Origin of the sequence: Amycolatopsis acidicola, assembly GCF_007713735.2 — a bacterium.
GTDB lineage: Bacteria > Actinomycetota > Actinomycetes > Mycobacteriales > Pseudonocardiaceae > Amycolatopsis_E > Amycolatopsis_E acidicola.
The window spans coordinates 1-97,276 of sequence record NZ_VMNW02000025.1; the positions used below are offsets into that span (position 1 = coordinate 1).

A 97,276-nucleotide genomic window follows, 5' to 3' on the forward strand; every position below is an offset into this window, starting at 1 on the left:
GGGATCGCCTCCTCAAGAATTCCCACCCGCCAGCCCGACCACCACCCCCGGCGGACACGCTCCGCGCGACAGCACCCTCACAGCGTCCGCGCTGTCCTCGCCAGGAACCGCCCACCCGTCTCCCACCGCCACCCTCAACCGACACGCTCCGCGCGACTCCACCGATTCAAACCCCCGGCGGTGCCAGCGCACGGCCCACAGCAAGCGGCTCCGCCCCTTATGAACCAGCACCTAGCGGTACACCGCGAAGGGTTTGGTGGAGTTGAACACCTCCGTGGTGACCAAAGTGGACCATTCCCGGCCGAGGCCCAGTTCCTGGACGGCCCCGAAGAGGCAGAACCAGTTCAGGATCTCGTGCTGTCCGGCCGCCACCACCTCGTGGCTCGTCACCGCGGCCAGCTCGTCGAAACGGTCCTCGGTCATCAGCCGGTAAAGTCGTTCGTCGGCCTCGGTGTCCGGCCGGATGTGCCACAGCGCGTCGGCGAGGAACGCGTGCGACCAGCTCGACGAGGCGATGAAGGCCACGCGCTGGTCGCTCCCGGCGAAGTGCCGCGCGATCGCCTGCCCCACCGCCATGCAGCGCGCGGGGCTGGGTCCGGAGGGATCGAGCTTTTCGTCGGCGATGTCGGCGAAGCGGGCGAGCCCGCCTTTCCGGGCGATCGCGTGCTGCCCGTAACAGTTCACGGTGACCGGTAAGAGGCGATAAGGGAATTCCGCGCCCGCGTGCTCGTAGTCGAGGAACAACTGGGTGTTCAGGATCGCGTGCGGGAAATGCGCGCCGGCCCGCTTTCGGTACGAGTAGGCCATGTCGACGCCGTCGTTGATCACCCCGTCGGCGAGTTCCCTTGCCGTTTTCGCGTCCCCGCGCAGCGTGACGTGGAAGTCGTCCGGCAGGCCCCAGGCGTTGGGGCTGCCGCGTTCGTTCATGACCTCGAACGCGGGGACCTCGAGATCGTCGTAGGCGAGCACGCAGAACGGCGGGACGACCTCTTCGCGGAAGTTCTCGTACTGGTCGTCGCCCCACACGACGACCACGTCCGGGCCGAACTCGTCGAGCGCGGCGCGGCACCGGGCGAGCCCGTCGAGGAGCCGGGCCCGGTGCGTCGCGGCCGAGGAACGGCCCTGGTCCTGGCCCCATTCCGCCCGCATCGTTTCGGCCCAGTTCGCGGGATCCTTTTCCTCGCCGGGAATCCCGGGGTCCTCGAGCGTCCACCGGAGCAGGCCTGCCATGTGCTCGTCCGTGCCGGCGAGCAGCGGGTAGTGCGTCATGCCGATCCCGAGGAACCGGCTCATGGCCGGGCCTTTCCGTCCAGGGGCAGCACGACGACGTTCGAGGTCCCCAGGTGGAACCAGTTCACCCCGTCGTCGTCCGGTTCGTGCGGGAGGATTTCCACGGTGGTGAACGGGACCCCGGCGGGATCGTGCGTGCCCACGATGATGTTGACGTCGCAGCCGACGGAGCGGACGTGCAGGATCTTGTCCGGTCCTTCGGCGTCGTGATGCTCGACGATGCGCATTCCGGTGACGGTAACCAGCAAGGCCGCCATGGGGCGGTGCGGTTCCAGCGGCCGGAACCGCGGCCCACCGGGCGTGTCGGCGTTCCTAACGTCAGCGCCCATGTCCTACGTCATCGACGACCGGCAAGCATCGCTCTTCCAGGTCAACCGCGAGGTCTTCACCTCGCGGGAGATCTTCGAAAAGGAGCGGGAACTCGTCTTCGGCCCGGCCTGGCTCTACGCCGGGCACGAGTCGGAACTCCCGCGCCGCAACGACTTCCGCACCCGTGACGTCGGCGGCCGGTCGGTCATCTTCAACCGCGACCGCCACGGCGACGTCCGCGTGCTGCTCAACACCTGCCGGCACCGGGGCGCTTCGCTGTGCCGGCATCCGGCCGGTAACGCCAAGATCTTCACCTGCTTCTACCACGGCTGGGCCTACCGCAACTCGGGCGAACTGGTGAACGTGCCCGCCGCCGAGGACTACGCGCGCTCCCCCGTCGAGGTCTACCAAGGTCTTCCCGGGCCACGGGTGGAGTCCTACCGCGGCTTCTACTTCGTCAACTTCTCCGCGGACCCACCGGATCTCCACGCCTGGCTGGGCACTTCGGCCTACCTGCTCGACCTCGCCGCCGACCAGTCCGAAGACGGGATCGAGATCCTGCCCGGAACGCACGACTACACGCTGAACGCCAACTGGAAACTGCTCGTGGAGAACAGCATCGACGGCTACCACGCGAAATCGGTGCACCACACCTACTTCGAGATGATGAGGGAGCTGGGCCAGACCCCGCCGATGCTGGGCGACGCCGGCACCAACGGCGTCCCGCCCGCGGGCCTCGGCACCGAGTTCGGCCATGGGCACGCCACCCTGATGTACCCGGGCAACGGGCTGCCGCTGGCAACGGAAACCGTCACCCGCGACCTTGGCGTGCTGCGGGCCCGCGCGGCCGAACGGTTCGGCGAGTCCTACGCGGCGGCGGTGTTCGACCTGGCCCGCAACACGATCTTCTTCCCCAACTTCGTGCTGATCGACCTGAACTTCGGCATGATACTGCGGACGATCATGCCGCTGGGCCCGGACCGCACCCAGGTCTCCAGCTGGCAGATCGCGCCCCGCGGCCTGGGGCAGGAATCGTTGCGGTACCGCATCGACAACGCCCTGACGTTCTGGGGCCCGGCCGGCCTGGCCACGCCCGACGACGTCGAAGCGCTCGAACAGGCGCAGCGCGGATTCAGCGCGCGGCGCGAGATGCCGTGGTCGGACATCTCCAAGGGGATGGGCAAACCCCGGCCGGCCGCCAACGACGAACTGCAGATGCGCGCGTGGTGGCGGCAGTGGAACGCCGTCGTGACCGGCGAAGAACGGCCGCGCGAGGTCGACGAGTTCGTGCCGTTCGACCGGCCCGCCCGCGAGACCCAGGGAGCCTGAAATGACGACGCCCACCCGCGCGGAGATCGAGGATTTCCTTTACCGGGAAGCCTCCCTGCTCGACGACTGGCGGCTGGAGGAATGGCTGGAGCTGTTCACTCTCGACTGCACGTACGAAGTCCCGGCCACCGACGCGCCCGGCTCCGACCCTGCCTTGACGTGGTCGCTCATCCACGACCGCCGCACCATGCTCGAACAGCGCGTGGTCCGGCTGAAGAAACCCGAGGCGCACGCGGAGTTCCCGCATTCACGGACCAGCCGGATCATCGGCAACGTCCGGATTCTCGGCCGCGCCGCGGATTCGGTGTCGGTGTCCGCGAGTTTCCTGGTGTCGCGGATGAAGGCGGGGAAGTTCGACCAGTACGCGGGCCACTACTTCTACGAGCTGGTGCCGGGACCGGAAACGCTGAAGATCCGCCGGAAGAAGGCCGTGCTCTCGCACGACCGGCTGGATCCGCAGGGCAAGATCTCGTTCGTCCTTTGAGGAGTGACCGCGATGAACCGCATTCTGGCCTGCGCGGCCGAGGAACTCGAGGACGGCGAGGCGATGACCGTGGCAGGGGACCACGAGGCGATCGCCGTGTACAAAGTGGACGGTGAGTTCTACGCGACCTCCGACGTGTGCACGCACGAGAAGTGGTCGCTCGGCGAGGAAGGTGATCTCGACGGTTTCGAAGTCACCTGCACGCTGCACAACGCCCGCTTCGACGTCCGCGACGGGAAGGCTCTGTGCTTCCCCGCGACGGTGAACCTGCGCCGTTATGCCACCACCGTCGAGGATGGCAAGGTCTACGTGCTGGCGGGCGATCATGAGTGAGCGCTTCGCCGGACGCGTCGTTGTCGTCACCGGCGGCGCGAGCCCGATCGGGTTCGGCATCGCCGCCCGTCTCGCGCGGGAAGGCGCCACCCTGGTCCTGGGTGATCTGGACAGCGACCGCCTGCAGGCCGCGGCGGACGAACTCGGCGCGGCCGCCCACGCCGGGGACCTGAGCCGCCGGGAAACCGCCGAGGCGTTGATTTCGCTGGCAGGACGGCCGGACGTGCTGATCAACTGCGCCGGTGGTGGCGTCATCCTGCCCACGCCGGCGCACACGGAGGAAACGCTGCGGGCGACCATCGATCGCAACCTGTGGACCACGCTCTACTGCACCCTGGCCGCGTTGCCCCTCATGGCCCGGGCCGGGTACGGCCGGATCGTGAACATCGGCGCGGAATCGGTGCGCAACGGCCTCTACCGGCACGCCGTCTACAACGCGGCCAAAGGCGGCGTGCACGCGTTCGCCACCGGGCTGGCACGGGAGTACGCCGAACACGGAATCACCGTGAACACCGTGGCGCCGGCCTGGATCACCACCCCGGAAGCAGACGCTCGCCTCGCCGCCGCACCCGAGGCGGAACGCCGTGACATGGCGGGGTTCTTCGACCGGATCCGCGCGACGATCCCCATGCGGCGCCCCGGAACCGTCGCCGAAGTGGCCGCCGCGGTCGCCTTCGTCGCGTCCGAGGAGGCGTCCTACCTCACCGGGCAGACCATCAGCGTCAACGGCGGCAGCTCGATGCTCTGACGCGCCCAGGAACGGAGCACACATGCACCCCCTTCGCTCGGTCACCGTGGTCGGCGGTGGCCTTGCCGGGTTCACCGTGGCGGCCCAGCTGCGGGCGAACGGCTTCGACGGCACGGTGCGGATCGTCGATCCGCAGGGCCTGCCCTACGACCGGCCGCCGCTGAGCAAGGCGTACCTGACCGGCGACGCCACCCTGGAGCTGGCGCCGTCCGCCTGGTACGACGACAACGCCGTCGAGGTGATCACCGGCCGTGTCACGCGGTTGTCGGCCGGTACCGGCGGTGTTCTCGTCGGCGGCAGAGAACTCGCGTCCGACGCGGTTGTCCTCGCCACCGGCGGACTCCCCCGCCCGCTGCCCGGTGGACGCGTCCTGCGCACCCGCGCCGACGCCGACAGACTGCGCGAAACGTTGCGGCCGGGCGGCGAACTGGTGATCGTCGGCGCGGGCCTGATCGGCGCCGAAGTCGCTTCCAGCGCCAGGACTTTGGGCGTCGCGGTGACGCTGGTGGATCCCGTGGCCGTGCCCCTCGTGCCCGCAGTCGGGCCGGAGCTGGCGGTGTTCCTCCAGGCACAGCACGAAAAGCACGGGGTGCGTTTTCTCCACGGCACGCCGTCCCGGATCGGCGGCGGTTTCGCCGAGATCGAGCGTCACGACGGCGAACGTGTGCGGGTCGGCGCGGACACGGTGCTCGCCGCGGTCGGCCTCGAAGTCCACACTGGACTCGCCTCGTCCGCCGGCCTGGCGGTCGACGGCGGGATCGTCGTCGATTCCGCCGGCAGGACAAGCAACCCCGCGATCTACGCCGTCGGCGACATCGCCCGCACGCGCCTGCCCGACGGCACCCTGCAACGCCGGGGCGAACACTGGGAGTCCGCGATGCTCGACGGCACCGCGACCGCCCGGTCACTCCTCGGCCTCGCCGCAGACACTCGCCCGCCGCCGTGGTTCTGGTCCGATCGCTACGGCCTGCACGTGGAGGCCGTCGGCACCATGGCCGTCCCCGGTAAAACCGTCTTCCGCGAGTCCGGTCCGGCGTCGCGCCTCGCCTTCCGTCTTGACACGGACGGCCGCCTGACCGGCTGCGCGTCGATCAACGGCGGCAAGGCCTTGCGGGCCGCCCGCCGCTTGATCGCCCGCGCGGCCGTCGTCGCCCCCGAATACCTGCGGGATCCTGCGGTGGACGTCCGAAAACTCGGCCGGAACACGCGTGCTGGCACGGGGTGAGTCCGTCGTCGGTTACGCTGCCGGTCGTGTCCGAAAAGACCTCATCGCCCGAACCTGGGGCTCCCGTCATCGAATACCGGTCCGGGCGGTGGCTGTTCCTCGGCGGGCTGGCCCTGTTCGTCTTCTTCGGGTTGGTCGCCCTGTTCCCGGAGGCCGGGCACCCATCAGCGTCATCGAGAGCGAAGGATCTTTCTCCGACCGCCGTGTCGTTCCTCTTCGGCGCGCTCGCGCTCAGCGGCCTGTTCGTCATGATCGGCTCGGTCCCCCGCAGGCATCGTTTCGTCGTCGACGCACGGGGACTGTGGTGGTGGGCCGGCCGGAAATCCGACCTGATCGCGTGGGACGAGGTGCGCGCGGTCCGCGGCCAGGAACCGCGCCCACCGGTCAAGGGCGACCCGAACTCGAAGTCCCTGCTGCCGGCCCTGGTGTTCACCCCAGTGGACAGTGGCTTCGCGAACCGGCACGGCGCGCTGGTGAAACCCCGGCCCGACGCCGGTCCGGAAGTGGACCTGAAACTGCCGAACAGCACCACGGTCCGGCAGCTGACCCAGGAGATCACCAGAGTCCGCCCGGACCTGATCCACTAGGAACGACGACCCCGCGCCGCTAGCCGCCCACGGGGACGGCGGGGTGGCGGTCATCGAGAGACCTCGCCAGATGCAGGGCCTCGCCGAGCAGGTCCGCCGGGGCGCAGGCGCGTTCGACCAGGCCCTCGGCCAGTGCCGCCGCCACGCTGAAGCGCGATCCGCCCGGCACCGGGCAGATGTCGCCTCCCGACATGACCCGGGCGCGCGCCGCGGACGCGAGCGCGTAGCCCGCGCCGATCGCGTCGCCGTTGATCGCCGCCACCACCGGGGACGCGTGGGCACGGAAGGCGCTCAGCACGTCCGCCAACCGGCTCGCCGCCTCGGGCGCGGGGTCGAGGTCCGGCGCGAACACGCCACCGGAACCGGTGAGGACGATCGGCCTGTCCCCGATATAGCCGACCGCCGCGCCGAGGCCGTCGAGCAGGTCGGCGCTCAGCACTCCTCGCGGCGCCCGCCGGATCCTGACCAGCGCGGCCGCCGTCCAATACTCCACGTCGAGCATCAGCGTCCTCCTCAGCACTCGGACCGAGCGTACGAGCGGAGCGCGCGCTCCCCTGTCTCAGATTGAGACCCTTTCGCCCGCCGTGGTGCGCTATCCCTGGGAACATGGAAACCGCCCTGTCCACAGCGGACGGCGCCGATCACCCGAGAGGACCGTGATGATCTTCATTACCGCGAAGTTCCGCGTCCGGCCCGAGCACGCCGACGCCTGGCCGCGGATCGCGAGCGAGTTCACCGAGGCCACCCGCGCCGAGCCCGGCTGCAAGTGGTTCGACTGGTCACGCAGCATCGAGGACCCCACCGAGTACGTGCTCGTGGAGGCGTTCGCGGACGGCGACGCGGGAGCCGCGCACGTCGGCTCCGCGCATTTCAAGGCCGCGCAGGCCGAGCTGCCGAAGTACCTGGTCGAGACGCCGCGCATCGTCAGCGTCCCGGTGGAGCAGGACGACTGGGCCGAACTGGGCGAGCTGGCCGTGCGCGACTGACCGCACGCGACGGTGCCGCCGGGACCTCCCGGCGGCACCGTCATCCCCGGCTCAGTAGATGTTCGACGGGCGCACCATGCCTTCGGCGAGGTCACCTGCTCCCGGCGCGAGGATCGCGCCCGGGTTCACGAGCACCTTCTCCACCACCGCCGTCTCCGTCGTGATCAGCAGCGCCGCGATGGAAGCCGCGCTCTCCAGCGCCGAACGGGTCACCTTCAGCGGGTCGACGACACCGGCGGCGAAGAGGTCGCAGTACTCGCCGGTGAGCGCGTCGAACCCACCGCCCGTGTCCATTTCGGACACCCGGGCCACGACCTCGTCGCACTCGTACCCGGCGTTGGAAGCGATCCACCGCAACGGTTCCCCGAGCGCCCGGCGGACGATCTCCCGTCCCTGCGCCGCGTCCCCTTCCAGCCCGACCAGATCCACACAGCGCGCGGCTTGCGCCAGCGACGCGCCCCCGCCCGCGACGACGCCCTCTTCCAGCGCGGCGCGGGCGGCCGCCAGCGAGTCCTCGACGCGCAGCATCCGGTCCTTGAGCTCGACGCTCGTCGCGGCCCCGGCCCGGACCACGGCGATCCGGCCCGACAGCCGGGCGATGCGCAGCCGCAGGCTGTCCTGGTCGTGCTCGATGCGCGCCCGCTGCAGCTGCTTGTCGAGCTGGCCGATCCGCGCCCGGACCGTCGTCTCGTCCCCGGCGCCGCCGATGATCGTCGTCGTCTCCTCGGTGATCGTGACGTGCTCGCAGCGCCCGAAGTCCCGCTCGGTCACCTCGGTCAGCGTGATCCCGGCGTCCTCGCTGACCACGCGTCCGCCCAGCGCGGCGGCGAGGTCTTCCAGCTCCGCCACCCGCCGGTGCCCGAAGCCCGGCGCGCGCACCACGACCGCCGGGCAGGTGCCGTGCACGTTGCCCGCCACGATCATCTGCAGGGCGGGCCCGTCGACGTTCTCGGCGAGGATCACCAGCGGCCGGTCGAGCCTGCGGGCGGCCTCGACCGTGGGCATCAGCTCCTGCACCTGGCTGATCTTCTTGTTGGTCAGCAGGACGACCGGGTCGTCGTAGCAGGCTTCCATCCGCTCCCGGTCGGTGACCATGTACGGCGAGGTGTAGCCGTGGTCGAGCTCGATCCCGTCGACCAGTTCGACGCTCAGCCCGGGGTCGGCTGACTCCTCGATCTCCACGACGCCTTCCCTGCCCACGGCCGCCAGCGCCTGCGCGATGGCCCGGCCGATCCGCTCGTCGTCGCTGGCCGCCAGGGTCGCGATCCGCTCCAGCTCCGTCTCCCCCGCGACCTGCGTCGCCGATTTGCGCAGCCATTCGACGACGGCCTCGACGGTCTCCTCGATCCCGCGGCGGACCCGCATCGGGTTCGCGCCCTCGCCGAGCGCGGCCAGCCCCTCGCGGACCATGGCCTGCGCCAGGACGGTCGCCGTGGTCGTGCCGTCCCCGACGGCGCCGTTGGTCTTCATGGCGACTTCCTTGACCAGCTGGGCGCCCATGTTGGCGAACGGCTCCTCCAGCTGGATCTCCCGCGCGATGGTGACGCCGTCGTTGGTGATCGTCGGCGGGCCGGTCAGTTTCTCCAGCACCGCGTTGCGCCCCTTGGGCCCGAGCGTCACCTTCACCGCGTCGGCCAGGGTGTTGACCCCCAGCTCCAGCCGGCGCCGCGCATCGACGCTGAACCGCAGCTCCTTCGCCATGGTCTCCTACTTCCTTTCCGTTTCAGGGAACGAGAATCGCGCGGCCGCGGACCTTGCCCGCGCCGAGGTCGCCGAGGGCATGGCCGAACTCCTCGAGCGGGTACCGGGCGGTGCGCAGCTTGACCTTGCCGCGCGCCGCCAGCACCATCAGATCCTGCAGATCCGCGTAGGAGCCGACGAGATTGCCGATGAAGTTGATCTCGGTGGAGATGATGTCGATCGTCGGCACGTCGAGGTTTTCGCCGTAGCCGACCACGTAGTAGTTCCCCGCGCGGCGCAGCATCCGCACGCCTTCGGCCGTCGACCCGCCCTCACCGACGAAATCGATCACGGCCTCCGCGCCGTGGCCGCCGGTCAGGTCGAGCACACTGTCCACATGGGACCCGTCGGCGACGACCGTGACGTCGGCCCCGAGCTGCTCGGCCAGTTTCAGCGCCGCGGGGTTGCGGTCGACGACCACGAGGGTCGCCGCGCTCATCGCCTTCATGCTCTGGATCCCGATGTGGCCCAGCCCGCCAGCGCCGATCAGCACGCAGACATCGCCGGGACGCAGCACTTTCGCCGCCTTCGCCACCGCGTGCTGGGCGGTCAGGCCCGCGTCGGCGAGCGCGGCCACGTCCGCGGGTTCGAGGCCGTCGTCGAGCTTGACGCACGAACGCGCCGACGTGAGCAGGTACTCGGCGTACCCGCCCGCGGTGTCGATGCCGGGGAACTTCGAGTTCTCACAGTGCACGTCGTCGCCCAGCCGGCACGCCCGGCACAGCCCGCAGGTCATCAGCGGGTGCAGGATCACCTTGTCCCCGACGGAAACTTCGGTGACCGCGTCGCCGACCGCATGCACCCAGCCCGCATTCTCGTGCCCGATCGTGTAAGGCAGGGTGACTCCGCTCTTCTCGGCCCACTGCCCTTCGAGGATGTGGAGATCGGTGCGGCAGACCCCGGCCGCACCCACCCGGACCACGACATCGAGCGGGCCGGTGACCTTCGGCTCGGGGACGTCCCGCAGCTCCAGGTTCTGGTGGTACCCGGTGACCTGGACGGCTTTCATGTGCTGCTCCTGGTGTTCGTGACGGCCGGGGCGGACCCGGCGGGGTCGTCGTACCGGGTCGCCAGCAGACCGCGGCAGAAATGGGTGTTGCCCTCGATGGACACCCGGGTGGCGGCGGCGAGCCGGAGCCACAGCCTGGCCTCGGACTTCGCGATCCGCCTGCCCTCGTGGTCGACCAGCACGCGGGCGTGCGAGTGCGTGGGCAACCCCAGCGCCTCACGCCGGCGCAGCAACGCCGACTTGTACCGGTCCTCGGGCAGGTCGAACAGCTCCATCAGCGGGAGTTCTTCGAGCGACCAGGCGCCGCCCGCCAGCAACGGACGGCAACACCGTTCGATCGCGGCGAGGTGCGCCTTGCGCCGGAACGTACGGCGCAACTCGTCCAGGCCCTCGTCGGCCTCGGCGCCGAAAGTGCCGAGGTAGCCCGCTTCGGCCGCGATCCCGCCGTTGATCTTGGCGGAGTCGTGGTGGTCGTCGAGCAGCACGCGGACCCGGCCCGCGCCGGGCACGCCCGTGAGCGCGTCGTAGGCGTCCGAGGCCATCAGGAACGCGAAATTGGGCGCGCAGAACGAAGTCGGCAGGCGCAGGTGCACCTCGACGCCCTCGTCGTCGATCGTCACCGAGCGGACGAACCCGAGCTCGGTGACCGGCTGGTCGAGCTCCGGGTCGAACACCGTGCCGAGCGCGGCGAGGACCTCGGCCTCCAGGGAAACGGCGACCGTCATCGCGCACCCACCCCGGCCTCACCGGCCTCGGCCGGCAGCCGAAGCTCCCGCGGCACGTCGAGGTCGTAGAGCGCGGCCGCGTTCAGGCCGAGGATCTTTTTCTTCTGCGCGGTGGTGATCGCCGGGTACTCGGGCAGGTCCTCGGGGATCTGGAAGTCCACGAACCGCTCGACGAGCCACTTCGGCGTCCACAGCGCGTAGTCGCTGCCGAAGAGGATCCGGTCCTCGCCGATCCAGTAGAGGAGTTCGCCGATGATCTGGGCGAAGTAGCGCGGGCGGGTGTGCATGAACGGGATCGCCACCGCGAGCCCGCCGTACACATTGGACTCCTGCGTCGCGATCCAGCAGAAGTCCTCCAGCCGCGGCAGGCCAACGTGCTCGACGACGAAGTTGAGGTCGAGGTAGTCGGTGGCGACCTTGTCGATGTCGGCCACGTCGAAGGCGTCCCGGTCCAGCGGCCGGATCGTCGGTCCTTTGTGGACGTGGATGTTCCTGATCCCGAGCGCGAGGCACTCTTCGAGGTAGCGGCGCGACCACGGGTCGTCCAGCTTGTACCCGCGCGAATCCCCGTGCCATTCGGCGGTGTACAGCTTGACGCCCTTGAGGTTCATGCGCTCGGCGTCGCGGCGCAGCTGGTCGAGGCCGGCTTCCTCGTCACGCGGATCGTAGGCGTGGTTGTACGTCAGCTTGTCCGGATGCTGCTGGGTGAGCCCGAACGCTTCCTCGGTCTGCCCGAACCCGGTCTTGTAGAACTCCCGGAGCAGGGTGGCCTGGAAGATCGCGTGATCGACGTGGCCTTCGCCGAAAACGTCCTTCATGAACCGGTCGGCACCGTAGTAGGTGTAGGTGTCGTAGTCCCAGAGGACCTCCTCCGGGCTGAGGTTGCGGTGGTAGTCGTAGAAGCAGTCGATGAACTGCTTGCCGTGGATGTTCTTCTGGTTCGACGCGCGCGCGTCCCAGATGTGGACGTGCCCGTCCACGATGAAGTACTGCTCGCCGTCCTTGGAGTACATCGGCTGCCCTTCGGAGTCGTTCGTGCGGTGGGATGCGGTGGCGGGGCGCCGCCTCGGCGCGCCCCGCCACCGCGGTTCGGGGGGATCAGCCGTGCGCGAGGAGGTCGAAGCCGATGTACTCGGCGGCGTCCTCCGGGTTGGCGAACAACAGGGTCCGGTCGTCGAGGTGGACCATCCGGCCGTAGTGGGTGGAGCTGATCTCCTCGAAGATCGACCCGTCGAACGGCTCGCCGAGCGCCTCGGTCAGCTCGTCGTAGTCGAACTCCAGCAGCCTCGTGCCGTCCACCCGGATCATCGACGGGTACTCCACGAGCGTGACGCCTTCCTTGGCGCCCATCGCGTCGGCGACCACCCGGCCGACCGGGGTGTTCATCAGCGTGACGCCGCACATGTTCGAGGCACCGGCCTGCGAACCGAACCGCATGTCGCTCACTGGGTCAACTCCTTGGGAACGTCGAGCCCGATCTCCTCGAGCAGCTGGGTGAACTTCTCCTTCGTGGCGCCGAACGAGTCGGCGAAGGTGCGCGTCGTCTCGGCGGGCTGCGACCAGATGGGCTGCAGGGCGCGCGCGGCCTCCAGGCACGGCGGCACCCACTGGGCCAGCCACTGGCCGAACAGTTCCTGGTTGCCGGCGCCGTGCGTCTCGTCGCGGGTGAGCAACCGGAACAGCGCGCGGGTGTAGCGCAGGTCGCGGTTGTAGTCGTGCTCGCCGGTGCCGACGATGGTCGGCGTGATGTAGTCGCCGTTCCCGGCGGAGATCTGCATGACCAGCTCCGACCGGAACAGCTGCCCGACGAGCTGCTCGAACACGATGTTCGTGCCGAACAGCAGCTCGCCCCAGTCCCCGACCGCGGTGAGCTCCTCGACGACCTTCCGGACGGGCTGCCACTCTTCGGCCGCCTGCCACACCTCGCGGTGCGCCGAACCGTCGAAGGAGTCCAGCGATTCGGACAGGTCCAGGTTGAACAACGCGAGGTCCTGGGCGAACCGCATCTTGTGCGCGGCGTTGACGGCCACCGCGTTGTTGATCATGTTGGTGGGCCCCGACCGCTGGATCGAGGTGAACACGTGCAGCGCGATGCCGTTCTCGGCGTGCATCCAGGCACCCAGGTTGCGGGCGATGAACTTCTGCCACGCCGGGTTCCAGTTGCCGTAGGCCCCGGCGCGCTTGGCGTTCTCCAGCCCCAGCGACACCTGCCGGACCACCGCGGAGTTGTTGCGGTAGATGGTCTGTTCCCATTCCTCGTTGGGATCGAGGAACGCGTGCCAGTTCGAGGACTTCGCCGCCGTCCACTCCTGCGGGTAGCCGCCGGGGCCGTCGCCGAAGCCGTAGATCCAGCCCTGGCTCAGGTGCCGGTCCGGGTCCGGCTGCACGTCGACGGTCACGTCCTCGTACACCGTGGCCCGCAGCTTGGCCGGCTCGAAGTAGTTGTAGGACCGGCTCTTGGAGCTGGGGAAGTCCAGCGCGCCGGCCTCGGAATCGGTGAACTCCACCTTCGGGAAACTGCGCACTTTGGGCGCACTGCTCGTCATGGGCGCTAACTCCTTTGTCAGGCTTGGGGAACGGACGTCGTGAACTTGTCGTAGAAGACCTGGTCGCCGGGGACTCCTTGGCGGGCGGCCAGTTCCAGTGCCGCGTCGACCATGGGCGGCGGCCCGCACAGGTACACCTCGCTGCGGTGCAGCTCCGGCTCCCGCGCCTCGGCGACCGCGGTGACCATCCCGGACTCGATGTCGACGCCGAGCCCATCGGCGCCCGCGTCGGACTCGGAGAGGGCGACCACGAAACCGAAATCCGGCAGCCGCGCGCCCAGCGCCCTGATCTCGTCGAGATAGAACAGGTCCGTCGCGGTACGGGCGCCGTAGTAGAACCGGATCCGGCGCGGGTCGCCGGTCTCGGCGAGGTGCCGCAGCAGGGCGAGCACCGGCGCCATCCCGGCCCCGCCCGCCATCAGCACGAGCGGCAGCACATGCCCGTTCTTGAGCGTGAAGGTGCCGTACGGCCCGGTGAGCTCGATCGTGTCGCCCACCGCGATGCCCTCCTCCAGCAACGACGAGAACCGGCCACCGGGGTACTTCTTGATGACGAACTCGACGTGGTCCGTTGTGGACGGTGTGGTCGCCATCGAGAAGGACCGGTGTTCCGCCGTGCCCGGGATGGTCAGGTCGGCGTACTGCCCGGCCTTGAACCGGTAGTCCGCGTCGGGCTTGAGCTTGAGACCCACGATGTCGTGCGTGTGCTCCACGATCTCCAGTACTTCGGTGCGGATCTCCTGCAGTGGCGCGGAGTTGAGCAGCTCCTCCTCGTCGAAGTTGAGCAGTTCGATGGTGCAGTCGCTGAAGGCGTGCGCGCGGCACAGCAGCACGTAGCCCTCTTCGACCTCGGCGTCGTTGCACGCGAACGTCGAGTAGCGCTCCATCTGGATCTCGCCGTCGAGGACGTAGGACTTGCAGGCGGAACACTGTCCCTCACGGCAGCCGTGCATGAGGTGGATCCCCTGCCGGAACGCGGCGTCCAGGATCTTCTCGTCTTCGCCGACCTCCATTTCCAGGTCGACCGGTTCGAACGAGATGCGGTGCTTGTCGGCCATTGCTCGTCTCGATTCTCGGGGGGCGGGCGACGGCGGCACGCCGCCGCCCGCCGGTCCTCAGCCGGTCAGGCCGACACGTTCGCGTTCGCGCGGTAGGCCGCGGCCCACTGCTCGCGCTCCTGATCGGACATCTGGTTCAGCGTCACGTTCGGGCTGGCGAACCGGATGCCGCGAAGGTCCTCGAGCGTCCACAGCTTCTTCGGGTCGTCGAGATCCAGGTGCGGCTGGGGAATCAGCGTCTTCCCGTCGTCGCGGACGTAGCCGAGGTCCTTGACGATGTCGGCGAGATCGCGGTCGTGGTGCAGCGTCTCCCACTCGCGCTGCCCGGTCAGCCTGCCCATGTTGGGCGTGTCGCGGCCCTCGTACTCGGGCCGGAACGCGACCTTGTCGGTCCAGGCGCAGGGTTCCGAGCAGTAGGTGCGCCACTGGTCGTCGACCTTGTCCACCACCAGGTCCTCGCGGACGAGGCAGGGCACCATGCAGGTCCAGCAGCGGTGCGGGTACTCGTAGCCGACGTCCTCGAACGCGATCGGCTTGTTGCGGCCCGGGTAGCGCAGCCGGTTGTAGTTCTCCCACCACTTGCCGAACTGGGCGTACCAGCCGGGGTACTTCTCCTCGAACCACTCGAAGTCGGCGTCGGTCATGCCGTCGATGCGCCAGTAGTTCACCGGCCAGCCGGTCGCGAAGAACTGCGCGACCCGGTGCACGTAGAACTTGTTCGTGATCCGGTTCCACGCCTCCTCGACGAGGTCGTGCGGGATCGTCAGGCCGTACTTCTCCAGCGGCAGCAGGTAACTGCGGTAGTAGTCGTCGTAGATCCAGCGGCGCCACATCTCCGCGTAGGACTCACGGTCCTTGCGGCGGTCCTTCGTGCCGTACTCGATGAAGGTGCCGATCGCCGCGTCGACGACGCAGTGGTTGTTCCACCAGGCGTAGCGAAGATCCCGCTCCAGCAGCGGGCGGTTGCGCTCGTCGGCCAGCGCCATCAGCAGGATGGAGTAGCCGTTGGAGATGTGCCGCGACTCGTCGGACTGCACCGAGTGGAACACCGTCGGCAGCAGGTAGTCGCCGTTGGCGGCGGCTTCGTCGGGCATGGCGACGAACAGGGTGTTGGTGAAAGCGGTTTCCGCCACCACGGTCAGGTAGATGTTGGCCGCGGTGATCGCGTCCCCGGTGATGAACCCCTCGCCGAACTGGCGGCCGATGGTGCCCGCGTAGTTGTTCGCGAACGCCTTCTCGGTGATGTCGAACCCGGCCGGGTCGATGTAGTTGTTCATGTACAGCTTTTTGAGGTTCATCTGGATGGTCGAGTGCCGGACCTCGTCGATCATCTGCACCGCGAGTCCGTTGTGGATCTCGGGGTTGGGCACGGCGTCGATCGCCATCGGCATCGCCCGCGCGGCCGAGATCTCCGGGAACGGGATGATCGAGAGGAACAGCTTCTGCCACTCCAGCCAGCGCTGCTGCACCTGGCGGAACATGTTGCCGCGGATCGCGCCGTCCATGGCGCCGAACACGCGGTTGTCCTTTTCCTCCTCCATCGGGAAGTACGACCGCATGATCTGCTTGAGCGGATCCTTCTTGGGCGCCTTCTCGAACGTGTAGTCCGTGCCGAACCGCGTCGCCGGTGTGGCGAACGTCGGCTCCCACGACAGCTCGGTGATCTTGTTGTGCGCCTTGGTGAGACTCTGCCTGCTCACTCCGCCTCCTCGAAACCGGGGTCTCGCCACCCGGAAAGTCGTCACTGACGGAGAAGAGTGTGTTGCGGATCGCAGGGAGGTTCTGTCTCAATGTGAGACTACGGATCACACGCCGCCCCGCGACGATGGCTGTCGCGGGGTCCGGGACGCGGTGACCCCGCGTGACGTCGAAGGAGACGGTGGTGGCGACGCGAGGAGACGGGGCGGACAAGCGGGTCAGCGCGCTGCGGGAGAACTTCCTTTCGCGGCCGCTGCCGCAGCCGGGCGTGCGGGAGATCATCTCCGCGTCGTGGCGCCGGGCGCTGGAGAACCACATCGACGCCGACGAGCCCGATCCCGTCTTCGTCGCGGACCACGACGAAGAGAGCCTCCTGGTGCGCAGTGCCAGGCCGATCCTGGACAACCTGTGCGAGGAGCTGGCCGCTCACCCGGTCGCGGTATTGCTGACCGACGCGGACGGCCTGGTGGTCAGCCGGCGCAGCGTGGACGGCGCGCTCAACTCCGGTCTCGACCGCATCTCGCTCGCCCCCGGCTACAGCTACGCCGAGGATTCCATCGGCACCAACGGGATCGGCACCACGCTCGAATGCCAGCAGCCGGTGCTCGTCTCGGGTTTCGAGCATTTCAACAGCAGGCTCGCGGAGTTCGAATGCGCCGGGGTGCCGATCTACCACCCGGTGCGCGGAAACCTGTTCGGCGTGCTCGACCTGACCTCGTGGACGGGGACACCGGGGCCGCTGCTGCTCACGCTGGCACGCCGGACGGCCAGGCAGATCGAGGAGGCGATGCTCTCCGGCACCGGCGCGCGGGAACTGGCGCTGTTCCGCGAATATCTCACCTCCTGCCGGCGCGGCTCGGGCGCGATCCTCGCCGTCAACGAAGACGTCGTGATGGTCAACAACCACGCCCGCGAGCTGTACGACGTCACGGACCGGGCGGCGCTGATCAGCCACGCGGCCGACGTGGCGGGAGCGGCCAAACCGGTCACGGTCCTCGCCGATCTGCCCTCCGGCGTGGTCGCGCGGCTGGAATACCGGCCGGTGTATACGGGATCGGTGCTGGCGGGCGGCGTGTTCCGGGTGAAGAACCACGCCGGGGCCCAGCGCACGGCGGGTCCGGCGGAAGCGCACCTGCCCGGCCTGGCCGGTGTCAGCCCGGCCTGGCGGCAGACTTGCGCCGCCGCGCAGGCCGGTTTCACCGCCGGGAGCTGGCTGGTGCTGACGGGCGAGCGCGGCAGCGGCAAGACGGCGCTGGCCCAGGCCGTCGCGCGGCACCACTCGCCCAGCGGGCACCTGATCGTGCGGGACTGCGAAGGCGTTGAGGACTATGAAGCCTGGGCGGCGGAACTGGCCGACGAGGTGGCCACCGCGACCGCGCCGGCGGTGATCCTGCGGCATGCCGACACGCTCGGGACCGAAGGCATGCGCTGTCTCACCGACCTGTTCACGGCCTGGCAGTCGGCTCCGCCGATCGAGGCGCCGGCCTGGGTCGCCGTCACACTCGGTGACACGCCGGGCGATTCGGCCGCCGGATGGCTGATGCCGTTCTTCGCGCACACCGTCGAGGTGCCGCCGCTGCGCCACCGCATCGAAGACCTCCGGCCGCTCGTACCGCAGCTGCTCGCCCGCCACGCGCGCGGCCGCGACCTCGCGCCGTCGGACGCATGCCTGCGCCAGCTCATGCGGTTGCCGTGGCCGGGCAACATCCGGCAGCTGGACCGGGTACTGGCCGAAACCTCGCGGCACCGCCACACCGGCACCATCGAGGTCACCGACCTGCCCGCGGAATGCCGCACCATCACCCGGCGGCAGCTCACCCAGCTCGAGTCGCTCGAACGCGACGCCATCGTCCGCAGCCTGTCCACCCACCACGGCAACAAGGAACGAGCCGCCGCGGAACTCGGCATGTCCCGCGCGACGATCTACCGCAAGATCCGCGCTTTCGGCATCGTCCCCGGCGCCTGACCGGCGTGGGTGTCTCCCCGAAATCCCGCGCTGTACCCAGTACTCGTCGCCGAGTGACGGGGAAAGGGTTCAGCCCACTGGAAACATCCGGGTTCGGAGACCCTCGACGCAGCGCCGCAATTCCGCGACGCTGGCGTCCACCGGGACGGCAGGACTCTGCGGCAGCCGGCACCCCGGGGCGAGCCGGTCCGGGTACAGGCTCACCGGCCCGGCGATCAGGTCGCTGCTCACTGCCGCAGGTGGCCCTCCATCGTCGCGGCCGGATCTTCGTCGTGCACCCGCAAACTCCGGTGCGCGGCACGGAACGCCCAGAGCGCGCCCGGCGCCGTCGTGTGGTGCGCGTGGAAGTGCTTACTCCTCGTCGTCGCGCTTCCAGGGTGCGATCCAGCGCTCCAGCGCGCGGACGCCGGCGGTCAGGATGATGCCCAGCGCCATCAGCACGAGCACCGGCACGAGCATCGCGGCGGTGTCGAACTGGTTGCCGTACTTGGTGATGATGGCGCCGAGCCCGGTGATCCCGGTGAAGAACTCGGCGACGACCATCCCGATGATCGCCCGCCCGATGCCCAGCCGGAGCCCCACCATGATGTACGGCAGCGCCGATGGCAGCACGATCTTCTGGAAGATCTGGCGCTCACTGGCCGCGAAGGCCGCGCCGACGTCGAGGTGGCGCCGGTCGATGTTCCGGACACCGGCCGCGACGTTGATGATCACCGGGAAGATCGTCAGGATGAAGACGATGAACAGCTTGGCCTCGAAGCCCAGCCCGAACCAGAGGATGACCAGCGGCACCACGGCCACCAGCGGCGTGGCGTAGAGGGCGTTGATCAGCCAGTCCGTCGCCCATTCCGCCGTGCGGTACCGGCCGACCACGAGCCCGGTCACGATGCCCACGACGCTGCCGGCGAGGAAGCCGAGCACCAGCGTCCGCAGGCTTTCCAGCAGCGCCTGTGGCAACTCCCCGCTCTGGGTGAGCGTCACCGCGGCCTGCGCGATTTCGCTCGGGTAGGACATGAAGAGCGGGTTCACCTGCCTGCCGAGGATTTCCCAGGCACCGAGGACCACCACGAACGAAATGATCCGGACGATCCACGCCCGGCGCCCGGGTTTCCCTTGCCGCGACGCGTTTTCCTCTGCAACGGTTTCGGGCACCTGCGCGGCCGGGACGGTCTCCGCGGCCGTAGCGCGGACGTCCAGTGTTCGGCGGTTCATGCCGGGTCCTCCCGCGGTGAGGTGATCAGCGACCAGGTGTGCTGGCGCAGCTGCTGGAACTCCTGCTCGGCGCGCAGCTCGGGCAGTGACGGCCGCGGCCGCGCGAACGGCACGGTGATGATCTCCCGCACCCGCCCCGGGCGTGCCGCCATGACCACGACGCGGTCGCTGAGGTAGATCGCCTCGTCGAGGTCGTGGGTGACGAAGACGATCGTCTTGCCGGTGCGTTCGAGCACGCCGAGCAGCTCCGCCTGCAGCACCTCACGGGTCTGCGCGTCCAGCGCGCTGAACGGCTCGTCCATCAGCAGCACGTCCGGGTTGGTCGCGAGTGCCCGCGCCAGCCCGATCCGTTGCTGCATCCCGCCGGAAAGCTGGTGCGGGTAATGGTTTTCGAAGTTCTCCAGTCCGACGAGCCGGAGCAGTTCCCTGGCGCGGGCGACGCGGGCGGCCTTGTCCCGGCCCTGCACTTCGAGCCCGAACTCGACGTTCTTCCGCGCTGTCCGCCACGGCAGCAGGTTGGCCTGCTGGAACACCGTCGTGCGATCCGAGCCGGGGCCGCTGACCTGCCGCCCGCCGACCGCCACCACGCCCCGGTCCGCGGCCACCAGTCCCTGCACGATCCGCAGCAAAGTCGTTTTGCCGCAGCCGCTTTCGCCGACGATCGACACGATTTCCCCGGCCCGCACGGTGAACCGCACGTCCCGCAGGACCTGCAGGTGCTCCGCGCGGGCCGCGGACCGGTAGCTCTTGCACACATCCTCGACGCTGAGGCTGCTCTGGGGCATCTCGACTCCTGCTTGTCGTTATCCGAGACGACGGGTCACGTCGTCGACCATGTCGTCCACCGCGATCGGCGACGGGATCAGGTGCTGCCGCACGGCGTACTCGGCGATGATTTCCAGCCCTGGCCGCAGCGCGTCGAGCCCTACGGGCAGCGCGTCCGCGGCCGTGACGCCCGGCTCTTCCGGCGCCAGCCGCGGTTCGGCCAGCGCTCGCGTCCGGGATTCGGCGACCATCCCGAACACCTCGGTCACCAGCTCCGGCGACTTTTCCGGCAGTGGCGCGGGCACGACCAGCACATGGTTGATCGGGACGACGCCGTATTCGCGGAACCATTCACCGCCCGCCGCGACGGGGTCCGCGATGACCGGCACGGTGGGCGCCTGGGTACCCGGGGCACCGGGCGAACCGAGCACGGCCGCGTCGAGCTCACCGTCGGCGAGCAGCTGCTCGATCGACGCGCCCGCGGGCGCACGGACCACATTGGACGGTTCCGTGAACCCGTCGACGTGGGGCTCCTCGAAGGTCACCCACGTCACCGAATCGCCGGGGACGCCGTAATCCGCCTCCAGCAGGCCGCGCAGCCAAACCCCCGTCGTGACGGTGTACGCGCGGACCCCGATCCGGGCGCCCTTCAGCTGTTCCGGCGTGACCGGGCGGCGTGCGTCGGCGACCAGGTACCGGTGCTGGAAGCGGCCGACCAGCACGATCGGCAGCAGGGTCAGCGGTGCCCCCGCGGCCTTCGCCTGCAGGTAGGTCACGATCGCCATTTCGCTGACGTCGAAGCACTGCTCGCGGATCATCGCGCCGAACGCGTCGTGCACCGGGAACACGTCGGCGAACCGCAACTCCAGCGCGTCCGAGCGGACACTCCCGTCGTGCAGCGCCGCCGTGTTGGGGTACTTGCCGATCAACGCCTCGACGCGCGTGCGAGCGCCTGTCATCGGGCCGCCCCCACCGAAGCGAGCACCGGGTACAGCGACTGCGCCGTGCGCGAGAAAACCCAGTCGGCGTCCTCGGCCGAGAGGAACGACAACTGGTCGCGCGCCATTCCGACGAGTTCCGGCAGAGTTCCCTCGGCCGCGGGGAAATTCGACCCCCACGCGATCCGCCGCGCGCCGAACACCTCGAAGATCCGGCCGAACCACGTCTCCGGGCTCGCGGCTCCGTCACGGGAGTGCTGGAAGTTCTCCGTCGTGACCTTGAGGTACACGTTGTCGTAATCGGCGAGTTCGAAGAGCGTGGCGGCGCCGGGATACGGCGGGCCGGATTCGATCGAGGGCTGCGTGAGGTGGTCCAGGATCACCTTCGCGGCGGGAAACCGGCGGAGCAGGTTCCGCAGCCGCGGCTGGCCTTCCGGGGTCATCTGCACGCAGACCGGGATGTCGTGGGCTTCGGCCCACGCCCACACCGGGAAGGTGCGCTCGTCGTCGAGCCAGTCCGCCTGCCCCGGCATCGTGCTGCCCGTGGTGAACAACCGCAGGCCGGTCATGCCGCGTTCCTCGACCCAGGTCCGCAGCACGTCCACCGCGTTCTCCGCCAGCACGTCGATCGAGCAGACCCCGGTCAGGCGTCCGGGATGCGCGGCGACGACGTCGGCCACGTAGCTGTTGTCGAAGCCGTAGGCGGTGGAGGTCTGCACGATCGCGGCGCGCGCCACCCCGGCGTCGTCCATCGCCCGCAGCAGGGCGTCACCGGACAGCGGCCGCGCCGCCGACCACCCGGATTGCCTGCCGCCCAGCGGTTTCAGCGGGTAGCTGCCGCGGTCCTCGGAGATCACGTGGGGGTGGATGTCGATCACAGGTGCAGTCATGGTTCCTCGCTGTAGTGGTCAGACGGAGTGGAAGAGCGACTCCGGCGCGGGCGTGCCGTCGATGAGGTGCTGCGTCCGCGCGTAGCGGATCAGTGTTTCGATCGCCGCCCTGTTCGCGCCGAGGCCGTACGGGAGCGGATCACCGTCCACAATGGACCGGTTCTTGAGGTGTTCCGCGGTGTCCGTGTCCGGGCTGCCGCTGCCGTCGAGGGTGGCGAGGTAAGGGGCCTTGGCCTTCTCGAACGTCTCGTACAACGCGGCTGGCAGCCACGGATGCTCCGCCACGAGCTCGTCGCGGATGACGACGACGGAGTGCAGCGGGAGCACGCCTTCACGCTGGTACCACCGGGTTTCGAGCTCCTTGGCGTCCGGGAACAGCTCGCGGTACTCCGGCGCTTCGCTCGCTTTGCCCTCCCATTCACCCTGCGGCGGGCCGGACCGGCCGATGCCGGCGATACCGGTGAACGCCGCCTGGATCCGCCTGTCCCGCAACAACTCCACGAGGCTTTCGCCGGGCGCGACCGCGCGCACGTTCGTGGGCGGCACGTAACTGGTCACGTGGTCCTCGTCGTCGACCACCCACTCGATCGCGCCGAGGTCGACGCCGTAGTCGTCGGCGAGGATGCCGCGGCTCCAGACACCGCTGGTCACCGAGTACGCCCGCACGCCCATCGCGCGGCCTTCGAGATCCTTCGGCCCGTCGATGCCCGCGTTGCCGAGCACGGCGATGCCGCTGTGGTGGAACCGGCGCATGAGGAAGACCGGGATCGCCGTGAACGGGATCCCTGCTTCCTTGGCGATCAGGTACGTCGTCGGCGCCAGCTCCGCCACGTCGTAGGCCAGCTCGCGCACCATCCGCCGGTACGCGCCGATGATCGGCGCCGGCTTCGCGTCCTTGATCACGACGCCGTCCGGGCGCACCTCACCGTCGAGCACGGGGGCGGTGTGGCCGTACCGGCTGATCGCGGTGGACAGTTCCAACGGGGCGCTCACAGCCTGCTCACCGCTTCCTTGGCCAGCGACAGGTCACAGACCTGGTCGAAGGGGAGCACGGACGGCTGCACACCGGTCCGCACGTTCAGTTCCTGGATCTGCGTGACCTGCTCTTCGGTGAAGACGAGGTCCTGGCGGAAGAACGGATTCTGCTGGTAGAACTGCAAAAGCGTGGTCGCCTCATCCTGCGGCGCGCCCTTCACCGCCGTGTTCGCCGCCAGATAGGCCGCGGTGTTCGCGGGGTCGCTCACGAAGCGGAAGACCTTCGCGTGCGCGGCCAGCGTGCGCACCAGTGCCTCGCGGTGGTTGTCGATCGTGTCCTGCGACGCGAACGCGGCCTGCTGGGCGAACTGCGGAAGTTCCTTCCACACCTGCGAAATCGAGTGCACGCCGTATTGGTCCTGCTTGTCGAAGTAGGTGACCAGCGCGGGCCCCGCGTCGACCGTGCCGGCGGAGACGGCACGGAAAACGTCGGTGCTGCTGCCCACGTTGACGAACTTCACCTTCGACGCGTCGACCCCGTTCTTGTCGAACAACGCGAGCATGATCTCGTGCAGCAGCGCGCCGATGGCACCCGTGCCCACGCTCCGCCCTTCGAGGTCCTTCAGACTGCGGATGTCCGGTTTCGCCGAGAACACGGCGTAGTCCGGGCCCGCGCTCACGCCGCCGATGATCTTCAGCTTCCCGCCCCGCGCGACGGCGGGGAAGATCTGCGAGAACCCGCTGAACACCGCGAGATCACTGCGGCCCTGGATGATGCTGCCCATCAGGCGCGTGCCGTCCGAGACGTTCTGGACGTCCGCGGTCACCTGGAACGCCTCGTAGAGCTTCTGGTCCTTCATCAGCTGCTGGAGGACGAGGGTGTCGTTGGAACTGGTGTTGATGATCGACACCGAGCCCGGGGAGGAGGACCCGGCCGCGCCGCAGGCCGCGGCGACGGTCGCGAGTCCGGCCAGTCCCCCGGCCTTGAGCAGGGACCGCCGCGACAGCGGGGTGGTCAGCACCATGATCGTGGTCCTTTCCGTCGTCCGGGCCGGTCGGAGATCGCCCGCGGCGGTTTCGCGCGGACCTGTTCTGCGCTGAGCATGTCCGTCCTTTCGATCAGGGTCGCCGGATCCGGGGCCGCGCGGGAACCGGCCAGCGCGGCGGTGTGGAGCTGTTCGGCCACCGTGGGGTGGGTGTGCACGATGTGGGCGAGGTCGGCGGCCGCCGCCCCCAGTTCGAGCGCGACGGTGGCTTCGGCGATGACCTCACTGGCGTGCGGGCCCACGATGTGCACACCGAGGACGACCCCCGAGCCCGCTTCGGTCACGAGCTGCACGAGGCCCCGCGCCGCGCCGAGCGTCTTCGCCCGGCCGTTGCCCGCCATCGGAACCGTGGTGACCTCGGCGTCCCCGGCCGCCGCGGCGGGCAGGCCCGCCGTGGCGATCTCCGGGTCGGAGAACACGACCGCCGGAACGGCCACCGGATCGAACGCCACCCGGTCGCCGCACAGGGCGTCGACGGCGACGGGCGCCTCGGCGTAAGCCTTGTGCGCCAGCGCGGGCCCCGGCGTGATGTCGCCGATCGCGGCGACATGCCGTCGTAGCAACCGATCGCGCCCCACGTCGAGTAACCCGTCGGCCCGTGGCGTGACGCCGAGCCGGTCGAGCCCGAGCTGGTCGGTGTTGGGGCGCCTGCCCACGGCGACGATCACACGCTCGGCTTCGACTGCCACGGCAGCGGTTTCCCGTTCACAGTGGAGTACGCCGTGCGCGTGCCCCGCCGCCATGGCCCGGGTGACGACCTCCACGCCGAGCTCGTCGAGCCGGCGCGCAACCGGGCGCACCAGCGCGGGATCCAGTTCGGGGAGGATACGGTCCGCGGCCTCGACCACGGTGACCTTCGCCCCGAGTTTGGCCAGCGCCGTCCCCAGTTCGATCCCGATGTACCCGGCGCCGACGATCGCGACGGAGGCCGGAAGCGCGGTCAGTTCCAGCGCGCCGGTGCTGTCGAGCACGGCCTCGCCGTCGACCCGCAGCGCGGGCAGCTCGACGGGCCGCGAACCGGTCGCGAGCACGACGTCGCGGAATTCCAGGAACCGCGCGCGGCCCTCGATGGTCCGGACCACGGCCTGGTCGGTGCGGGTGAACCGCAGCTCCCCGGCGAGGACGCGCACTCCGGCGGCGGCGAGCATCGAGCGGATCCCGCCGGTGAGGTCACCGACGATTTCTTCCTGGTATTTCCGGAAAACCGCGAGATCGGCCTTCGTGGCACCGGCCAGCGCCGGATGGGCCGCGGACCGGTCGGCGAGGTCCGCCAGCTCGATCAGCGCCTTCGACGGGATGCAGCCACGCTGCAGGCAGGCGCCACCGAGTCCGCTTTCGCCGTCACGGTCGACGAGCACCACTTCACGGCCGCGCCGCGCGGCGTGCAGCGCCGCGGTGTAGCCGCCGGGCCCGCCTCCGACGACGAGCAGGTCCACCGCTTCGGCGATCTCTCCGACGACCATCAGCCCTCCCCGAGCAGCAGCAACGGGGAACGGACCAGCCGCTCGATGGTGGTGGCGAAAGCGCCCAGTTCGGCGCCGTCGACGACGCGGTGGTCGGCGGCCACCGCGAGCGGCAGCACCCGCCGGACGGCGGGCACGCCGCCGACCGGGACCACCTCGTCCCGCACCCGGCCGACGCCGATGATCGACACCTGCGGCGGCACGATCAGCGGCGTGCCCAGCCAGGTGCCGAAGCTGCCGAAGTTGCTGATCGTGCAAGTGGCGCCCGAGGTCTCCCGCGGGTTCAGCTCCCGTTCCCGCGCGGCCTCGGCGAGCCGCTCGATTTCCCGGCCTGTTCCCGGAATCGAGCGGCTTCCCGCCGCGCGCAGCACCGGCACGATCAACCCGCCGGGAGTCGCCGTGGCGATCCCCAGGTCCACGGAATCGTGCAGCCTGAGTTCCGCCCGCTCGCTGTCGAAGTGCGCGTTGAACTCCGGATGGCGCCGCAGCGCGGCGGCGACGATCCGCACCAGCAGCGGCAGCACGCTGACGCGATGACCCGCCTCGCCGAGTTCGGCACGCGCCGCCTCCAGCGCTTCCGCGTCGATCTGCCGGAACTCCGTGATCTGCGGGACCGTGAGCGACGCCGTCATCGCCCGCGCGATCTGCCGGCGCAACCCGCGCAGGGGCCGGACCTCGGGCGGGCGCTCTCCTTGTGCGGCCACCGGAACCGGCGCGGGCTGGGCGACGTGGGCGAGCACATCGCCCGCCTCGACGCGGCCATTCGGCCCGGAACCGTCGACGGCGGCGAGGTCGACACCGTGCTCGACGGCGAGCCTGCGGGTACTCGGCGCCGCGAGCACCCGGCGCCGTCCCGCGGGTTTCGGCGGCGCGGCACCGGCGGCGGGCTCGACCGTGAACAACGGCTCCCCCACCGCGACGAGATCGCCGGACTTGCGGGCGATACCGGTGAGCCTGCCGGAAACCGGGGCGGGCAGTTCGACCTGTGCCTTGGCCGTTTCGACCAGGACGACGGGCTGATCGGCGGTCACCTCGGCGCCGACCTCGGCCAGCCACTCGACGATTTCGGCCTCGGCGAGCCCTTCCCCGAGATCGGGCAGGCGGAACTCGGTGCCGCTCATGCCTTCACCGTCGCCCTCGCGGCCGCGACGACCCGGTCCACGTTCGGCACGAACAGGTCTTCGATCCGGCCGGGCGGGTACGGGGTGTCCGGGGCGGCGACCCGCGCGATCGGCGCTTCGAGCGAATAGAAAGCGCCTTCGTTGACCGTCGCGACCACCTCGGCGCCGAACCCGGCCGTCAGCGGTGCCTCGTGCACCACGACGCACCGCCCGGTCGCCGCCACGGCGTCGACGAGACCCTGTTCGTCGAGCGGGACGAGCGTCCGCAGATCGACGACGGTCGCGGAAATCCCTTCCTCCGCAAGCACTTCCGCCGCTTTCCCGGCCACCTGGACGGCCGCGCTCCAGGCCACGATCGTCACGTCGTCGCCCTCGCGGACCACCCGCAGCCGCCCGAACGGCACGGGCGCGTCCCCGTCCGGCACTTCGCCCGTGACGAGCCGGTAGCCACGGAGAGGCTCGCAGAACAGCACCGGGTCGGCGGAGCGTACGGCGGTTTGCAGCAGCCCCTTGGCATCCGCGGGTGTCGACGGCATCACGACCGCGAGTCCCGGGCTCTGCACGAACTGCGCCTCGAGCGCTTCCGAGTGCAGTTCCGGAGTACGAACCCCGCCGCCGAAGGGCGCGCGGATGACGACGGGCATCGGGAACCGCCCCTGCGACCGGTAGCGCATCCGCGCGAGCTGCGCGCCGATCTGGTGGAACGCCTGATGGCTGAACCCGAGGAACTGCAGTTCGGCGATCGGCACCAGGCCGGCCGCCGCGAGCCCGATCGAAGCGCCGACGATCGCGGCCTCCGCGAGCGGCATGTCCACCACGCGATCCGGCCCGAACTCGTCGAGAAGTCCTTCGGTGGCACGGAAAACGCCGCCGAGCCTGCCGACGTCCTGGCCGAGGACGAGTGTCCGCTCGTCGCGCTCCAGTTCGCCGCGCAGCGTGGTGTTGATGGCGCGCAGCAGGTCCATCCGGGTCACCGGGCGCCGCCCGCGGCGTTCAGCCAGGCCTGCTGGCGCACCGACCTCGGCGACGCCTCTTCGACTACGTGGGCGAAAAGGTGTGCCACGCCAGGAGGTTCCATCGCCTCGACCGTCCGGACCGCTTCGTCGATGCGGTCCGCGATGCGGGCGCGCACTGCCGCGTCGTGCTCGTCGTCCCACAGCCCGCGATCACGCAGGTAAGCGAGGGCGCGGGTGATCGGATCGCGGTCCGCCCACTCGGCCAGTTCGTGTTCGGGTTGGTAGCGCGAGGCGTCGTCGGCGGTGTTGTGGTCACCCATGCGGTAAGTCACGGTCTCGATGAGCGAAGGCCCTTCGCCCGCCCGCGCCCGCTCCACGGCCGCGCTCACTGTTTCGTGCACGGCAAGGAGATCGTTGCCGTCCACGAGTGCGCCCGGCATCCCGTAGCCTGGCGCGCGGGCCGCGAGCGTCGCCGCGGCGGACTGCCGCTCGCGCGGCGTCGAGATGGCCCAACCATTGTTCTGCACAAGGAAAACCACGGGCGCGGAGAGCGTGCCCGCGAGGTTGCACGCCTCGTGGAAGTCGCCTTCGGACGAAGCACCGTCGCCGCAGAACACCAGCACGACACCGGACTGCTCCCGCAGCCGCAATCCCCACGCCAGCCCGACGGCTTGCGGAAGCTGCGCGGCGAGGCCGATCTGGACGGGAAGAACGTTCACTCCAACTGGCGCCGCCCCGCCCCGCGGGTCGCCGAGGAACGTCAGCATGAAGTTCTCCAACGGCAGCCCTTGGCGCAGCAGCGCGGGCAGCTCGCGGTACTGCGGCACCACCCAGTCGCGCCCCGGGTCGAGCGCGAACGCCGCGCCCACAACGGAAGCTTCCTGCCCGCGCACGGGAGAGAAGGTGCCGAAGCGGCCCTGCCGCTGGAGGCTGAAACCCTTGTCGTCGAAGGCGCGCGAGAACAGCATCAGCTCGCAGGCTTCGCGGAGTTCGTTGCCGGACAAGGAACTCCGGGCCGGTCCGCCGGCGCCCAGCGGTGGGAGCACCGCCCAGGGCGCGGCCGTGGCCGCCTCCGGCGGGAACTGGGGCGTGAAGTCGGTCATTGCTTCCTTTCGGAACAGAGCACGGATGGGCGGGATCCGGCCGGATCACCAGCCGCCGTACGCGAGCCAGCCGCCGTCGATCGCCACCCCGGAACCGGTGATGTACGCGGCGGCGGGGGACACGAGGAAAGCCACGACGTCGGCGACCTCGGCGGGCGTGCCGAGCCTGCCCAGCGGGGTGCGGCGTTCGAGATCGGCGGCGGAGAACTTGCCGGTGGCCATGGTCCGCTCGACGAACGGGGTCGCCACGTAGGCGGGCCCGACCGAGACCACCCGGATGCCGCGGTCCGCCCACTCGACCGCGAGCGACCTCGTCAACCCTTCGAGGCCGTGCTTCGCGGTGGCGTAGGCAGCCCGGCCGGGGATCGCGGTGGAGCCCAGCACCGACGAGACGTTGACGATCGTGCCGCCGCCTCGCGCCAGCATCACCCTGGCCGCGGCCTGCGCGCAGAAGAGCGGGCCGGAAAGGTTCGTGGCGAGCACGTTCGCCCAGTCGTCCGGGGTGATCTCCTCGGCGGGCTTGACGAGCGGGATGCCGGCGTTGTTCACCAGCACGTCGAGCCGGCCGAACGCGTCGAGCGCGGCGTCGGCGAGGGTCTGCCCGCCCGCCGGGACACTCACGTCGGCCGCGACACCGACAGCCGTGCCACCGTCGGCGACGATCTTCTCGGCGACGGCCTCGGCACGCGCCGCGTCCCGCGAGTTGACCACCACCCGCGCGCCGAGGGCCGCCAGCCGCTCCGCGACGGCGAGACCGATCCCGGAACTGGACCCGGTCACGATCGCCGAACGACCTTCGAGCGATCCGACGACGTCCCTGTCACCGACCACGGTGTCCACCCTTCAGCGCGGGAAACCGGCAGCCCCGGCATCCGGACCGGCTGTGGTGCCGATCACCCGATGCGGTGGGCGGTATCCACTTTCAGCCAGGGGCACACGCTGGTCAAGTGCGACTATTCAATTCTGGCCATCCGGAAATCGGATGGTAAGAGGTCAGCGCAGGGCGACCGTCGCCGCCGGAACCGGCGTCGCGAGGAGGGTGTCGAGCAGCGCCGAAGCGGCGGGCGAGCCGCCGAGTCCCGGCGCCCAGAACACCCCGACCTCCCGGTACAACCGGGGCGCCACCGGGATCACCGACACGCCCTCGGTGCGCACGGTCGCCAGCGCGAGCTGGTTGGTGAACCCGAGCCCCAGTCCCGCGCGGACGAGGCCCACCAAGATCTGCGGCTGATCCGACACATAGCGCACGCGGGGTTCGACGCCCTCTTTGATCAGCAGCCGGAAAGCCTCCGTGTCGTAGTGCAGGTGCTGCCCGGAAACCACCAGCTGCTCGTGCGCCAGGTCGCCGACCGCGGCCTCCGCCGCCCCGGCCAGCCGATGGTCCCCGGGCACGACGAGGCACATCGGCTCCCGCCACAGTGACTCGTGCTCGAAACCGCGCGAACTGCGCGGCGGCGGGAGCATCGGCCGGACGGCGAGGAGGGCGCGGCCGTGCACGAGTGCTTCGTCGATGCCGTGGATCGCGTGTTCCAGCAACTCCACCCGCACGCCCGGGTAGTCGTGGGAAAACCGGGCCAGCACATCGGGCACGAACGACGCACCCGCGCTCGGATAGGTCGCGAGCGTGACGTCGCCGCGCACGAGTCCCTGTACGGAAGCCATCGCGTTCCGACCCGCTTCGAGCTCCTCCAGCACCGACCGGGCGTGCGGCTCGAACGCGGCGCCCGCCGGTGTCAGGCGGACCGGACGGTGATCGCGATCGAAGACCGCGACGCCGAGTTCCCGTTCCAGCGCGGCGATGTAGCTCGAAACGCGTCCCTGTGATCGGTAAAGATGCGCGGCGGCGGGCGTGAAACCCCCGCGGTCCACCACGGTGAGGAAGGCGCGCAGCCACTCGACCTGCATAGCTCTCCTGTTCGTCGGCCCGGCACGCCGACCTTAGGACGCGGGCGGGTTCCGTGCGCGGCCGTCCTCCGCCGCGTCATCCCGGCGTGCCGCCGGTCATGGCACGCACGTGCATCTCTTCGTACGGGGCCTCGGTTTCCCGCCGCGGGCGGCTGAGCACCGTGCCGAGGTAGCAGCCGAGGAAACCGATCGGCACCGAGACGAGCGTCGGGTACGACAACGGGTACAGCGCCGAAGCGCCCATCACCCCCGGGCCGACGAGGACCAGCGCGACCGACACGATCAGCCCGGCGCTCACCCCGCTGATCACGCCGACGGTGTTGAGCCGTTTCCAGAACAGCAGCAGGACCAGCACCGGCACGTTCGCGCTCGCGGCGACGACGACCGCCATCAGCGCCAGCAACGCGATGTTGGTGTTCTGCGCGCCGAGTGCCAAGACGATGGACACCGCGGCGATCGCGACGGCGGCGATCCGGCCCGCCCTGACCTGTTCGGCGTCGGTCGCCGTGCCCTTGCGGATGATCGAGCTGTAGAGGTCGTGCGCGACCGCACCGGATCCGGCGATCACCAGCCCGGCGACGACGGCCAGGATGGTCGCGAACGCCACGGCCGAGACCAGCGCGAACAGCACCGGCCCGCCCAGCACGTCCGCGAGCTGCGGGGCGGCGAGATTGCCTGCCTTGTTCGCCGCGGCGATCTTCGCCTGGCCCACGATCGCGGCCGCCCCGTAGCCGATGAACGGCATCGCGAGGAAGGCGAGGCCGAGGATCCACAACGCGACGCTCATCGAGCGCCGGGCGACCTTGGCGTCGGGCACCGTGAAGAAACGGATCAGGATGTGCGGCAGCGCCGCTGTGCCCAGCACCTGCGCGAGCGCCACGGACACGAGGTCGAGACCGGGCACCACGCCGCTGGCCCTGGCGAACAGATTCGTCCGCGAAGAATCCTGGACGGCCTGGAACAGCGCCATCGGGTTGAACCGGAACCGCGCCAGCACGAGCACCACCAGCGCGGCCATCGCGGTGAGCAGCAGGACGGCCTTGACGATCTGGATCCAGGTGGTCGCGAGCATGCCGCCGACGGTGATGTAGACCGCCATCAGCACCCCGACCACGATCACCGCGACCCAGTACGGCACGCCGATCAGCAGGCTGATCAGCACCCCGGCGCCGACGAGCTGGGCGATCATGTAGAACACCGTGACCACCAGGGTGTTGACCGCCATCACCGCGCGCACGCCCTTCGACCGGAAGCGGCTGGCGAGCACGTCGGCGATGGTGTAGCGGCCGAGGTTCCGCAGCGGTTCCGCGACCAGCAGCAGCACGAGCAGGAAGGCCACCAGCCCGCCCGCGACGAGGAAGAACCCGTAGACCCCTTGCAGGGCAAGGATTCCGGCGACCCCGAGGAACGTCGACGCGGACAGCAGGTCACCGCAGATGGCCAGGCCGTTCTGCCAGCCCGTGATCCGGCCGCCCGCCACGTAGTGCGAACCGGCGTCGCGGTTGCGGCGGCCGGCCCACGCGGTGATCAGCAGGGTCACGACGATCACCGCGGCGAAAATCCCGATGGTGACGGCGTTCGCGTTCATCGCGCACCGCCCTCGGGGATGCTCGCGACGGCCGGCACGCCGGCCTCGGCGACGGCTTGCGCGGCGAGCGCGTCCCACCGCGCGGCCCGGCGGGTGTAAAGCCCGCACAGCAGCCACACCAGCGGGAAGATCAAGGCCGTCAGCAGGAAGGTCCAGCTGAGCACCCCGGCGGCCTTGCCCGCCAAGAGATCCGTGAACCCGGACAGGACGATCACGAACAGATAGGCGCCGAACCCCGCCACCGTCGCGGGAATCGTGAACCGGTTGCGGGCACGGACGAGCTCACCGAACGCGGGCGTGGCCGCGACGGCCACTGCTCGAGTCTCTGCGGAATCGGGCATGGGTCTCCTACTTCCTTGTAGGGGAGGGGAAAAACGGGCAACCGGCGTCAAGCACCGAACCGCGCGCGCAGCACGTGTTTCTGGATCTTCCCGACGGCCGTGCGCGGGAACTCGCGGACGAAATGCACCTGTTTCGGGGTGTTGTACCCGGCCAGATTCGCCTTCACGAAAGCCGTGAGCTCCCCGGCGAGCTCCGGTGTGCCGTCACCGGCGGGGATCACGATCGCGGCGACCTGTTCCTCGTAGACGGGATCCGGCAGGCCGATCACGGCCACATCGGCGACGCCGGGGTGCCGGGCGAGGCAGTCCTCGACCTCCTTCGACCACACGTTCTGCCCACCGGAGCGGATCATGTCCTTCTTGCGGTCGACGATCGTGAGGAACCCGTCCGCGTCGGCCACCGCGACATCGCCGGTGTGCAGCCAATCTCCCGCGAGCGCCACCGCCGACGCCTCTTCGTTGCGCCAGTACCCGCTCATGCGCGGGCCACGGACGCAGATCTCGCCCGGCTCGCCCGGCGCGACCTCGGCGCCGGTGTCGTCGAGCAGCGCGATGTCGACGCCGGGCATCGCGCGGCCGATGGATCCCCACCGCTCGAACACATCCCGCGGCGGGCACCACGTGACGAACGGGCCGCCCTCGGTGAGCCCGTAAGTGTGCGCGAACCGCACCTTCCCTTCTCTCGCGCCGAAAGCGTCCGCGGCGCGGTCCATGATCCCGCTCGGATCGTAGGCGCCGTAGTAGAGCAACCGCACCGACGAGATGTCCGTGCCGGGGAACCGCGGATGCGTGATCAGCGCGTGCAGCATCGTGGGCACGCCGAGGATGACCGACACCCGGTGCCGCGGCAGCAGGTCCAGCACGACGCCGGGCTCGAACTCGCGCAGCAGCACCACTTTCCCGCCCATGAGCAGGAAGGGCTTCATGTGGTCCCAGTTGCCGACGTGGAACGGCGGGAAGTAGTTCATGAACACGTCGCGGTCGTCCACCCGCATCGTGGCCGCCATCGCCAGCGCGTCGTCGGCCGTGCGGCGGTGGGAAAGCATCGCGCCCTTCGGCCTGCCCGTGGTCCCGGAGGTGTAGAGGATCATGTGCGGATCGCGTTCGTCGACGTCCGTTCGCGGCGCCTCCCGCGCGGCCGCCAGGAAGGCGTCCCAGTCCCCGCGATCGCCCTCCGGGCCGGGGATCCGCAGCACCGGCAGGTCTGGGTGCGCGGCCCGCGCCTCACGGGAGACCTCGTCGTAGGTCTCCTCGACGAACCACAGCGCCGGGTCGGAATCGGAGATCGTGTAGGCGTGCTCGGCGGCCCGATGCCAGAAGTTGAGCGGCACCAGGATCGCGCCGATCGCGGCCGTCGCGAAGTACAGCTGGACGTACTCCAGGCTGTTCTTGGCCAGCACCGCGACCCGGTCACCGTAGGAGATTCCGCGTGCGGACAGTGCCCCGGCGGTCTGCTCGATCAGCTCCTGCAACGCCGCATAGGTATATTCGCGGTCTCCGCTGACGATCGCCACCGAGCCGCCACGGGAGCGCGCGTTATTGCGGACGAAATCCGGGACGAGCACGGTTCACTCCCTTCCGAGTAAGCGCAACGCGTTGCCGCCCAGCCACTTTTCGGCGACCCCGTCCTTGAGCGGCAGGGCGCGGACCTCCTCGGCGAGCTCCGCGGGCGGGACGCCGAGGAGCGTCCACGTGGAGGCGAACAGCACCCGGTCCGCCAGCTGCCGGTTGCCGAACCGCAGCAGCGGCGCCCAGCCCGAATCGGGCCGGGTGAAGGTGCGCGGCCGGTGCGCGGACAGATCCACGTACACGTTCTCGTGCCGCCAGGTCACCATCATCATGTCCTCGACCCAGGGCCACCCGGCGTGCAGCGCCACGAGCTTCAGATCGGGGAACGCGCTCGCCACCGCGTCGATGTAGCGCGGATGCCCGACGTCGTAAGCGGCGTCGAGCGACCAGTTGATCCCCGTGTGCAGCAGCACCGGCACCCCGAGCGCCTCGCACCGGCCGTAGACCCTGGCCATTCGCGGGTCGCCGGGCAGCAGCTGCTGTTTGAACGGCGAGAGCACGACACCGGACAGTCCCATGTGGACGGCCTCGTCGACGTTCCCGGCCGCGTCGGTCTCCCACGGGTCGATCCCGCCGAACCCCACAGTGCGGTCCGGGTTGCGCCGGACGAAGTCGGCGACGAGCCGGTTGCCCGCGGTCGGGACCCCGAGCCGGGACCCGAAGGATTCGGTGTACACCCCGGCCAGTCCGATCCCGCCCTGGTCCAGCATCCGCAGAAAGTCCTTTTCGGACGGTGCCAGCTCGCGCGCCGCTTCGCGCGCGGCCGCCCACCGTTCGGTCACCTCGGCGTGGGAGCGGGCGGGTTTGGCCGCGCCGCCGAAATGCTCGGCGTAGCCCCGGAGTCTGCCGTTGGTCACCGCCTCCGACAGCGTGAACGCGTCCACCTCGGGAACCGCGCCTGCCAGGAAATCAACGATCATCGGTCCTGCCTCCGTGGATCACGCCGTCCTCGTACAGCGCCGCCAGAGCGGTCCCGTCGAGGCCGAGCACTTCGCTGAGGACTGCCGCGGTGTCCGCGGCGATGGGGCCCGCCGCCGCGCCGGGCCTCACTTCGGCGTCGGAGAACCGGTACGGCGCGGTCTGCATCGGCACGTCACCGTGCCCGGGATAGTGGACGGGACTGAGCGTGCCGCGGGCGAGCAGATGCGGATCGGTGAGGTTCTCCCGCACCCCGCGCACGCGTGCCGCCGACAGCCCGTGCCCGACGAGGTGATCCACGAGCGCATCGGCGGTCGGCCAGGTGGCGGCCCAGTCGTCGATCCGGTCGTAGAGCGGTCCGGGATCGGCGACGCGGGCCTCGCTCGTGCCGTACGTCTCGGCCAGGTCCGGCGCGTCCATCGCCTTCACCAGGCGCGCGAAGAAAACGTCCCCGCTCATCCCGTAGGAGACGTACGAGCCGTCGACGCAGCGCGTGACACCGGACGGGACGCTCGTCGTGTGCCGGTTCCCGTACTTGCCGCGGACGGCTTCGCCCCCGGTGAACGCGCCCGCCGCCGGCTGCTGGTCGATCATCGCGAAGAGCGCGTCGAAGGCCGAGATGTCGATGTGGGTGCCCGCGCCGGTGTTGTGCCGGTGGTGCAGCGCGGCCCCTATCGCGGCGAGCGCGTGCACGGCCGAGTTCACGTCGGCGAGCGCGGTACCGAAATGCGTCGGCGGGCCGTCGTCCTCGCCGGTGAGCGACATCAGCCCGGAGTAGGCCTCGGCGACGAGCCCGAATCCCGACAGGTGCGCGTAGGGCCCTTCCCCGCCGAAAGTGGACAGTGAGCAGAGGATCGTGGTCGCGTCGGCGGCGTGCAGGACTTCCCAGCCCAGGCCCAGTTTGGCGAGCACGCCGGGCGCGAAGTTCTCGACCACGACGTCGGCCCAGCCCGCGAGCCGCACCGCCAGGCCGGCCCCGCGCGGATCCTTGAGGTTGAGCCCGATCGAGCGTTTCCCGTTGTTGTACTGGGCATACGCGCTGGACAGGTGATCGCCGGGCGCGCCGATCCCGACGGGCAGCCAGCGCATCAGGTCGCCGGCGGGCTGCTCGACGCGGATCACCTCCGCCCCCAGATCGGCGAGCAGCCGGGTGCAGAAGGGTCCCGCGATCACATGGCTCAGGTCGAAGACTTTGAGTCCGGCATACGGACCGGCCATCACCGGCACCTCCGCTCAACCTCGTCGTCGAACGCTCGTTCAACGGAACATAGGTGTCGTGAGCTCGGCGGTCAAGGGGCTGTCGAAGGCTCGTTCACTACGGCTAAGCTGACGCCATGGTGCGTGCCGAGACCACGGCGCCCGTGCGCCCGAGCGTGCTGGTGCACGAGAACGACGAACCGACCGCGGCGACCCTGATCGCCGCGGCGGTCGAGGTCATGGCGCGCAACGGCTATCACGGCACGTCCGTGCGGGACATCGCGTCGGCGGCCGGGACCAGCGCCGCCGTGCTGTACCACCACTTCGAGTCGAAACAGCGCCTGCTGGTGACGATCTGCGATCGCGGGCTGGACGTGCTGATCCACGCGACCGAGGAGGCGCACGACCTGGCGGGCCCCGACCCGGCTGACCGGCTGCGCGCGATCGTCGGCGCCCACGTCGCCGTGCATCTGGACTCGCAGCGGGAAAGTCTCATCGGCAACAGCGAGATCCGGGCGCTCGAACCGGCGGGCCGCGCCCTGATCATCGCCAAACGCGATGTGCAGCAACGAATCTTCGACCGGGTGATCCGCGACGGCGTGCGGCGGAAGGTGTTCGCCACCCGCCACCCCGGGGACGCCGCCCGGTTCGTCACGTCCGCCTGCACGAGCGTCGCCTCGTGGTACCACCCCGACGGCCCCCTCTCCCGCGACGAGCTCATCGAGCACTACCAGGCCATCGCCGGCGACGCGGTGGGGCAACGGCGCTGAACATGGCGTGATTTCCCTTTCCCGCCAACGAAGATGGGTGAAGTATGCGCGCAGTACGAGTGAACCGCACCGACGGCCCGGAGTCCGTCGTGGTCGAGGACGTGGCCGAGCCGGAACCGGCGGCCGGGGATGTCGTGATCGACGTCGAGGCGGCCGGGGTGAACTTCCCCGACCTGCTGCTGACCCAGGACCGGTACCAGTACAAACCCGGGCTGCCGTTCACCCTCGGCGGCGAACTGGCCGGCACGGTGCGCCACGCGCCGGAGGGCTCCGAATACGTGCCGGGCGACCGCGTCGCCGCCATCAGCACGACCGGCGCGTTCGCGGAAGTCGCGGCCGTTCCGGCGCACGACGTGTTCCCGCTGCCCGGCCGAGTCACGTTCGCCGCAGGCTCCTGCCTGCCGATGAACTACCTGACGATGACCTTCGGCCTGCTCACCCGCGGCGGGCTCAAGGCGGGCGAAACCGTGCTCGTGCACGGGGCGGCGGGCGGCATCGGCACTGCCACGGTGCAGCTCGCGACCGCGCTCGGCGCCAGGGTGATCTCGGTCGTGTCCACCGCGGAGAAGGCCGAATTCGTGAAGTCCCTCGGATCCTGCGAAACCGTGCGGGCCGAGGGATTCAAGGACGCGGTGCGGGAGCTGACCGGAGGCGCCGGCGTCGACCTGGTGGTCGATCCGGTCGGCGGCGACCGGTTCACCGATTCCCTGCGCAGCCTGGCCCCGCTCGGCCGCGTGCTCGTCATCGGCTTCACCGGCGGCGGCATCCCCACCGTGAAGGTGAATCGTCTGCTGCTCAACAACATCGACGTGCGCGGGGTCGGCTGGGGCGCCTACGCGATCCCCCGCCCCGGCTACCAGCGCCAGGAGTGGGACAAGCTGCTCCCCCACCTCGAATCCGGCGCCGTGGACCCGCCGGTCTGCGCCACCGTTCCCCTGACACGGGCAGGCGAAGCGGTGGCCGGACTGGGAAAGCGCGCCGCGCTGGGCAAGTTCGTGGTGTCCGTGCGCGCGTGAAACCGCGCGTCGAACGCTCGTTCAACGACAACGAAAGGTGAGTGCCGTGACCGACTTCCCGCACACGATCACCCTCGACCGGGACGGCGCCGTCGGCAGGCTCCGGTTCGGCAGCGAACACCCCGCGAACGTGTTCACCCTGCCGATGCTGCGCGAACTGGCCGGGCACGTCGACGAACTGGAGCAGCCCGGCGAGCTTCGCGTGCTGGTCATCGAAGGGCGGGCGGACACCTTCAGCGGCGGTGCCGATCTCCAGTCCATTTTGGACATGGACGAGGCTGCCTATGTCGAGTACGTCGAGACCGAGTACCGGCTGTTCCGCGCGATCGAGACGCTGCCGCTGCCGACAGTGGCCGTGCTGCGCGGTTCCTGCGTCGGTAACGCGGCGGAAATCGCGCTGGCCTGTGACTTCCGTGTGGCCGCGGAGACCTGCCGGATCGGCTGGCCCGAGATCAACGTCGGGTTCTTCGCGCCCTCGCAACGGCTCGCGCGGTTCGTCGGCATCGGGCAGGCGAAGGAGATCCTGTTCGGCGGCAGGCTGCTCAAGGCGGCGCGGGCGAAGGAACTCGGGTTGCTCACGACGGTCGTGGCGGAGGACGAACTCGATGCGGCCACGGGCAAACTGGTCACCGAACTGGCCTCCCGCGCCCCGATCGCGATGCGGCTGACGAAGGCCGGGATAGAGCGGTCCTACGGCTTCCCGGCGGAAAACCCCGGCCTCGAAGTGCGCGCCGCCGCACAGTCCTACGCGACCGAGGACCTCCGGGAGGGCGCCGCCGCGATCCTCGCCCGCCGCCCGCCGTCGTTCCACGGCCGCTGACCCTCTAGTCGGCGGTCGCTGGACCAGCCCCGCTCCAGCGACTGGTCGCACACCGTGCGCTCGGCTGCGCTGTCCCCCATGGAGGGTCACCGTCATCGGCCGCCGCGCGGTGGATCGCCGACGCACTCCCGCTTGCGGCGCACGACGGTCCCGCACCCACTCACCACTCCGCCACCAGCCCCCTCGCCACGACACGGCACCACCGAACCACGGTCAACCCCGCGAACAACCCACCGCCAGCTGGACCCGGCGGTCAGCGAAGTCCTGAACCTGCTTGCGGCGCACGACGGTCCCGCTCCCCACTCCGGCACCAGCCCGCTCGCCACGACACGGCACCACCGAACCACGGTCAACCCCGCAAACAACCCACCACCAGCCCGATCCGGCAGTCAGCGAAGTCCCGAAACCTCTTGCGGCGCAAAGCGTTCCGGACGCTCCCCCGGCCCGCCCTCAGGCAGCGGCGAGAGCCCCGTTCAGCGAGCTCCACCAGACCGGGCAGGCTCCGCCGCGTTGATTCCCAGCGCCCGGCGGGTCGCGCCGAGGTGGTGCCGCATCGCGGCCTCCGCGGCCGGGCGGTTTCCGGTGCACACGGCGGCGAGGATCGCCCGGTGCTCCCGCAGCGATCCGGGCCGCGGGTGCGGGGCGCCGGGGTCGCGGTACTGGGCCATCACCAGCGGGTAGGGCGTCGCGGCGATGCAGCGCGTCAGCCACGGCTGCCGGGCGGCCGAAATGAGCAGCGCGTGGAATTCCCGGTTGCAGGCCGAATACCCAGCGGCGTCGCCCGCCTCGTCGGCTTCGCCCATCCGCGCGACGATCGCCTCCAGCGCCTCGCGTTCGCTCCGCTCGATCCGCTCCGCCGCGAGCCCGGCGAGTGCGGCTTCGAGGATCTCCCTCGTCACGAGGATCTCGACCGCTTCGTCCGGCGAGAAATGGCGGACGCGCGCCCCGCGGTTGCGCTCGAGCGAGATGTAATCGTCCTGCTCGAGCGCGACGAACACGGCCCGCAGCGTCGGCCGGGAAATCCCGAGAGCGGCGGTCAGCTCCCCTTCGATCAGGCGCTGGTTCGGCTGGTAGTCCCCACGCCGGATCGCCGCGGCCAGTTCCTGGCGCGCCCGCAGGATCGTGTTCGCCTGCGGGCTGTTCCCGAACGGCTCGGCCGTCGCCGAGACGGTCATGACTGCTCCATCCCGCACCGCCTTAGCTGGGCACTTCCGGAAACCGACAAGGACCGTACGACCGTATCGCGCGCCGGCGCGGGACCGCCGGACCGGCACCGGACACACGACCTCCTCACGAGGCGACTTGGAACCACGATCGTCAGCCAAAACACGGCCAGTTGTCAACTGATCACCCCAGCAACCTCCGATAATCCCCCATCGCCTCGCAACAACTTGCACCGATCGCTTGACGATTGAGTGTTATCTGACTAACAATCCGAGGCGCCCGTTCAAAGTCGAAGGGGAAGCCGATGTCGAAGTCCCGAGCCACGCTCCGCTGCTCGCAACGACCCGCGCCCCGGCCGCGCCCGGCGGCGCCCGGCCGGCCGGACTTCGCGGCCTTCCCCCCGGCGCGTTCCCGCCGGAACTGATCACCGCCCGGCCCGCCTCGAACCGGCCGGACGACCAGGCGGCCCGGCCGCCACCGCACCCCACCTCAGTGCCCGCCCCGCGTACGCGGCGGACCAGCCCACCCTCGGGACACCTTCGCGCCGCGCCCTGCCGACGCGCGTCCCGAAAGACCTCCGTACCGGCGTCGCCCGGCGCCGGCCGTTCACGGGAGGACACGGACCCATGGCACACACCTCGCTCCCCGGCCGGGCCGACTGGTCCCGGCGATCCTTTCTCGCCACCGTCGGCGCCGCCGCGCTGGGCCTCACCGCGTGCGGAGGTGCCGGCGGGCAGGAGTCCGCCGCCGTCGACATCTCCGGCGTGCAGGCGCCCGCGCTCGACGGCCTGACCGGCGACGAAAGGACCCGCGTCGCCACCCTCATCGCCAAGGCCCGCTCCGAAGGCGCGCTCAACTGGATCACGCCGATCATCACCGAGTCCAAGGACCCGCTGATCGACGCCTTCAAGACCCGCTACAACCTGCCCGCGCTGCAGGTGACCTTCGAAAACCTGCAGACGGCCCAGGTGACGTCCCGGGTGCAGTCCGAGGTGACCTCGCGGCAGATCAAGACCGATGTGGTCGGGCTCAACGGATCCCCGTCGTTCTTCAAGACCCTCAAGGACGCCGGGATGCTGGAGAACTACCAGTCCCCCGAGCTGAAGGCCTACCAGGGCACCGAAAAATACGTCAGTTTCGATCCCGGCTACTGGGCTTCGCCGATCGCCGTGCAGTACCTCCCGGTCTACAACCCGAAGGTCTGGACCACTGGCGTGAGCAGCTGGTACGACCTGCTCGATCCCCGGCTCAAGGGCAAACTCAGCTGGCCTGGCGTGCCGTCGAGCGAGTCCGCCCTGCTCATGTACCGCGGCCTGCGCGAAGTCCTGCCCCTGAGCTTCTTCCAGAGCCTCAAGGGAAACGCCCCGCGCGTCGGCGTCGGCAACTCGACCGTGGCGACCCAGATGGTGTCCCAGGGCGAGCTGACGATCGCGGTCACCCAGAGCCACACCGTGCACAACACCGCCCAGCAGCTCGGAATCCCGCTGGAAGTGGGTTTCCCCAAGGAAGGCGCCGTACTGGACGGCTGGAGCGTCGGCATCCTGACAGGCTGCCCGCATCCGTCCGCGGCGAAGCTGTTCATGGACTTCATCCTGAGCCAGGCCGCCGTGCAGACCATGGTCGAAAAACAGGCGGCGACCCCGGTCCGCGAGGACGTCAAGATGCCGGCCGATCTCGCGCATTTCGCCCCGGCCAGCCCCGCCGCCGCGCACGCCATCGTGCTGGACCAGCTGGCGGACCGCAAGACGATGCAGGCCTCGCGCGACGAGTTCGTCGGCGTCTTCGGCGGCTGACCCGCACCGACCGATCCGGGAGATCCCATGACGCTCGACGCTCCACCCCGGCCAGGACCGGCGGAACCCCGCACGCGCCGCGCTTTCCGTTCCCGCGGCCGGAGCGGTCCCGGCCGAGGGATCGTCACGGTCTTGACGTGGGCCGTGACGGCGCTGGTCGTGGTGCCGCTGATCGCCGTCCTCTACGACAGCCTGCACGCCAAAACCGGGCTGCTGACCAGTGTCTGGTCCTGGGACAGCTATCGCGCGCTGCTCTCACCCCGCATCCGCGACTCGGCCCTGCTGTCACTGAAGTTCGGCGTCGGCAGCGCCGGGCTCGCCACGATCGCCGGCGCGCTGCTCGCCTTCCTCGTGGTCCGCACCGACCTGCCCGGCCGCCGGCTCATCGAGATCTGTTCCTACGTCCCGTTCTTCCTGTCCTCGTTCCTGCTCGCGATCTGCTGGCAGTACGTGGGTTCGCCCAACACCGGCCTCGTCAACCACCTGGCGGGCACGCCGTGGTTCGACGTCTATTCCCAGGGCGGCATCATCCTCGTCATCGGGATCGCCCACACCCCGCTGGCGTTCCTGATGATCTCCGGGGCGCTGCGCCAGATGGACCCGGCGCTGGAGCAGGCGGCCAGGGTGTGCGGGGCCGGCCGGTTCCGCGTCAGCAGGCAGATCACGCTCCGGCTGGTCAGCCGCGGCATCGTGTCCGCCTTCATCATGACGTTCGCGATGGGGTTCGAGGATCTCGGCGTGCCGCTCGTCCTGGGCTCCCCGGTGGGCATCGACCCGTTGCCGCTGCGCATCTGGGAGGTCATCCAGCGGGAGTTCCCGGCGGACTACAACTTCGCCGCGGCCGCCAGCGTGCTGCTGCTGGTGATCCCGGTGCTGGCGTTCTGGCTCCAGTCGCGGCTGCTCGGGAAACGGGCGGGCTACACGCTTTCCGGCAAGGCTTCCGCCGCGAGCCGGATGGCGCTCGGCTGGGCGAAGTGGCCGGCGCTCGCCTTCTGTCTACTGTGGATATTCGTCGCGGTCGTCCTGCCGATGGCCGCGCTCGTGCTGACCGCCGTCCAGCGCCGGTGGAGTGGCACCCTCGACGTCCACCTGCTCACGTTCGACAACTTCAAGGCCGTGTTCGAGACCGGTTCGTACTCGGCTCCGGTCGTCTCGGCGTTCTGGAACAGTCTCGTGCTGGCCGTCGTGGTCGCCACGGCGGTGGTCGCGCTCGCCGCCGTCGTGACGTACGCGGTGCACCGCATGAGGATCCGGGGCGGCCGCTTCGCCGAGGTGATCCTCTCGGTCCCGCTGGCGATCCCGGGGTCCACGATCGCGGTGGGGCTGCTGAACCTGCTCGTGCAGACGCCGTTGTACGCGACGATCTGGATCATCGCGATCGGGTTCGCCGTCCGCTATTTCCCCTACGGCCTGCGCACCGTCGACGCCGCCTTCGGTGCCATCCACCCGGAGCTGGAGGACGCCTCGCGGGTGTCCGGCCGCGGGCTCGGCCAGACGCTCCGCCGGATCGTCGTCCCGCTCCTGCGCCCGGCCATGGTGGGCGGCTGGCTGCTGTTGTTCATCCTGCTGATGCGCGACGTCGGCATCTCCAACCTGCTCTACGCGGGCGGCAACCGCACGCTTTCGGTCGCGCTGCTGAGCATTTCGTCGCTCCAGCAGACCGGTGTGGTGGCGGCCTTCGCCCTGCTGCAGATCGTCCTGTTCCTCGCCGTCGCCTCGCTCACCCTGTTCTCCGGCGGCGCCCGGCGCGAAGCACTGAGGATGTGAGAAAACCCTTGGACACCAACGGATCCCGCCAAGCCCGGTACCGGTTCGCCCTGGTGCGCTCCTTCAGCCTGTCCGCCGGCTCCGGGCATCCCGCCGCGGCCGTCGGTGGCAGGCCCAAGGAACAACGGCTGCCCAACCACGCGGACGTCGCGCCGCTGCTGGCCGACGTCGACTGGGAACTGCTCAACGGACCGGTCGCGCCCTACGGCGACTGGGCGGTGGAAAACCGCGAGGAGTTCGCCCTCGTCGGCGCCGCGAGGCTGGGCATCGTCCGCGAAGCCTGCGAAAGCGGGCGGTACAACGCGATCGTGCTGCTCGGCGGCGGCGAACCTGGCGCCCCGGCGTGCCGGGAGATCGCCCGCCGGTACCACCTCCCGGTCACCTCGGCGGCGTTCAGCCAGATGCACGTGGCCGCCATGCTCGGCAACCGGTTCGGCGTCATCGACCTGGCCGAGAGCCACAGCATGCACTACTACGACCTGGTGCTCCAGCACAGGTTCGCCGACCGGTGCGCGGGCATCCGGAGCATCGACTTCCCGCACGGCCGCCCGCCGTACGGCCACGACGAAGGCCGGGACATCCACGCGGAGAAACAGAAAGCCTTGCGGGGCGAGCATTCCGACGCCGTCGAGAAAGCGACCGCCGCGGCGGTGGCCGCCATCGAGGAGGACGGCGCCGACGTGATCATCTTCAGCTGTTCCGGCACGTTCTGGCTCCGGCCGTTCGTCGAAAAGCGACTGCACGAGATCGGCTGGGAGGTCCCGGTCCTCGACGGCCTGTCCACTTCGCTCGCGCTGGCCAAGGCGATGGTCGACCTCGGGGTCGACGCCAGCGGTCTCGTCTACCCCGGCGACCGGCCCCGCCGCCGGCGCGTCCGGCGCACGTTCTGAACCCACCACCCCGAAGGAGTCCCATGTCCCCCGTCTTCCGCCACTCCTACAGCAACTCCGGCGCGGTCAACGCCGTGTTCACCCTCGCTCAGGAACGCGGCTTCTACGAGGAAGCGGGCGTCGAGGTCGAACTGGTCGTCTATCCCCGGACCAGCGACGCGCTCGACGCCGCCATCCGGCGCGAGGTCGACGCGGCCACCTGCCCCGGCGTGTGCATCCTCAACCAGGCGATGGCGGGCGCGGACCCCGTCAACGTGATGAACATGGAGGACGAGAACGTCTTCGGGATGATCGGCGCCCGCCACATCACCAAGCCCGGCGACCTGAAGGGAACGACCATCGGCACGTTCGGGCTGGGCGACCAGAACCAGGTGGTGATCAGCCGGGCGCTGACGAAGCTCGGCCTCGACCCGAAGACCGATGTCGAGTTCAAACCCGACTTCCCGGACCGCGCGTCCCTGCTCGCCGCGGTCGACCGGGGCGACATCAGCGCGATCTGTTTCACCGTGCCGACTCCGCTGATGGCCCGCAAGATGGGCCTGCCGATCCTGCTGGACTTCCGGGACGAGCCCGAGCCCTACCAGTGCGGCGCCGTGGTGACCAGCCGCCGCTACGCCGACGAGAATCCCGCCACCCTCGTGCGTTTCCTGGCCGGCTCGATGAAGGGCGCCAGGCTGTTCCAGGAAGACGCCGACGCCGCCCTGCCGCATCTGGCGAAAGCCAGCAGGCTCGACGACGAGGACGTCCTGCGCGAGGTGCACGGGCTGTTCTCCACCGCGCTGCGCACCCTGACGCCGTCACTGCCCCCGCTTTCGGCCGTGGCCGCCGACCTGGAGTCCGCGCTCGGCCGGCCGCTGGAAGTCGATCTAGGCGCGCTCGTCGACCAGTCCTTCGTCGAGCCGGCGAGGACGCTGGCCGCGCGCTGAACTCCGTTACCCAGGAAGGCGAACGACCATGACAAGTTCGGTTGCCCAGTCCAGGCCCGCGCGCACGGACGGCGGTTCCCCGGCGGCGGAAGGGGATCTCGTCGTCCGCGGCCTGGTGCGCCATTACCCGGGCGGCGCGGGAGTTTCCGGGATCGACCTGACCGTGCCGAAGGGGGAGCTGGTCAGCCTGCTGGGCGCGTCGGGCTGCGGGAAGACCACCACGCTGCGATGCCTGGCCGGGATCGACACCCCGACCGGCGGTGACATCTGGATCGGCGGCCGGGCCGTGTGGTCGCGGCGGGACAAGATCGACCTGCCGCCCGAACGCCGCGACATCGGCCTGGTGTTCCAGTCCTACGCGCTGTGGCCGCACATGACGGCGCTGGAGAACGTGATGTACCCGTTGCGCGCCAGGAAGATCCGCCGGCGCGAGGCCGGGGAACGCGCGCAGCGGATGCTCGACCTTGTCGGGCTCGGGCCGCTGGCCGGGCGGACGCCCGACCGGCTCAGCGGCGGGCAGCAGCAGCGCGTCGCGCTGGCCCGCGCGATGGTCTACCAGCCCAAGCTGCTGCTGTTCGACGAGCCGCTGAGCAACCTCGACGCCGAGCTCCGGGAAACGGTCCGGCACGACATCCGGCGCACCCAGCAGGAACTCGGGATCACCGCGCTGTACGTGACGCACGACCGCACCGAGGCGATGGCGCTGTCCGACCGGATCGTGGTCATGGCGGAGGGCCGGTTCGTGCAGGCCGGTTCGCCGCGGGAACTGCTCGCCGAGCCCGCGTCGCCGTTCGTCGCGTCGCTGCTGGGTTCGGCGAACCTCCTGCGCGGCCAGGTCGACCGGGTCACGCGCGAGGCCGGGACCGCGGTGGTGACGATCGCGCTGCCGGGCGGCGCGAAACTCCGGGCGAGGGCAAGGGAACCGCTCCCGGCAGGCAGCCAGGCGGTGGTGGCGATCCGGCCGACGGCCCTGCGGCTGTCCGCGGACCTACGGCTTTCGGCCGACGGCGAGGGTTTCGCGGGGCGGCTGCGGGACTGGTACCCGACCGGCCCGGAGTTCGAGTACGTCGTGGAGGCCGGCGGCACCACCGTGAAAGTGCTCAGCCACACCGATCTGAGCCTCGACCGAGGCGACGACGTGGTGCTGCGCTACGACCTCGCATCAGCCACCTGTTTCGGCGAGAACACCTAGGTTTCGTGACCCTCTCCGGTTTACGTTGCCGTGTTTGCCCCTGCGGTCGGTGAGTTTGCCCGCCGCGTCACTGATTTTGCCGGTCCGGTCGCTGAGTTTGCCCACGGCGGCAGCGGTCGGCCAACTCGGCAACGCCTCGGGCCAACTCGGCAACGCCCCGGGCCAACTCGGCAACGCCCCGGGCCAACTCGGCAACGCCAGGGGCCAACTCGGCGCCCTGGCGGGCAAACACACCCGCGCGTAAAGACCACAAGATCACGAAACACTAGCCGGTCGCGGCGCCGACCGGTTCCAGGTCGGGCCCGAGGTCGCCGGCGAAGGCGGCGGCGATGGCCTCTTCGGTCCAGCCGCCCGGGTCGGTCAGCACCCGTGCACCGCGCGGGTGCTTGACCACCCCGAGAGCCATCCCGGCCGGCCGCCCGATGAGACGGACGACCTGCCCGTTGACCCGGGCGGCCGCGTCGCTCAGCAGGTACGTCACGAGCGGGGCGATCGCCTCCGGCTCCGGTTCCTCCGGCCGGAAAACCGTGCCTGGCCGGCGCGTCCCCGTGCCGCGCGCCTGCGGGGCGATCGCGTTGACCCGCACGCCCGGGGGCACATCCAGCGCCCACGAATAGGTCAGCGACGCCACCGCGCCCTTGGTCGCCGCATACGTGGCACTGCGCGGTATCCCGGCCTGTGCCCGCGACGACACGTTCACGATCGAGCCGGAACCCTGGCGCACCATGGCTTTCAGCGCGGCGGCTCCACAGTGGAGGGTGCCGAGCAGGTTGACCTCCACGGTGCGCCGGGTGATCTCCGGGTCCTCCTCCCAGCTCCAGCCCTCCGGCCGCACACCGGCGTTGTTCACCAGGCCGTCGATCCGGCCGAACTCGCGCAGGCACGTGCCGACCAGTGTCTCGGCGGTGTCCGGGTCGGCGACCGAACCGGCACAGCCGAACGCCGTCGCCCCGGCGAGCCGCAGTTGTTCCACCACGTCCGCCACACCGGCGACGTCGTTCACGACCACGCGCGCGCCCCGGGCCGCCAGCCGCGCCGCATACGCGCGCCCGAGCCCCCGAGCCGCGCCCGTGACGACGATCACCTTGCCCGCCAAGGAAATCCCGGTCACCCGCCCTCACCCTCCGCACGGTCCGGCAACGCCAGCCCCTGCCGCACCGCCGCGATGTGATGCCGCATCGCCGCCTCCGCCACCTCGCCGTCGTTGATCCGCAGCGCGGCGACGATCGCCCGGTGCTCGGCCATCGTGTCCGGCCGCGGATGCGGCACCGCGAAATCGTGGAACTGCTTGACCACCAAGGGATACGGGGTGGCCGACAGCAGCCGCAGCAGGGTGGGCTGCCGCGCCGCGGTGATCACCAGCGTGTGGAACTCGTGGTTGAGCCGCGAGTACGTCTCGGCATCGCCGTCGCGATCCGCGTCGGCCATCGACGCCATCAGCTCGTCCAGCCGGTCGCATTCCTCCGGGAGGATCCTGGCGGCGGCCAGTCCCGCGGCGGCCGACTCCAGGATCTCCCTCGTCTCCAGGATCCCGTGCGCCTCCTCCAGCGAGAACTGCCGCACCCTGGCCGACCGGTTGAGTTCGAGCGAGATGTAGTTCTCCTGCTCCAGCGCGATCAGCACCGAGCGGAGGGTGGCGCGCGAGATGTCCAGCGCGGCGGTCAGCTCGCTTTCGATCAGCCGCTGGTTGGGCCGGTAGTCGCCGCGCCGGATCGCGGCGGCGAGCTCGCGCCGGGCACGGAGCACCGTCCCGGTCAGCGAACGATCCTCGTCCGCCGGCTCGGCGGGCAAACTGGCCGGCATCAGCGGTCCCCCTGATCACTTTCTTCTTCTCCTGGCCCGGAAGGCCACCCGGCACGCGGCGGCTTCACCGCGAGAACAGCCCCTTCCACTCGGTCCGGGCCTTGTCCAGCTCGCTCGTGGCGACCTGGTCGGTGTTGAGCGGGATGATCGGCATGTCCGAGAAGGCGGGCTGGTACGGCGCCGCCGACGCCGGCGGGTCCACGCCGGGGTAGAACGAGCCGATGCCCTCCTTTTCCACATACATCCGCTGTCCCGCTTCACTGAGCAGCCAGTCGTCGAACAGCTTAGCGATCGCCGCGTGCGGTGCCGTGGAGGTGATGGCGTACGTCTGTCCGGCCAGCGGCGTGCCCTCCTGCGGGTAGTAGACCTTCAGCGGGACTTTGGTCTGGGCCACGGTCTGCGACACCCGGAACCCCGACGTGACCGACACGCTGACCTGTCCCTGCGCGACCTTCTGCGCCTCTTCGGCCGAGCTGCCGGTCGAGGTCAGCGGCCCGTTGGCCGCCCAGTCCCGGAACACCGACGGGTCCAGCTTGCCGCGCAGCCCGTAGTACCAGTAGAGCGAGCCCTCGTTGGCGGACACGTTGGGCACGTCCCACTTGCCCTTCAGCGCGGGGTCGGCCAGGTCCGCCCAGCTGGTGACGGGCTTGGCGTATTTCCCGGGGTTCACCACCACGGCGAAGGCATACGCGACCGGGGCGATGTAGTACCCCGGCTTCTGCGCGACGTACTTCGACGCGGCCGTGTAATGCACCGATTCGGGTGAGTCGTACTGCGTCAGGCCATTGCCGTCCGCGAGCTCGGAAAGCAGCCGCGGGGACGCCACCCCGAAGAAATCGGTCTTGCCCTGTCCGGCCGAGACCTCCTGTTCCAGGCGCGAGGACAGCTGCCCGGACGTGAGCCGCTCGAACGTCAGCTTGGCTCCCGGCAACCCGTACTGCTGCTGGAAAGCGGCGAACATCGCGGTGGCGGTGGTGGGCGCGACGACCGAGTCGATCCAGCTCAGTTCGTTCTCGCCCCGCGCCTGCGCGATCAGGCGCGCTACCCGGTCGTGCTCGGCGCCGGTGAGCTTGTCGAGCACCGGCGCGGTGACACCGGAGATGTCCACCTGCGCCCCGCTGTCGTCCCCGCCCGGGCCACAGGCCGTGAGCGCGAGCACGGCGGTCAGGCACGCGGCGAGCGCGCGGCGCGGGTTTTTCTTCGCTGCTGGTCGGTTCATGATCGAGGGCTCCTTCACCTGTCCACGTCGTTGTGGCTGCCGGAACGGCTTATGCGCGATGTCCGGCGGGCTCGGCCGGGAGCCGCTTGCCCGCGCCGTCCCACGCCCGGTGCAGCGGGTCGGCCACGTCGACCGCCAGTTCGCCGATGCCTTCGACAGTCATCACCACGTGGTCGCCGTCCTGCACCGGGCCCATGCCGACGTGGTAGGTGCCGGTGGCGATCACGTCGCCGGGCACCACCCCCGCCACCGACGACGCGACCTCGATGAGCCGGTCGATGCGGTTGGCCATCCGCGCGGTCGAATAGCGCTGCCGCACCTCGCCGTTGACCGAGAGTTCGACGGTGAGGTCGTGCGGGTCGGGAATCTCGTCCGCGGTCACGAGCACCGGCCCCATCGGGCCGAACCCCGCCGGCGATTTCTTGAAGTAGTAGGTGGTGCCGACGTCGCGGGCCGACAGGTCGAGGAAGCCGGTGTAGCCGAACACGTGGTCCATCGCGTCCGCCGCCGCGATGTCCCGCCCGGCCCGGCCGATCACCACCGCCAGCTCCGGCTCGTGGTGGAACACCCTGGCCTCGACCGGCGGGAGCGTCACCGTCGATCCGGTCGGGACGACGGACAACGGCGACTTGAGGAAGAAGTCGGCGGCCACGCCCTGCCTGTCGTCGGCGTAGTTCTTCACCGCGCAGAGCAGCTGTTTCGGCGACGGCACCGGCGCCTCCAGCGAAACCGCGGCCAGCGGCGGATGGGCCAGCGTGGCGTCGGCCGCCAGCGCGGCCAGCTCCGCGCGCTTGTCCGCGTAGGTCTCGATGAGCAGCTCGACCCGGTCCTGCGGCGCGGTGGTGGCGGGCACGACCGAATCGGGCACGGCCGTGACCCGGCCGTCCGCGACCACGCCGAGCGTGCCGCCGTCGTAGCAGCAGAAGATCATCAGGACTCCTCGGTGTTCTCGTAGGGACGGCGGTGCTCCCAGACCTCCGGGTTGACGAGTCCGGCCGGCCTGGTGCCCGCCGCGCAGGCCAGCACGCGCCGGCCGATCTCGCGGGCCCTGACCTCGTCCGACTGCGCCGTGACGCCGCCGATGTGCGGGGTGAGGATCACGTTTTCCAGCCGCCGCAAGGGAGAATCGACCGGCAGCGGCTCCTGTTCGAAGACGTCCAGCGCGGCTCCGGCGAGCCGGTTCTCGCGCAGGGCGGCCACCAGCGGGGCCTCCTCGACGACCGGTCCGCGCGAGCAGTTCACCAGGAAGGCCGTCGGTTTCATGGCCGCGAGCAGGTCCGCGTCGACCAGATGGGTCGTCGCCGGGGTCAGCGGGACGTGCAGCAGCAGGACATCCGCCTGGCGGGCGCAGTCCGCGAGGTCCGCACATAGCTCGACACCGGCCTCGGCGGCTGTCTCCGCCGAAGCGAACGGGTCGTGGCCGATCAGCTTGCCGGGGCGCAGCACCGCGAGCTTCTTCGCGACTTCGAGGCCGATGTGGCCGAGCCCGACGACGGCCACCGTGCTGGTGGTCAGGTCCGAGCCGATGTCCTGTTCCACCCGGGAATACCGGTCACGGACCCGGCCCCAGTCCACGCCGCCCCGCAGGTCGCGGTCGGCTGCGACGATGCGCCGCGTCAGCGCGAGCACCGTGCCGAGGGTGAACTCGGCGACCGCGCTCGCCGCCGCGCCGGTGTTGGCGATGACCGGGATCCCGCGTGCCGTGGCCGCGCGGACGTCGATCCACTCGTAACCCGCGGTCGGCGCCGCGATGATCCTCAGCTCCGGCGCCGACTCCAGGACCGGCCCGTCGACGGTGACGCCCTTGGTGGCGACGAGGACGCGCGCCCCCGGCAGGTGCTTGCGCACGGTTTCGGCCCGCTGGTCTTCGCAGTACTCGACCGGGCCGAGCGAGCCCAGGATCCGTTCCGCCGTCCGGAGATAGCCGAGCCGTTTGGTGATGACCGTGGTCACGAGACTCCTTCCCTGATCGCGTGGTCGACCGCGTCGGCGACCCGCTGCGCCGCGACACCGTCCGCCCCGGACGCCGACGCGGGCCCGCCGCCCGCCGTGGCGGCGACGAAAGCGTCGAACTGAGCCGCATACACGTCGTGCGGCTCGACGCGGACGGTTCGCTCGCCGGTGTCCGAGACCAGCCGGAGCAGCCCGCCGCCGTGGTTGCCGATCGACTCCGAGACCGTGATCCGGCCGCGGGTGCCGAGCACGGTGATGCCGTTGCCGGGATGCCGCGCCCGCCCGGCGGCGATGGTCACCATCGCGCCCCGCGCCGAGGTGGCCGTGACCTCGACGACGCGGTGCGGGCCGCGTGCCGCGCCAGTGTCCTTTTCGGACATCCGGGCCGCCACGCCGCCCAGTTCGTCGTCGAGCAGCCAGCGGACGAGGTCGACGGCGTGGCTCCCGGTGCCGTTCATCGAGCCCCGGCTGGGGTTCGTGACCGCGCGCGAGGTGGCGAGCCGGGCCGTCGAATCGCCGCGCCCGAGCACGTGCAGGTACTCGACCCGTATCGCGACCGGGACGCCGATCGTCCCGTCGCGGATCAGCGCCCGCGCGCGGTGGTGTGCCTCGTTGTGCCGCAGGTGGAATCCGGTGCCCAGGACCACCCCGGCCCGGCGGCAGGCCTCGGCGAGCCGGACGGCTCCCGTCGTTTCCGGCGCGAGCGGTTTCTCGCACAGCACGTGTTTTCCCGCCGCGGCCGCCTCGGCCACGTGCTGCTCGTGCCCGGCGTTGGCGGAACAGACGTACACATGGCTGATCTCCGGGTCGGCGAGCAGGGCACCGAGCGCGGTGCCACAGCCCGGCACGCCGTGCCGGGCGGCGAGGGCCGAGGCCCTCGCCGGGTCCGACCCGCACACCGCGAGAGCGGTAGCGGACCGGGCCCCGGCGAGGCCGGGCAACCCGAACGCGTCGGCGTGCCTGCCGGTGCCGACGACGAGCCACCCGGTGGGCGCGGGCGTGCTCATCCCAGGGTGTAGGGGTAGGTCGAGTACAGGTCGATCCCGGTCTCGGTGATGATGATCTCGTCCTCGAGGTGCACCCCGCCGACCCCGTCCTCGCCCAGCGGCGGGCTGGTCACCGAGAACGCCATCCCGGGCTCCAGCGGGTAGTCGTCGACGGCGCGCAGGTGCGGGCCCTCGAACGCGGAGATGCCGATCCCGTGGCCGAGCGTGCGGCGGCCGAGCTTGGCGCACAGCTCCTTCGGGGTCACGCCGGGCCCGAGCGCGCCGAGCTGTTCCAGCTGCAGCTCGTGCGCCTTCTTGAGCAGATCGACCTGTGCGCTCGTCGGCTTGCCCCCGCACACGAAAGCACGGCAGAAATCGCCGAAATAGCCGGAAAAACAGCCGCCGAAGTCCATGTTGACGAGGTCGCCGTGCTGCACGATGCGGTCGCTGTGGAAACGCCGGTAGGGATGCGCGCCGGGACCGGAGTTGACGACTTCGGAGCACTGCGTGGTTTCCGTGCCGAGCGCCCACATCGCGCGGAAGCACTCCCCGACCAGCTCGCACTCCCGCACCCCGGGGCGCAGGATGTCCACCGCGGCCTGCATGCCGGCCTCGGAGATCGAGTACGCCAGCTTCAGGCAGGTGATCTCGTCCCTGGTCTTGATCCGCCGCGTCCCGATCATCGCCTCCTGCCCGTTGACGAACGTGGCGTTCGGCAGCCTGCGGTGCAGCACGTCGTACATCGCGGGCGACCAGATGTCCACACCGATCCTGGCCGTCTCCACGCCCGAACCGAAGTAGTGCAGCAGATCGTCCACAAAGGACTCGACGTCGCGGTCGATGTCCATCTGGTAGGGCGTGTGGAACCGCTCGTCGGGAATCCACGGGATGTTCTGCGCGGCGTAGTCGGGATCGATGATCCACACCGCCGAGTCGCCCTCGGCCGCGAGCACCACCAGCGGGCCGCCGCCCAGCTGGATCGTCGGCCAGTACAGCCGCTTGATCCCGGTGCTGTAGCGGGCGTTCTCGGCCCGCAGCTGGATCAGGTAGTCCAGGTCGGCCGCGGCCATCGCCTCGCGGGTCTTGGCGAGCCGTTCGGTGCGCAGCCGGTCCATGTCGACCCGCGGTTCCCAGTCGACCTGCATCGGACCGAACGTGCTGGCGGAACGGACAATGGCGCCGGAACCTTCGTGGGGCATGCGTTTCTCCTGACTGTTCTCAGTGGGAAAATCCTGGGCTCAGCGGCTGAGGCAGAGCGCGCGGTCGGCGGCGCACGAAACCGTGACCCTGGTGCCGACGGGCACGGGCGCCTTCCCGAGCGCGAAGACGCGGATCCGGGCGACGCCGACATCGACCGTGTAGTCGGTCAGCGAGCTGCCGATCCGCACGTCCTCGACCGTGCCGGGCAGCGCGTTTCCGGCGCTTTCGCCCTCCTCGACGAGAAGGTCTCCTGGCCGCCACACGAGCGACACCGGTTCGCCGACCTTCGCCTCGCCCGCGACTCTGGCGAAGAGCCGGGTCACGCCGTGTGGCAGGGCCACGTCGATGCCGGCCATCCGCCGCACGCGACCGTCCACATCGGACTCGGTGGTCTCGGTGGCGAACACGCCTTCGATGATGTTCGTCTGGCCGAGCAGTTTCGCGACGAACAGCGACGCCGGTTCGGCGAGCAGCTGGGCGGGGGTGCCGTCCTGGACGATCCGGCCGTCCCGCATGACGACGATCCGGTCCGAGAGCATCATGGCCTCGTCCTGGTCGTGCGTGACGTACACGGCGGTGATGCCCAGCTCGCGCTGCAGCCTGCCGATGTCGCGCCGCACCGAGTCCCGCCGGGCGGCGTCGAGGTTGCTCAGCGGTTCGTCCAGCAACAGCAGGCCGGGCCGGTAGACGAGCGCGCGGGCCAGCGCGACGCGTTGCTGCTGGCCGCCGGAAAGCTGACCGGGCTGCCTGCCGCTCATCCCGTCGAGGCCGACGAGGTTCAGCATCTCCTCGACGCGCGGCCGGATCGCCGCCGTTTTCGCGCCACGCATCCGCAACGGGAACGCGACGTTCTCGAACACGCTCAGATGCGGCCAGAGCGCGTAGGACTGGAACACCATGCCGATGTCGCGTTTGCTGGGCCGCAGATGCACGCGGCGTTCGGCCGAAGTCATGAGCCTGCCGCCGAGCCGGACAGTGCCCGCGTCGGGCACCTCGATCCCGGCGAGGCACCGCAGCGTCGTGGTCTTTCCGCAGCCGGACGGGCCCAGCAGGGTGAGCAACTGCCCGCGCCGCACCGAAAACGTCGCGTCACGGACGCCGCCGTCGCCGTAGTCGCGGGTCAGTCCGGTCACCTCGAGGTGGGACTCTTCCCGGTGCTTCGCGGGCGCCTCGGCTTCGGTGCCCGCCGTGCGCACGTGGTCGGTCATCACATCGCCACCGCCATCCGGTTCCCGGTGTCGCCCCGCCGCGTGGTCACGATCCAGAAGACCGCCGAGCAGCCCAGCAGGACGACCGTCTGCAGCAGCGTGAACGCCGCCGTCACGCCAGGGGGTTCGAAGGACACGCTGTTCAGCAGCCCCACCGACAGCGTTTGGGTGCCCGAAGTCTGCAGCAGCGCTGACATCGGGAGCTCGCGCATGAAGGTGAGGAAGACGAGCATCCAGCCCGCGGCGAGGCCGGGGCGCACGAGCGGCAGGAGAACCCGCCGGGTGTAACGGAACCAGCCCGCGCCGGAAAGACGCGCGGCCTCTTCGAGTTCCGGGTGCACCGCCAGGAAGGCCGCCGACACCGACCGCTGGGCGAACGGCAGGAACCGGACCGTGTAAGCGATCCCGATGATCCACAGTGAACCGAACAACGGCGTGCGGAGCACCAGGGTGAGCAGGCCGACGCCGAGCACCAGCCCGGGCACCGCCACCGGCATGGTCAGGCAGACCTCGAACAGGCGGCGGCCGGTGATCCTGGTCCGCTCCAGCGCGTAGACCACGACCACGCTGATCGCGACGACGAGAAAGGCGCACGCCGTGGACAGCACCAGGCTGTTCACCAGCGCCCGCCCGACGACGGATCCCTGCCCGGACAACGCTTTCACGTTGTCGAACGTCAGGCTGCCGAGGTCGATCGAACCCGTCCACCCCGCGGAAAAGGCCACGATGGCGAGCACGCCGACGGGCAGCACGGCGGCGAGCCCGAGGTAGGCGAGCTCACCGGCGAGCGCGAGCCACCGCCAGCGGCCGAGCCGGATCGCCTCGGCACTGGCCCCGCGGCCCGAGACGGTCACGAAACCGCGGTCCCGCAAGGCCCGCCGCTGCAGGTACAGGCACCCCGCCGTGATCAGCATCAGCACGCAGCCCAGTGCCGCGCCGAAGTTGTAGTCGGGCGGGAAGATCTGCACCGCGTCGTAGATCCGGGTGGACAGGGTCTGGATGCCCGGGCCGTAGCCGAGGACGAGCGGAACGGACAGGTCCTCGATGCCGAGGACGAACACGAGGATCGCCGCCGAGAGGATCGCGGGGCCCGCCAGTGGCAGGGTGATCCGCACCGCCGTGCGGAACGGGCTCGCCCCGCACGCCTGCGCCGCCTGTTCCAGCGAGCTGTCCATCTGGCGGAAGGCGGCGCCGCATTGCAGCATCACGAACGGCGTCAGGAACAGGCCGAGTACCACGATGATCCCGGCCGTCGAATGGACGTCGAAGAACGTGCCCGTGGTGAGCCCGGCCGAGCGGGCCAGCTGGTTGAGCAGGCCGGCGTGCGCGTCGCCGAGGTAGGTCCAGGCGATCGAGCCGATCAGCGGGGACAGGAAGAACGGCACCAGGTTCAGCACTTCGAACGCGCGCCGGAACGGGAGGTCGGTGCGCGCGACGAGCCAGCCCAGCGCGACGCCGACGACGGTGGCCACCGCCATCGCTCCCAGCGCGATGACGCAGCTGTTCCGCGCCGAGGTGAGCACGTCGGACGAGAGCAGCTCCGTGTAGTGGGTGTCCGACCAGACCCACTTGAGCAGCCCGGTCTGCCGCTGGAAGGAGCGCAGGATCACCTGCACGATCGGGGCCGCGATGAGCGCGGCCACCGCGAGGACGAAAACGGTGAGGACAAGTCGTTCCGGCGTGTACTGAGCCCGGAACCGGCGCCGGTGGGGTGGGACTGCCGGAGGTTCGCCCGGCGCCCGCAACATCGTTGTTGTGGCGTGGACCATACCCAGGATCGTCAGCCACTTCGGAAGGAATGTCAACCATTCTTTGCCGCAATCTGATCTCTGACCGCGCGTTTCGGCGTCAGCTCCGTCAGATTGCTTGACGAAACGAGCAAAGCTGGCTGACAATCAGGCTTCCCCGAGGGAACGGCGGGAACCCGGCGAAAACACCACCGCCTGGTCACCTCCGTCCGTGCGGGCGGAGGTGACCAGGCGGCGCGTGATGAGGCAGCGGAATTGTCGAAAGGCCACCCGGGCAAGAGGCGCGAGTGGCCGCGGCGAACCGGGCGGTCAGGCGGTGACGAGGGTGAGTCCGTAGGCCTGCAGGATCTCGTTCACCGGCTGGAACCACGTCTCCCCGCCGGAGGTGCAGTCGCCGTATCCGCCGGAGGTCACGCCCTGGGCCTGGTCGCCGGAGATGAACGAGCCGCCCGAGTCGCCGGGCTCGGCGCAGACCGACGTCCGCGTCACCTGGTACACCGCGCCCTGGGAGTAGTTCACCGTTTCGTTGAGCCCTTCCACGACACCGCAGTGCCAGTGCGACGTCGAACCCGAGCGGCAGACCGAGGTCCCCGCGACGGCCACCGCCGAACCGCGGACCAGCTGGTCGCTCACCGTGCCCCAGCCCAGTACGACCGGCACGGTCCACCAGCCGTTGCCGATCCTGATGAACGAATAGTCGTTGCCAGGAAAGGAGGATCCGGCGAAGGTGCCCTGCGCGGAGCCGTCCCAGCCGGTGGTCGTCGAACCGGCGGAGCCGCAGTGACCGGCGCTGACGAACCCGCCCTGCACGGAAAACCCGATGGAGCACCGGACGTTTCCGTTGATGTAGTAGGGATCGCCGCCGACGGTGCCCGCCGCCTCGGTCACCGGGCGGGGCGCGGTCACCGTGGTCACCGGCGCGCCGGTCTGGCGCGCGCGAGCGAGGAACCCGTCGACGTCCGCGCCTTGCGCGCCCGGCTGAAGCGTCACGACGAGGCTGCCCGTACGCGGGTCGGTGCGCCAGCTGGTCACCGACGCCGGTGCGGGCGCGCCTTTCACCGTGTTGTCCAGCGCTTCCTTCGCACGGTCCAGCGCGGCGGCGCTGGTACGAGCCGGCGCCGTGGCGGCGCCCGCCTTCTCGACCGCCGCGGCCACCGAAGCGTCCGTGACGCCGACGACGAGTTTGCCCCGCGCCGCATCGAACCACGCCCCGCCGAACGCGGCTCCCGCCGCTCGCTCGGCCGCGGGCAACACCTCCGCGGCCGCCTTCTCCTGCGCCAGTCTGGTCTGGACCTGTTCGGCGGTGAGACCGAAATCCCGCTGCATGGCCGAAAGCAGCGCGGGCGACGCTTGCGCGACCGTGGCCGGGGCCAGTGCGGCGGTGCCCAGCACGAGCACGGGAACCACCGCGCCGGCGACTCTCCCGGCGATTCTTCGATGCATCGGACGAACCTCCTCAGGACGGAAAAACCCACACCGTGCCCAGAGTGTGCGAGCGCCCGGCACAGTGGTCTAGACTTTTTCCGTCGCCTGTCCGATTCCTGTCCCGCATTGCCCCGTTCGGCCCGCTACGAAAGTTCGCGCGCCTGTTCCCGGATCGGCAGGAGCAGCAGCACTCCCAGCAGCGGCCCGATCGCCAGCACGCCGAAGGACAGGAACAGCGAGCCGGTCGCGCTGAACACGGCGCCCACGGCGACCGGGGCGAACACGCCGCCGAGTTGCCAGGCGGTGTTGGCGAAACCGAAGGAACCGCCGACGAACCGCGGGTCGGCGTACTGCGGGACGGTCGAGTTGGTCAGCACCGTGTACCCGTAGACGCCGAGCCCCAGCAACGGGGCGAGCACCAGCATGGCCGGGTAATGCCGGACCAGGCCGAAGACCACCAGGATGACCACGAAGTACCCGCTGAGGATCATCAGGTGCGTCTTGCGGGTGCCGCGCATCCGGTCCGACAGGAACCCGACCAAGGGTTTGACGCCGATCGCGGTGGTGCTGACGATGACCATGACCAGCGCGGCCTTCCCGGCCGAGAGCCCGAGCGATTTGACCATCAGGGAGTTGCCCCAGGCCAGGAATCCCAGGGTGGCCCACTGCATGCCCAGGCCGGCGGCCGCGAGCGACATCAGGTTGCGGTTCTTCAGCATCGCCGCGAAACCGAGGCGCCCGCCCGGTTCCGCCTGCCCGGCGGGCTCCACCGCGACGGGCGGGTCGTTGCGCAGCAGGACCCAGCAGAGCACGCCCACCACAACGGTCAGCACGCCGAACAGGTAGTAGACCCCGTTCCAGTGCACCCGCGCCATCAGCGCCGGGATGGACGCGTTGGCGAGCACGCTGCCGAACGCGGTCGCGGTGATGTACAGCCCGAAAGCCGTCCCCCGGTCCCGCGGCGGGAACCAGCGGCTGAGCAGTTTCGTGAAGGACGCGACGTCCGCGCCGCTGACCAGCCCGATGAGGACCTGGATCGCGATCCCTGCGCCGAGGTTGTGCACCGTGCCGAAGGCGAAGGTCAGGATTCCGGCCAGGACAAGGGAAATCCCCACGGCGAGGCGGCCGCCGATCAGGTCCGCGACGATCCCGCCGGGAATGTTGGTGACCACGTACCCGATCGACAACGCGGTGGCGAAGATCCCCAGCTGGGCCACCGTCAGCCCGATCGAATGCGAAGCGTCGACGGCGACCACCGACCAGGCGGTGCGGTTGAGGTAGATGAGCGTGTAGGCCAGCCAGCACACGGCGAGGATCACCCACCGGTAGCGGGAAGCTTTCGCTACCGGGTGCACCGCCGTGCCCGCGGGCGACTCCGTGGCGTCCATTGTGGACCTCCTTGTCCAGTGGGGAAAAGCTTCAGTGCAGCAGGTCCCATTCGCGGAGCTGGGCCGCGTTGTGTCGCAGGGTCGCCAGAGGTGAGCGGTCCAGGCTCAGGTCCTCGACCGAAACCCAGCCGGTGTAACCGCGCTGGCGGATGAGGCCGAGCACCCGCGGGACGTCGACTTCGCCGTCCTCGAGCGGGGTCCAGGCCGCTTGCCAGCCGCCGCCCGGCGAGCGGAAATGCGCGGCGTTCTTCAGGTGCACGTGCCCGAGGTACTCGCCGAGCAGGTCGAGCGCGAGCTCGTGCGCCTCATAGCCTTCGAAGACGAAATTGCCGAGGTCGTAGATGACGCCGACATACGCCGGGTCGAAGCGCGAGACCACCCGATGAGCGAGCGAAGCACTGGGACAGATGGTGTTGTGGTGGATCTCCAGCAGCGCGCGGATACCGGCCGCGCGCGCGGCCGCCTCGATTTCCCCGAAGAACGCGACGGTTCGCTCGAACAAGTCCGAATAGGACTTTCCCGTCCGGGAGATCCTCGGCGCCTGCAAGCGGATTTGCGGAGCACCCGCCGCGTTCGCCAGGTCGCACGCGAGCCGGAGCATCTCCGTATCGCCGACCTCGATGTAGGGCGCCAAACCGATCACGTCGAGGCCCGCCGCGCGTGTGTCGCGTGCGACCGCCTCCACCGTCGCCACGTCCAGCGGGAGGGTGGCGTGGTGGTCGACGAGGTACGGATGCGCGGGCCGGGGATCGCGGATGCTGCCGGGGCGTGGTTCGACCCGCCATTCGATCCCGCCGAATCCCGCCGCCCGGACCTCCGCGATGCAGCCGGGAATGTCCACTGTGGGCAGACAGATCGTCGCGACGCTGAACTTCACTGCCGCGCCAGGTGCTCGACGGCGAGCGGGATCCGCGGGAGCGGGGCGAGCTGGGCGCCACCGCACACGTGCAGCACCTCGCCGGTGATGAAGGACGCGGCGGGCGAAGCCAGGAAAGCGACGGCCTCGGCGACGTCACGGGGTTCGGCCATCCGCGGCATCGGCGTGATGGCCTGGTATTCCGCGGTGAAGCGCCGCATCTGCTCTTCGTCGCGGTCGTAGGAGGTGAAGTCGGACTCGATGAAGCTGGGCGCGACGGCGTTCGCGGTGACGTTGTACTTCGCCAGCTCGGTGGCGAAGGAGCGGGTCATGCCGACGATCCCGGCCTTCATGGTGGTGTAGGCGACCGGGCCGCCGGAAACCCAGTTCCGCGAAGCGATGTTGACGACCGAACCTGCCTGCTGCGCCTTGAAGAACTCCAGCGCCCTGCTGACGAGGAACGCCGGGCCGCGCAGGTTCACGTCGCTCATCTGGTTCCAGGCGTCCGGGGACAGCTCCGAAAGCGTGGAGCGCCGGTTCACGGCCGCGTTGTTGACGATGACGTCGATCCGGCCGAAGCGCCGGCCCACTTCCCCGACCAGCTCCTCGATCGACTCGACGGAACCGAGGTCCGCGGCGATGCCGACCGCGGGCGGGGCGAACCGGGCCCGCAGTTCGGCGGCGGTCGCGGCCGCCGCGTCCGCCTTGACGTCGGCGACCACGACGGCGACACCGTCTTCGAGGAGTCGTCCGGCGATGGCTGTTCCCAGTTTTCCCGCCGCTCCGGTGACGATGGCGACGCGGTGCTCAGTCATGATGCGCTTCTTTCTTTTCCAGTGACGACAGGAATCCGGCCGTCGCGGCCAGTACGTCGCCGGGATGTTCGTGGTGCGTCCAGTGCCCGCCGGGCAGGACCTTGATGACGGCGTCCGTGAGGAACTCGCGCGCGGTGCGGGCGCGCTCGTCGCTCCGGTAGATCGCGAGCACGGGAACCGGGAATCCGGCGAAGAACTCCGTTGCCTGCGAACGGAAATGCAGCGCCCCGGGGCCGAAGGCGAACTCGGTGAACAGCTCGCGTACGGCCGACGGGGCGGCGGCGACCAGGTCGCCGTTCCCGGGCAGCACGGGGCTCGGCCCGAAACCGGCGAAGTGCTCGCGAGCGACCGCCAGAGGATCTTCGCGCCGGAGTCGTCCGGCGATGCCCTCGATCCGGCCGCGATCCTCGTCGGGGATCCCGAACGCCGGGTCGATCGCGACCAGCCCGGCCACCAGCTCCGGTTCCTGCCGGGCGAGGAAGGCCGCCACCTCACTGCCCGCGGAATGCGCGACGAGCACGACGCGGCCGAGACCGAGCCGGTCCACCAGACCGCGCACGTCCGCCGCCACGTGCGGCAGCCGCATGTCCTGCCCTGGCGCGGACTCGCCGTGCCCACGCAGGTCCACGAGCACGACCGGCGCGATCTCGCGCAGTCCCGGCAGCACGGGGTGCCAGTCCGACCGCGAGCGGGCCCAGCCGTGGATGAGGACGAAGGTGAACGGAGCCCCCTCCGGCCCGGCCAGCCGTTCGAAAGCCGGCTCGACGATCTCGGTCATCGCGTCCCTTCCCGTGCGTCTTCGCTGGGACGATCCTCTGCAACCAGCGGGTATAGTTCAAATGCCTATCGTTCGCCCTCGCCATGCCCGAGGGGCATATGCTCGGGTCATGCTGGAGCTCCGCCACCTCGACTACTTCCGCGCCGTCGCCGAGTACGGCTCCATCTCGCGCGCCGCGGCCGCCCTTCATCTCACCCAGCCGACGCTGAGCAGGCAGATCGCCGGGCTGGAAAAGTCGCTGGGGCACCGGCTCCTGCGGCGCACTCCGGCCGGCACCGAGCTGACCGCCGTCGGCGAGGGCCTGCGTCGGCATTTGTCGTCCATTTTCGAGCTCGTCGACCGGATCCCGGAGGTCCTCCAGGCCGCGGCCACCGCCCGGCACCTCGTGCACCTGGGAGTCCCGTCGGGGATCCCGGACGGCTGGATCGAGGCCTACCTGAACTCGGTGCACGAAGCCGCGCCGGAGATCCATTTCGCGATCGTCGAGGCCACGAGCGAGGAGCAGCGCCGGCTGCTGCTCAACGGCCTGCTGGACCTGAGCCTCATGCACACCCAGCCACCGGAGCTCCACGCGGAACCCCTGTTCCGGCAACGACTCGGCTGTGTTTTCCGCGAAGGCGCCGAGGCCGGTGACCGGGCCGAGCTCGACGTCACCGACCTAAGTGGACTGCGCGTCATGGCCCACTCCGCCAAGGGCGAAGAGGCAGGCCTGCGCGCGGCGGCGACCGCGGCCGGTGCCGAAGTCGGCTGGCTGTTCCGGGCGTTCTCCGAGCACAGCGAGCTCATCGCCAACAGCTCCCGGGTCGACGCCGTGCTCATCGGCTCGACCTCCGCACGGAAGTGGTTCCCTTCGTGGCGCTGGGTTCCGTTCCACGCCGAGCGGCCCGAACACTGGATGCGGACCTGGGTCGCGTGGGCGGGCAACGATCCGAAGCACGGGGACGTCCTGCTCGGCTGTCTGCGGGAAACCGCCAGGCAGTACCGCGACGACCCGACCTACGAGTCCACCGGCTGAGGCCTGTCGCGCCCGCGTAGGAAATCCTTGCGCCGCATCGTGTTCGGGCTCCACGTGCGTGCGATCAATGCGGGTCTCCGGCGGTCGCGGAACCGGCAAGCCACTTCGCGCCCTCGTCGTAGAGACGCTCGACGGCCGGGCCGGTCAGCCCCGGCAGCCCGGTCTTGACGGTGAACCCGGCCTTCGTCTGCGCGTAGCCGAGATGGCGGTAGCCGGCCGGAAAACGTGCCAGCAGTTCAGGATCCAGCTCCAGCCGCGCCGCCGGATCGACGACGTCGAGCCGGTCCTTCTCGTAGACCGGCTGGCGCCGGACGATCTTCCACTCCCCCGCGTGACGGGCGCAGAAATCGTAGAACCGGCCCGTGCAGACGACATCCGCGGCCACGCCGTCGAGCACCACCCGCTGGTTGATGGTCATCTTGGTCTGCGCCACGGCGCGGTCCCCGGCGAGGTCCGCGGTGTGCCCGCCCAGGAAGTGCAGGATCGACACCCCGCGCTCGAACCCGTCCCGGCTCGCCGCGATGAACTCGGCCGCCGGGCCCTGGAACCAGGTCGCGGTCATCCACCCGTCGTCCGGATGCCAGACCGTGGCGAACCGCGCCCAGTCCCCCGCGTCGCGCCAGACCGCCCAGTTCTCGACCAGCTCGCGGATCGCGAGCCGGTCCTCCATGTGCGCAGGCATGTCATTCCTTTCCTTCGCCGTCCCCGGTCCGGACGTCATCGTGCGCCGGAACCGGAACGGCGGGACACTTCCGGCTGCCACTGGATGGCAGTCCCGTGGCGAGGCGGCGGGAAATCCCCAGGGCGGCCGCGCGCACCGCCGGGGCGAGCCGGCGCAAGGTGGCGCGGGAATGGGTCACGATGCCGAGCGCGCCGCACACTTCACCGGCGGCGTCGAGAATCGGCGCGGCCACGGACACCGCGCCGAGCGTCATCTCTTGATAGGAGTACCCGAGGCCCTGCTCGCGCACGGCGTCCAACGCGGCGGCGAGGCGTCCGGGCTGGATGATGGTGTGGGGCGTGCACGCGGTCAGCCCGTTTCCCGCGACCTCGTCGAGCAGCGCACGCGGGGAAAAGGCCAGCAGGACCTTGCCGACCCCGGTCGCGTGCAGCGGTAGGCGCCCGCCGAGCTGGGTCGCGGTGGGAACCGCGCGCCGGCTGGAGATCTTCTCGATGCACAACGCCTCGCGCCGGTCGAGCACGGCCAGTTGCACGTTCTCCTGGGTGGCTTCGCACAGGTCCTGCATGAACGGCAGCGCCGCCTCGCTCAGCACGCGCTGCCGCGGCGCGAGGGAACCGACCTGCCACAACCGGATCCCGACCCGGTACCGCTGATCCGGTGCCCGCTCCAGGCCGCCCCAGGCCACGAGCTCCCCGACCAGCCGCCGGGCGGTGGACAACGGCAGCCCCGAGGCGTTCGCGATCTCGGTGAGCGTCAGCGCCGGGCGGCCGAGCGCGAAACACTCGAGCACCGCCAGCAGTTTGCTGGAGACACTTTGCCCCGGCGACGCACCGTTTCCCGCCATTACGCCAAAAACGCCTCGACGTCAGCGGAAACCGGTTTCACCACCCGCGACATGCTTCTCCTCCGGCGCGGACCTGCCAAGGGTGAGTGCCACTCAGCGGCAGCCGCCCTCGGTCAGCCTGGGTAGTCGCCCGCTTCGAGGTCGTCCAGCAGGCCAGGGTGGGTGGGCTGCCAGCCGAACTTCTTCCGCGTCAGCTCGCTCGACGCCGGCTGGTCCACGCCGGCGAGGGCGCCGAACGGCCCGAGGCGGTCCTCCGAGACGGACTCGACGGGCAGGCCGAGACGGCGGCCGATGACCGCGGCGATGTCCCGCAGCGGGATGCCTTCGTCCGAGACCGCGTGGGCCACCGTGCCCGGTTCGGCCTGTTCCAGCAGCAACCGGAACAGCTTCGCGGCGTCGAGACTATGGACGGCGGGCCAGCGCTGACTGCCGTCACCGACGTAGCCGGAGACGCCGGCCTGCCGGGCGACCCCGATGAGCCCCGACGCGAGGCCGTAACGCCGCGCGTCCCTGGAGTGCACCGCGCGGGGCAGGCGCACGATCCCCGAGCGCACGTCCTTGTCCGCCAAGGAAAGGACGTACTGGGCGTTGCGGGCGCGGCCGGCCAGCGGGCCGGAGCCCAGTGGGCCGCTCGTGTTCGCCGGGTCCTCTTCTGTCGCCGCCCGCCCGTCCGCGGCGGGCGTGCCGGAGGCGATGAACAGCGCCTTCCCCGTCCCCGCCAGGACCGCGCCGAACGTCTCGACGGCGAGGGCCTCCTTCTCGACCGCAGTGGCGAAATCGCTCGCGTCGAAGGCGAGGTGGACGACGCCGTCGGCCTGCGCCGCACCCGCGCGCAGGCTTTCCGGATCATTGAGGTCACCGCGGAACGGGGTCGCCCCCGCCGCGGCGACCGCACGCGCCGACGCATCGGAGCGAACGAGCCCCAGGACTTCATGCCCCGCGGCGACGAGCTCAGGGACGAGCGCGGCGCCGATTCCGCCGCTCGCACCGGTGAGAAACACCTTCACGAGAAACCTCCGATGATGACAGTGACTGCCATCAGTCTACCCCACGATGTCAGTCTCTGCCATCACTCGGATTGAGGACGACAGCCCGGACCAAACGGTCTATTGTGGACGAATCCCGCTACACCGATGGACGAGCTGCCTCGTGCAGAGCGTGCAGCAGAGCCAACTGCGTGATCCGCCCGGCCGCGATGTCACGCTCCCGCCCAGAGGCGGTCGCTCCGGAGAGAAGCAGCAAATCGGCGAGCTCGGCCAGCGGTGAGTGCGAGAAGGCGGTGACAACGACAGTCCGCGCGCCCGCCGTTCGCGCGGCCGTGGCCGCTCGGATGGTCGCGTCGGTGTCGCCGCTGTAGCTGATGGCGACGCACACATCGCGGGCGCCCAGCCGACAAGCGATGGCCTGCTGACTGACTGTCTCGGTGGGAACTTGCACCGTCGTGCCCGTCATCGTGAAGCGAAAGGCGGCGGCCTGCGCCAGGAAGGCCGACTCGCCGTTGCCGACGAACAGAACCCGCCGTGCGCGGGCAAGGGCACGAGCGGCGCGCGCGAAGGATTCCCGGTCCAGCGCGCTCTCCCCGTCCGCGACGCACGCAGCCGCCATTGCGAAGAAGGACTCGCACGGCTGCGGCGCCTCCGCACCGTCACGGACCAGCTGGAGGCGCAGCTGCCGGAACCCGCTGAACCCCAGATGCTGGCAGGCGCGCACCGCGGTGGCGGTGGACGTGCCGGCGAGCGCGGCGAGGTCCGCGACCGACCAGTCGATGACGTCGGCCGCGTGGTCCACGATGACGTCGCCGACCCGCCGCTCGCTCGGGATCAGCGACGGCAGCGCCGCCCGGATGCGGCCGAGCGCGCTGCCGGTCTGCTGGTCCATCGCCGCCTACGCGCTGAGAATCGTGACCACGCAAGCGTTTCCGTCCATCCCGGCCGCCCCGCCGCCCATCGTCTCGACCAGCCCGACCCGATGCCGGGCGACCTGCCGGGGACCGGCTTCGCCCCGCAGCTGCCACGCGATTTCGGCCAGCTGAGCCATTCCGGTCGCGCCGAGAGGATGACCGCGGGACAGCAGGCCACCGCTGGGATTGACCGGTTGCGCCCCGTCTCGTGCCGTGTGACCGGATGGCGCCAGCTCGGCGCCCTTCCCGCGCGGGGCCAGCCCCAGCGCCTCCAAGGTGACGATCTCGCCGATGGTGAAGGCGTCGTGCACCTCCAGCACGTCGATCTCCTCCGGCGTCCGGCCCGCCTGCGTGAACGCCTGCTTCGCGGCCCGCTCGACGCTGGCGAACCCCCACACGTCCTCGCTGCGGTGGTCCCAGAGCGCACCGGACACCATCGCCGTGGCCTCGACCCGCAGATCGCGCGGATTTCCCCGCTCCAGGCCGACGATCGCGGCCCCCGCGCCGTCGCTCGTCGGGCAGCACTGCAGGAACGTCAGCGGCTCGGCGATCATCCGGGAGTCCAGCACCTCCGCGATCGTCGGCGCCGCGGACCGCAGCTGGGCACGAGGATTGTCCCTGCCGTTGGCCTTGTTCTTCACCGCGATCGCGGCCAGCTGCTCCGGCGTGACCCCGAACTCGGCCACATAACGCTGTGCCTGCAGGGCATACAGCCCCGGCAGCGGCAGCGAAGAAGCGCCTTCCGGGTCCGTCGCCTCGGGGACGATGGCGCCCGAGAACAGTGTGGACATCTGGTCGACCCCGAGCACCAGCACGCGCTCGAACCGGCCGAACCGCACGGCCTCGACAGCTTCGTGATAGGCGCTCGTGCCGCTGGCGCAAGCGTTTTCGACCGTCCACATCGGAACGCCGGGCAGCCCGATCCCGCGCTGGACCCGGGTGGCGACCCCGGGCGGCCCGAACACGGAACCGACCACGATCGCGTCGATCTCCTCCGGGCGGACGCCCGCGTCCCGGACGGCCTCGGCGATCGCCTCCCACGCCAGGCTTTCCACGCGTCGCACCGGAAAGCGGCCGTAGGCCGAAGTCCCCACACCCTGCACCACGACCTGACGCATCAGCGCACCTCCCGCGCGGCCACGAGATCGCCCTCGTCGCTGTCGACGATCCGCACTCGCGAGCCCGGGGCGAGCACATACGCGTCGGCGAGGTGGGCCAGGACGCGCGGACCGTCGTCGAGATCCACGTAGGCAAGGCCGAACGGCGGACGTCGTGTCCCCACCGGGATCGCGACGACGGTCGAGGACCACACGCTCCCCGTCGCGGCGAACCGTTCGGGAACCAGTTCGCCGTAACACACCGGGCACCAGGGCAGTTGTCGCTGCGGCACGGGGTACCGGCAGGTCGTGCATCGCGCGCCGAGCACCGCGCCGCCGTCGAAAACGGGCCGCGGGTCGGCGACGGCCAGCCCGCCCGCGTCCGCCCCGGCGCGGCGTTTCGTCGGCCGCCCCTCTCCCAGCCCGGCCATCAGTGATCTCCTTCGAGGGTCAGCGAAAAGTCGCCCGCTTCGATGTGCAGATACGCGCCGACGGAGGTCTCGACGAGTTCCCGGATGAAGCTCACCTGCTTGCTGGTCGGTGAGAAGTCGCGGTGCCGCCGCGGCGTCGCGCGCATGACGTCGATGTCGTGTTCCGGCACCAGGAAGCGGAGGATCAGCTCGTCGTCGGTGATCGAGCCGCCGAACCGCTTCCGCAGTTCGGCGAGGCTCGGCTGGGGTGGCTCCCAGTTCTCGAAGCTCGCGGCCTTGGGCGAGCTCATGATGGTGTCCAGCACGTTCTCGTCGATCGGGGCGACCGGGCGGCCGTAGAACCCGTGCGCGTAGATCATCACCTCGTCGGGCACGACCGAATACCGTTGCCCCGTCACCACGTTGAGCACCGCCTGGGTGCCGACCAGCTGGGAGAACGGCGTCGCCATCACGGGAAAGCCCAGTTCCTCCCGCACCCGCGACATCTCGTCGAGCACTTCCTCGAAGCGCTCCTCCATGCCGCGGTCACGCAGCTGGGCCTTGAACGTGCCCGCCATACCGCCGGGGAGCTGATGGCGGTACTGGAACAGCGAATACTCCGCTGGCTGCCCCACCGGCAGGTCCTCGTACTCGGCGACGCGCAGCAGATGCTGTTCGACCGGCTCGAACCGCGACTCGTCGAGGTCGACGGCGAATCCGGCGTAGCGCAGGTTGGCGACCGTGTTTTCGGTGGAGGGCAGGGAAACCCCGGCGGCGAGCGGCCTGCTCGCGGTGTGCACGCGGTCGGCTCCGGCGAGCACGCCTTCGAGGTAGTTCAGCGGGGCGAGCGCGTTGTTACTGTGGAAGTGGATCTCGACCGGGAGCTCGCCCGCCGCGTCCTTGATCGCCGCGACCAGTGACCGGGTGCGTTCCGGGGTGAGCAGGCCTGCCGCGTCCTCCAGCTCGATGCCGTCCGCGCCGAGCGCGACGAGTTCCCTTGTGCGTGCGGCGTAATACTCGTCGGTGTGGTACGGGCTGTCGGCGTAGAGGATGCACGGCAGCGCCTGCGCGCCCTCGGCCTGCACGGTCTTGACCAGCCTGCCGATCTTGCCGGTGTTGAAAAGGCCGTCGTAGATCCAGAAGCTGCCGATCCCGTGCGCGCACAGGCGTTGCACCCACAGATCCATCACGCTGTCGGCGGTGAGGCCGAACGTCACGATGCCGTTGCTGCGTGTTCCCGCGCGCACGGTGGTCTTCGGCATCGCCTTCGACAGGGAGATCAGCTGCTCCCAGGGGTCCTCTTTGCAGTGTCGCACGAGGACTTCGAAGATCGAGCTGCCGACGAGGTCGATGGTGTGGAACCCGGTGCGGTCGAGTTCCGCCGCCATCGGCAGGCCCATGTCCTTGCGCAGCCGCATCCCCCACCAGCTCTGGGGCCCGTCGCGCAGGGTCTGGTCGATGATCTCGATCTTACGGCGAGTGCCGTCGGCGTCGCGTGGCGCGGAGTCCAGGTAGCTCATGCGCTCTTCTCCAGGTAGTCGGGCAGGCCTCGGGAGGCGATCCAGTCGGTGGTGACGGTGCCGGCCCGGAAGTCCGGGTGGCCGAGCGCGGCGCGGGCGAAGTCCGCGATGGTCGGGACCCCGCGCACGCGCAGCGCGTCCAGCGCCGCCACCATCCGGTCCGCGGCCACGTCCCGGTCCGGCCCGTGGGCGATGATCTTGGCGAGCAACGAGTCGTAGAACGGCGTGACGACGTACCCGGGCTCGCAATGGCTGTCCACCCGGATTCCTTCGCCTGCCGGGGCCGCCCACTCGGCGACGGTCCCGGGGTTCGGCAGGAATCCGCGCGCGGGATCTTCGGTGGTGATGCGGACTTCGATGGCGTGCCCGCGGACCTCGATGTCGTCCTGGGTCAGCCGGAGCCGCTCCCCTGCCGCGACGCGGATCTGCTCGGCGACCAGGTCCACCCCGGTCACCATCTCGGTGACCGGGTGCTCGACCTGGATCCGGGCGTTGAACTCCAGGAAGGCGTAATCGCGGGTGTCCGCGTCGTAGATGAACTCGACGGTCCCCGCGCTGTCGAGGCTCAGTGCTTCGGCGAACCGGACGCCGCTGCGGCGGATGTCCTGGCGGATCTCCTCCGGCAGGTTCGGCGCCGGGGATTCCTCGACCACCTTCTGGTGCCGCCGCTGCAAGGTGCAGTCGCGCTCGCCGAGGTGGAGCACATTCCCGTGTTTGTCGCCGAGAACCTGGACCTCGATGTGGCGTGCGTTGCGGATGAACCGCTCGATGTAGAGCCTGCCGTCCCCGAAGGCCGACCGCGCCTCGGCTTTCGCCGCGGGCCAGCGCGCGCGGAGCTCCGCCTCGTCCTCGATCACGGACATGCCGCGCCCGCCGCCTCCGGCCGCGGCCTTGACCAGGACGGGATACCCGAGCCCGGCCGCCGCTTCGACGGCATCGTCGGCGGTCTCCAAAATCGGCGAGCCCGCGAGGATCGGGATTCCCGCCGAGCGAGCGAGTTCGCGGGCCCGCGCCTTGTCCCCGGCTTGCGCGACCGCCTCCGGGCGTGGGCCGACGAACACCAGGCCCGCCGCCACGCAAGCGGCGGCGAACTCCGGGTTCTCCGAGAGGAACCCGTATCCGGGGTGGACCGCGTCGCAGCCCGCGCCCAAGGCCGCGCTGAGTACCGAATCCGTCACCAGATAGCTCTCCGACGCCGGCCCCGGGCCGATGCACACCGCCCGGTCGGCGAGCCGCGCCGCCATGCCGTTCTGGTCCACAGTGGACGTCACGACGACCGATTCGATGCCCAGCTCCCGGCACGCGCGGACGACGCGGACGGCGATCTCCCCGCGGTTGGCGATCAGGACCCGCCGGACGCTACTCATCGGACGGCCTGATCAGGAACAGCAGCTGGTCGTACTCGACCAGTTCGGCGTTCCCCGCGCACACTTCGACCACCACGCCGGCCTGCGGGGCCACCACCGGGCTCATCAGCTTCATGACCTCGACGATGGCCAGCTGCTGACCGGCGGCGACCGTCTGCCCCGGCTCGACGAAGGGCGGTTCGCCCGGACTCGGCGCGACCCAGAACGCCCCCACCGCGGGGGAACGCAGCTCGACGCACCCGGTCCGGTCGGCAGGCGCCGGGGTGTCCACGGCGACCGGCGGCTCGGGTTCCGGGGCCGATTTTTCTTCGGCTGCAACGGGTTTCGCCGCTGCCGGAGCGGGCGCGGGCTCCCGCGTCGCGGGCGGCCCTTCCTTTCCGGCGGTGATCCGCAGGTCGTCGAGTTCGAGCGTCATGGCCGTCCAGCCGGAGTCCTGGAAGGACCGGAGGATCTCCCGGACTTCCCGGTGGGTGAGGCGCTCGGGCGTACTCATGTCGTGCTCCTCTGGTGGGCGATCGCGGCGAGCAGGACCGGGAGGCGGTGCGGCGTGACGATCGTTTCGACCCCGGCTTCGAGTGCCACCCGCACGCCTTCCGGAGTGCAGAACACCGCGCCCCGCACGGTTTTGGTACCGGGCGGGAGTTCCGGGATGTCACCGGCCGCCGCGCTGTCGGCGTCGAAGACCGGCTCGGGCGCGGTGGCCGCGACGGTCAGGGTAGTCGCTCGTTGCGCCCATTGGGTGAGCCGGCGCAGGTCCTCGTCTTCGCTCTCGTCGACGGCTTCCGTCGGCAGTTCCCCGGCGTAGACCACCCCGCGGGTCGCGTCCACGGTCACGGTGCGGCCCACGAGTGCCTCGACCGCACCCGCCCCGCAGCCGACAACGCACGGAGTGTCGAGCGCCCGGCTGACGACGGCGGCATGGGAGGTCGCGCCGCCTTGTTCGGTGACGACGGCGGACGCGGCGATCATGCCGTGCACGTCGTCCGGGCTGGTGGACTTGCGCACCAGCACGCAACCGGGGTTCGCCTGCGCGGCTTCGGGGGTGTCCACGACGACACCCGTCGCCACGCCGGGACTCGCCCCGACACCCTTCGCCAGCTCCTCGGCTCCCTCCGACGCGCCCGCCGCGATTTCCGGCCGCAGTAACGTACGCACCTGTTCCGCCGTCACCCTCGTCACGGCTTCGTCCGCGTCGAGCACGCCCTCGTCGACCAGTTCCACGGCGATCCGCACGGCCGCGCGGGCAGTGCGCTTCGCCGGGCGTGACTGCAGGAGGAACAGTTCGCCGTTCTGCACGGTGAACTCGATGTCCTGCGCGTCGCGTCCTTCGCGGTCGAGACATTCGGCAGCGGCGATCAGTTCACTGTGGACATTGGGCCAGCTTTCGGCCAGCTGCGCCAACGGTTTCGGGGTGACCCGGCCGGACACGACATCCTCGCCCTGGCCGCGGGGCAGGTACTCGCCGTACGGTTCCCGGGTCCCGTCGACCGGGCTGCGGGTGAACAGGACCCCGGTGCCGGAGTCGTCGTCGAGGTTGCCGAACACCATCGCCTGGATCGTGACCGCCGTCCCGAGGTCCTCGGGAATGCCGTAGTGCTTGCGGTACGCGACCGCGCGCCGGGACCGGCTGGACCGGAACACCGCGGCGACCGCTGCGTGCAGCTGCTCCCACGGGTCCGCGGGAACCGGCTCGCCGACGTCGTCCGCGATGGCCGCGCGAACCGCGGCGGTGTCGGGCAGATCCTCCAGCTCCTCGGTGCTGCCGAGGACGAGCCGCCCGTAGAAACCCGTGAAGCGCCGGTGCACTTCCGCGGCGAACTCCGGGTCCCCGGTCTCCGCGGCGAGCGCTGCCTCGACCCGGTCGTTGCAGCCGAGGTCGAGAATGGTGTCCATCATCCCGGGCATGCTCACCGCGGCCCCGGACCGCACCGAGACCAGCAACGGCCGCCGGTGGCCCCCGAAGGTCCGGCCGAGCTCTGTTTCCAGCAACCGGATTCCGGTGACCAGCTCGTCGGTGAGGCCCTCCGGAAGTTCTTCACGGGCGAAGTACGCGGCGCAGGCCTCGGTCGTCACCACGAAGGCCGGCGGCACCCGCAACCCCAGCGAACGCATCCGCCACAGGCTCCATGCCTTGCCCCCGACCAGATCCCGGCTCGGCTCCGGGGTGCCCGGCCCCGGCACGACCAGCCAGCGCAGTCCCGTCGTCGCGGTCATTCCGGGCGCTCCCGTCCGGTCAGGCGCAGGATGTGCTCGTGCAGCTGGAACCACACCGTGTGCACGGAATCGACGCGAACCCCGCTGACGTACGCGATTTCGCCGCCCTCGGCGCGGGTCAGGGCCGTGCCGATCCGCTCCAGGAAGCGCTCCACCAAGGGATCCGCCGCGCTCAGCGGCCGCAGCACCTTGGCGGTCTTCTCGTGCACGCGGCCGAGCTTTTCGATGATCTTCGCGTCGTAACCGGGGTCCCCGTGGTCGTTGGGCACGCGGTCGCCGCCGACCTCGACGGTCTGCCAGTCGGTGGTGAGGCTCAGGATCTGTTTGTTCACCCCGGTTTCGAACGCGTCCATGGCCTCGCTCACCGCGGAGTCGGCGCGCGGCGCGGCGAACGCGCGCGGGTAGACCCCGTCCAGGAACGCGCGCCCGGCGGGCGTGATCATGTAGCTGCCGCGCGCGGCCAGGACCGCGCCTTCGGACACGGCTTTTTCCAGCCCTGCTTCGACATCGGCGAAGGTAAGGCCGTTGATCTCGGCGAGCTGTCCGGCATCGCCCAGCTGGCGCAGCGTCAGCGTGTGCACGGTCAGCTCATAGGGGTCGAGCATGGGAAGGTCCTTTCAGGATCGTGCCGCGGCCATGCGGTCGCGCACCTCGCGGCGCAGCGACTTGCCGACCGGGCTCGTGGGCAGCTCGGGCCAGATCTCCAGGGCGCGGGGCCGTTTGAACCCGGCGAGCCGTCCGGCGCAGAAGGCGACGATCTCGTCGGGCTCGGCCGCCGACCGCGTGACCACGGCGGCGACGACGCGTTCGCCCCATTTCTCGTCCGGCAGGCCGACCACTGCGGCCGCGCTGACCGCGGGATGCGCGAGCAGCGCGTCCTCGACCTCGCGGGGGTAGACGTTGAATCCGCCGCTGATGATCACGTCGTGCCTGCGGTCGAGCAGGTGCAGGTAGCCCTCGTCGTCCCACCGCCCGATGTCGCCGGTGTGCAGCCAGCCGTCGGCTTCGAGAGTTTCGGCGGTGGCTTCCGGACGCCGCCAGTAGCGGCTCATCGTGTGCGGGCCGCGGGTCAGCACCTCGCCGACCTCGCCGGGGCCGAGCACCTTCCCGTCGCCGTCGCGCACCTGCACCTCGACGAACGTGTAAGGCTTGCCCGCCGCCGTCAGCCGGTCCGGCGTGTGCTCCCAGGGCTGCAGGCACGTGATGGCCAGCGGAGCCTCGGCTTGCCCGTACAGCTGGGCGAAAACCGGGCCGAGGAGCCGGATCCCGCGCTGGAGCACGGACGTGGCGATCGGCGCGCCGCCGTAGCACACGCGCTCCAGCGCCAGATCGGCTTTCGCGGTCGCCGGATCTTCGAGCAGCATCGCGATCATGGTCGGCACCATGAACGTCGCCGTCGCCCGGTACCGCGCGGCGGCTTCGAGGAACGCGCCGGGCGAGAACTTCGGCAGCACGACGTTGGCCGCGCCCTTGACCAGATGGGGCAGGAAGAACGCGCCGCTGCCGTGGGTGATCGGCGCCGCGTGCAGCATCACCGACCCCGGGTGCAGGTTCGGCAGCAGGTCCACCAGGAAGTTCGCCACCTCGGCCAGCTCGCTCGCCGTGGTCAGCACGACCGCCTTGGGTTTCCCGGTCGTCCCGCCCGTGTAGGCCAGCCGCAACGGCGCGTCGGGTTCCCGCCGCACGTCGCAGGGCCCGGCAGGCGCGGCTTCGATGAGCCCGGGCAGTTCGCCCGCGGTGATCGCGATTTCCGTCGGCGCGGGCGCCTCCCCGGCGTGGATCAGCGCCCTGGCCTGGGAATCCTCGATCTTGAACGCCAGCTCGGGCGCGGTTTCCCTGGCGTTGAGCGGAACCCGCACGAGCCCGGACTTCGCCAGCGCGTAGTACGCGACCACGCCGTCGATCCCGTTGGGCATCAGCACGGCCACCCGGTCACCGGGCTCCAGCCCCCGGGCCAGCAGGGCGTGCCCGAGGCGGTCGGTCAGCTCGTCGAACTCGGCGAAGCTCACGACGCGATCGCCGTCGATCAGCGCGGGCGCGGCGCCGTACTGCCGCCCCGCCCGCCGGATCAGATCACCGATCTGCATGACCGTTCCCGTCCGCGAGGCCGGTCAAATCGGCCCGCCGCAGGCTGGAACCCCGTCCTTCCAGGTTCCGTGAACCGCGCTGCGCGAGCCGGTACAGCTCATCGGCTTCCGGGGAACCGTGGTGCCATTTGACCCATTCCTCGTCCCGGTACCGGTTCGCGCCCTCGAGCACGGCCGGGGTGAAACCGCGGGCGCGGCGGTTGTACTCGCCGAGATCGATCCGGCCCGCGGAGGTGGTCCACAGCCCGTTCTTCGCCGGCAGGCTGCTGGAACCGGACAGCCGGTCCCCCGCCGTGGACGCGAAATCGTCGTCGGTCAGCACCGAGTACGGGATCCCGGTGAGCATGTTCTGGTTCAGCCCCGAATAGCGGGCCATCCCGTACTCGTTGGTCTTCTGGTGCGGGAGCCCGAGCAGCCCGACCATCTCACCGAGATCGTCGCGGCCGTACTCGTCGTTCATCAGCGGCTTGAACCGCTGCACCCGGTCGTCGAGCGACAGCCAGTCCTCCTGCCGGTAGGTGCCGGCCAGGTGCGCGAAGTCCTTGGCCACCGAGGAATACACCAGCGCGCCGGCGTCGATCATCTGCTCACGGGTCCACGTCGCGATGCGCTTCCACAGATCGGCCGTGGCCTCGTTGAGGATTTCGCGGTACTGCTCCATGGTTTCGGCGAGCGTGTCCGCGTTGTCCATGCCGACCGGCAGGTAACCGTCGGACAGAGCGTCCGATGTGTACAGTCCGACCGCGGCGATGTTGGCCGCGTCGTAGCTCGGCTCGGCTTCGAACGACGCCCAGTCGTCCATGAGGTGGAAGTTGGTGTCTTTGAAGACGATCGGGATCGTCAGGTTCGAGAACGGCAGCCGGGTCGCGATGCCGTCCAGCCACGGGTAGTCGCCCTCGGTCAGCTCGAAGAAGTCCCGCACGATCAGCTGCCGGTTGCCGCCGAAATCGTAGGGACCGCTGTTGTGCAGGCCGATCCGGCATTCGCAGTGGGCGAGGAAGGCGTACTGCGACAGCTGCGCCATCAGTTTCGTAGCCGCGGTGTGCAACCGGTCGCCGGGGACCACCCCGTGCAGATCCGCCTCGAAGACTTGAAGCGTGCGCTCGGGCAGGAACTGGCTGCGGTCCCCGAACTCCTTGTTGGTCAGGTGCCCGTCGTTGCGGTGGTAGGCCAGGTTGAACCGCCGCGAGAAATCGAGCACGTCGACGACGTCCTCCACCGCGTCACCCGGGCGCAGCAGCCCCCAGTTCATCAGCATTTCGCGGCCGATGAGGTAGAAGGCGGGCATCCCCCACGCCGCGTTCACCGTGTCCACCTTGAGGCTGACCTCACGGGCACGGTCGCCGAGCTCCTCCGCCGGCGTCGCCGCGTCGATCTCACGCAGCAGTGTCGGCAGGCGGTAGAAGGAATTGAGGTAGCTCAGCAGCATGTAGGGGTTCATCGGGAACAACTTCGACTCCTGCACGGTGCGCGTGATGCACAGCCAGTACGTAGTGTCGGAAAGGTTCCGCAGGTAGCTGTTGGTCTCCAGCAGGGACCGGTAGCTCAGCTCCGTCATCGTTCAGCCCTCGTTCCCGATCAGCCAGATCCGGGCGTGCCCGGTGTCGCCGGTTTCGTACGCGTCCGCCGCGGGCGGCGCCGCGGTCACCTCGATCTCGACGACGTCGCCGTCGGAGAGGCTGTCGATCTTGCAGTTCATCAGCGTGGGCACGTCGTACTCGCGGGCGAGGATCCCCAGGTGCGAACGCACCGTGCCGCCGAGGCAGACGACACCGGCGAAGCCTTCGATGATCGGCGCGGTGAGCGTGCCACCGGAGTCGTCGATCACCGCGATGGTGCCGTCGGGGACACCGTCGGCCAGGAAACCCATTACCTGTTCGACCTTGGAGATGAGCGCCACCGGGCCGGTGACCGTCGCGGTCTTGCGGATCACGTTGTCCCCGACACCGACCTGCGTGCGGCCGTCCGCGGTGCCTTCGGCCGCGAACGACGTGGCGTCACGCTGGGGCCGCTTGTACTTGTCCGGTTCGGACTCCAGCGACACGGTCGCCGAGAAATCGAAGCGGTAGCCGGAATCCAGCGCCTCCTGCTCCACCGCCTGCGCGTCGGCGAGCGAAAACAGCTCGAACTCGCGCTCGAACACCACGTCCTTCCAGCGCGCCCCGGCGGCCGCGAAGCGCTTCGCCGCCAGTTCCCGCACGGCGCTGTTGAAGCGGCCCGGCAACGGCAGCATCTCCGTCGCCCCCCACTTGGGTGCGCTCGCTCTGCTCCCGGCGGTGGATTCGCGCTCTGTCATATCGGTGCCACCTCGCTCGATCCCGCCGGCGGCTTCGCTGCCACCGGCTGCAGGTCCTTTCGCTGGGAACCAAAGCTAGGTACGATCGCCGCTGTGACACAGTCCACGTTGGTGGACAGTCCGGCGTCGACGACGACGACCACGTCCCCTCGCGGCCGGGCTCGTTCCCCGCTCCGCGTCTGCATGGCAAGGGACGACTACGAGCGTGCTTTCGATGTGCTCGAGCACTGCGACGGCGCGCCCTCCGTGGTCGATTTCAAGGAGACCGTCGTCGAGGCGCTGCAGCAGCATTTCGCGCTCCGCCACGTGTCGTTCTTCGCCGGCGCGACGTTCCACAACGTCTTCGGCGACGTCACCCCGCTGACCGAGGGCAAGACGTCGAACATGCTGCCGGAGTACCAGGAACGCTGGGCGCGCTACGACGTGTTCGGCACGCCGGCCGCCACCCGGCAGCTGGTGTCCAGCGGGGTGTCCTCGCTGACGGAACTGGCGTCCCAGGGGCCACTGCCCGCCTCGGCCGAGGCCTACGTCCGGCATTTCCTCGCCGCCACCTGGCGGATGGAGACCGCGGCCGCGCTCCGGCTGGAACTGCCCGGCGGGCATCTCGCGCTGGTGGGCATGTTCGACCCGAAACCGGACAAGCTCGGCGTCCACGAGCTCGCGACGCTGCGCCTGCTGAGCAGACAGCTGTCGGTCATCTGCCGCAGCCTGCCCGTGTCCCGCTCGCAGGCGGCGGTGAGCCGTCTGTCCGAACGGCAGCGGCAGGTCGCGCGGCTGGTCGCCGACGGGCTGTCCAACGCGCAGATCGCCGAAACCCTGTCGCTGGCCGAGGACAGCGTGAAGAAGTACGTGAGCCGGATCCTGGGCCTCACCGGCTGTCAGTCCCGGATGGAGCTCGCGCTGCTGGCGCGGTCCTGCCGGACATGACGAAAGGCCGCGGATCGGTGATCCGCGGCCTCTGGTCAGGCGGTGGCTAGAGGAACGAACTCTCCTTGGTCAGCCCGTACCGCGGGTGCTCGCCGATCACCATCGACTCGAAGATGCCGTAGCCGACGGCATCCCCTTCGCGGCAGCGGATCACGCAGTCGCGAAGCTGGTGCACCTCCCTGGCGGTTTCGGGATCGGACACGTCCGCGTACCGTTCACCGTCCACATGGGACTCCCCGAGCCAGGTCCCGTGCCGGTGCCCCTTGAACCCGAAGTACAGCCCGGTCCCGAGATGGAAGCCGGTGTCGCTGACGGCCTCGATCTCGACCGTCCGCGTCCGGCCCCAGCCCGCGTCGAAGGTCATCTTCCCGCCGAGCAGCCGCCGGTTGACGGTGTCGAACTTCAGCTCGTCCTGGACGTGGTGCAACGGGAGCTGGGTACCGTCCGGCTCGTTGACGAACCCGGAGAAGTACGTCGTCTCCCCGTCCACCCACTGGTGGTAGTGGTGGATCTCGTAGCTGCTGCCGTCGGGCCGCTTCATCCACATAGGACTCCACGTGAGCAGGAAGTCCCCGTCGAGGCGCTGCCGCCGGAACACGTCGGGCGCCGGCTCCCCGACATCCATCCGCACGCCCCACGAGTGGTCACGGAAACCGAACCACTCGTCGTCGCGGACCTCGATCTCCTCGCCGTCGATCCAGATCCGCCCGCGCACCGTGGCGGACTGGTGGTAGCGCAGGAGATCCGAGCAGATCCGGAACCCGTCCGGTTCCCGCTGCCCGTCCTTGGCCTCCAGGAACGGCGGCAGCACGCCGGTGACCGTCAGGTCGAACCGGATCGGCACCTGGTCGTTCTCCCGCAGCACGAACCGCACCGCGTTGAGCGGCTCCAGGACCTCGTAGTCGAGCGGCCCCACCCCGACGCGGTCGGGATCGCTGTCGAGCCGCCTGCTGGCACGGACGGTCAGCTGTTCCTTGCCGCGGGAGATCCCGGCGAACATGTCGATGACGTTGCGGTTGTGGTATTTCCCGATGCCGCAGTCCACCTGGAGCGAACCGTCCCTGGCGAACAGCGAACCCCAGAGTTTCTCGGTCCACGAAATGTCGGCGTGGGCGATCGTCGCGAAGGTTTCGGGCGTTTGATGGCACAGCAGCTCGTCCGCGGGGACGATCTTCTGCATGGACTGACGCACGGCGGCGCCTCCTTCCTGACCGGCTACCGAACGGGGGAGAACGATCCCGGCATGTCGTTGGCCACCAGCGCGGTCCCGAAGATCGCGGCGGCCTGGTCATCGTCGTCGAAGGGATCCGGGTACAGCGCGAGCGTGTCCGGGGACATCGACCAGTCGATCGCGTCCGTCACCCCCGCCACGGCCGCGAACGGGCGCAGGCCCGAGGTGTACATCGTGGTGGCGGCGAGGATCCGCTCCCGCCGGTCCATCGCCGCGAACCGCTGGTACAGCTTCATGTGGCTCCGGCTCAGCTCCGCCGCGACCTCCGGCCACGCCGAGGCGTCCAGCAGCTCCCTCGTCCCGTCCGCGCGGTGCCCGAAAACGGCGACCTTCCGCACGGCGGTGAACAGCTGGTCCGGTTCGGTGAACGTGGTCCCCCAGTCGTTGATCTCGAACTCGGTGAACGCGGACCGGTCGAACACGAGTGCCATCGTGAGTCCCGCGTAGGGCGGCTCGAGATCTTCGGCCCAGGGATAGGCCCACGCGCTCGGCCCGAGTGACAGGTAGTCGCGCACGATCGTCCGCAGGTTCCCGGAATACGGGTACGGCCCGGAGTCGCAGATGCCGACGCGCGAATCGCAGAAGTACAGGAAAGAATAGCCGGAAACCGTGGCGTTGAGCCGTTTCAGCGCTTTCGCGCCGGCCGCGTCGAGTACGGTCGCGGCGTCGGTCAGCTCCGTCACGACCTCGGGCGGCAGGTACCGGTTGGTGAACCCGGCGTCCTTGTAGTCGAGCGTGCCGTCGCCGCGGTGGGCGAGCGTGAGCCGGCGCCAGAAGTCCACCACCGCACGGACTTCGTCGCGCCGTTCGTCCCGCCGGAGCCTGCCCATCTTGATGAGACACTCCCGGCCGCACAGGTAGTGGTACCCGATCATCCAGATCCACAGTGGACTGACCTGGTTGGGCCCCGTGCGCAGGCGGCGCCCGAGCTCCTCCGCCGGCATCGCCGCGTCGATCGCCGCGACGCGCCGGGCGTAGCTGTGGAAGTCCTCGATCACCGACAAGGACATGTACGGCAGCATCGGGAACAGCTCGGAGGTGAAGCCCGACCGGCGGGTCATCTCTGGTTTGAACGCGCGCCCCATGTGCTGCACCAGATCGTCGAGCCGCTCGTCGGTGAGCTCCTCGGCGATCAACGCGTCCAGCGCGGCCCGCGGGACGGTGAGATCGAAATCCTTCACCGCGATCTCGTCACCGACCCGGCGGACGTACTCCCACCACTGCTCGCTCACGTCCGCGGCGGCGCTCTCGCGGACCACTCCCGCTCCGTCGTCGATGTCGAGCGTGACCATGGTGCCGTCGGCCAGCTCCGGCAGGTCGGTCCCGACGAGACAGGGCACCTCGAACTCGCGCGAGACGATCGCCAGGTGCGATCGCAACGTCCCGTCGCGGCAGATGATCCCGCCGAGGCGGCCGAGAATGGGCGAGAGGAAGGTGGTCCCGCCCGAAGCCACCAGCGCGATGGTCTCCTCGAGATCGGTGTCCAAGGAGGCGATGACGTCCTCGGGCGAACGGAAGTTCCGGACGGCCCCGGTCACCGGGGTGAACGTGGAGGACGGGATTCCTTTGCCGACAACACTCATGACCGGTCCCCGATCGGGCGGAAACAGCCGTCACGGTCCTGCGGGACGAACACGCCGCCGATGAGCCCGAGCGCCAGCTCCGGATCGCTGAACTTCTCGTACGACCGCGCGATCCGGGGCGTGATGCTCCAGTCGATCTCGTCGTAGCAGCCGGCGAGCCGGGCCCAGGCCTTGAGCTTCCACGCGTACATCTCGGTCGCGTAGAGGTTGCGCTCCTCGGGGTCGGTCTCGGCAAGACGCTGGTACAGCGCGCGATGCGCCTTGCGGATCGCCTTGGTCGCCTCCTCGACTTCGGCCGCGTCCAGCGGGCGCAGGCGGCCACCGTCGGTGCAGAAGACGCGGGTCTCCAGGATGTCGGCCTGGTAGTCGCTGGGGGTGAACCACGCGGTCCCCCAGACGTTGTTGTCCATCTTCACCGAGCCGGGCAGCCGGTAGGCGATCACGAAATGGTGGTACGGCAGGCTTTCCCGGATCCCGTCGACCCACGGGAAGTCCCCGTCACCGTCCAAACAGGTCTCGCGCAGCGCGAGGAAGGTGCCGTCCTCCAGCTGGTACGGGCCGGTGTCGCAGACGGCGGTGCGCGCGTCGCAGTTCTCCAGGAAGGCATACGCGGTCAGCCGGGCCCCGAACTTGCGGATGCCGGACTTCGTCGCGTCGTCCGCGGTCAGCAGGTTGCCGCGGATCTCGGCGAGCAACGCCTCGTCCACCACGTGCGAGCTGTTGGCGGGCTCGGCGTCCATGTTGAACAGCACGCCGTCGGTGCGCATCGCGATCGTGGCCGCACGCCAGAACCGCAGCACTTCCAGCTGGTCTTCCAGCCCGTCGGCGAGACTGTTCTCGCCGAGGTCGACGAACAGCTCCCGGCCGGTGAGGTAGTGCAGCGGCATGGCCGCCAGGTTGATGAAGCTCCGCTTGGTGCCGATCGGCAACGCCCTGCGCACCAGCTCGGCCGCACTGGCGTGCCGCGTGATGGCGCGGATGCGCTCCGGGACGCGGAGGTAGTCCTCCATCATCGACATCAGGATGTAGGTGTTCATCCCGAACAGCTCGGACTCGAACACCGTGCGGGCCGAGAGTTCGGACTTGTAGGCCGCGCCCGCGGTCCGCACGAGCCAGTTCCATTCCTCGAGCGTGGGCTCGTAGGACGGATCGGTGTAGATCGCCTTGGCGTTGGCGGGGGTGCTCAGCTGGGTGGTCATGCCGTCACCGCCCCGGCCGCCACGGCGATCCGCGCGGTCTCGCCGTCGGAGAGGTCCAGCACCACCGTGTCCCCGTCGGACACGGTCCCGGCCAGCTCCGCGGCCAGCACGCACGGGACGTCGGACTCGCGCGAGAGGATCGCCAGGTGCGATTCCCGGCTGCCCGCGGTGCACACGATCGCCTTGAGGTCGGGCAGGATCGGCGACAGGAAGGTCATCCCGCCCTTGCTGACGAACGCGATCGTCCCGTCCAGGTCGTCGTCGTCGATCGACAGCACGTCCGAGGTGTCGTTGAACCACCTCGCGGTCCCGCGGACCTCATCGGCGGTGAAGAGGTTCACTCCCGTGCCGACCTCGTTCAGATCTCCGCTCATCGCTACTCCGTTCCACCCCGGCGCTGGGGAGTTCGGTTGTCTCGGACACGCGCATCAGCGCAGGCCGGACGTTACGAGCGAGGTGAACTGGGCCACAGTGCACTTAGGGGGACAGTGGCGGACGGCGCGGCTCCGGCTCAGTCCGCGGGCCGCTCCACCGGCGCCCACAGGCTCGGCACGTTCACCACGATCCCGTCCTGGCTGCTGCGCGCGATGATCACCACCGCGTCCGCGTCGCCGGGGTTTTCCTCTCGGTGCGGGACGTACGGGGGCACGAAGATGTAGTCGCCGGGGCCGGTTTCGAGGCGGATCTCCTGCTCGCCGTCGGCGAAGACGAAGACGGGGTGACCGGATTTGACGTAGATCGCGGTCTCGGCTTCGCCGTGGTGGTGGTCGCCGGAGTTGGTGGCTGGCCCGACGTGGGTTTCGCCCATCCACACCTTTTCCGAGCCCACGGTCTTGCCCGAAACGGCTTCCAGCCGGCGCATCCCGCTGGTCTGCGTCGTGTCGCCGGACAGCTCGCCGCCCTTGATGTGCCGCAGCGGGCGGTGCCAATGGTCGGTCACGAAAGTTCCTTTCTCCCGGCGGACATTCACCACGAGCTGGATTCGACGGAGATCACCGGGACGAGCTCGTTGCCCAGCGTTTCGAGGAAACCGACGATCTCCGCGGCGACCGATCGGTGCTGGCGGTCGTTGAGTACGTCGTGCCGCGCGCCGCGGACGACGGACAACCGGGCGGACGGCGACGCTTTCACCGCGCGGGCAAGGGCTTCGTGGTCGGCGAGCGGGTCCGCGTCGCCGACCACGAACAGCTGCGGGACAGCGGAGCCACCGTAGGCGGCTTCGAGGAGCTCACCGGGGACCGGCTCCGCGAGGGAACCTCGTTCCACCGCACCGTCTTCGGTCAGGACCACCCGATGCACCGGGCACAGTGTCCTGACGTCGAGCTCGTCGTCCCAGCTTTCCGGCACACCGCGCGCGCGGCCGGGCGGCCCGGCCAGCACCACGGCGTCAGGCGACCAGTCCGCCGTCGTTTCCTGGCCGGCGATCAGTGCCGCGAGCGCCGTGGCGCCGACATCGGCGCCGATCAGGGTCAGCGGACGATCGGTGGCCCCGGCGACCGCGGCCGTCAGCTGGTTTCCCAGGCGTGCCAGGGAACCCGCGACGTCGGCGTCGATCCGTGGCGCGTCGACGACGCGGACGCGGTACGTGTCGGCCGCCAATCGCTTACCCAGCCGCGTATACGTGCGCCGGGTCTCGCCGCGGCCGGGGACGACGACAACGGTGCCGCGGGTCCGCAGCCCCTCAGGACCTTCGAATTCGAGGTACTCACTCATTTTCGTGCTCCCTGTGCTTCGGGTCGGGCAGCCGCTCACGCCGCAGCTCGGTGACGATCTGGTCGGGATGGCCGTAGAACGAGTGGAACCGCCGCAACGCGCCCTCGACGCCGACGCCGAGTTCGACCCGGCCGCCGCTGAGCGTGTCGACCACGGAAACGTCCTCGGCCAGCCGGATCGGGTCCTCCAGCGGCAGCACGGTGATCGCCGTGCCGAGCCGGATCCGCTTCGTGCGGGCGGCGGCGTAGGCCAGGAACGTCCACGGCGACGGCAGGCCACCCCCGCCGAGCGGCACGTGGTGCTGGGCCACCCAGCCGACGTCGAAGCCGAGCTCGTCCGCGACGACGAACAACTCCTGCGCGTCGCGGTAGATCCGCGCCGGGTCGTCGCCGCGCCCTTGGACGTGCGTGAGGAATCCGAGCCGCATGTCACTCCCCCGCGCTCGCCGACACGAGCTCGTCCGCGGGCTCGGCGGGCAGGCCGGCGCCGAGCACCCGCTCGAACACCGCTGCCGCGCCGCCGGCAGGCAGAACTCCGCCGCGCCACGCCACGTGCTGGTCCGGGCGGACGAGCACGATGCCCTCGCCATAAACCTCCCGCGCACGCGGATCCGTGAGGTGAACGAGAGTGAACGGCAGCCCCCGGACGGCCGCCTCGGCCGCCAACTCCCGCTCCAGCGCGCGATCCGGCGACAGCACGAGCAGGGCGAAGCCGTTGCCGATCCGGTCGTACAAGGTGGTGCCGTGCGGGTCCAGGACGCCGTTCGGCGCGCGGTGCCCCGGCCGCGGGTCGTCCTGGTAGACGTCCGCGCGCCACGGTGGTTCCGCGTCGAGTTGGCCGTCCTCGTACCAGATCACGGCGGAGTCGTCGTAGCGCTCGTCGAACGTGACCCCGTCGGCGCCGACGCGGTCCCGGACGAGACGGGCACCGATGGCGGCGCGGCGCCGTTGCGCCTCCGCGCTCACGTCCGCGTCGTCGGGCACGCCGATCCGGCGGATGTCGGCCAGCGCGGCCTGGTTGCGGCGAGAGCGTGCCAGCGCGAAGTCGGCGATGCGCCAGTTGTGCCGCCGTCGTTCCTGGTCGTAGGAATCGAGCAACGCCTCCGGCGCGGAGCCCTGGAGCACGGCCGCCAGCTTCCAGCCCAGGTTGGCCACGTCCCCGAAACCCTCGCCGAGATTCCCGCCCGGGGTACGCACGTGCGCGGCGTCGCCGGCGAGCAGCACCCGGCCCGCGCGGAACGTCTCGGCGATCCGGGTGGCGTGGTAGAAGGTGGTCGCCGACGCCAGTTCCAGCTCCAGGTCGAAACCGAACGCCGCCCGTGCCGTGTCCAGCAACTCCGCTTCGGACGGCTCGTAGTCGAGCGGGTACGGCCCCGCGTAGACCCGCCATTCGCGGCTGCTGATCGCGGCCAGGAACCCGTCCGCCCGCTGGTTGAACACGAGGTTGGTGCCGCTGGGCGCGGGCCCGGCACGGTCGGAGATGTCGCCGGTGCGCACGACCAGCCGCAGCCGCTTTTCCCTGGCGTGCTCGCCTTCCCGTTCGATCCCGGCGAGCCGGCGCACGGTGCTGCGGCCGCCGTCCGCGCCGAGCACGTACCGCGCCCGCACGATCCGCCCTGGCGCGAGGACGACATCCACGCCTTCGTTGTGCTGACTCAGTTCCGTGACCCGGTGGCCGCCCGCGACGGGCACGCCGTGCCGGGCAAGGTGGCGCAGGAACACTTGCTGCAGCGCGCTTTGTGGTCGGCGCAGCGCCTCCTCCCCCGCACGGCCCGCGCCGCCGAAGGACGGTCGCTGGTGCGGCACGAGCTCGTGGCCGGTCAGTGAGGTGACGAGGCGGATGCCCTGGTTCCACTCCGGCGGGAAGGTCCATTCGGCCCGGATCGCTTGCAGCACACCCCATCGGCGGAAGTGCTCGACGACACGCGGCGTGTGCCCCATCGCCCCGGCCCGCACCAGCGTGGCCTCGCGGGCCTGGTCGACGACGGCCACGCGCACGCCCCGCGCGTGCAGTTCGATCGCGGCCGCGAGCCCGACCGGCCCCGCGCCGGCGATCAGCACGTCCACCTGCTCCGGCGGCTCCGCGTCCGGGAAGCGGACCGTGTGCACGTCCCGGCCGCCGGTCTCCGCGGTCACGCCTGCACCAGGTTGCGCTCGCGGGTGTACCGGTTCTCCGGGATCGGCAGGCCCAGGTTTTCGCGCAGCGTCGTGCCTTCGTACTCGGTGCGGAACAGGCCCCGCCGCTGCAGCAAGGGCACCACCGAGTCGACGAACCACGTCAGGTCGGTGTTGTTGCGGAAGGCGAGGTTGATGCCGTCGAAGGTGCCGGCCTCGAACCAGCGCTGGATGGTGTCGGCGACCGTGCCGGGCGCGCCGACGAACGGCGACTGCTTGGACTCCGCGATCGACTCGGCCACCTGCCGCAGGGTGAGCCCGCCGGCCCGCGCCCTCTCGATGATCTTCGTGGCGCCGGTGCGCCCGCCCCGCTCCGCCAGGTGCGCCACGTCGGGGAACGGCGCGTCCAGGTCGTACTGGCTGAAGTCGTGGGCGCCGAACGACCGGCCGAGCAGGGCGAGGCTGCGGCCGAAATCCTTGTCCTCTTCGGAGATTTCCCGCGCGCGGCGCTGTGCTTCCGCGTCGGTGCCGCGCACGACCGGGCTGCCGTGGATGAAGATCTTGATGTGCTCGGGGTCGCGGCCCGCTTCGGCGGTACGCCGCTTGATGTCGGCGTAGTAGGCCTTCGCGTCCTCGAACGAGCCGCCGGGCGCGTAAATGCCCTCGGCGACCTTCGCCGCGAGGTCGCGCCCCTCGTCGGACACACCGGCCTGGAAGATGACGGGTTGTCCTTGCGGGGAACGGGAAAGGTTGAGCGGGCCGTCGACGCGGAAGTGCTCGCCGTCGTGGTTGAGCGCATGGAGCTTGTCCGGGTCGAGGAACACGCCGCGCTCCACGTCGGCCGGGAAGGCGTCGTCCTCATAGGAGTCCCACAGCCCCTGGATCACCTGGACCGCCTCGAGCGCGCGGCCGTAGCGCGTCGCGTAGTCCAGGTGCTCTTCCAGGCCGTAGTTGCGGCTGGTGCCCGTGTCGAAGCTGGTGACGACGTTCCAGCCGGCCCGGCCGCCGCTGATGTGGTCCAGCGAACCGAACCGCCGGGCCAGGTTGAACGGCGAGTTGTAGGTCGAGCTCGCCGTGCCGACCAGCCCGACGTGCCGGGTGTGGGTGGCCACGGCCGAGAGCAGGGTCAGCGGTTCGAGCCGGTTGAGGTAGTGCGCCGGGTAGGTCGCGTTGATGAACTGGCTGTCCACGATGAACAGCGCGTCGAACAGCGCGTGCTCGGCGGCCCGCGCCTGCTGGATGTAGTAGCCGATGTCGATGCTGGCGTTCTTCGCGACCTCCGGGTCCTTCCAGAGCCCGTGCTGGCCGGGACCGCCCACTCCGTAGGGGTGCAGGGCGAGATGGATCTTGCGGCTCATGTCGGCTTCCTTTCAGCTGTGAGAAGCGAACGCAGCGCTTCACGCTCGGCGCGCCCGGCCGAGGCCGTGCGGAGCGTGGGCGCCGAGCTGACCAGCAGGCGGGTGTAGGCGTGCGCGGGGTTCTTGACGACATCGCGCACCGGGCCGAACTCGACCAGCTCACCCCGGTACAGCACCGCGACGCGGTCCGCGATCCCGGCGACCGAGCCGAGGTCGTGGGAGATGAACACGAACGAAACGCCTGCGGCGCGCAGTTCCTTGACGATCTCCAGGATCTGCACGCGGTTGGCCGAATCCAGTGCGCTGACCGGCTCGTCGAGGATCACCAGCTGAGGCTCGGTGACGAGCGCGCGGGCGACGGCGACGCGCTGCCGCTGCCCGCCGGAGAGCTCACCGGGCAGGCGCGTGGCCAGTTCCTCGTCGAGCCGGACCCGGGAAAGGTAGGCGCGGGCCTGTTTCTCCGCCTCCGCGCGGGAATCTCCGCGCACCAGCAGCGGTTCGGCGATGGAGTCCACAACGGACACATCGGGATCGAGGCTGCGCAACGGGTCCTGGAACACGTACTGCACCCCGCCGCGGCGGCGCAGCGACCGCCATTGGCGCGCGCGGTGGGCGGTGACGTCCTCGCCGTCGATGACGATCCGGCCCGCCGACAGGCTCACCAGCCCGAGCACCGCACGGGCCAGGGTGGACTTGCCGGACCCGGTCTCACCGATGAGCCCGACGACCTCGCCACGCTCGACCGTCAGCGATACTCCCGAAAGCGCGGGCCGACGGCGGCGACGTTGTCCATAGTGGACTTCAAGGTCACTGATCTCGAGGATCACCGGGAAACCTCCGCCCGGTCCAGGAACTTGTCGAGCCCGTACTGGTCGTGCTCGTCGATGAGCAGCCGGGTGTACTCGTGGCGGGGGCGGTAGAGCACGTCCGCGGTGGAACCTTGTTCGACCACTTCGCCCTCGCGCATGACGAGCACCTCGTCGCACAGCTGCGCGACGACGGCCAGGTCGTGGGAGACGACGACCAGCGCGAGTCCCGTCTGCTCACGCAGATCCGCCAGCAGGTCGAGGATTTCCGCCTGTACCGTGACGTCGAGCGCGGTGGTCGCCTCGTCGGCGATGAGTACCCGCGGATCGGCGGCGATCGCCGCGGCGATCAGGATCCGTTGCAGCATCCCGCCGGAGAGTTCGAAGGCGTACTGGTGGTAAACCTGCCCGGGTTCGCGCAGCTGGACCGCCGCGAGCAGGTCGAGCGCGCGGCGGCGGGCCTGGCGGCGCCGCAGCCCGGTCTTCACCCGGACGACCTCGGCGATCTGCGGGCCCACCGGGATCGACGGGTTCAGGTACGACGCCGGATCCTGGAACACGGCGCTGATCGTCGAACCGCGCAGCGCCGTCCACCGCGCCGGCGTGAGCGCCGAAACGTCTTCGCCCGCGAGGTGCACCGAGCCGCCGGAAATCTCGAAATGCTCCGGCAGGACGCCCAGGATCGCCCGGCAGGTCAGGGTTTTCCCGCTGCCGGACTCCCCGACGATCCCGACGACCTTGCCCGGGGTGAGCTCGAAGCTCACGCCCCGCACGATTTCGCGTTGCTCCACCTGGCTCGACACCCGCACCTCGCGCACCGCGAGCACGGGCTCGGTCACCTCGGCGACGGACGGGCTGGTGACGAGGCTGGTCATGACGTACCTCCGGCGGCGAGCTGGTGGGCCCGGACCTTCCTGGCGTTGGCCAGCGCCCGTCCCGACTCGCCCGAGACGTCACGGATGGCGTCGGCGAGCAGGTTGCAGGCCCACACGGTGAACACGATCAGCAGCGCGGGCGCGAACGGGGCCCAGGGCTGGTAGCTGAGGTAGCCCAGATCGCTCGCCAGCAGGCCGCCCCAGGTCGGTGCCGGCGGCTGCACGCCGATACCGAGGAAGGTCAGGCTGGACACGATGATGAAGCCGACACCGACGGTCTGCGCGAGCGCGACCGCGATGGGCGGCAGCACTTTGAGCCACACGTGCCGCCGCACGATCCAGTTCAGCGAGGCGCCCGAGATCAGCGCCGCCTCGACGTACTGCGACCGCGCGACCGCCAGCGTCGCCGCGCGCGAGACCCGGTAGAACAGCGGCGAGACGAGCACCCCGGTGACGAGCATCGCCTGCGTGATTCCGTTGCCCAGCAACGCTGTCACCGCGACGGCGAACAGCAGGAACGGCAGCGCGATGAGCGTGTCGGCGAGCCGCAGCGTCAGCCACTCGAACACCCGGCCGAGGTAGACCGACAGGATGCCGGGGATCGCACCGACGACGAGCGCCGTCAGCGCGACCTCGAGTGAGCCGAGGACGCTGACCTGCGAGCCGGCGAGCAGCCTGCTGAACACGTCGCGGCCGAGGTTGTCGGTGCCCAGCCAGTGAGCGCCCGACGGCCCGGACAGCGTGAGGGTGCTCGTGGCGAGCGGATCCTGCGGGGCGAGCAACGGCCCGAAGATCGCCAGCAGCAGGATCACGGCCAGGATCACGAACGCCGTGCGGCCCGAGGCGAGCGAGAAGATCCGCCGTACCACGTCACATCTCCCTTCGGGCGGCCGGCGCGACGCGGCCGAGGACGACGTTGACGATCAGGTTGAAGGTCACGACCATCGCGATCGACACGACCAGCACGCCCTGCACCTCGGGCACGTCACCGGCCTGCGCGGCGTCGTTGGCGAACCGGCCGAAACCCTGCAGCCCGAAGATCCACTCGGTGACGATCGACGCGCCGACCACCGCCGGGAACTTGTAGCCGAGCACCGCCAGCGCCGGGCCCATGCCGTTGCGCAGCACGTGCCGGAAGAAGATCCGGCGTGGGCTCAGCCCGCGCACCAGCGCGCCCAGGACGTAGTTCTCGCGGTACGCCGCCACCAGCCCGGTGCGCAGCTGCCGCGCCACGTCCGCGACGATGTCGAGGCTCAGCGCGAGCGCGGGCAGGATGATGTGGGCGAGCCAGGGACCCACGCCCTCGGCCAGCTCGGCGTAGCCGCCCGAAGGCAGCCAGCGCAGCCACACCCCGAAGATCTCCACGAGCGCGATGCCGACCACGAACGCCGGCATCACCGACACCACCGTGACGAACCCGGTGATGGCGCGGTCGATCCAGGTGGTGCGCCGCAGCGCGGCGACGGTGCCGAGGACGAAACCCAGCAGCACGCCGAGCACGAGCGCGACGAGCGCCACGGACAGGCTCACCCCGAGCACGAGACCGATCAGCGTCGAGATGCTCGCCCCGTTGGTCCAGCTGGTGCCGAGATCACCGCGCAGCACGCCGGTGAACCACGTCCAGTACTGGACGAAGAACGGCCGGTCCAGCCCCCACTGGCTTTCGATGTTGTGGATCGCCTCGGGGGTCGCGTCCTCGCCCAGCTGGATCCGCGCCGGGCTGAGCCCGCTCAGCGCGCGCAGGGCGAAGGTCACGAAGGTACCGACGAAGAACACCGGCACGAAGATCGCGATCGACCGCGCGAGCGTCACGAGGACCTGGCCGCCGGTCCGGCGCAGCCGGGTCAGCGCGACGGCGCCGCCGTACCCGGCCGCGCCCGCTGGCGCGAGCGTCTCAGCTGCCACTGATCGTCACACCCGTCCAGTCGATGTGCGCCGGGTTCTTCGGCAGCGCGGAGATCGACTTGTTCTTGGCGATCAGGTTCGGCTCGGAATAGGTGAACACCAGCGCCTTGCTCTGCAGACCGGCGCGGGTCGCGGCCTGCAGCACCGACGCGTAGTCCGGGGAGTCGATCGGGGTCTGGCGCACCTTCGCCACGGCGTCCTCGAAACCCGCCGGCTCATACGGCGAGCTGAGGTTCAGCGGGCCGTTCGGCCCGAAGTGGGCGGTCAGGGTCTGCAGGGCGGAGTCACGCCCGGTGGTGCCGTACAGGGAGAAGGTCAGGTCCTTGGCGAAGAACGGCGTCGCCCAGTTCTTGTCGATCTTGATGTTGACCGTGATCCCGACGGCGGCGAGCTGCGACTGCACGATCTCCGCCGCCGGGTCGGCCTTGGGGATCACCAGGTCCAGCTTGATGGCCCCGGGCTGATAGCCGGCTTCGGCGAGCAGCTGCCGGGATTTCGCGGGGTCGTAGGGATAACGGTTCTTCGACTGCGGGTCATAGGCGACGTAGCCTTCCGGGAAGGGCTGGTCGGTCACCGAGCCGTAGCCGAAGGTCAGTTTGTCGACGAACTCCTGCCGGTTGACCGCGTACCGCACCGCGTCGACGACCTTGTCGTTGTCGAACGGGGCCTTGTTGACGTTCAGGCTGATGTTGTCGGCGTTGAAACCGGGCTGCACGAACACGTCGAGGCCGGCCTTCTTGGCCGCGTCGGCCTGGCTCGGGTCGAGGTCGGCGAAGTTGTAGACACCCGTCTGCAGCCCGGAAACGACGGTCGACACGTCGGGCGCCGAGGTCAGTTCCACGCTGTCGATGTGGATGTCCTTGGCGTCCCAGTAATCCGGGTTCTTCTTGAGCACGGCCTTGGTGCCCGGGATCAGCTGGGTGAGCGTGAACGGGCCCGCGCCCACCGGGTTCTGATCCAGCTTCTGCGGATCCGCCGCGGCCTTGGGGCTGGCGATCTGCAGCACGCGCTCGCCCAGCAGCTGCGGGATCTGGTAGTCCACCTGCGTCAGCTGCACGACCGCGTCCAGGCCGTTCGCGGTGACCGACTTGATGGACGTGAGATCACCGAACAGCGCCGAGTTCTTCTGCGTCTTCGCCCGCTCGATGGCCGCCTTGACGGCCGCGCCGTCCACCGGCTCGCCGTCGCTGAACTTGAGCCCGGGCCGCAGGTGGAACGTGACCTGGTCGCCCGCGGCGTTGTAGTCCCAGCTTTGCGCCAGGTCGGGCACCGCGTTGCCCTGCTCGTCGGTGCGGGTCAGCGACGCGTAGGTGAGCGCGAGCTCGCGGAACTGGGCGCCGCTGCCACCGACCACGGGATCCCAGTGCGTCGGGAAATACGAGCTGGCCCACTTGAGCGTGCCCCCGCTGCCGGTGGCCGCCCCACCGCTACCGCACGCGACGAGCGAAGCGGCGAGCGCGGCGGCGAGCGCGATTCCGGCCGCGCCGCGGGAACGGCGGGCGGTGATGCGTACGGACATGTCTGCCTTCCTGGATGGGGACCGCGCGCTCAGGGAGCGAGAGCGGGCGAGGGGGCGATGGCGCGGGCCGCGGTGTGCCGGTTTCCGGGGACCGGCAGGCCGAGGTTGCCGCGCAGCGTGGTGGACTCGTAGTCGCTCCGCACAACCCCACGCGCGCGGAGGATCGGCAGCACCCGGCCGGTGAAGAGCGCGAACTCCTCCGCCGCGTTCACCGAGATGTTGAGGCCGTCGAGGCCGCCCTCTTCGAACCAGTGCTCGATGGTGCCGGCCACCGTCTCCGGTGAACCGACGAACGGCGACCGCGCCGACTCGCGGAGGTGCTCGACGACCTGGCGGAGGGTGAAAGCGTTGTCCCGCGCGAGTTTTTTGATCGCGTCGGCCTGCGTGCGGAAGCTGCGCGCGCCGGCGTCGCCGACATCCGGGAACGGCGCGTCCAAGTCGTACCGGGTGAAGTCGTGCCAGCCGAACGGACGGCCCAGCTCCCGCAGCGCACGGTCGAAGCTCTTGGCGCCGAGCAGCGCGTCCTCCTTGGCGCGAGCCTCCTCGTCGGTGTCGGCGATGACGACGCCGATCCCCGGCAAGGTCAGCAGCCCCTCCGGGGCACGCCCCTTCGCCGCGGCGCGTTCACGCAGCTCCGTGCGGAACGCCTTCGCCTCGGCCAGCGACGTGGCGTGAGTGAAGATCACCTCGCCGACGCTCGCGCCGAGGTCGCGGCCCTCCTCGGAGTTGCCCGCCTGGAAGATCACCGGCTGGCCCTGCGGCGAGCGCTCCAGGTTGAGCGGGCCTACCACGGAGAAGTACTCGCCACGATGGCCGAGCGCGTGCTGCTTGTCAGGGTCGAAGAACACGCCCGACTCCTTGTCGCGCGGGAAGGCGCCGGCCTCGTAGGAATCCCAGAGACCCCGCACGACCTCGACGTGTTCGAGCGCGCGACCGTAGCGCGTCGGGTAGTCGAAGTGCTCGTCGCGGCTGTAGTTGCCGGCGGTGCCCGCGTCGCCGCTGGTGACCACGTTCCAGCCGGCCCGGCCCCCGCTGATGTGGTCGAGCGAGTAGAGGCGGCGGGCCACGTTGAACGGCTCGTTGTAGGAGGTCGTCAGCGTGCCGACCAGGCCGATGTGGCTGGTGTGCACCGCGATCGCGGACAGCAGCGTGAGCGGTTCCAGCCGGCTCAGATAGTGGTTCGGCGAGTCCGCCGTGATGAACTGACTGTCCACAATGAACACAAGATCGAACTTCGCGGCCTCGGCTTCGCGGGCCCTGGCGAGATACCAGTTGACGTCCACGCTGGCGTTCGCCGGGATCCGGGGGTCCAGCCAGGTGTTGTGCTGGCCCGGCCCGCCGACACCCAGCAGAACCTCGCCCAGCTTGAGCGTACGACGGGACATGATGATCCGTTTCTTCCGTGCCGGCGTGAGACCGAGGGGGGAGGAGCGCGGGGCACGTCGATGTGCGCGCCGCTTCGTGGCCTTGAGCATGCGGCGCGGTGCGGCCGGGTGTCCAACGACGTTTCACGATGCGGATCCATTACCGCCCGCGATGAATGCTCTTGTAGCTTGCCCGGACATGGAGCAGCTACTGGACATCGTGCCGCTGCGCAGTTTCGTCGCGGTCGCCGACCGCGGCGGATTCCAGCGCGCCGCCACGCATCTCCACCTCAGCCAGGCCGCCGTGAGCCAGCACACCCGGCGCTTGGAAGCGGCGACCGGGAAACAGCTGGTCGAGCGAGACGGGCGCCGGTCACGCTTCACCGCCGACGGCGAGCAGCTACTCGGCTACGCCCGGCGGATCCTCGCCCTGCACGACGAGGCCCTGCGCAGCTTCGGCGTGGAAAACCAGGAGACGATCACCATCGGCTCCACCGAACACGCGGCCGCGCAGCTGCTCCCCCGGCTTTCGGGAGCACTGGAGAAATCCCTCCCCGACCACCGAGTCCGCTACCGGCTCGACCGCGGGACAGCGCTTCGGGAAGCATTGGCCACCGGACGGCTGGATCTGGCGCTCATTCCCGGCGCGTCCGACGACCCGCGCGCCACGCCGGTCGGTGAGCTCGAACTGGCCTGGTACTCCGCCCCGGACTGGACCCGCCCCGACGGCCCCATCCCGCTCGTCGCCTTCGACGGCCCGTGCGCGCTTCGCACCAGCGCGCTGGAAACGCTTGCGGGACACGGAATCCGCGCCGAGATCGGCGCTGAGGCCACCCAGCTCGCCGGGGTGCACGCCGCCGCGGCCGCGGGGTTGGGCGTCGCGCTGCTCGCGACGTTCGGACAGCCACCCGAAGGCCTGATCGCGCGCAACGACCTGCCCACCGCCACCCCGCTGTCCCTCACCGTCTGGCGGCGCCAGGGCCTGGAGCCACTCATCGCCGCCCACGCCACCAAAGCCGTGCGGCAGGTGCTTTTCGCGCACACCAGCCCCGAAATCGCCGTGGGCGCGTGAAGGATTCCGCCGACTACCTGCGGTGCGCCGCAGGGAACGGGTCAGGCGTCCGCCGGGATCTGTCCGCCTGACAGCGATTCGACCAGTTTCCCCCACTCCGGGTACTGCGCCACCTTCGCCAGGTGTAGCGCCACGACCTTCTCCCCCAGGCCGGGATCGGCGTCGTCGGTGAAGCGGACCGGCGACAGCTTCGCCAGGTACGGGAGAATCTCGAAATCGCCCTCGATGTGGACCGGGTCATGCAGGTACCGCTCCAGCGCGACCAGGTCCGCGACACCGGCCACATAGGCGTGCGTGTAGCCGTCGGCCGGGTCACCGATGTCCCGGCCGACGGTGCCGAACAAGACCGATTCCACGCTGGCGGTCCGCCGCATCCTGGCCAGCACCGCGGCTTTCCGTTCCTCGCTCGTGCCGTCCTTGAAGCTGAAGCGCAACACGTTGACTATCAAGGCTTCCCCTTTGCAGATTGAACCCGTGGGTTCATTTTGTTGTCCTCATTCGGAAGCTAGCATCCCAGTCCAGGAAAGTGAACCCGCGGGTTCAGCGCGACCGGGAGGTGGGATAGCATGGCGGCGTGACGGTGACTTCCGGCCGAGGGCGGATCGACAAGCGGCAGGCCATCCTCGACGCGGCGTTCACGGTGTTCGCCCGGCGGGGCTACGACCAGGCGTGCGTCCAGGAGATCGCGGAGGAGGCGGGGGTCGCCAAGCCGACCGTCTACAACCACCTGTCCGACAAGGAGAACCTGCTTCGCCACGCGGTCGAGGCCGCGGCGGACGCGGTGATGGCGGACAACCTCGCGGTCGCCGACCGCCTGCGTGATCCGGGGGACGATCTGCGCGCGGCCATGGAGGATGTGGCGTACCGGATGCTGCGGGTGTGCTGCGACCAGCGTTCCCGTGCCCTGCGTGCACTCGCCTACGCGCAGGCGAGCCGGTTCCCGGACCTGATCGACGTGGTGCGGGAGCGCACGTCGCACCGGCTCGGCGAGGCGCTGGCGGACCGGCTGGCCCGGCTGTCGCTGGCCGGGCGGCTGCGCTCCTGCGATCCGTCCGTCGCCGCGGAGCAGTTCCTCGCCTTGCTCACGGGGCCGATGGAGGCGCGGTCCCACCTGGGCACCCGCACGGTGTCGGCCGCCGAGACGCGGGCCGTGGCGAACGCGGCCGTGGACACGTTCCTGCGCGCCTATCAGCCCGAATAGCGACACGAACGCGCGGTGGTGTCCACTGTAGACACAAGGTTCCCTGTTCCCAGAAGCCGGGAAGGCGCGACAACGGTCTCCCGGCCGGGAATGCTGGGACGACGTGGCCTCCGAACGCGTTCCGCTGTCAGTACTGGATCTCGCGCCCGTGGTGACCGGGCAGACCGCGGCGGACGCGCTGCGGAATTCGGTCGACCTCGCCCGGCACGCCGAACGGCTGGGATACCACAGGTATTGGGTCGCCGAGCACCACCTCGTCCCCGGCGTGGCCGCGGCCTCGCCGGCGGTGCTCATCGCGTCGCTCGCGGCGGCGACCACACGGCTGCGCGTCGGCTCCGGCGCGATTCTGCTCGGCTACTACTCGCCGCTGAGCGTGGCGGAGCAGTTCGGCACCATCGCGCAGTTGCATCCCGGGCGCGTGGACCTCGGGCTGGGCCGGTCCGGTTTCGTCCGGGCGGACGAACTGGCGAAGCGGTTCACCGAAAAGCCCGCCGGCGAACCGAAAACCGTGCGAGGACTGCTGATTCCCGGGCGCCCGCGCGCGAAGTTCGACAGGTCCCGGTTCGCCGCCCGGTTCGAGGAACAGCACCGCCTGCTGGGCGCCCGTGACGATGCCGAAGGCGGCTACACCGGGCAGGTGCGGGCGATCCTGGATTTCCTGGACGGCACCTACCGCGGTCACGACGGCAGCCCGGTACACGCGACCCCAGCCGAGCACGCGGACCTCGAAGTCTGGGTGCTGGGTTCCAGCGCGGGCGAAAGCGCCAGGGCCGCCGGGGAACTCGGCCTCCCGTTCACGGCCAACTACCACGTGAGCCCGTCCACGGTGCTGGAGGCGGTCGAGGCCTACCGGTCGGCATTCGTTCCCTCCGCCCGGCTGGCCCGGCCGCGAGTGCTGGTCTCCGCCGATGTCGTCGTGGCCGAAACCGCCGATGTGGCACGGGAACTCGCGAGCCCGTACGCCGCCTGGGTGCACAGCATCCGCAGCGGCCGGGGCGCCATCGAGTTCCCGACCCCGGAACAGGCGCGGGCGCTGCCGTGGACCGGCGAGGACGAGGAACTGGTGGCGGACCGGATCGCGACCCAGTTCGTCGGCACGGCGGACACCGTCGTCGAGCGGCTGGAAGCGTTGCGGGCAGCCACCGGCGCCGACGAACTACTGGTCACCACGATCACCCACGACCACGCTGACCGGGTGCGCTCCTTCGAACTGCTGGCTGGGGCTTGGGGCGCTTGGGGC

The 97,276-nt window shown here is 70.1% G+C and carries 95 protein-coding genes; 21 read left to right on the top strand and 74 right to left on the bottom strand.

What is annotated here, in order from left to right; translation table 11 throughout:
* Positions 1-231: 231 nt before the first annotated feature.
* Both FPZ12_RS18250 and FPZ12_RS18255 read right to left on the bottom strand, forming a co-directional pair.
* The gene (locus FPZ12_RS18250) at positions 232-1,293 is read right to left on the bottom strand and encodes a DODA-type extradiol aromatic ring-opening family dioxygenase (RefSeq protein WP_144751827.1); all 1,062 of its coding nucleotides are present in this window, start codon (positions 1,291-1,293) and stop codon (positions 232-234) included.
* Complete coding sequence (locus tag FPZ12_RS18255) at positions 1,290-1,517, bottom strand: hypothetical protein (protein ID WP_144751823.1); 228 nt, start codon at positions 1,515-1,517, stop codon at positions 1,290-1,292. The genes FPZ12_RS18250 and FPZ12_RS18255 overlap by 4 nt, the downstream gene beginning before the upstream one ends.
* 100 nt (positions 1,518-1,617) lie before the next feature.
* On the opposite strand from FPZ12_RS18255, the gene FPZ12_RS18260 reads away from it, so the two are divergent.
* Genes FPZ12_RS18260 through FPZ12_RS18285 form a run of 6 tightly spaced genes read left to right on the top strand, consistent with a single transcriptional unit; the run spans position 1,618 to position 6,305 of the window.
* Complete coding sequence (locus tag FPZ12_RS18260) at positions 1,618-2,928, top strand: aromatic ring-hydroxylating oxygenase subunit alpha (RefSeq protein ID WP_144751820.1); 1,311 nt, start codon at positions 1,618-1,620, stop codon at positions 2,926-2,928.
* Between the two features lies 1 nt (position 2,929).
* Complete coding sequence (locus FPZ12_RS18265; protein ID WP_144751817.1) at positions 2,930-3,412, top strand: aromatic-ring-hydroxylating dioxygenase subunit beta; 483 nt, start codon at positions 2,930-2,932, stop codon at positions 3,410-3,412.
* 12 nt (positions 3,413-3,424) lie between these two features.
* Positions 3,425-3,745 carry a non-heme iron oxygenase ferredoxin subunit gene (locus FPZ12_RS18270; protein WP_144751814.1) on the top strand — a complete coding sequence of 107 codons (321 nt, stop codon included), beginning with the start codon at positions 3,425-3,427 and terminating at the stop codon, positions 3,743-3,745.
* Positions 3,738-4,493, top strand: a complete 756-nt coding sequence (locus tag FPZ12_RS18275) for an SDR family oxidoreductase (RefSeq protein ID WP_144751811.1) — start codon at positions 3,738-3,740, stop codon at positions 4,491-4,493. The genes FPZ12_RS18270 and FPZ12_RS18275 overlap by 8 nt, the downstream gene beginning before the upstream one ends.
* A 22-nt stretch (positions 4,494-4,515) precedes the next feature.
* Complete coding sequence (locus FPZ12_RS18280; protein WP_144751808.1) at positions 4,516-5,718, top strand: NAD(P)/FAD-dependent oxidoreductase; 1,203 nt, start codon at positions 4,516-4,518, stop codon at positions 5,716-5,718.
* A 26-nt stretch (positions 5,719-5,744) separates the two neighbouring features.
* Positions 5,745-6,305 (top strand): hypothetical protein, encoded by a 561-nt coding sequence (locus tag FPZ12_RS18285; protein ID WP_144751805.1) that lies wholly within the window; start codon positions 5,745-5,747, stop codon positions 6,303-6,305.
* Between the two features lie 19 nt (positions 6,306-6,324).
* On the opposite strand, the gene FPZ12_RS18290 is transcribed toward FPZ12_RS18285, so the two are convergent.
* Complete coding sequence (locus FPZ12_RS18290) at positions 6,325-6,807, bottom strand: Clp protease/crotonase-like domain-containing protein (RefSeq protein ID WP_144751802.1); 483 nt, start codon at positions 6,805-6,807, stop codon at positions 6,325-6,327.
* A 157-nt stretch (positions 6,808-6,964) separates the two neighbouring features.
* Between FPZ12_RS18290 and FPZ12_RS18295 the strand changes: the two genes are divergently transcribed.
* Positions 6,965-7,291 carry a putative quinol monooxygenase gene (locus FPZ12_RS18295; RefSeq protein ID WP_144751799.1) on the top strand — a complete coding sequence of 109 codons (327 nt, stop codon included), beginning with the start codon at positions 6,965-6,967 and terminating at the stop codon, positions 7,289-7,291.
* Between the two features lie 51 nt (positions 7,292-7,342).
* Here the strand turns inward: FPZ12_RS18295 and groL are convergent, their stop codons facing one another.
* The 8 genes from groL to FPZ12_RS18335 all read right to left on the bottom strand — a co-directional run bounded on the left by groL (position 7,343) and on the right by FPZ12_RS18335 (position 16,069).
* Positions 7,343-8,992, bottom strand: coding sequence for a chaperonin GroEL (groL, locus tag FPZ12_RS18300; protein WP_144751795.1), 1,650 nt, complete (start codon positions 8,990-8,992; stop codon positions 7,343-7,345).
* Positions 8,993-9,014: 22 nt separating this feature from the next.
* Positions 9,015-10,040: an NAD(P)-dependent alcohol dehydrogenase gene (locus FPZ12_RS18305; protein ID WP_144751792.1), complete on the bottom strand. Its 1,026-nt coding sequence runs from the start codon at positions 10,038-10,040 to the stop codon at positions 9,015-9,017.
* On the bottom strand, positions 10,037-10,765 hold the full coding sequence (locus FPZ12_RS18310) for a metal-sulfur cluster assembly factor (protein ID WP_144751790.1): 729 nt from the start codon (positions 10,763-10,765) through the stop codon (positions 10,037-10,039). Before FPZ12_RS18310 ends, FPZ12_RS18305 begins: the two co-directional genes overlap by 4 nt.
* Entirely contained in the window at positions 10,762-11,778 is a 1,017-nt protein-coding gene (locus tag FPZ12_RS18315; RefSeq protein ID WP_144751787.1) for an amidohydrolase family protein, read from the bottom strand. Before FPZ12_RS18315 ends, FPZ12_RS18310 begins: the two co-directional genes overlap by 4 nt.
* Positions 11,779-11,863: 85 nt before the next feature.
* Complete coding sequence (mimD, locus tag FPZ12_RS18320; protein ID WP_166462812.1) at positions 11,864-12,202, bottom strand: propane 2-monooxygenase effector subunit MimD; 339 nt, start codon at positions 12,200-12,202, stop codon at positions 11,864-11,866.
* A gap of 5 nt (positions 12,203-12,207) precedes the next feature.
* On the bottom strand, positions 12,208-13,311 hold the full coding sequence (locus FPZ12_RS18325) for an aromatic/alkene monooxygenase hydroxylase subunit beta (RefSeq protein ID WP_144751782.1): 1,104 nt from the start codon (positions 13,309-13,311) through the stop codon (positions 12,208-12,210).
* Positions 13,312-13,328: 17 nt separating this feature from the next.
* Positions 13,329-14,369, bottom strand: coding sequence for an FAD-binding oxidoreductase (locus tag FPZ12_RS18330; RefSeq protein ID WP_144751779.1), 1,041 nt, complete (start codon positions 14,367-14,369; stop codon positions 13,329-13,331).
* Between the two features lie 65 nt (positions 14,370-14,434).
* On the bottom strand, positions 14,435-16,069 hold the full coding sequence (locus FPZ12_RS18335) for a ferritin family protein (RefSeq protein WP_144751776.1): 1,635 nt from the start codon (positions 16,067-16,069) through the stop codon (positions 14,435-14,437).
* 182 nt (positions 16,070-16,251) lie between these two features.
* On the opposite strand from FPZ12_RS18335, the gene FPZ12_RS18340 reads away from it, so the two are divergent.
* On the top strand, positions 16,252-18,033 hold the full coding sequence (locus tag FPZ12_RS18340; protein ID WP_243769906.1) for a sigma-54-dependent Fis family transcriptional regulator: 1,782 nt from the start codon (positions 16,252-16,254) through the stop codon (positions 18,031-18,033).
* Positions 18,034-18,102: 69 nt separating this feature from the next.
* Here FPZ12_RS18340 and FPZ12_RS45640 read toward each other — a convergent pair whose 3' ends face one another.
* The 18 genes from FPZ12_RS45640 to FPZ12_RS18425 all read right to left on the bottom strand — a co-directional run bounded on the left by FPZ12_RS45640 (position 18,103) and on the right by FPZ12_RS18425 (position 36,041).
* Complete coding sequence (locus tag FPZ12_RS45640; RefSeq protein ID WP_166462807.1) at positions 18,103-18,264, bottom strand: hypothetical protein; 162 nt, start codon at positions 18,262-18,264, stop codon at positions 18,103-18,105.
* Between the two features lie 120 nt (positions 18,265-18,384).
* Entirely contained in the window at positions 18,385-19,245 is an 861-nt protein-coding gene (locus FPZ12_RS18345) for an ABC transporter permease (RefSeq protein WP_144751773.1), read from the bottom strand.
* On the bottom strand, positions 19,242-20,030 hold the full coding sequence (locus FPZ12_RS18350; protein ID WP_144751770.1) for an ABC transporter ATP-binding protein: 789 nt from the start codon (positions 20,028-20,030) through the stop codon (positions 19,242-19,244). Before FPZ12_RS18350 ends, FPZ12_RS18345 begins: the two co-directional genes overlap by 4 nt.
* Positions 20,031-20,048: 18 nt before the next feature.
* Positions 20,049-20,969: a substrate-binding domain-containing protein gene (locus FPZ12_RS18355; protein ID WP_144751767.1), complete on the bottom strand. Its 921-nt coding sequence runs from the start codon at positions 20,967-20,969 to the stop codon at positions 20,049-20,051.
* Positions 20,966-21,838 carry an amidohydrolase family protein gene (locus FPZ12_RS18360; protein WP_144751765.1) on the bottom strand — a complete coding sequence of 291 codons (873 nt, stop codon included), beginning with the start codon at positions 21,836-21,838 and terminating at the stop codon, positions 20,966-20,968. Before FPZ12_RS18360 ends, FPZ12_RS18355 begins: the two co-directional genes overlap by 4 nt.
* 18 nt (positions 21,839-21,856) lie before the next feature.
* Positions 21,857-22,831 (bottom strand): substrate-binding domain-containing protein, encoded by a 975-nt coding sequence (locus FPZ12_RS18365; protein WP_144751762.1) that lies wholly within the window; start codon positions 22,829-22,831, stop codon positions 21,857-21,859.
* Entirely contained in the window at positions 22,828-23,838 is a 1,011-nt protein-coding gene (locus FPZ12_RS18370) for an ABC transporter substrate-binding protein (RefSeq protein ID WP_144751759.1), read from the bottom strand. The genes FPZ12_RS18365 and FPZ12_RS18370 overlap by 4 nt, the downstream gene beginning before the upstream one ends.
* Complete coding sequence (locus FPZ12_RS18375) at positions 23,829-25,322, bottom strand: FAD-dependent oxidoreductase (RefSeq protein ID WP_144751756.1); 1,494 nt, start codon at positions 25,320-25,322, stop codon at positions 23,829-23,831. Before FPZ12_RS18375 ends, FPZ12_RS18370 begins: the two co-directional genes overlap by 10 nt.
* On the bottom strand, positions 25,322-26,443 hold the full coding sequence (locus tag FPZ12_RS18380; RefSeq protein ID WP_144751753.1) for a dihydrolipoamide acetyltransferase family protein: 1,122 nt from the start codon (positions 26,441-26,443) through the stop codon (positions 25,322-25,324). The genes FPZ12_RS18375 and FPZ12_RS18380 overlap by 1 nt, the downstream gene beginning before the upstream one ends.
* The gene (locus FPZ12_RS18385) at positions 26,440-27,408 is read right to left on the bottom strand and encodes an alpha-ketoacid dehydrogenase subunit beta (RefSeq protein ID WP_279537820.1); all 969 of its coding nucleotides are present in this window, start codon (positions 27,406-27,408) and stop codon (positions 26,440-26,442) included. The genes FPZ12_RS18380 and FPZ12_RS18385 overlap by 4 nt, the downstream gene beginning before the upstream one ends.
* A 5-nt stretch (positions 27,409-27,413) precedes the next feature.
* Entirely contained in the window at positions 27,414-28,502 is a 1,089-nt protein-coding gene (locus FPZ12_RS18390) for a thiamine pyrophosphate-dependent enzyme (protein WP_144751746.1), read from the bottom strand.
* A gap of 45 nt (positions 28,503-28,547) precedes the next feature.
* Positions 28,548-29,333: an SDR family NAD(P)-dependent oxidoreductase gene (locus FPZ12_RS18395; protein WP_144751743.1), complete on the bottom strand. Its 786-nt coding sequence runs from the start codon at positions 29,331-29,333 to the stop codon at positions 28,548-28,550.
* A 162-nt stretch (positions 29,334-29,495) separates the two neighbouring features.
* Positions 29,496-30,407 carry a LysR family transcriptional regulator gene (locus tag FPZ12_RS18400; RefSeq protein WP_144751740.1) on the bottom strand — a complete coding sequence of 304 codons (912 nt, stop codon included), beginning with the start codon at positions 30,405-30,407 and terminating at the stop codon, positions 29,496-29,498.
* Between the two features lie 76 nt (positions 30,408-30,483).
* Complete coding sequence (locus FPZ12_RS18405; protein ID WP_144751736.1) at positions 30,484-31,995, bottom strand: solute symporter family protein; 1,512 nt, start codon at positions 31,993-31,995, stop codon at positions 30,484-30,486.
* Positions 31,992-32,336 carry a DUF485 domain-containing protein gene (locus FPZ12_RS18410; protein ID WP_144751733.1) on the bottom strand — a complete coding sequence of 115 codons (345 nt, stop codon included), beginning with the start codon at positions 32,334-32,336 and terminating at the stop codon, positions 31,992-31,994. Before FPZ12_RS18410 ends, FPZ12_RS18405 begins: the two co-directional genes overlap by 4 nt.
* 47 nt (positions 32,337-32,383) lie before the next feature.
* Positions 32,384-33,901 carry a class I adenylate-forming enzyme family protein gene (locus FPZ12_RS18415; protein WP_144751730.1) on the bottom strand — a complete coding sequence of 506 codons (1,518 nt, stop codon included), beginning with the start codon at positions 33,899-33,901 and terminating at the stop codon, positions 32,384-32,386.
* Positions 33,902-33,904: 3 nt separating this feature from the next.
* The gene (locus tag FPZ12_RS18420) at positions 33,905-34,825 is read right to left on the bottom strand and encodes an amidohydrolase family protein (RefSeq protein WP_144751727.1); all 921 of its coding nucleotides are present in this window, start codon (positions 34,823-34,825) and stop codon (positions 33,905-33,907) included.
* Positions 34,815-36,041 carry a CaiB/BaiF CoA transferase family protein gene (locus FPZ12_RS18425; RefSeq protein WP_144751724.1) on the bottom strand — a complete coding sequence of 409 codons (1,227 nt, stop codon included), beginning with the start codon at positions 36,039-36,041 and terminating at the stop codon, positions 34,815-34,817. Before FPZ12_RS18425 ends, FPZ12_RS18420 begins: the two co-directional genes overlap by 11 nt.
* 116 nt (positions 36,042-36,157) lie before the next feature.
* Here FPZ12_RS18425 and FPZ12_RS18430 point away from each other — a divergent pair, with 116 nt between their 5' ends.
* Genes FPZ12_RS18430 through FPZ12_RS18440 form a run of 3 tightly spaced genes read left to right on the top strand, consistent with a single transcriptional unit; the run spans position 36,158 to position 38,626 of the window.
* A complete protein-coding gene (locus tag FPZ12_RS18430; protein ID WP_144751722.1) occupies positions 36,158-36,790 on the top strand; it encodes a TetR/AcrR family transcriptional regulator in 633 nt (210 codons plus the stop codon).
* A gap of 44 nt (positions 36,791-36,834) precedes the next feature.
* The gene (locus FPZ12_RS18435) at positions 36,835-37,806 is read left to right on the top strand and encodes an NADPH:quinone oxidoreductase family protein (RefSeq protein WP_144751718.1); all 972 of its coding nucleotides are present in this window, start codon (positions 36,835-36,837) and stop codon (positions 37,804-37,806) included.
* A 46-nt stretch (positions 37,807-37,852) separates the two neighbouring features.
* Positions 37,853-38,626, top strand: coding sequence for an enoyl-CoA hydratase/isomerase family protein (locus FPZ12_RS18440; protein WP_166462808.1), 774 nt, complete (start codon positions 37,853-37,855; stop codon positions 38,624-38,626).
* Positions 38,627-39,099: 473 nt separating this feature from the next.
* Here the strand turns inward: FPZ12_RS18440 and FPZ12_RS18445 are convergent, their stop codons facing one another.
* Positions 39,100-39,801 (bottom strand): GntR family transcriptional regulator, encoded by a 702-nt coding sequence (locus tag FPZ12_RS18445; protein ID WP_144751712.1) that lies wholly within the window; start codon positions 39,799-39,801, stop codon positions 39,100-39,102.
* A 615-nt stretch (positions 39,802-40,416) separates the two neighbouring features.
* Between FPZ12_RS18445 and FPZ12_RS18450 the strand changes: the two genes are divergently transcribed.
* The 5 genes from FPZ12_RS18450 (at position 40,417) to FPZ12_RS46865 (ending at position 46,358) form a co-directional block, all read left to right on the top strand.
* Positions 40,417-41,583, top strand: coding sequence for an ABC transporter substrate-binding protein (locus tag FPZ12_RS18450; RefSeq protein ID WP_144749061.1), 1,167 nt, complete (start codon positions 40,417-40,419; stop codon positions 41,581-41,583).
* Between the two features lie 132 nt (positions 41,584-41,715).
* A complete protein-coding gene (locus FPZ12_RS18455) occupies positions 41,716-43,350 on the top strand; it encodes an ABC transporter permease (RefSeq protein ID WP_166462809.1) in 1,635 nt (544 codons plus the stop codon).
* An 8-nt stretch (positions 43,351-43,358) separates the two neighbouring features.
* Entirely contained in the window at positions 43,359-44,240 is an 882-nt protein-coding gene (locus FPZ12_RS18460; protein ID WP_144749063.1) for an aspartate/glutamate racemase family protein, read from the top strand.
* Positions 44,241-44,263: 23 nt separating this feature from the next.
* Entirely contained in the window at positions 44,264-45,166 is a 903-nt protein-coding gene (locus tag FPZ12_RS18465) for an ABC transporter substrate-binding protein (protein WP_144749064.1), read from the top strand.
* A gap of 28 nt (positions 45,167-45,194) precedes the next feature.
* Positions 45,195-46,358: an ABC transporter ATP-binding protein gene (locus FPZ12_RS46865; protein ID WP_144749065.1), complete on the top strand. Its 1,164-nt coding sequence runs from the start codon at positions 45,195-45,197 to the stop codon at positions 46,356-46,358.
* Positions 46,359-46,623: 265 nt separating this feature from the next.
* On the opposite strand, the gene FPZ12_RS18475 is transcribed toward FPZ12_RS46865, so the two are convergent.
* From FPZ12_RS18475 to FPZ12_RS18540, 14 genes are all read right to left on the bottom strand, one after another.
* Positions 46,624-47,469, bottom strand: coding sequence for an SDR family NAD(P)-dependent oxidoreductase (locus tag FPZ12_RS18475; protein WP_144749066.1), 846 nt, complete (start codon positions 47,467-47,469; stop codon positions 46,624-46,626).
* The gene (locus tag FPZ12_RS18480; RefSeq protein ID WP_144749067.1) at positions 47,466-48,161 is read right to left on the bottom strand and encodes a GntR family transcriptional regulator; all 696 of its coding nucleotides are present in this window, start codon (positions 48,159-48,161) and stop codon (positions 47,466-47,468) included. The genes FPZ12_RS18475 and FPZ12_RS18480 overlap by 4 nt, the downstream gene beginning before the upstream one ends.
* Positions 48,162-48,225: 64 nt before the next feature.
* Positions 48,226-49,380, bottom strand: coding sequence for an ABC transporter substrate-binding protein (locus tag FPZ12_RS18485; RefSeq protein ID WP_144749068.1), 1,155 nt, complete (start codon positions 49,378-49,380; stop codon positions 48,226-48,228).
* A gap of 49 nt (positions 49,381-49,429) precedes the next feature.
* Complete coding sequence (locus FPZ12_RS18490) at positions 49,430-50,311, bottom strand: fumarylacetoacetate hydrolase family protein (protein ID WP_144749069.1); 882 nt, start codon at positions 50,309-50,311, stop codon at positions 49,430-49,432.
* Positions 50,311-51,333: an NAD(P)-dependent oxidoreductase gene (locus FPZ12_RS18495; protein WP_144749070.1), complete on the bottom strand. Its 1,023-nt coding sequence runs from the start codon at positions 51,331-51,333 to the stop codon at positions 50,311-50,313. Before FPZ12_RS18495 ends, FPZ12_RS18490 begins: the two co-directional genes overlap by 1 nt.
* Positions 51,330-52,340 carry a Gfo/Idh/MocA family protein gene (locus FPZ12_RS18500; protein WP_144749071.1) on the bottom strand — a complete coding sequence of 337 codons (1,011 nt, stop codon included), beginning with the start codon at positions 52,338-52,340 and terminating at the stop codon, positions 51,330-51,332. The genes FPZ12_RS18495 and FPZ12_RS18500 overlap by 4 nt, the downstream gene beginning before the upstream one ends.
* On the bottom strand, positions 52,337-53,518 hold the full coding sequence (locus FPZ12_RS18505) for a M24 family metallopeptidase (RefSeq protein ID WP_144749072.1): 1,182 nt from the start codon (positions 53,516-53,518) through the stop codon (positions 52,337-52,339). The genes FPZ12_RS18500 and FPZ12_RS18505 overlap by 4 nt, the downstream gene beginning before the upstream one ends.
* Positions 53,519-53,557: 39 nt before the next feature.
* The gene (locus tag FPZ12_RS18510) at positions 53,558-54,727 is read right to left on the bottom strand and encodes an ABC transporter ATP-binding protein (RefSeq protein WP_144749073.1); all 1,170 of its coding nucleotides are present in this window, start codon (positions 54,725-54,727) and stop codon (positions 53,558-53,560) included.
* On the bottom strand, positions 54,727-56,496 hold the full coding sequence (locus tag FPZ12_RS18515) for an ABC transporter permease (protein ID WP_144749074.1): 1,770 nt from the start codon (positions 56,494-56,496) through the stop codon (positions 54,727-54,729). Before FPZ12_RS18515 ends, FPZ12_RS18510 begins: the two co-directional genes overlap by 1 nt.
* 288 nt (positions 56,497-56,784) lie before the next feature.
* Positions 56,785-57,918: a S1 family peptidase gene (locus tag FPZ12_RS18520; protein ID WP_144749075.1), complete on the bottom strand. Its 1,134-nt coding sequence runs from the start codon at positions 57,916-57,918 to the stop codon at positions 56,785-56,787.
* 125 nt (positions 57,919-58,043) lie between these two features.
* On the bottom strand, positions 58,044-59,288 hold the full coding sequence (locus FPZ12_RS18525) for an MFS transporter (RefSeq protein WP_144749076.1): 1,245 nt from the start codon (positions 59,286-59,288) through the stop codon (positions 58,044-58,046).
* Between the two features lie 31 nt (positions 59,289-59,319).
* On the bottom strand, positions 59,320-60,165 hold the full coding sequence (locus FPZ12_RS18530; RefSeq protein ID WP_166462810.1) for a sugar phosphate isomerase/epimerase family protein: 846 nt from the start codon (positions 60,163-60,165) through the stop codon (positions 59,320-59,322).
* Positions 60,162-60,959 carry an SDR family NAD(P)-dependent oxidoreductase gene (locus FPZ12_RS18535; protein WP_144749078.1) on the bottom strand — a complete coding sequence of 266 codons (798 nt, stop codon included), beginning with the start codon at positions 60,957-60,959 and terminating at the stop codon, positions 60,162-60,164. The genes FPZ12_RS18530 and FPZ12_RS18535 overlap by 4 nt, the downstream gene beginning before the upstream one ends.
* Positions 60,952-61,737: an alpha/beta fold hydrolase gene (locus FPZ12_RS18540; protein WP_144749079.1), complete on the bottom strand. Its 786-nt coding sequence runs from the start codon at positions 61,735-61,737 to the stop codon at positions 60,952-60,954. Before FPZ12_RS18540 ends, FPZ12_RS18535 begins: the two co-directional genes overlap by 8 nt.
* Positions 61,738-61,846: 109 nt before the next feature.
* On the opposite strand from FPZ12_RS18540, the gene FPZ12_RS18545 reads away from it, so the two are divergent.
* Entirely contained in the window at positions 61,847-62,752 is a 906-nt protein-coding gene (locus FPZ12_RS18545) for a LysR family transcriptional regulator (protein ID WP_166462811.1), read from the top strand.
* Positions 62,753-62,816: 64 nt separating this feature from the next.
* On the opposite strand, the gene FPZ12_RS18550 is transcribed toward FPZ12_RS18545, so the two are convergent.
* The 14 genes from FPZ12_RS18550 to FPZ12_RS18615 form a co-directional block, all read right to left on the bottom strand.
* Positions 62,817-63,434 (bottom strand): nuclear transport factor 2 family protein, encoded by a 618-nt coding sequence (locus FPZ12_RS18550; RefSeq protein ID WP_144749081.1) that lies wholly within the window; start codon positions 63,432-63,434, stop codon positions 62,817-62,819.
* 1 nt (position 63,435) lies between these two features.
* The gene (locus FPZ12_RS18555; RefSeq protein ID WP_243769907.1) at positions 63,436-64,224 is read right to left on the bottom strand and encodes an IclR family transcriptional regulator; all 789 of its coding nucleotides are present in this window, start codon (positions 64,222-64,224) and stop codon (positions 63,436-63,438) included.
* Between the two features lie 167 nt (positions 64,225-64,391).
* Positions 64,392-65,285, bottom strand: coding sequence for an SDR family oxidoreductase (locus FPZ12_RS18560; RefSeq protein ID WP_144749083.1), 894 nt, complete (start codon positions 65,283-65,285; stop codon positions 64,392-64,394).
* A gap of 118 nt (positions 65,286-65,403) precedes the next feature.
* A complete protein-coding gene (locus FPZ12_RS18565) occupies positions 65,404-66,156 on the bottom strand; it encodes a MurR/RpiR family transcriptional regulator (RefSeq protein ID WP_144749084.1) in 753 nt (250 codons plus the stop codon).
* Positions 66,157-66,162: 6 nt separating this feature from the next.
* A complete protein-coding gene (locus FPZ12_RS18570; protein ID WP_144749085.1) occupies positions 66,163-67,296 on the bottom strand; it encodes a thiolase family protein in 1,134 nt (377 codons plus the stop codon).
* The gene (locus FPZ12_RS18575; RefSeq protein ID WP_144749086.1) at positions 67,296-67,706 is read right to left on the bottom strand and encodes a Zn-ribbon domain-containing OB-fold protein; all 411 of its coding nucleotides are present in this window, start codon (positions 67,704-67,706) and stop codon (positions 67,296-67,298) included. The genes FPZ12_RS18570 and FPZ12_RS18575 overlap by 1 nt, the downstream gene beginning before the upstream one ends.
* The gene (locus FPZ12_RS18580) at positions 67,706-69,205 is read right to left on the bottom strand and encodes a carboxyltransferase (protein WP_144749087.1); all 1,500 of its coding nucleotides are present in this window, start codon (positions 69,203-69,205) and stop codon (positions 67,706-67,708) included. Before FPZ12_RS18580 ends, FPZ12_RS18575 begins: the two co-directional genes overlap by 1 nt.
* Positions 69,202-70,572, bottom strand: coding sequence for an acetyl-CoA carboxylase biotin carboxylase subunit (locus FPZ12_RS18585; RefSeq protein WP_144749088.1), 1,371 nt, complete (start codon positions 70,570-70,572; stop codon positions 69,202-69,204). The genes FPZ12_RS18580 and FPZ12_RS18585 overlap by 4 nt, the downstream gene beginning before the upstream one ends.
* Positions 70,565-71,065 (bottom strand): acetyl-CoA carboxylase biotin carboxyl carrier protein, encoded by a 501-nt coding sequence (locus tag FPZ12_RS18590; protein WP_144749089.1) that lies wholly within the window; start codon positions 71,063-71,065, stop codon positions 70,565-70,567. Before FPZ12_RS18590 ends, FPZ12_RS18585 begins: the two co-directional genes overlap by 8 nt.
* A complete protein-coding gene (locus FPZ12_RS18595; protein ID WP_144749090.1) occupies positions 71,062-72,786 on the bottom strand; it encodes a pyruvate, phosphate dikinase in 1,725 nt (574 codons plus the stop codon). The genes FPZ12_RS18590 and FPZ12_RS18595 overlap by 4 nt, the downstream gene beginning before the upstream one ends.
* Positions 72,783-73,391, bottom strand: coding sequence for a hypothetical protein (locus FPZ12_RS18600; protein ID WP_144749091.1), 609 nt, complete (start codon positions 73,389-73,391; stop codon positions 72,783-72,785). Before FPZ12_RS18600 ends, FPZ12_RS18595 begins: the two co-directional genes overlap by 4 nt.
* Before the next feature lie 12 nt (positions 73,392-73,403).
* The gene (locus FPZ12_RS18605; protein ID WP_144749092.1) at positions 73,404-74,873 is read right to left on the bottom strand and encodes an AMP-binding protein; all 1,470 of its coding nucleotides are present in this window, start codon (positions 74,871-74,873) and stop codon (positions 73,404-73,406) included.
* A complete protein-coding gene (locus FPZ12_RS18610; RefSeq protein ID WP_144749093.1) occupies positions 74,860-76,431 on the bottom strand; it encodes a hypothetical protein in 1,572 nt (523 codons plus the stop codon). Before FPZ12_RS18610 ends, FPZ12_RS18605 begins: the two co-directional genes overlap by 14 nt.
* Positions 76,432-76,434: 3 nt before the next feature.
* The gene (locus tag FPZ12_RS18615; protein ID WP_208025896.1) at positions 76,435-77,169 is read right to left on the bottom strand and encodes a PEP-utilizing enzyme; all 735 of its coding nucleotides are present in this window, start codon (positions 77,167-77,169) and stop codon (positions 76,435-76,437) included.
* Positions 77,170-77,262: 93 nt separating this feature from the next.
* On the opposite strand from FPZ12_RS18615, the gene FPZ12_RS18620 reads away from it, so the two are divergent.
* Entirely contained in the window at positions 77,263-78,096 is an 834-nt protein-coding gene (locus FPZ12_RS18620; protein WP_208025897.1) for a helix-turn-helix transcriptional regulator, read from the top strand.
* A gap of 46 nt (positions 78,097-78,142) precedes the next feature.
* On the opposite strand, the gene FPZ12_RS18625 is transcribed toward FPZ12_RS18620, so the two are convergent.
* The 15 genes from FPZ12_RS18625 to FPZ12_RS18695 form a co-directional block, all read right to left on the bottom strand.
* Positions 78,143-79,288 (bottom strand): Rv3169 family protein, encoded by a 1,146-nt coding sequence (locus FPZ12_RS18625; RefSeq protein WP_208025898.1) that lies wholly within the window; start codon positions 79,286-79,288, stop codon positions 78,143-78,145.
* A 23-nt stretch (positions 79,289-79,311) separates the two neighbouring features.
* Positions 79,312-80,910 (bottom strand): PEP-utilizing enzyme, encoded by a 1,599-nt coding sequence (locus tag FPZ12_RS18630; protein ID WP_144749094.1) that lies wholly within the window; start codon positions 80,908-80,910, stop codon positions 79,312-79,314.
* Positions 80,907-82,109: a hypothetical protein gene (locus FPZ12_RS18635; protein ID WP_144749095.1), complete on the bottom strand. Its 1,203-nt coding sequence runs from the start codon at positions 82,107-82,109 to the stop codon at positions 80,907-80,909. The genes FPZ12_RS18630 and FPZ12_RS18635 overlap by 4 nt, the downstream gene beginning before the upstream one ends.
* Positions 82,106-82,483, bottom strand: a complete 378-nt coding sequence (locus FPZ12_RS18640; protein WP_144749096.1) for a PEP-utilizing enzyme — start codon at positions 82,481-82,483, stop codon at positions 82,106-82,108. Before FPZ12_RS18640 ends, FPZ12_RS18635 begins: the two co-directional genes overlap by 4 nt.
* 137 nt (positions 82,484-82,620) lie before the next feature.
* Positions 82,621-83,049 carry a cupin domain-containing protein gene (locus FPZ12_RS18645; protein ID WP_144749097.1) on the bottom strand — a complete coding sequence of 143 codons (429 nt, stop codon included), beginning with the start codon at positions 83,047-83,049 and terminating at the stop codon, positions 82,621-82,623.
* Between the two features lie 26 nt (positions 83,050-83,075).
* Entirely contained in the window at positions 83,076-83,822 is a 747-nt protein-coding gene (locus FPZ12_RS18650) for an alpha/beta hydrolase (protein ID WP_144749098.1), read from the bottom strand.
* Positions 83,815-84,249 (bottom strand): LLM class flavin-dependent oxidoreductase, encoded by a 435-nt coding sequence (locus FPZ12_RS18655; protein WP_208025899.1) that lies wholly within the window; start codon positions 84,247-84,249, stop codon positions 83,815-83,817. The genes FPZ12_RS18650 and FPZ12_RS18655 overlap by 8 nt, the downstream gene beginning before the upstream one ends.
* A 1-nt stretch (position 84,250) precedes the next feature.
* The gene (locus tag FPZ12_RS18660) at positions 84,251-85,957 is read right to left on the bottom strand and encodes an FAD-dependent monooxygenase (RefSeq protein ID WP_144749099.1); all 1,707 of its coding nucleotides are present in this window, start codon (positions 85,955-85,957) and stop codon (positions 84,251-84,253) included.
* A complete protein-coding gene (locus FPZ12_RS18665) occupies positions 85,954-87,294 on the bottom strand; it encodes an LLM class flavin-dependent oxidoreductase (RefSeq protein WP_144749100.1) in 1,341 nt (446 codons plus the stop codon). Before FPZ12_RS18665 ends, FPZ12_RS18660 begins: the two co-directional genes overlap by 4 nt.
* Positions 87,291-88,121 carry an ABC transporter ATP-binding protein gene (locus tag FPZ12_RS18670; protein WP_144749101.1) on the bottom strand — a complete coding sequence of 277 codons (831 nt, stop codon included), beginning with the start codon at positions 88,119-88,121 and terminating at the stop codon, positions 87,291-87,293. The genes FPZ12_RS18665 and FPZ12_RS18670 overlap by 4 nt, the downstream gene beginning before the upstream one ends.
* Positions 88,118-88,975, bottom strand: a complete 858-nt coding sequence (locus tag FPZ12_RS18675; protein WP_144749102.1) for an ABC transporter ATP-binding protein — start codon at positions 88,973-88,975, stop codon at positions 88,118-88,120. Before FPZ12_RS18675 ends, FPZ12_RS18670 begins: the two co-directional genes overlap by 4 nt.
* The gene (locus FPZ12_RS18680; protein WP_144749103.1) at positions 88,972-89,844 is read right to left on the bottom strand and encodes an ABC transporter permease; all 873 of its coding nucleotides are present in this window, start codon (positions 89,842-89,844) and stop codon (positions 88,972-88,974) included. The genes FPZ12_RS18675 and FPZ12_RS18680 overlap by 4 nt, the downstream gene beginning before the upstream one ends.
* A 1-nt stretch (position 89,845) precedes the next feature.
* Positions 89,846-90,880, bottom strand: coding sequence for an ABC transporter permease (locus FPZ12_RS18685; RefSeq protein WP_208025900.1), 1,035 nt, complete (start codon positions 90,878-90,880; stop codon positions 89,846-89,848).
* Positions 90,870-92,399, bottom strand: coding sequence for an ABC transporter substrate-binding protein (locus tag FPZ12_RS18690; RefSeq protein ID WP_144749104.1), 1,530 nt, complete (start codon positions 92,397-92,399; stop codon positions 90,870-90,872). Before FPZ12_RS18690 ends, FPZ12_RS18685 begins: the two co-directional genes overlap by 11 nt.
* A gap of 29 nt (positions 92,400-92,428) precedes the next feature.
* Positions 92,429-93,784 carry an NtaA/DmoA family FMN-dependent monooxygenase gene (locus FPZ12_RS18695; protein ID WP_144749105.1) on the bottom strand — a complete coding sequence of 452 codons (1,356 nt, stop codon included), beginning with the start codon at positions 93,782-93,784 and terminating at the stop codon, positions 92,429-92,431.
* Positions 93,785-93,962: 178 nt separating this feature from the next.
* On the opposite strand from FPZ12_RS18695, the gene FPZ12_RS18700 reads away from it, so the two are divergent.
* The gene (locus FPZ12_RS18700) at positions 93,963-94,835 is read left to right on the top strand and encodes a LysR substrate-binding domain-containing protein (protein WP_150980400.1); all 873 of its coding nucleotides are present in this window, start codon (positions 93,963-93,965) and stop codon (positions 94,833-94,835) included.
* Positions 94,836-94,876: 41 nt separating this feature from the next.
* Here the strand turns inward: FPZ12_RS18700 and FPZ12_RS18705 are convergent, their stop codons facing one another.
* Positions 94,877-95,284, bottom strand: a complete 408-nt coding sequence (locus FPZ12_RS18705; RefSeq protein WP_144762628.1) for a Dabb family protein — start codon at positions 95,282-95,284, stop codon at positions 94,877-94,879.
* 125 nt (positions 95,285-95,409) lie between these two features.
* Here FPZ12_RS18705 and FPZ12_RS18710 point away from each other — a divergent pair, with 125 nt between their 5' ends.
* Entirely contained in the window at positions 95,410-96,036 is a 627-nt protein-coding gene (locus FPZ12_RS18710; RefSeq protein WP_144762631.1) for a TetR/AcrR family transcriptional regulator, read from the top strand.
* Between the two features lie 103 nt (positions 96,037-96,139).
* Positions 96,140-97,276: LLM class flavin-dependent oxidoreductase (locus FPZ12_RS18715; protein ID WP_150980402.1), on the top strand; the 1,137-nt coding region annotated here is incomplete at its 3' end.

Coding starts and splice junctions, on each gene's coding strand:
- FPZ12_RS18250 (WP_144751827.1), bottom strand. CDS start 1,293: ATGAGCCGGTTCCTCGGGATCGGCATGACGCACTACCCGCTGCTCGCC.
- FPZ12_RS18255 (WP_144751823.1), bottom strand. CDS start 1,517: ATGCGCATCGTCGAGCATCACGACGCCGAAGGACCGGACAAGATCCTG.
- FPZ12_RS18260 (WP_144751820.1), top strand. CDS start 1,618: ATGTCCTACGTCATCGACGACCGGCAAGCATCGCTCTTCCAGGTCAAC.
- FPZ12_RS18265 (WP_144751817.1), top strand. CDS start 2,930: ATGACGACGCCCACCCGCGCGGAGATCGAGGATTTCCTTTACCGGGAA.
- FPZ12_RS18270 (WP_144751814.1), top strand. CDS start 3,425: ATGAACCGCATTCTGGCCTGCGCGGCCGAGGAACTCGAGGACGGCGAG.
- FPZ12_RS18275 (WP_144751811.1), top strand. CDS start 3,738: ATGAGTGAGCGCTTCGCCGGACGCGTCGTTGTCGTCACCGGCGGCGCG.
- FPZ12_RS18280 (WP_144751808.1), top strand. CDS start 4,516: ATGCACCCCCTTCGCTCGGTCACCGTGGTCGGCGGTGGCCTTGCCGGG.
- FPZ12_RS18290 (WP_144751802.1), bottom strand. CDS start 6,807: ATGCTCGACGTGGAGTATTGGACGGCGGCCGCGCTGGTCAGGATCCGG.
- FPZ12_RS18295 (WP_144751799.1), top strand. CDS start 6,965: ATGATCTTCATTACCGCGAAGTTCCGCGTCCGGCCCGAGCACGCCGAC.
- groL (WP_144751795.1), bottom strand. CDS start 8,992: ATGGCGAAGGAGCTGCGGTTCAGCGTCGATGCGCGGCGCCGGCTGGAG.
- FPZ12_RS18305 (WP_144751792.1), bottom strand. CDS start 10,040: ATGAAAGCCGTCCAGGTCACCGGGTACCACCAGAACCTGGAGCTGCGG.
- FPZ12_RS18310 (WP_144751790.1), bottom strand. CDS start 10,765: ATGACGGTCGCCGTTTCCCTGGAGGCCGAGGTCCTCGCCGCGCTCGGC.
- FPZ12_RS18315 (WP_144751787.1), bottom strand. CDS start 11,778: ATGTACTCCAAGGACGGCGAGCAGTACTTCATCGTGGACGGGCACGTC.
- mimD (WP_166462812.1), bottom strand. CDS start 12,202: ATGCGGTTCGGTTCGCAGGCCGGTGCCTCGAACATGTGCGGCGTCACG.
- FPZ12_RS18325 (WP_144751782.1), bottom strand. CDS start 13,311: ATGACGAGCAGTGCGCCCAAAGTGCGCAGTTTCCCGAAGGTGGAGTTC.
- FPZ12_RS18330 (WP_144751779.1), bottom strand. CDS start 14,369: ATGGCCGACAAGCACCGCATCTCGTTCGAACCGGTCGACCTGGAAATG.
- FPZ12_RS18345 (WP_144751773.1), bottom strand. CDS start 19,245: ATGAACCGCCGAACACTGGACGTCCGCGCTACGGCCGCGGAGACCGTC.
- FPZ12_RS18350 (WP_144751770.1), bottom strand. CDS start 20,030: ATGCCCCAGAGCAGCCTCAGCGTCGAGGATGTGTGCAAGAGCTACCGG.
- FPZ12_RS18355 (WP_144751767.1), bottom strand. CDS start 20,969: ATGACAGGCGCTCGCACGCGCGTCGAGGCGTTGATCGGCAAGTACCCC.
- FPZ12_RS18360 (WP_144751765.1), bottom strand. CDS start 21,838: ATGACTGCACCTGTGATCGACATCCACCCCCACGTGATCTCCGAGGAC.
- FPZ12_RS18370 (WP_144751759.1), bottom strand. CDS start 23,838: ATGGTGCTGACCACCCCGCTGTCGCGGCGGTCCCTGCTCAAGGCCGGG.
- FPZ12_RS18375 (WP_144751756.1), bottom strand. CDS start 25,322: ATGGTCGTCGGAGAGATCGCCGAAGCGGTGGACCTGCTCGTCGTCGGA.
- FPZ12_RS18380 (WP_144751753.1), bottom strand. CDS start 26,443: ATGAGCGGCACCGAGTTCCGCCTGCCCGATCTCGGGGAAGGGCTCGCC.
- FPZ12_RS18385 (WP_279537820.1), bottom strand. CDS start 27,408: ATGGACCTGCTGCGCGCCATCAACACCACGCTGCGCGGCGAACTGGAG.
- FPZ12_RS18390 (WP_144751746.1), bottom strand. CDS start 28,502: ATGACCGACTTCACGCCCCAGTTCCCGCCGGAGGCGGCCACGGCCGCG.
- FPZ12_RS18400 (WP_144751740.1), bottom strand. CDS start 30,407: ATGCAGGTCGAGTGGCTGCGCGCCTTCCTCACCGTGGTGGACCGCGGG.
- FPZ12_RS18405 (WP_144751736.1), bottom strand. CDS start 31,995: ATGAACGCGAACGCCGTCACCATCGGGATTTTCGCCGCGGTGATCGTC.
- FPZ12_RS18410 (WP_144751733.1), bottom strand. CDS start 32,336: ATGCCCGATTCCGCAGAGACTCGAGCAGTGGCCGTCGCGGCCACGCCC.
- FPZ12_RS18420 (WP_144751727.1), bottom strand. CDS start 34,825: ATGATCGTTGATTTCCTGGCAGGCGCGGTTCCCGAGGTGGACGCGTTC.
- FPZ12_RS18425 (WP_144751724.1), bottom strand. CDS start 36,041: ATGGCCGGTCCGTATGCCGGACTCAAAGTCTTCGACCTGAGCCATGTG.
- FPZ12_RS18430 (WP_144751722.1), top strand. CDS start 36,158: ATGGTGCGTGCCGAGACCACGGCGCCCGTGCGCCCGAGCGTGCTGGTG.
- FPZ12_RS18435 (WP_144751718.1), top strand. CDS start 36,835: ATGCGCGCAGTACGAGTGAACCGCACCGACGGCCCGGAGTCCGTCGTG.
- FPZ12_RS18445 (WP_144751712.1), bottom strand. CDS start 39,801: ATGACCGTCTCGGCGACGGCCGAGCCGTTCGGGAACAGCCCGCAGGCG.
- FPZ12_RS18450 (WP_144749061.1), top strand. CDS start 40,417: ATGGCACACACCTCGCTCCCCGGCCGGGCCGACTGGTCCCGGCGATCC.
- FPZ12_RS18465 (WP_144749064.1), top strand. CDS start 44,264: ATGTCCCCCGTCTTCCGCCACTCCTACAGCAACTCCGGCGCGGTCAAC.
- FPZ12_RS46865 (WP_144749065.1), top strand. CDS start 45,195: ATGACAAGTTCGGTTGCCCAGTCCAGGCCCGCGCGCACGGACGGCGGT.
- FPZ12_RS18480 (WP_144749067.1), bottom strand. CDS start 48,161: ATGCCGGCCAGTTTGCCCGCCGAGCCGGCGGACGAGGATCGTTCGCTG.
- FPZ12_RS18485 (WP_144749068.1), bottom strand. CDS start 49,380: ATGAACCGACCAGCAGCGAAGAAAAACCCGCGCCGCGCGCTCGCCGCG.
- FPZ12_RS18490 (WP_144749069.1), bottom strand. CDS start 50,311: ATGATCTTCTGCTGCTACGACGGCGGCACGCTCGGCGTGGTCGCGGAC.
- FPZ12_RS18500 (WP_144749071.1), bottom strand. CDS start 52,340: ATGAGCACGCCCGCGCCCACCGGGTGGCTCGTCGTCGGCACCGGCAGG.
- FPZ12_RS18505 (WP_144749072.1), bottom strand. CDS start 53,518: ATGCCCCACGAAGGTTCCGGCGCCATTGTCCGTTCCGCCAGCACGTTC.
- FPZ12_RS18510 (WP_144749073.1), bottom strand. CDS start 54,727: ATGACCGACCACGTGCGCACGGCGGGCACCGAAGCCGAGGCGCCCGCG.
- FPZ12_RS18515 (WP_144749074.1), bottom strand. CDS start 56,496: ATGGTCCACGCCACAACAACGATGTTGCGGGCGCCGGGCGAACCTCCG.
- FPZ12_RS18520 (WP_144749075.1), bottom strand. CDS start 57,918: ATGCATCGAAGAATCGCCGGGAGAGTCGCCGGCGCGGTGGTTCCCGTG.
- FPZ12_RS18525 (WP_144749076.1), bottom strand. CDS start 59,288: ATGGACGCCACGGAGTCGCCCGCGGGCACGGCGGTGCACCCGGTAGCG.
- FPZ12_RS18535 (WP_144749078.1), bottom strand. CDS start 60,959: ATGACTGAGCACCGCGTCGCCATCGTCACCGGAGCGGCGGGAAAACTG.
- FPZ12_RS18540 (WP_144749079.1), bottom strand. CDS start 61,737: ATGACCGAGATCGTCGAGCCGGCTTTCGAACGGCTGGCCGGGCCGGAG.
- FPZ12_RS18545 (WP_166462811.1), top strand. CDS start 61,847: ATGCTGGAGCTCCGCCACCTCGACTACTTCCGCGCCGTCGCCGAGTAC.
- FPZ12_RS18550 (WP_144749081.1), bottom strand. CDS start 63,434: ATGCCTGCGCACATGGAGGACCGGCTCGCGATCCGCGAGCTGGTCGAG.
- FPZ12_RS18565 (WP_144749084.1), bottom strand. CDS start 66,156: ATGGACCAGCAGACCGGCAGCGCGCTCGGCCGCATCCGGGCGGCGCTG.
- FPZ12_RS18570 (WP_144749085.1), bottom strand. CDS start 67,296: ATGCGTCAGGTCGTGGTGCAGGGTGTGGGGACTTCGGCCTACGGCCGC.
- FPZ12_RS18575 (WP_144749086.1), bottom strand. CDS start 67,706: ATGGCCGGGCTGGGAGAGGGGCGGCCGACGAAACGCCGCGCCGGGGCG.
- FPZ12_RS18580 (WP_144749087.1), bottom strand. CDS start 69,205: ATGAGCTACCTGGACTCCGCGCCACGCGACGCCGACGGCACTCGCCGT.
- FPZ12_RS18585 (WP_144749088.1), bottom strand. CDS start 70,572: ATGAGTAGCGTCCGGCGGGTCCTGATCGCCAACCGCGGGGAGATCGCC.
- FPZ12_RS18590 (WP_144749089.1), bottom strand. CDS start 71,065: ATGAGTACGCCCGAGCGCCTCACCCACCGGGAAGTCCGGGAGATCCTC.
- FPZ12_RS18595 (WP_144749090.1), bottom strand. CDS start 72,786: ATGACCGCGACGACGGGACTGCGCTGGCTGGTCGTGCCGGGGCCGGGC.
- FPZ12_RS18600 (WP_144749091.1), bottom strand. CDS start 73,391: ATGCTCGACCCCTATGAGCTGACCGTGCACACGCTGACGCTGCGCCAG.
- FPZ12_RS18605 (WP_144749092.1), bottom strand. CDS start 74,873: ATGCAGATCGGTGATCTGATCCGGCGGGCGGGGCGGCAGTACGGCGCC.
- FPZ12_RS18610 (WP_144749093.1), bottom strand. CDS start 76,431: ATGACGGAGCTGAGCTACCGGTCCCTGCTGGAGACCAACAGCTACCTG.
- FPZ12_RS18615 (WP_208025896.1), bottom strand. CDS start 77,169: ATGACAGAGCGCGAATCCACCGCCGGGAGCAGAGCGAGCGCACCCAAG.
- FPZ12_RS18630 (WP_144749094.1), bottom strand. CDS start 80,910: ATGAGTGTTGTCGGCAAAGGAATCCCGTCCTCCACGTTCACCCCGGTG.
- FPZ12_RS18635 (WP_144749095.1), bottom strand. CDS start 82,109: ATGACCACCCAGCTGAGCACCCCCGCCAACGCCAAGGCGATCTACACC.
- FPZ12_RS18640 (WP_144749096.1), bottom strand. CDS start 82,483: ATGAGCGGAGATCTGAACGAGGTCGGCACGGGAGTGAACCTCTTCACC.
- FPZ12_RS18650 (WP_144749098.1), bottom strand. CDS start 83,822: ATGAGTGAGTACCTCGAATTCGAAGGTCCTGAGGGGCTGCGGACCCGC.
- FPZ12_RS18655 (WP_208025899.1), bottom strand. CDS start 84,249: ATGCGGCTCGGATTCCTCACGCACGTCCAAGGGCGCGGCGACGACCCG.
- FPZ12_RS18665 (WP_144749100.1), bottom strand. CDS start 87,294: ATGAGCCGCAAGATCCATCTCGCCCTGCACCCCTACGGAGTGGGCGGT.
- FPZ12_RS18675 (WP_144749102.1), bottom strand. CDS start 88,975: ATGACCAGCCTCGTCACCAGCCCGTCCGTCGCCGAGGTGACCGAGCCC.
- FPZ12_RS18690 (WP_144749104.1), bottom strand. CDS start 92,399: ATGTCCGTACGCATCACCGCCCGCCGTTCCCGCGGCGCGGCCGGAATC.
- FPZ12_RS18695 (WP_144749105.1), bottom strand. CDS start 93,784: ATGTCCCGTCGTACGCTCAAGCTGGGCGAGGTTCTGCTGGGTGTCGGC.
- FPZ12_RS18700 (WP_150980400.1), top strand. CDS start 93,963: ATGGAGCAGCTACTGGACATCGTGCCGCTGCGCAGTTTCGTCGCGGTC.